Raw genomic sequence first — 115,343 nt, forward strand, 5'->3', positions numbered from 1 at the left:
TAGAGGAAGCTCGCGTCAGTTTAGAAAAGGCCCGCCTCCGGCAAAAAATTGCCGGTCGCCACCGCCAACAGGCCGATTCCCGTCTTATATAAAGTAATTGACCGCCCCATTTTTCTACCTGCCATGCCGCATGTCGCTACGCGGACGGAGTTCATCGTCACCGCAGGCGAATCGCCCAAACGCCTTGATCATTTTCTTGCCCATCGCGAACCCTATTTTTCCAGGACAGCCCTCCAACGATTAATCGAAGATGGCCATATTACGGTCGGTGGTCAGGTTGTGAAACCCAGCCACAAGGTCAGGCCTGGTGATTTCATTGTGCTGGTCGTACCGCGTCCAGAGCCCGTGGCAATCAATCCTGAACCGATTCCCCTTGTCATTCTCTATGAAGATGAATTCCTACTGGTTCTCAATAAACCGGCAGGCCTTGTGGTTCATCCCGCTCCTGGTCATTGGACCGGGACTTTAGTTAATGCGCTCCTGCATCACATGCAAAGCGGGGAAGGGCATCTTTCAACTATTGGAGGAAAGGAACGTCCGGGGTTGGTGCATCGCCTTGACAAGGAAACGACCGGAATCTTAGTGGTGGCGAAAAATGATCAAGCTCACCGGTTATTGGCGGGACAATTCAAAGCTCATTCCATCATTCGCGTTTATGAGGCGTTTGTGTGGGAAGGGCCAAAGACGCGGGAAGGCCGGATTGAGTTGTGGATTGGACGAGATACCAAAGATCGGAAAACCTTTTCCGCACGCACAACCAATCCCAAAGAGTCGCTAACCGGTTACCGTGTGAAAGAACGATTTGGGGCAGCGGCGGCACATGTAGAGTTATTCCCTGGCACAGGACGCACGCATCAGCTAAGAGTTCACCTCAAGGCTATCGGATGTCCGATCTTGGGTGACCAAACCTATGGAGGGAAAAAGGTCATGGCTATTGGAGGGATTGGGATTCCCCGTGTGATGTTGCACGCCAAAGTTCTTGGCTTCGTACATCCTGTTTCAAACAAAATGATGACATTTTCAGCCGAATTGCCGGAAGATATGGTGACCGTACTGAATGGCTTGAAGGGCAGGGAAGACGCATGGTCGTCTTGACAAGCAGGCAAGCGATTGGAGTAGATTTCAAGATATGAAAAAAGAGGTAAAGCTGGAACCTGGGCAGGTGGTTGACACATTAGGAGAACTGATTGCCAGTCTCTCGGCTTTTGCCGCAAAGGTCCCGGCCAAGTCCATGCTGGCATTGTCTGGTGGAATTCGTCCGACCCCGGAGGCAGTCGATGCCTATGAAACCACGGTCTATCGATTTCGTGACCGGGTGGGGGTCACGTATAAAACTCTCCCTCCCTTATTTGTCGAATCTTTAGAAGCCTTCGAGGCGGGGAAAGTATTTGACGCCGTTCCTCCGCTGTTGCAATGCGTTGAACAGTTGGTGGAATTGCACAATCAGGAAACTATTAAATTCACTTCATCCCAACAACAACGTCTTCGTGATTATCATCGCCGTTTAGAAAAACTTGTCCCAGAAGCCACACAATCCGAAGTCGATCTCCCTACCCCTGAATCGTATTAAGCTTGTTGTCAAAACTGCGCAGGATACCCAGATCTCGCTGAGGGAATTTTGATTGGGGAATAATCGCAAGGAAAATTTCTGCGAGAACAATCGGAATAATGCCCTGGTCTTATTTGTGGAAACTTTATCCTTCCCTCATACCCGCAATTTGTGACCGGAATTCCATTTCAAAAAATATGAGATGTTTTTGAGATGAACGTCTACAAATTATTGCAAAAGGCCAGGATGGCTGAAATTTTTGGTTATCAGCTGAATTCTAGGAGGACTTGAAAAGGAGCAGAGTCGAGTAAGGATTTTTATTTTTTTCACCGAAAAAGAATGGTCGATGGGATTCTTCTTCGAGAACAAGGATCAGTTCAAGTTTGCAGGAGCAAGAAACTGAAGACCCGTTCTGAGGATAAGCTGGTCTCCGTTCGAAGAGGGCGGGAAAATCACACGCCAATTCCTTCCTTTATCTCGTAACCCTTCTCCAATTAAGCTCAGGTGGTACTGAGCATCATTATTTAACGCTATGGCCAGGCTCAGATTGCAAAGGAAGGTCTTACACCCTAAGTGGTAGGAATGAAAGACCAACAAACCCAATTCTTTGGCAACTTGTTTATTAAGGGGTCCTTGCACATGAAACATAATGGTATCAGAGGCCAACTGTTCGGTACGTATCATTGGATTCCTGACGTTCAAAAATATGAAAAATCTTGCTCAAGCCCATTTCAACCCAATAGGAGTTTCTTTGACTATTCCCCAGAGGGGTGGGCCCGAGAGGTGAAAGCGAGTAACTGATAACATGCCTTAATGGAGAATAAAAAGAAGCCGGAACGACCAGGCGAAACCTGACGAAATGAGAGATTGGTTGACGGGGAGTTTGGTGGGATGTATAAAGTCAATTCTTCATGCGTCCGTAGCTCAATTGGATAGAGCATCGGCCTTCGGAGCCGAGGGTTGGGGGTTCAAGTCCCTCCGGGCGCACCATTCAGACTTCCCCTGTGGTCTTGATGATGGTAACATCCCCTCTTCCCGCTCGTAGGGCAATACACGCATACGTAATTGTTGAAGCTCATCACACGTCAGGCAATGTCGATTCTTCTGTTTCATTATTTCCTTCCTGCTGATGCATGGCCTATTTTCAATTAGGGCAAGCGTAATAGTATTGTTGTCCATTCATCATATCAAAGTTGGTATCTTTTTCCGGGATTCTGAGAAATGAGTTGGTCGAATAGCCTCTTGAGTTAACAAATCCAGACTATTTGTTGGAATTGACCATCATGGGTAGTGAGATATCTCCTTTTCTCAAATGAATAGCTCCTGGGTCGCGTTCCTTGAACGCCCATCTATCCATATTCCCCTTCTCGTGGTCATTGGTTTTCTGGCCTTTAGTTCCAATGCCTCTATTTCTTTGTTTGGGGAAACCGAGGGTTTGTACGCCATTATCACCCACACCATGATGGCGGCCGAGGATTATGTGCATCTTTGGTTACGGGGAGAGCCGTACTTTAGTAAACCACCTCTTTTCTTTTGGCTTCAGGCGGGATTCATTCATGGTTTGGGATGGAGTGAGGCTGCGTTACGGTTGCCGTCGATTGTATCCAGTTTGGGAACGATGATAACGACCTATTATTTAGGACGCCTGTTGTTTTCAGGGATGGCAGGATCTTGGGCCGCCCTGGTATGTGCGACCTGTTATGCGGGTTTGTGGTTTGGTCCATTGGCCATAATCGACCCGGTACTAACTTTTTGTATGACGTTGGGAATGTATGCCTGGGCCCGCGCGTATTTTCAAGAATCATCACAGTATTGGTATCTGATCGGTTTTATGGCGTTGGCACTGGGCTCAATGGTCAAAACGTTACATGCCATGGCCTTGCCGGTTCTGGTGATGGGAATATTCTTATGGATGCGCCGTGATGAACGAGTATTCCGGGAATCGTATTTTTGGGTTGGATTCGTGTTGAGTGGCTTGTTACTGAGTGGCTACTACTTGTTACTTGGCCCCGAATTCAGACAGCATTTTTTCTTTGAAGAAAATCTCAAACGCATGATCAGCGTATCGGGCGATCAACAATATTCTGCGTGGGAGGCCTATTGGGGCAAACGTCCCATTTTTTGGTATGGTCTAGTAATCTGGTTCGACTTTTTCCCCTGGTCGGCCTTACTTCCATCTGGTCTTTTTCTCCTATGGAAGCGTCGCCCCTGGCTTGAGTCGCCGAAAGAATTGTGGGTCTTTCTATGGGTCGTGGTGTACTTTGTGGCGTTGAGTTTGGGGCCCGAAAAGCATGAACGATATCTTATGCCTCTCCTCCCGGCATTCGGTTTGTTAGTCGGCTATGTGTATCATCGACTTCTGCGTGAAGCGCCAGTATTAGAAGGAAAGGGTATGTTGAGGGGCTTGTTAGCATGCTTGGGTGGCATTTTTTTGGTTTCGGTATTTCTTGGACCTATTCTGTTGCAAAAAAAATGGCATGTTCCGTTGGACGTCATGCCTTTGATTCTTCGTGTTGGATTAGGCACGTTAGGCCTGATAATGATCGGCCTGGCCGTCAAGAATTATCTGCGAATGGGTCTGATGGGTGTGGGGGTGTTGGGTGTGGCCCTTATGGTGACGGTGACCGGATTTATTATTCCTGGTATTCAAGCGGAAGGTTCCCCCAGGCTGGCATTTGACGAAAATCAACGGCGACTGAATAATCAAACTGATCCAATATCGGTGTTTCAGTCATGGGATTGGCGGGGGGATGAAGATGAATTTTATTGGGATTATCTCCATGGTCGTTCACGAATCGTGGGAAAGGGTCTTAAAGATTCCTTGGCGTTGGAAGAACTCAAAAGGGATGTTCAACAATCTACGCGTCTGGTGATGATGACCAAGGACCAGTATCAACAAATCATTTCCGATGCCCCCAATTTAAGTGCCAATGTATTATTTGAATTCTACCGTTCAAAAAAGAACATTGTGCTTCTTTCTCTCGGTTGGAGAGCACAGCTGGCGGATTCTTGGGACACCCAAAAACAATGAATTCAAAAAAGTTTGCCAAATGTTGAATTCACTGTAAAATTTAGTATCTGGCCCCTATGAAGCGATTCAGGTTAATGGATGGGGGAAATAGTCCTAAGTCCAAAATATGCCCTCGTCTGCCATCCGGTCTACATGCTTACCAAATCATTAAACAAGCAAAAATCATGAATTATTTCCATCGATTAGGATTATGTCTCCTCATGATCGTGTGTGCCTGGTCTTCGCAAGTAGAAGCCAGAGTGCAGATTAAGACTATTCCCTATAACCATGGGGAAGTTGGTTTGGAAGGAGTTGTGGCCTGGGATGATGAAATAAAAGGTAAACGTCCGGGTATTTTGGTTGTTCACGAATGGTGGGGACTAAATGAATATGCCCGAACTCGTGCGGAACAATTGGCGGCCCTGGGATATGTAGCGGTGGCGGTGGATATGTATGGAAAGGGAAAAGTGACCACTCATCCCGATGAGGCCAGGCAATGGATGCAACAAACCACAGCCAATGTAAAGATGTGGCAGGCCAGAGCGAATGAGGGATTTCGGCTTCTTCAGACTAACCCCCTGGTAGATCAAACCCGTTTAGCAGCTATTGGGTATTGTTTTGGAGGGGCGACCGTTATGCAAATGGTGTATGATGGAGCACCGGTCAAAGGGGTCGTAAGTTTCCATGGGTCGCTCCCTCTTCCGCCCGCATATTCTGCCGTAAAGAGTTCAGTCAAAATTCTTATTGCCCATGGGGAGGCCGATCCGTTTCTTAGCCAAGACCACATTAGGAAATTTAAACATGCTTTAGATGAGGCCGGGTTAGATTGGCACATGGTGATTTTTGGTGGTGCCCAACATGGATTCACAAACCCATCGGCCAATCAATATGGGATGAACGGTGTACAATATCAAGAACAAGCTGATCGACGGTCATGGGAACACATGAAAATGTTTTTTGATGAACTGTTTCGATAAGTAGAATTCGCCAGGCAGGAGGCTTTCTATCGATCAAAGAGGAAACAGGTAAGAATCGTTGATCAAGTTCTTATTCATCTTCACCGAAAAATTTGTGTTTACAGGTTTTCCGTCTGAACAGGCCATCCAACATGGCAAAGGCAAGCTCTTATTCCAAGGAAAAACATGATATCGCCAAACAGGAAATTAACTTCAATTCTGGGCGTTTCCGCCTATTACCACGATAGTGCGGCTTGTCTCATCCAGAATGGCAGGATTGTGGCGGCTGCCCAAGAAGAACGGTTCACGCGAAAAAAACATGATGCCGGATTCCCGAGCCATGCCGTTGAGTATTGTCTCCGGCAAGGCGGGGTTGGCATGCGCGATGTCGATTATCTGGTGTTCTACGACAAACCTTTTGTGAAATTTGAACGGTTGTTGGAAACATATTTGTCCTATGCCCCCAAGGGACTTGGATCGTTTTTGACCGCTATTCCTGTGTGGATCAAAGAAAAGCTATTTCTGCGAAACTTACTAGAAAAGGCTTTTCGTCAGGTGGGGAGTCTCGAAAAAAAAGACAACCTACCACCGTTGCTCTTTGGGGAGCACCATGAATCACATGCGGCTGCGGCCTTTTTCCCTTCTCCTTATGAGGAAGCGGTTGTTCTATGTATGGACGGGGTAGGCGAATGGGCAACGACTTCAGCCTGGATCGGGCGGGGAAATCAATTAACACCTCTATGGGAAATTCCTTTTCCACATTCCATAGGTCTGCTGTACTCCGCTTTTACCTACTATACGGGGTTTAAGGTCAATTCCGGTGAATATAAAGTAATGGGGCTTGCTCCCTATGGGGAGCCCAAGTATGTGAAAACGATTTTGGACAATGTGGTGGATGTGAAGCCGGATGGCACCTTCCGACTCAATATGGACTATTTTGATTACTGTACTGGCTTACGGATGACCAACAACAAGTTCGACGCCATATTTGGCGGTCCTCCGCGTCAGGCGGAAAGTACTCTCACCCAGCGGGAAATGGATCTGGCCCGGTCTGTACAAGAAGTCACCGAGATGGTCATGCTTCGTCTGGCCAACAGTCTTCATCGAGAAACGGGCCTTTCCAATCTTTGCCTTTCCGGAGGGGTGGCCTTGAATTGTGTCGGAAACGGAAGAGTGCTGCGGGAAGGTCCATTCAGCGGGCTGTGGATTCAGCCTGCCGCAGGCGATGCGGGGAGCGCGTTGGGAGCGGCCTTAAATGTGCATTACAGCTATCTGAATCAGCCCCGGGTATGCCAGGGTCCAAGTGATGCGATGCGAGGCAGTTATTTAGGACCACGTTTTTCCAACCAGGACATTGAATCCAGCCTCCAACAGCTTGAGGCCAGTTATGAGCGTGTGGAGGATTCGGACCTGTATCGTCGAGTGGCGCAGTATTTGGCTGAGGGAAAGGTTATTGGTTGGTTACAGGGGCACATGGAATTTGGTCCTCGGGCTCTAGGAGGACGAAGTATTTTGGGTGACCCCCGCAGCGAGAAAATGCAATCGGTCATGAATTTAAAAATTAAATATCGGGAGTCTTTCCGTCCTTTTGCGCCATCGGTTTTAAGAGAACGAGTGTCTGAGTATTTTGAGATGGATACCGATAGTCCATACATGTTATTGGTGGCCCCGGTTGCCGAGAAGCGACGACGAGCGGTACAACCGGATCAACAAAAACTTTGGGGAATTGATCTGCTCAATGTTCCCAAATCGGATATTCCGGCAGTGACCCATGTGGATTACTCCGCCAGGGTTCAGACGGTGTCTCCTGACACCAATCCTCGGTACTATCAATTGTTGCAGGAATTTGAAAAGCAAACAGGGTGTGCGGTGTTGATCAATACCTCGTTTAATGTTAGGGGTGAACCGATTGTCTGTACCCCTGAAGATGCCTACCGGTGTTTCATGCGGACGGAGATGGATGTCCTTGTGCTGGAAAATTGTCTCGTTTTGAAGGAATTCCAAAAGCCGGTGGAAAAGGATGAAACGTGGATGAAAGAATTTGAATTGGATTAAGCGTGAAAGAGTAACGATATGACATCAACGATTCATCAACCAACGAACAAGGATCTTCGCTCGTTTGGCTTGCTAATGGGCGGAGTCTTTTTAATCGTAGCTGTATGGCCTCTGGTTATTCATGGAGAAAGCCTTCGAGTATGGGCGAGTCTTATCGCCGTGGTTTTTGGGGTAATGGGAATGGTTTTTCCAAAAGGGCTTGGGCCCCTGCATCGCGTATGGATGAAGATCGGCGAAAAATTAGGTTGGATCAATTCCCGGATAATATTAAGCCTCCTGTTCTTTGGGATGTTTACTCCCATGTCGTTTGTTATGGGATTATTGGGGAAACGACCATTGCAACTTGGTTATGACCCTAAGGCGAACAGCTACCGCGTAGTCAAAAAAGCCAGAGCCGCAGACCATGTGCTAAAACCCTTCTAAGGAGGAACAACAGATGACAGGTTTTCTTGGGGAATTGTGGGACTTTATGCGGGAACGAAAAAAGTTCTGGCTCGCCCCCATCATCATCATGCTCTTATTGCTCGGTGGTCTTATAATCCTGAGTGAAGGTTCAGCCGTTGCTCCCTTTATTTATACCTTGTTCTAACTCGAGGGGGAGGGATGGTGGCTCTAGGATATTTGTTTTGAGTGACAGACAAGGTAAGCCTCCTGAATAAAAAGGAGGGAGCTTCAAGCCCCCTCCTTTTGAGACCCCTTGGTGTTCCCGATCGTACGGGGACACATTGTGGACTTATCACTTATTTCGTGGACTTACTCTTTGTGTCCATGGATTTTAAGGCTCCAGGCGACACAATGTTCGGCCGTTCTTCCTTTCCGGGATTCAGGGCATGTGCATCATGAAATCCTGCCGCTTGCTGGAGTGATTCCTCCTGGCTGGGCGGAGATTTTCCAGGGTCATTGGCTACCGGTTGCCCCGTCACCGGAGACTTCGCGTCTCCCATTGGATACCCTGGATGGTTTGGCAGCATGCCGGGATTTCCCAAGGCTAACGTACTTCCCAATAACATACACCCTATTATATTAATGGTGAATAGATTACGGTTCATGATCATCCCCTCCTCTTTGTTCGATACGATCGGAAATCAAGGGGGTAAAGAACTAAAACCTAGTCTAAATATTTTTTTGGCAACCCCAATTGTTGTCTTCCAATTACCGTCCATCCTGCTTTAATTGTCGATATTTCCGACTTTGTTGTGAACGGTTGGGCGATAGATAGGGTTTAATCCGTCACTTGTCTTTGGCATGTTTTCACTGGGCTGAGAGTCCAAGCAGAAACAACCCCAAGACAAATGATGGAACAGATTTCCCTGCTGCCTATCTCCACACCCTCGCGGGACTGGATCTCGGCTAAATCTTTTTTAGCATCTTGAGAAAAGGATGAGGAGGATTTCTGGATGGTGTAGAATACTGCATGGGCGCACCATATTGTTGGTGGAATTGAGTTTATGCCCCTATGGTAAAACCTGAAAATGACCTTGGGCAAGTGGTGCAAAATGGGGCAAGCCTGACGAGTGAGTCACTTAAACACTATCCTGGTAAAGGTTACACATTGAGTTAGTTTTTGAAATGAAAAACTCCAAGATTACACAAAGATTAAATTCACGGAAAAAATGGAATTACCAGAAGAGAATATGAAACATCACCAGTTTGGAAATAAAAACATATGATGGTTGTCGGCACGCCGTGGGCGAAAGTTTTGTCTGGGATTATGCTTGTTAATGAGCGCTTGGTGGCTTGGAGAAGTTCCAAGCCCAATTCAATCTTAATTGAGAGATTTGCGCTGTATTTTGACCCTCAACAGGCTTTCGTGACCTTAGGAATCCTGTAATATAGGAGAATCCCAGGGCTACCCCCCCATGCGATGACGAATGACGGCTCCAAAGAGGGTGGATCATGTGCATTTGATGCAGGTGCCTGTCCGCATGAAATCTTTGTAATAACGGATCTTCCCTCCGGAACATATCCTTTTCATTGCCCACTGCTCCCCATCATGTGGAGTATGGTCGAAGTTGGGATCCCTCTCGCGACCTGATCCGTCTGCCCTTCAAGGGGTCAACGAGAAGGTAAAGGAACTTTGGGTTTTTGGGGTAGGCACCATTTTCCCGCACAACCCCTTGACTCTCAAAAATGGTAAATTATTATTAGAAAAAGGTCCTCAGGATTTGCGGCAACACAAATTGAGATTCCCCCTTATCATCGAAGAAGGGGAATCGGAAATATTTTGAATATGGGAACCCACCGGGTTCAAATCAAGACATATGTCTGGATCTGAACACGAGCAGATAGCAAGGCTCCGAGTCTTTCTGAATCAACAGGTAATTGGCCAGGAGGGTCTTACCCTCAGGCTCTTGATTGCCTTAATGGCTGATGGCCATCTTCTTGTTGAAGGTGCGCCGGGTTTAGCCAAAACTACCGCTATAAAAACCTTGGCCTCCGGGATTGAAGCTGATTTTCACCGGATTCAGTTTACCCCGGATTTACTCCCCGCCGATATTACCGGGACCGATATTTATCGTCCTCACGACGGCTCGTTTCGCTTTCAACAGGGGCCGATTTTTCACAACCTTGTCCTGGCCGATGAAATTAATCGCGCCCCCGCTAAGGTGCAGGCCGCCCTATTAGAGGCCATGGGAGAACATCAAGTGACAATCGGGCGAACCAGTTATCCCTTGCCCGAGTTGTTTTTAGTCATGGCTACCCAAAACCCCATCGAGCAGGAAGGAACGTATCCTTTGCCTGAAGCGCAATTGGATCGTTTTCTACTCTATGTCCGGGTGCAATACCCCGATGTGGAAGGAGAGCGGAAGATTGTCGAACTTGTTCGTCGACAAGCCAGGACCATTCCCGGGGAGGTAAGGGCAGCCCCCACCCCCGTTCCTCAAAAGGTGATTGTGGCGGCTCGACGACAGATGTGGGATTTATATGTTGCGCCCGCACTAGAAGAATATATCGTCCAATTAGTTATGGCCACACGCGAACCCGGGCCCTATAGCTCCACGCTGAAGCGATGGATCCGGTTTGGGGCTAGCCCTCGGGCAACCATTGGAATGGAGCGGTGTGCCAGGGCGCATGCCTGGCTGGAAGGACGCGATTATGTCTCCCCGGAGGACATACAAGTCGTGGCCCATGATGTGTTGCGCCACCGGATTTTACTGACCTTTGAAGCAGAGGCGGAGGGGATTAGGACCGATCAGGTGATCTCAGAAATTTTAAATCATGTGGCCGTTCCGTAAACAGACAACTCCATCAGAATGCCAGCTGAACCATCCCACAGGACAGGGAGTAGAAGTTCGGCTTGCCGATCTTATCAACATGCGTCACCAGACAGGGGTATTGGGAATCAAGACCCGGAAGCGGGTTCATACCCTTTTGGCTGGTGGAGAGCGATCTCCGTTTAAAGGCAGAGGCATGGATTTTGAGGAATCTCGCCGGTATCAACCGGGCGATGATGTGCGCCTCATGGATTGGCGGGTAATGGCGCGAACTCATGAACCCTATCTCAAAGTCTTTCGCGAAGAACGGGAGCGACCTGTCTTCATCGTCGTGGATAATAGAAAGGGAATGCGATTTGGGACTAAGGTGGCCTTTAAGTCGGTGATTGCCGCCCATGCGGCGGCATTACTGGGATGGGCATCGCACGAGCGAGGAGACCGGGTCGGGGGAGTGGTTTTTTCAGATGTGGACCATGTGGAACTCCGACCCAGGGGAGGGAGAACCGGAGTGCTCCGACTTCTCAATATCCTGGCTCAAAATAGCGTCCACCCACCACAGATACTTGAGCGCCAGACTCCCATTACCTCACCTTTTCAGTTGGCCTTAAATCGAGTCCAGGCAACCGCCAAGCCCGGAAGCCTCATTTTTCTCTTAAGCGATTTTCGCGATTGGGATTATCAGGCCAAACAGACTCTCATCCGATTGGGCGGGCATCAGGATGTGGTGGCCATCTTCACGTATGACCAATTGGAACAAGAGCCCCCACCCGCCGGCCAATATCCTGTGACGGACGGTATACGCATGGGAATATTGAATACAGGATCTGCCAAAACAATCCAATCCTATTCAGAGTGCTTTAGGGAACGATATGAAGATGTCCGGACCCTGTGCCTATCCCGTGGAATCGGATTCATTCCTTTGGGAACCCACGACGATATTCTTTTCCAAATGCGTGGTGGGTTCCAGGATCTTGGACATCGGCGAAGTGCCCATCACAGTATGGCATGACGGGAATGGGCTAACATGCCGACGGCAAGTTCTCCCTTACAAGGGCTCCGGGATGTGCATCTGCCACCTCCGATTTCTTTGTGGCCTCCGGCTCCAGGTTGGTGGATCACATTGGGTCTGGTCATGATGGGAGTCATCCTGTGCCTGTGGATTCTGAGAAATCGACGTCGAAAACAGTCGTGTCGACTTGCGATGAATGAACTGAGTGCGATCAAACAGTACTATGAGACCCATCGAGATGACCAATGGCTGATTCAACGCCTTTCGGTCATGGTCCGTCGCTATGCCTTGGCCCGCTTCCCTCGAACCGAAGTCGCAGGGCTCGCGGGAATGGCCTGGCTGCAGTTTTTGGACCGGTCGGGTCGAACCAATCAATTCACTGACGGGATTGGCCATCTGTTAAGTTCAGGGCCCTACCAACAGCAGGCGGTGTCGGCTGCCGAACTGGTGCCCCTGGTCGAACAGTGGATTAAGCAGGTGACTTCACCCACAGAGAAGGGCACGGCATGATGACGCTGGCCTGGCCATGGGTGTTGGCGCTTGTTCTGTGTCCCTGGATGGTGCGTCGTTGGGCAACCCCTGTCTCCAATTCATCCTGCCGGGCCATGAGGGTGCCGCATTTTGAAGACATTATGTCCCTTCAGTCCAACCAGTTGATTGGGCCGACTCGTTCACGGCACTCAACATTGTTTTGGGCGGGGATATGTATCTGGGCCGCCTTGCTCATTGCGGCTGCCCGTCCACAGTGGATTGGCGAACCTGTTGGATTGCCTACCAGTGGACGTGACCTGATGTTGGCAGTGGATGTTTCCGGTAGTATGAAGATTCCAGATTTTTCCATAAAAGGACAGGAAGTCACCCGCTTGGAGGTGGTGAAAGCCGCAGCCGGGGAATTCATCGCTGGCCGAACTGGCGATCGTATAGGGTTGATTGTCTTTGGTTCCCAGGCCTACGTGCAGACCCCTTTGACTTTTGATCGGGATACGGTCAAGGCCATGTTGACGGAAACAGAAATTGGTTTGGCGGGACAGGAAACCGCCATTGGCGATGCGATCGGCCTTGCGGTGAAACGGCTCGTAGAACAACCCGCGGGAAGCCGGGTATTAGTGCTATTAACTGATGGGGCCAATACCGCGGGAGAAGTGTCGCCCGCGCAAGCGGCGACCTTGGCTGAGGAGCAAGGTATTCGAATCTATGCCATCGGAGTTGGTGCGGATCGAATGGAGATTGAATCATTTTTCGGCACACAGACGGTGAATCCTTCTCGTGATTTGGATGAAGATGCCCTGCGCCAACTCGCGCAACGTACCGGAGGATTGTACTTGCGTGCCAAAGACACCGAGGGACTTACGAGAGTGTATAAAGAATTAGATCGTCTTGAACCGGCGGCTACGGAAACGGAACTGTTTCGACCGACGATCGAATTATATATATGGCCGTTAGGATTCGCGCTGGCCCTTTCCTGTGTTATGGCCATGTCTTTTATCTGGAATAGGAATTGGGTCCTCCGATCGAGATGGAAGGCGGAAGCCATCTCCGCACAAGCAGGAGCCGGACGATAAGATGTCAATGTTTCATTTTCTACGACCGGAATGGTTATGGGGATTACTCCCCTTATTGGGACTCTTTCTACTAGTCGCCAAGAAGGGGACAACGGATCAGATATGGGAATCGGTGTGTGACGCTCATCTACTCCCGCATTTGTTGGTGGGAACGGAGGGAGCTACGAGTCGCATGCCTCTCCTGCTTCTCGGATTAGGTTGGATTGTGGCGGTCTGTACACTGGCCGGGCCGGTCTGGTCCCAATTACCCCAGCCGGTATTCAGGACGGAATCGGCGTTAGTGATGGTCTTGGATTTGTCCCGTTCAATGGATGTGCAGGATGTGACCCCTTCACGGTTGACGCGAGCCAAACACAAGATTCTTGATATGCTGATGGCGCGGAAAGAAGGACAAACCGCTCTTATAGTCTATGCCGGTGAATCGTTCGTCGTCTCGCCCTTAACCAATGATGCCAACACCATAGTGACCCTTGTGCAATCTCTTGAGACGGAACTTATGCCGGTCCAGGGTAGCCGAACTGATCTCGCCTTGAAGAAGGCCCATGAACTCCTTCAGCACGTCGGGCAGGAGCGCGGTGATGTGCTCTTGCTGACGGACGGCGAGGGAGATCCTGTCACCCTGAAAGTGGTAGGCGAGTTACACCGTCAAGGGGTACGTGTGTCGGTGCTTGGTATTGGGACGGTCGATGGGGCTCCTATTCCGGAAACAGGCGGATTCCTCAAAGATCAGAACGGAGCAGTGGTTATTCCCAAATTGGATATTCCGTCTCTTCAAGCCATCGCCCAAGCGGGAGGTGGTCATTATGCCACGGTAACGGCTGACGACCGGGATATCAATCGGGTCTTTCCTTCCGATGTGCCCAGGAGGGCGCTATCGTCTTCAACAGCGGAACAGCGAACAACCGATCTGTGGCGAGAGGAAGGACCCTGGCTCGTCTTTCTGCTTCTGGTTTTGGCGTTGCCCGCATTTCGACCGGGATGGCTAGGAATGCTGCTGGCCTTCCTGCTTCTTCCTCAGGTAAGCGAGGCCTTTTCCTGGGATAATCTCTGGGTTCGTCCCGATCAACAGGGGATTCAGGCTTTAAATCGTGACGCTCCGGAGGAAGCGGCGGCCTTGTTTCAAGACCCCGGCTGGAAGGGCATAGCCCATTATCGGGCAGGGAAATATCAGGAAGCAGAAGAAGCCTTTTCCAAAATGGATACGCCGGAAGGTCAGTATAATCGAGGCAATGCCTTGGCTAATCTCGGTCGCTATGCAGAAGCCCTGGACTCGTATCAAGCAGCTCTTACTCAGCAGCCCGATCATGCGGACGCCCAACATAATCTGGAAATCATCAAACAACTCTTGGATGAATCATCATCTGCTGAACAGGAAGGAGAGCCACCCCAACAATCGGATGGGTCCTCGGCCAAACGGAACAATAATGGGAATGAGACGGAGGGTGAAGGAGAAAATTCAGAGAATCCTTCAGACCCAACCCAAAAACCATCCGATTCGAAAACAGTTGACTCTCAAAAAGAGAAACAAGAAGAGGCAGACCGGGTGGCAGGGTCAGGGTCGGATTCTGCCCGGACCTCTAATCAGTCGAATGGGGATCCGAAATCTTCTGAAGAACATATTGAGAGAGAGGCGCAAGGGCTGGACCCTTTGAAAGCTGAGCAAGCTAAGAATCCGCAGTCCGCCTCAACTACAATGGAAGCTAAGTCGGAAAATCAGGGAGAACATTCAGAGGTTTCTTCTGCGGGGGACGCTGCCCACCCAACGGAAATACAGAAGTCTGAACAGGTTCTTCAGCAATGGCTTCGCCGTATTCCTGATGATCCCGGTGGATTGTTACGCCGAAAGTTCCTTTTGGAGCATCAACGCCGGGTAGAGGCTGGAAGGTCTACCATTACTCAAGGTAAGCGCTGGTGAGAATTTTGAGATGGATCGGAGCGATGGTGGTCTGCTGTGGATTGATGGGGCTTGCTACCCCTGTTTCGGCCCAATCAGCCAGGGCCTATGTGGATCGGAATCCGGTCATGGCAGATGAGACTTTCCAGCTCATCGTGGAGACGGATCAGACGTCATCGGGGGAATCCCCCGAGTGGCATATCTTAGACGCAGACTTCGATGTATTGGGCACGACCCAAAGTCAACAAACTTCGATCATCAATATGCGAACTACTTCATTGGTCCGATGGATTGCGACGCTTGCGCCAAAGCGAACAGGAGCCGTGACCATTCCTCCTATCCATGTGGGCGCTCATCAAACCGACCCCATTCAATTGGAGGTCAATGAGCCGAATCACACCGGAGAGGCCAACGAGAGCCAGGATATTTTTCTCGAAGCAGATGTGGACTCACATGTTCCCTATCTACAGGGGCAAGTTCTTCTGACGCTGAGGTTAGTCAGCGCCATATCCGTGCAGGAAGGCCGTTTAGATGAACCGGAAATGGATTGGGGAATTGTGGAACGCGTCGGCAAGGACGTCTCGTATGAATCGACCCGAAATGGACGACGATATCATATCACCGAACGTCGTTATGTGATCACACCCCAACAAAGCGGGAGGCAGGTCATTCCTCCTGTCCTCTTTTCCGGAATCGTGCAGGAAGGCCGAACCCGTGGAACGCTCTTTGAGGAATTATTTGGTAATCGGCCGGGAAGTCTGGGACGTGATCCTTTCAAAACCTCACGCTCAATTCACAGACGAAGTCCGAAAATTGCGATTAACGTCAGAAATTTTCCATCAGATCTGAAGGGGCGATTTTGGCTGCCGGCGAAAAATCTCACCCTCACGGAAATATGGTCGGGTGATACCGATACACTTCAGATAGGGGATTCCCCTACTCGAACAATCGTGATGCGTGCGACAGGTCAGCGCGGAGAGCAATTGCCTGAAGTGACCGTTCCCCCACAACCCATTGTGAAGATCTATCCCGACAAGGCAAAAACCCAGACAGATTTCGACGGGAAATGGGTTGTGGGGTCCAGGGAGGAAAAATATGTGTTGGTGCCCACGCAGCCGGGTACAGTGACGTTGCCCGCGATTCATGTCCCCTGGTGGAACATTGAGACGGACCGGTGGGAGGAGGCCACTCTCCCTGCTAGGGTTCTGACGGTTCTCGGCACACAGCAACCTGCGTCCTCAGGGCAGATTCCTACGTCTGCTCCGGCCCTGCCTGTGAATTCAGCAGAGAGTGATCGTCAGCAGAAGGATGTCCAATTCGGCACCTCTAATAGTGTCAAGCCGTTACCATGGCCATGGATAACAGGGGGATGTTTTATGTTGTGGTTGGCGACTCTGGTGGCCTGGTGGAGAGAGCGCCAAAAACGGAATGGACGCGGTCAAGATATGGCAAAAAGGAATGATGGGAAATTGGCATCGGAACGAAATGCCATTCAAGGTGTGAAGGCTGCTTGTTTGGAGCAATCAGCGGAAAAAACCCGAGCGGCACTCTTACAATGGGCTTCCCTCAAGGAAGAAGGGCGTCCCTGTCGGAGCCTGAAGTCAGTGGAACGTCTATTGAGTCAGCCTGTTCCTGATCCTGCAGCAATTTCTGCGGCCATTTGGAACCTTGATCGGACCTTATACACGACCTCGGCAGCAAAAGAGAACTGGGATGGTCGACAATTTTGGGAAACAGTCAAGCCGGCCATGACAGCTAAGCCACCGAAATCTCACAAACATGCAGAGGAGTTGCCCCCATTATATCTCAATTGATTTAGAGGGGGTTGATTAAATCAACAGAAAGCAAGAGCCCAACAGGTGCGACAGATTATTGTATGAGATTATTGAGATAAAGAGGGTAGGATGGACATCATGGTTAAAATTGAAAACTTGCGAAAAACATTTGGGCCGATTGTCGCAGTGGATGGTGTGTCGTTTACCGTAGGTAAAGGAGAAGTGCTCGGGTTTTTAGGGCCGAACGGAGCAGGTAAATCCACAACCATGAAAATGATTACGGGTTTTCTCACGCCGACCAGCGGCGCTGTGCATATTTGTGGACATAATATTGACCTTCAACCCATCGATGCCAAAAAGCGTATAGGCTATCTGCCAGAGGGGGCTCCGGCCTACCAGGATATGACTCCAGCCTCGTTTCTTACGTTTATCGGGGAGATGCGAGGATATCGTGGAGCAACCCTTAAGCGAACGGTTTCGGAAACGGTTGAGAAGGTGAATTTGCAATCGGTGTTGAACCAATCGATTGAAACCTTGTCGAAAGGGTTTAAGCGCCGCGTAGGACTGGCTCAGGCAATTCTTCATGACCCGGAAATTTTGATTTTAGACGAACCGACCGATGGATTGGATCCCAATCAAAAGCATGAAGTTCGAACGCTGATTCGGGCCATGGCGAAGGAGAAGGCCATTATTCTTTCGACACATATCTTGGAAGAAGTACATGCACTCTGCACGCGCGCAATGATCATAGCGAAGGGGAAAGTGGTGTTTGATGGCACACCAGCGGAATTGGAGGGAAAATCTCCTACTCACCATACGGTCCTTGGCACGATAGCCGGCGTGGATCCCATGGTCCTCCATCATCACCTGATGACGGTGAAAGGAGTCAAAAAGATTGAAGAGTTGGGCCGGGACGGAGACTTAGTGCAATTTCGCATTTATCCGGATGACGGACAGTGGATCCTCCCGGATATTGGACATTGCGCCCGCGAACAGGGGTGGGAGGTAAGGGAACTCTATCCCGACCGGGGGCAATTGGATGAGGTGTTTCGTTTGTTGACGACTCCCAAGCAGACCTTTTCATAATAGGGCCTGGTTTTAGAGGGACCCAAACGATGGGCGAGTGGGCTGCTTCGGTAGACAATCCCCATACCAACGGGATCCCATCTTAATGTGATTCCTAAGGCCGAACGGCCTTGGGGAGAGGATAGCTGAATGACATTTCCGACAGTGAAGGAGGAGTTGTGGGACGTATTCGAGTAATTTTTCAACGGGAATTGGCCGGGTATTTTGCCACGCCCATCGCGGCGGTGTTCATTGTCATATTTTTGTTGCTCAGTGGAGCCTTCACGTTTTATCTGGGAAATTACTTTGCGCGCGGCCAGGCCGACCTGGTGCCGTTTTTTGATTTTCATCCATGGCTCTATCTGGTGTTAATCCCGGCGTTGGCGATGCGCTTATGGGCGGAGGAGCGTCGTTCCGGAACGATTGAACTGTTGCTGACCCTGCCCGTCACCATGTGGGAGGCAGTTGCAGGAAAATTTCTGGCCGCATGGTGTTTCTCTGGAATCGCCCTGGTTCTGACCTTTCCCATGTGGCTTACGGTGAATGTGTTGGGTGATCCTGATAATGGCGTCATCCTTGCCAGCTATCTCGGCAGTCTGCTGATGGCCGGGGGATTTTTAGCCATCGGCTCCTGCATCTCCGCACTCACAAAAAATCAGGTGATCGCTTTTGTCGTCAGCGTCGTCATTTCCCTGGGGTTTATTTTGAGTGGGTTCCCACTCGTTCTGGAACTATTTAGCGGTTGGGCGCCACAATTTCTACTGAGTGCTATTAGTTCATTTAGCTTTTTGACGCATTTCCAATCGATCAGCAAAGGTGTCTTGGATTTGCGCGATATTCTCTTCTTTCTCTCGTTGATTACCTTTTGGTTGTTTGCGACGGCCACGGTCATTGATATCAAAAAAGCCGAATCCTAAGGGGACGGTTTGAGGGATCCGGTGTGAAACTTTGCAAGTGAGGAGTGATGATGAATAAAAAAGTACTCACGGGAAGTGGTCTCATCATGGCAGCCGTTCTGTTCGGCGTCTTCAACATGGTGAGTAATGCCGCGTTTAGTTCTGCTCGTTTCGATCTGACAGAACATGACCTCTATACCCTGTCTGAAGGTACCAAGAATGTTCTTAAGAGTTTGAGTGAACCCATTACACTAAGGTTTTATCTCTCCAAAGCCCTGGCAACCGGCTTGCCGGGCATAAAAAGCTACGCAACACGCGTTCAGGAGATGTTGGAGGAATATGCACAAGTCGCGGGAGACCAACTGTACTTGGAGGTGATAGATCCTGAACCGTTTTCAGAAGAAGAAGACCGGGCAGTCGCGTTTGGTCTGCAGGGTATTCCGCTTGATGGTGGCAGCACCCAATTTTATTTTGGATTGGCCGGGACCAGTTCCACGGATGAGTTGGAAGTGATTTCATTTTTTCAACCAGAGCGGGAAGAATTTTTGGAGTATGACCTGACGAAGATGATTCACACGTTGGCCAATCCCAAGAAAAAAGTTCTTGGCCTGCTGAGCACCTTGCCCATTGATGGGAGTGGGGGCATGCCGTTTATGGCACAGCAGGGAGGGGGGCAACCCTGGCTTATTCTCTCTCATATCGAACAAATGTTCGAAGTGAAAAAAATTGAAACGACGGCAACGACTATCCCTGAAGAGATTAGTGTCTTAATGATTGTGCATCCCAAGTCCCTGAGTGAAGCCACTCTTTATGCAATCGATCAATATGTTTTGAGAGGCGGGCATGCCATGATTTTCGTGGATCCTCTGGCGGAATCCGATAGCGGAGGGGGAAACCCCATGAACCCGATGGGCGGCGGCCCCCGGAATTCGGATATGCCTACGTTATTTGGCGCCTGGGGGCTTGAGTTGGTGAAAGGGCAGGTGTTGGGAGATTTGCCGTTGGCCAAAAAGGTGCAGGTCCAACTGCAGAACCGTTTGCAGGTGGTAGATTATCCTGTCTGGATTGATTTCCGCCAGGACCATTTCAGCGACAAGGATATCGTTACGGCTCAGGTGCCATCGATCACGGTGGCATCAGCAGGCATCATCCGAAAGAAGGGGGAGACGGGGACCACGGTCGAGCCGCTCATCCAATCGGATGAAGCCGCCATGCAGATTGAGGCCTCACGCTTATCAGTCATGCCGGATGTCAGCGGCTTACTCAACAGTTATCGCCCTGAAGGGGAAAAATTTTCCGTAGCCGCCAGGGTAACGGGAACCGTGAAAACGGCATTTCCTGAGGGAAAGCCTCAAGCGGAGGCGAATGCGAGTGAGAATCCGGATATGTCCTCAGAAGCTGAAACCCAGACCAAAGATCACCTCACGGAATCGAAAGATTCCATCAATGTGATTGTGGTGGCCGATACGGATATCTTGCAGGACCGGTTTTGGGTTCAAGTCCAAAACTTCTTTGGACAACGGATAGGTATTCCCAACTCAGGCAATGGCACGTTTGTCACCAACGCCTTGGATAATCTGACGGGAAGCAATGATCTCATTAGTGTGAGAAGCCGTGCGGGATACTCCCGGCCATTCACGCTTTTGCGGCTGTTGCAACAGGAAGCAGAGCAACGCTTCCGGCAAAAGGAGCAAGTGCTCCAGGAACAGCTCAAGGCGACGGAGAGGAAAATCCAGGAACTGCAGAGTCAAAAGCCTGAGGGAAATGCCATGATCCTGAGTGTTGAACAGCAGGAGGCCATGGGACAATTTCGAAAGGAATTGCTCCAGGTTCGCAAAGAGTTGCGTGGCGTACAGCATGAGCTCGGTAAAAACATTGAGAGCGTGGAACGTTGGGTGAAATTTATCAATATCGGGCTTGTGCCGTTGCTGATTGGTATTGTCGGGGTATGGATCAGTTCTTCAGGGATCAGGAAGAAGGGATTCCCAAAAGCTAAGTAACTCAGTTATCGAACATTCAGGACCTTATTCGAGAATTCAAGAATAGTAAGGAAATCGTATGAACGTCAAAACTCTAGGCATCCTGGCCGCCCTAACCATTGCTGGCATTGTTCTAGCCATTTTTGTGAATCAAAAGCCGGCCTCTCAGTTTCCACAGAGTGGTGAGCTGTTGTTCCCGGAATTATTGTCGGTGGTCAATGACGTGAACGAAATGGTAGTGGAGACAAAGGACCAAACCGTGACGCTGATGCGTGGGGAGAATGCTTGGCGGGTTAAGGAGAAGGCAGGGTATCGCGCTGATGTGGAGAAGGTAAAACAGACTCTCATCGGGTTGGCGGAATTGCGGATACTGGAACCCAAAACGAAAAATCCGGAGTTATACGATCGACTGGGGTTACAGGACAAAGACCAGGAAGGTTCACTTTCGACAACTTTGACACTGAAAACCCCGAATAATCCTGAGGCGGCAAAGGTGATTTTAGGGAATCAACGTCCTGCCAAAGGAAATCCACGGATGAGTGAAATCTATGCCCGAAAGCCGGGAGATCCCCAAACCTGGTTAATAACAGGGAATTTGCCGTTGGAAAAAGTGGCGGGAGAGTGGCTTGATAAGGAAGTAACGGCGCTGACGACTAAGCGCGTGCATCAAGTGACGGTCAGACATCCCGGCGGGGACACTCTTCTTGTCTCAAAGGATAAACCGGAGGATCTTGATTTTCAGTTGGATTCCATCCCTGCAGGCTCTAAAGTGGCTTCCCAGTTCAATGTGAATAATGTGGTGGGGACTCTCGTGCAGCTCTCATTAGAGGATGTGAAAGAAGCACAGGAGGTGAATTTTCAGGACCGTTCTGGAGTGACGGCTGTATTGGAAACCTTTGACGGACTCAGGCTTGAAGTTCAAACGGTCAAACAGGAAGACAAAATTTTTGGAAAATTTTCTGCGGAATATGATCAAAACCTGGTTCAACCTGTTGATACCATCCCTTTCTCTGAAAAAGGGGAAACGGTTACAGCGCCGGATTCTACTGAAGACGAAAAGGCCCCTCAATCTTCAGAAGCGAAGAAAATTGAGGAAATGCAAGAAGAGCTTTCCTCCAAAGAAGACTCAGTATTAAAAAAACCGGAAGAGGTTCGGCGAGAAGTTGAGGCGTTCAATCAGCGTGTGGGAGGCTGGGCGTACGAATTGCCAACGTTCCGGGTCGAGAACTTTTCAAAAGCCAAGAAAGATCTTCTTGAAACAATTCCCTAGGCAACAGCATTCAGTGTTGTATGTAGAGTCAAGAGGGGTGCCATTGTGTTTGGGGCATTTTTCTTAAGGGTTTGTCGAATTATCAGAATTCGTTATGGGAGGAGATGTCAAGACGTCCAGTAATTCCTGATAAACCTGCATCAGGCGGGAATCCTCAAGCCGATAGGCAAACGACAAAAGAATTAAGCCTCCTGCCAGCACTAATAAGCCCAATGCGGTGATCCCGACCACCCAAAATACTCCCCCGACTGTGCTCATCCCTCCATCAAGAATAAACAACACAATAAACGTGAGGGTGCCTCCAATGACAAAAAGTAACCATAAGAGGGTGAGAATAGCTGACGACCAGGGAATACGCTTGGACAAATGCAGTAGGAGTTGGCTGCCCTCTGAACTGACATCGATTGTTCCCTTTAATGGCCATGCGGTGCGAAAACGTAGGGAAAAGAGTTGATAGTATGGGCGGATCACGATGACCTGTCGGTCTGCGACCCAGCGGGCAATTCCGTGAGGCAAGGCAAGGGCGCCAGTTTGAAAGGCAGGGGAAATCAAGGAAACAGATTGACCGCCCAGGGTATTCTTCCGTTGAGCCAATGGACAGCCATATTGGCAGGCCCAACTTTTCAGTGTGGTAAATTGATACCAATCCCCAATGATTAGAGCAAAAAACAAAAGGATGGCAATGATTCCGGCAAATGTCATAGGACGGTGAAGATACCATAGTGTCTTCTTCTGCTAAACTGCTGTTTTTGCATTGACTTCTCATCCGCCCCTCCTCTACTATCGACTCGCGGGGTGGAGCAGCCTGGTAGCTCGTTGGGCTCATAACCCAAAGGTCGAGGGTTCAAATCCCTCCCCCGCAACCACCTCGATCTCCCATCAAAAAACTCTCATAGTTTCATTATGTTCTCCTACAGATTATCCTGCTTTCAAACCAAAAAATGTGTTGCCCATGAGCCCGAGTACCATAATTTTTCTTGTCCTATAGATATCAATTTTAAGGGCATAGTTGCTTATTTCACTTGGGTTTACGTTCTGGCAACCGATAAAGTTTTTGTGGGGGTAAAAAGCAACTCCATTGAGGATTTGTCGATAGCTAGATGAGTTCACGATTGCGATGGGTTCCTTCGATTTCTGACATCAATTTGCACGGGGAAAAGAATTGACCCTCAGCGCCCCTTTTGTTTCCGCTTGGTTGATCCTGCCATCCCTGAATTTTCAGGGCATTTGCTCCTATTTTATTACTTGAGTGCCTGTGAGGTGCTTTCCGGAGAGAGGTTCGTTTGTCCGGCCAAATAGATTACGGTATGAACAAGATTTCTCGAAATGACAATCAGCAGAAAGTCCGTAATACGTTGAAATTTTCCTTCCCGGAAATAACGATTTCAATTATTGTTCCTGTGTACAACGGGGGTGAGGCCTTTCGTCAATGCCTGATAAGTCTGGCTGCTTTACAGCCTCCTCCCATGGAAATAATTGTCGTTGCCGATGGTGACTCCGATGGATCCTGGCAATTGGCGAAACAGTTTGGGGTTCAGGTCATTCGACTTCCTGTTACTTCAGGAGGACCGGCATACCCCCGAAATGTTGGGGCAGTTCAGGCTAAAGGCGAATACCTCTTCTTTGTCGATGCCGATGTGTGCGTGCATTCAGATACTTTGGGACGGGTGGCAGAAACCTTTCACAATAATCCGGACCTCACTGCGTTGATTGGGTCGTATGATGACACCCCTGCCGAACCAAATTTCCTGTCCCAATACAAAAATCTCTTTCACCACTACGTCCATCAAAAGGCCCAAAGAGAGGCTTCGACGTTTTGGGGTGCTTGCGGGGCCATCCGCCGTGATATTTTCCTGGAAATCGGCGGTTTTGATGAAAATTATCGTCGTCCTTCTATTGAAGACATTGAGTTGGGCTATCGATTGAAAAAGACCGGTCACCAGATATTGTTGTGTAAAGATATCCATGTGAAACATCTGAAACGATGGGGTATCTGCTCAATGCTTAAAGCAGATTTTTTTTACCGCGCAATCCCTTGGACAGAATTAATTCTGCGGGATCGCAGGTTTACCAATGACTTAAATATCCGGCATTCCGAGCGCCTTTGTGTCGTGTTGACATATGGGCTCGTGGGAGCCTTGATGGGAGCGATCTGGTGGGTTCCATTGCTGGCGGTGGCGGCCTTAATCATGGGTTCGCTAGTGATCATTAATGCACCCCTCTATCGCTTTTTTCAGAAAAAACGAGGGTTCCGGTTTGCCCTGCAGAGTGTGCCCTGGCATTGGCTGTACTATTTGTATAGTGGCTTGGCGTTTGCCATAGGTGTGGCACGCCATGTTTTTTTGGGAGACACCCGGCAGGAGTCGACCATGCCGGCTCTTGTCCCTGAATCCTTTGATATCAATAGAACGTCAGGGAGGCAATAGTGGCATCTCATCCTGTCGTGGTCATTGGCGCCGGTCCTGCAGGCCTTACGGCGGCCTATGAACTTGGGAAAAACAGTTCTTCCTCCCTTATCCTTGAGGCCGGGAAACAGGTAGGAGGCATATCACAAACGGTCAATTATCGAGACTTTCGTTTTGATATCGGTGGTCATCGATTTTTTTCAAAAGTGCCGATGGTGACAGAGTTATGGAATGAAATTCTCGGTGACCACTTTCTCCTTCGGCCTCGGATAAGCCGCATCCATTACAACCAACATTTTTTTGACTATCCGCTTAAGGCCACTAATGCGTTGGCCGGACTGGGGGTCGTGGAGGCTCTTCTGGTCTGTTTCAGTTATGCCAAGGTCAAGGTGTTTCCAAATGCCCAGGAGGAAAACTTTGAACAATGGGTGATTAATCGTTTTGGATATCGCCTGTACCAGATATTCTTCAAAACCTACACGGAAAAAGTCTGGGGGATTTCCTGTACCGAGATATCAGCCGATTGGGCCGCGCAACGAATCAAAAACCTCTCGTTGAAAGAGGCCGTTCGAAATGCCCTACTTGGTCAAAGGGGCGGAAAGAAGGGTGAAATTGTGACCTCGCTCATTGAGCAGTTTCATTATCCTCGCTTAGGTCCGGGGATGATGTGGGAACGGTGCGAGGAATTGGTGGCTGGTTTTGGATCTCAGACATTAAAAGGCATGAAAGTCGAGGGTATCAGACACCGCCATGGGCGAGTAGATTGTGTTTCCGCGCGAGCCTCATCAGGGGAACTTGTGGAATTCGAAGGGAGCCATTTTGTGTCGACGATGCCTCTGCGCGAGTTAATCGAGGCCATGGATCCTCAACCCCCTGAGAAGGTTATAGAGGCTGCCCTTGGCCTGCGGTATCGGGACTATTTAACCGTGGTTCTGGTGGTTAACTGCGAAGACGTATTCCCTGATAACTGGATCTATATCCATTCACCTGAAGTCAAAATGGGACGAATCCAGAATTATAAAAATTGGAGCCCGTATATGGTGCCGGATCCCTCACGGACTTCGCTGGGCCTTGAGTATTTTCTCTGGGATAAAGACGATGAGTGGACATGGTCGAACGAGCGGTTGATCGAATTTGGTACACGGGAATGTGCCCAACTCGGGCTCATTAATCCTAGCGAGGTTGAAGACGGGACCGTGGTTCGTATGGAAAAGGCCTATCCGGTATATGATCATCGCTATCAGGATCACGTCCGGACGATTCGACAGTATCTGGAAACATTTTCAAATCTTCAGACCATTGGACGAAATGGTCTGCATCGCTATAACAATCAGGATCATTCCATGGTGACGGGGGTCTATGCCGCGAGAAATATCATGGGTGAATCCCATCATGATGTATGGGCGGTAAATACCGAAAAAGCCTATCATGAGGAAGACCGTAAGACTTCCGGCAATGGCGGCGATCGAATGGTGCCTGTTCGCGTTCAGGTGAGCGGGGATGAACTTCCCATAGAAAATGAGGAAGAGTTAATCGAGATCGTGTTTGCCAAGCTGGATCCTGTCGCCATGGGTGTGGCTGTCGGTTCCATCAGTGGTCTCCTCATCTTGATTGGGACGGTGATTTTGGTCCTCAAAGGCGGGCCGGTAGTGGGGCCCAACTTGTCTCTGCTGGGAAATTTTCTATTTGGTTTTCAAGTCACGTGGGGTGGTTCACTGATAGGTTTCCTGGAGGGAGGAGTCGGGGGATTTGCGCTAGGATACTCAGGTGCCTCACTCCGGAATTGGAGCATGCAGGCCTATGCGAAATTCATCCGGTGGCGAGAGGAAGTAAATCGTCGTCGCAATCTTCTAGATTAGCTGTTACCAAGAGGCAGGGTCCTGGAGGGAAAATATGATGGGAACGGATTCCAAAGGTGATGAAGAACTTAGCCGGGTTGTAGCCAAAATTCAGGGAGGGGTGTTGGCAGTGGTTTGCGGGCTGATGGGTGGATTAGGCCTTTTTATTATGACGGTCTGGCTTCTTCTCGAAGGGGGGCCCAAGGTTGGCTCCCATCTTCAGTTACTTTCCAATTATTTCATCGGGTATTCAGTCACGTGGAAAGGGAGTCTGGTAGGGCTTTTTTATGGGGCCCTGACCGGTGGGGTTCTGGGTTGGGCCATCGGGTTTATATATAACAGAGTAGTAGGAATCCGATATCGTTAAGCGGCATTCCACCCAGGGTTTTTTGATTGAATGCAGATACGGAACGAATTCATCGTGTGGTTACCTGTAAGGGAAAAATCGTTAGGGACTATCTTTTGAAGAAAAATTCAGCACACCGAAAATAAAAAACATGAAATTTTTTGAACACGAAGGCAGGCGGCTTTGTGGGTAGCCATTTTATTAGGAGTTTACTGCAAGCGGCCATGCCGTGCGAAGGATTATTGGTCTGCCCCAATATTCTTGGTGATGATCGGCAAGGCGCTGAAAATTTTTGTCATCTTCTACTATCTGGGCGTCACTGTCTGGATCGGGGCATACGTATAGACCAGACCTAAAGGCTCTACCTCCCAATTTTTCAGGCATGAAAGCGCCATTGTGATAACCGAAGGGAAGAGGTACTGGGATTCCATTGCAGACGAATGGATAATGACCCGCCCGGATCGACTTTGGCGACAACACAGCGATTCAATTAATCAATCTCTTCTCTTTCGTTGGCTCCCCTCACAACCAGTAGGTCGCTTGTTAAAGACGGACATGTTTGACGAATTGGTGGGAGAGGGCCTTACGCCTTTCTTGCAGGCCCGAGCACATAGTGTCATAGGAATGGATCTGTCCTTCGGGAACACGCATTTAAGCTGTCGGGGCCAGACGAGCGTTTGTGGAGCTTGTGCGGATGTTCGCGACCTCCCGTTTGGAAACGAGTCGTTTGAGGTGGTGGTGTCGAATTCCACTCTGGACCACTTTCAAACCTTCGATGAGATTATCGTGAGTCTGCGTGAATTGCATCGGGTGCTTCGCAAAGGCGGTCAGCTAATCCTGACATTGGATAATTCTGCCAATCCGATTATTGCCGCGCGTAACGTTCTTCCGTTCAAATTATTAAACCGGTTGGGTATCCTTCCATACTATGTGGGTGCCACCTGCGGTCCCTGGCGTTTACAGCAGCTCCTGCGACAGACAGGCTTCGACGTGAAGGATGTCACCGCGGTGCTCCATTGTCCCCGGATTCTTGCCGTGCTCGCTGCCAAAATTTTGTGGTCCTGCGCGAACAGTTCAGTACAACAACGATTTTTGCGTTTGATACGGGTATTCGAAACCATGTCTCGCTGGCCTACCCGGTACTTGACCGGGCATTTTATTGCTGTTCGAGCTGAAAGGAAATAAAGCCGGTCTGTGGTGGGCCCATGAGAATGAAGATTGTTTCAATAGGATGCTTGGAAGCTGGAAGATATTGGCGGGCTGGTCAGTCGGGCATGCTTATAGCTCACACGTTTTGTTAAAGGCAAAAGGGTATCAGAAAAGACATGCGGCACTGGAATGAATGATGTTGTTGGACGGATGGAAAACGGTTCGGCTGATTCGCCAAGCCCTGGCTTCCAGTCGCTGGAAAGGTGAGGATCTCCGGCAGGTACAAGAGGAGCGGCTTCGAAACCTCCTTATACATGCCTATCAGAACGTTCCGCTCTATCGAAAGCTTTACCGGGAGGCAGGGTATCACCCTGAGCAATTCCGTTCGTTGGATGATATAGACAAAATCCCTATCCTTCAAAAGGATCGTCTCAAGCTAGCAAGGCCGGAAGAGGTCGTTGCACAGGGGATTGATCCACAACGATGTGGAATCGTTGAAACGAGCGGTTCGACAGGAATTCCCTTGCGTATCTTTCTTGGAGCCATAGATCAGCAGTGGCAGCGTGTGGTTGCCTGGCGCATTCTTTTCGAACATGGATTCCGCTGGACTGACCGAACGCTTGAAATTCGTATGACTGTTGGTCAGCAGTTTTTCGTCCAACGGTTTGGTATCGCTCCGAAGGAGTGGTGTTCGATTCTGGACCCACCAGAGTTTTGGGCGAAACGCGCGGTTGAGACGAGACCGGACGTGATTGTTGCAGGGGCGGGTACGCTGCATGCCTTGGCGGAAACGGTCCAAACACTGGGGCTCAATCTGCCCTCGCCCCGCCTCATCGTCTCCGATAGTGAAACCCTTTCCCCGGCCACTCGCCAACTGGTCCGGCAGGCGTTCGGAAGGGATCCTGTCGATGTGTACGGGTTGGTTGAGCTTTCGAATTTCGCGTGGGAGTGCGAGCGTCGTGCTGGATTTCACGTAAGCGCTGATAGCCACATTGTGGAGGTTGCTGCGGCTTCAGGGGAGCCTGGCCCAATCATCACCACAGCATTAGGCATGTGGACCATGCCGATGATTCGCTATGAAACGGGAGATCTGGGCGAGGTTGAGAGCGCACGATGTCCCTGTGGGCGCACTCTTCCCCTTCTTAGGCGAATCTATGGACGCAGGGTAGATTCGGTGGTTTTGCAAGACGGCAGGCGAATCTTCTGGCCATTTTTTCACGAGGTCCTGGGGCGTTATGAAGAGTTAGGCCAGTGGAGAATTTTGCAAGATGCAATAAACCAAGTCCACCTCCAAATCGTTCTGACCGATAAGGCACAATGTCTTCTTTCGAGAATTAAATCGGATCTTCAAGCGGTCTTGCCTGGCGAAATCCATCTGCGGGTTGAGCGAGTCGAAACGATTCCGTTAAGCCCGGGAGAGAAGACCAGGATGATTATCTCGAAGGTCGGGACTGCCATTGAACCGCATCCTGTCTCCGGAAGAGAAGGGGTCTAGATGGAAATTCTGCGCACATGGAAGTGTTTAATGGATCTGAGGGCGAACGTCACACGCTCTCCCGCAAACCTCCGATCGTTGCAGGATCATTTGTTCCGTGACGCTATCATCCATGCCTATAGTAACGTCCCTTTTTACCGGCGTGTTTGGGACGAAGCGGGTGTAGATGTCCAAGCCATTCGAGGCATTCAAGATCTGGATCGAATTCCAATCATCACCGCTCCCCTGGTGCGAGAATCTGCAAAACGTGGTGAGTTGCTGGCGCGGGGAGTGGACCCCTCATCCTGCACCTATCTTGAGACCAGCGGTTCATCAGGTGCAGCACTACGGATTTGGAAACGGCCGCTCGAGGAACGGGTGCGAAGAGCCGTGGGATTGCGGATATGGTTTGAACACGGATTTCGTTGGCGCCATAACACGGCGCAATTTCAGATAAAGCCGGGTCCCTCTCACGTACTGCAGCGCTTCGGTATTTCCCGGAAGACGTGGATCTCAACGGCACAATCCATCGAGGACCAGTTGGCACAATTGTTAGAAGCAAAGGCGGATGTGGTGGTTGGCACGGCGACAGCCCTTCGCCGGATTGCGCGAGCGAGCGAAGCGGTTCAGGCCACACTTAAACGGCCACGGGTGGTGTTTTGCGCAGGAGAGCTGGTGGATGCCGAAACCCGTCAATTGGTCACCCGAGTCTTCGGCCGTGAACCGGTCGGGCTGTATGGCCAGACCGAGGTCGGGTATATCGCCTGGCAATGCGAACACCGTGGGGCGTTCCATGTGAATGCGGATACACATTTTATTGAAGTCTTGCGGGATGGGCTACCGGTCCATCCGGGCGAATTAGGGACCATTGTGGTGACAGATTTGCGTGCCCGGACAATGCCGCTGATACGGTACAACACGGCTGATCTTGCCATAGCAGCATCTGGTGGATGTTCCTGCGGTCGGCAATTGCCTTTGATGGGTTCAATTGAAGGGCGCGAACGAGCTTCAATTTTACTCGGAGATGGGCGTCTCCTTACGACCCGACAGATACTTGATCACCTCGCGGACACACTCCGCCTCGGAGAATACCGTCTTTACCAGGAAGGCCTAAAGAAGTTTCGGCTCGAGCTCACCTTCCACGCTCTCGTCGGCCATACAAGGATCGAGAACGTAGAACCCGATTCGAATGTCCATCTAATTCTTCTGGGTCATCTTCGCAAGCTCCTTGGAGAGATCGATCTTTCAATCAGGATTGTGAAGCCCTGGCCGGCAGATGGCACGGGCAAGACCCATGCAATCTTCTCGAGGGTCAATATCAATGAGGGTTCTCACAGAGACACCACGGGAACGGCGCCTTGAAACGCGGCATTCCCAAGGTTTCGTGGAAATCACGATAGAGGTTCGCTCAACCTGGTGAATGTGGTTCCGGCTGGTCGAAACACAAACAGCGGGCACGGATAGGATGAAGCATTTTAAAAACATGGTGGTAGAGTGGGTCATCTCCCGCCTTTCCGGCAAGGCACAAGTCCTGGTTCCGCGATATGGCTTTTACGTGTGGACGTGCCTGGGATTACAAGGGGTCCCAGTTGTGTTGCTGCGGGGGCCCACTCTTCCATCCGGGCAAAACGGGACACTATTGGTGGCGGGCCATGATCCCTGGGTTGCCTATTTGCCGAACAGGTTTTTCATCGGGGAGCCCCAACGTGAACTGGTAGGAAATGTGGCGTTACGGGACCTGCCGGTTCTGCTAGACCGCCTGCGTGAAGCGGCCGATCTGACGATCGTTCGTGCAGACCGATTGTCAGCGGAAACATTCTTCGGAAAGGACTATCTCGCGGTTCCTGAATGGATTGACATGCGGCTCGCCCTTGCTGGGGATCTCGATGGGTTGGTGCGTAGTAACCGAAGCATTCGTGAGGATATGCGTCTAGTCCGCAAACACAAGTTGCAGCCATTGGTCACCGAAAGGGAGGAGCGGTTTGACGAGTTCTATGATTCCATGTACGTCCCTTTCTCGAGAGACCGTCATGGAGACATGGCCATCATCAAAGGCCGGCAGGAATTACGTCGGTTTATCCGAAAAGGGGGAATCCTCTGGGTTAGGCGAGATAATCAGCCCCTTGCCGGTGTTCTCTATGAACGAAAACAGGACACGTTTAACCTTTTGGCTATAGGCATGACTTCGGGTGAACTCCCTCTGAAAAAAAGAGGAATTATGGCCGCGCTCTACTATTACAGCATCCAGCATGCCCGCCAATCGGGCTTTACAGAGGTAAATTTTAGGGCCGCTCGGTCTTCCCTGCATGACGGATTGTTTCGCTATAAACGCAAATGGGGAAATGCTTTATTTGACAATCCTAATTCTTATTATGATCTGTTGATCCGTTGGAATAGTGTAAACGGCATAGTGAAGGATTTCTTCTCTCACACGGGCCTTGTCTTTCGGGACGGAGGACGATTGTCGGCAATCCATGGGGACGAAACACAGAGTCGCCGATCTCTCTGGATTGAAGGGCTACATCGGCTCTACCTTCTAACTGCGTGTGGTCGCCAACCGATGATAGATGAGGGAGTTCCCGTTAAGCGTAACCGGAGCCATGCCCGATTCTCAGCGACCCTTTCATGAGGCTTGCGAAGACATCGAGGGCTTCATCAACATTCCCTCGCTTTGCACCGATGATCAGTAAGGTTACCGTTTTGGCAAAATATGAGGTTTGAACACCTCCTTTGGCTAGACAATAGTTTCTGGCTATAAAATTGCGTTGTATCCAATTGTTGATTTGAAAGCCATCAACGAGGACCCCGACCAAACGCATTTCACCGAAGGTTGCCTGAGGGATACGAGACACACAAGAGTAGGAGTACCTATGTGCGGATTGTGCGGCGTGGTGTATGCCGATTCTAACAGGCCGGTCGATCGGGATATGCTTCATCGGATGACAAACATGATGTCCCATCGTGGACCGGATGGGGACGGGTACTTTGTTGAACCGGGCATTGGTCTCGGCTTCCGTCGACTGAGCATCATTGACTTGGAAACCGGCGATCAGCCCATCTCCAATGAGGATCACTCTGTCACCGTTGTATGCAATGGAGAGATCTACAACTACAAGGAATTGCGTCAAGATCTGGAGGCTGCAGGTCATCGTTTCAGGACACATTCGGATGTCGAAGTCCTTGTTCATTTGTACGAAGATTATGGGGTGCGTTGTGTGGATTTTCTGAGAGGCATGTTCGGCTTCGCTATCTGGGATGCCCGGCATCGCCGTCTCATGTTGGCCAGAGATCGGTTCGGTATCAAACCCCTCAGCTATGCCATCAAACCGGGTGCTCTGTTTTTTGGATCGGAGTTGAAGTCCATCCTAGCAAGCGGTGGTATTAACCGTCAGGTTGATGCCGGTGCCATGAGGGAGTTGTTTGCGGTCGGATTTGTTCAAGCGCCGCAAACCCTCTTCTGTTCAATACGTCGGCTCCCGCCCGCGCATTATCTTCTCCATGAAAACGGGAAGATCACGATTCAGCGTTATTGGGATCTCTCCTTTCCATCAATGGGAGAGGAAGGCTTACGACGAAGCTCCACGGAATGGGCCGAGGCGGTGCGGGAAAAATTGGAAGAGTCCGTTCGCCTCCACCTCCGAAGCGATGTGCCATTAGGGTGTTATTTAAGCAGTGGAATCGATTCAAGTGCCATGGCAGGCTTGATGAGCCGGCAAATCTCGGATCCTATCCACACCTTTTCTGCGGCGTTTGAAGACCCATTGTTTAATGAGATAGGTCCGAATAGGATTCTCACCGATTTCTCGGGCTACAATCTCCGCCATCACATCACCACCTGCAGAACCGCCGATTTTGATTTGTTGCCGGAGATAATTTGGCATCGTGAAGATCCCAATATCTCATCTGGGGGCATCCCTCATATGTTGCTCGCCAGGATGGCGGCGCAGCAGGTGAAAGTGGTCTTGACCGGAGAGGGCTCGGATGAAATATTCGGGGGCTACCCGTGGTACCGGGTTGAGCGGTTGCTTGAACCATTCATCAATCTTCCACTCAGTCTGCGTCAACTTATTGCAAACATCCCCTTCCTGAGGAAAAAATATTCTCGATCAAGCCGGGCATTCGCCGCCCATGCCGCAATGGACCGGTCTCGATACATCCAAATAATCGATAATGCCTCCCACCGAAGTTCCGATGATCTTTTTTCCGATCATCTTAGCAACATCCATTCTTCTTTCACCGATTCAGAACCGCCTTGCTCTCTTCCGAAAGATTTTGAAGGATGGAGTCGTTTTGCTCAATTACAATACTTGGATATCAATGTACGCCTTTCGGACTTCATTACAAGAACCCTGGATGCCGCCTCCATGGCTTATGGCCTGGAGGCACGCGTGCCATTCCTCGATCATGAATTTGTCGAATTATGCAGCCAGATTCCATCCGACTTGAAAATGAGAGGGCTACAGGAAAAGCATATTCTTCGACGGGCCCTGGAAGGTGTCTTGCCCGCTGAAATTCTGAAAAGAAAAAAAAGGGGCCTTTCCGCCCCATTTTGGCCATGGCATGGGCGTTTGCCGGAATTTGTTGCAGACGCTCTATCCGAAAACAGGCTCCACACCAAAGGGTATTTCAATCCTCATTCTGTTCGACACATGCTTCAGCAACATCAACACGGCAAGGCGAATTTTGGAAGAGAGTTAATCGGTGTCCTCAACATTCAAATATGGGATGACCTATTTGTCCAAGGGTGCCGTCCGTCGTGAAATGCACGAGTGTGTTGTTCTCCAACTCTGTTTCCACGCTCTATTCCATGCTTCGCCATCCGCATGTCGGACGGGAGAAGATCGCGGCCTTTCAAAACGAACGAGTGTGCAGGTTGGTCGCACATGCCTATCGCCATGTGCCCTATTACCGTGGGCTCTTTGATCGACATGGACTGAAACCCCGGGATATCCGAACGGTCAAGGATCTGGAGGCCGTGCCCATCACTTCCAGGAGTGATTTGCAAGCCTTGCCGGTCGATGAAATCGTTGCTCGGAATGTGAACCCGGGGTCTCTGATTACCCGCGCCTCCAGCGGGTCCTCCGGGCGACCATTTATTGTGCGCCGCACTTGGCTGGAGGAGCGCCTTCATGGAGCCTTTCGGTGGCGTGCGCTCCATGCATTGGGCCTCCGCGCGAACGACAAGATTTGTTATGTGATGGGGAACTGGAATATCCAGAGAGAGGACCAGCTCATCAAGCGGATCCTGGGCAACCTCGGGATGGCCCGGCGAAAGGTCATTGATGCCTTGCAGCCACCCGAGGACATTGTCCAGGCTCTGCAGAAGTTCAAGCCTACGGTCGTGGGGGGGTATCCCGGTGTGTTGGCCAGGGTCGCGCAGACTGTGAATCACGATGTCCTACGGTCCCTGGGACTCCACTTTGTGAATCCCGGTGGAGAAGTCCTGACGCCACTCATGCGCCAACAGATTCAAGACGGGTTTTCGGCGCCAGTCTATGAAACATATGGAAGTATTGAATTTTACCTTCTGGCCTGGGAATGCCCAACAACCGGGGAGTATCACTCATGTGACGATGGCTTAATTATCGAAGTGCTGCGGGATGGGGCCCCGGCGGATGAAGGAGAGAGGGGAGAGCTTGTTGGAACCGACTTGCATTCATTTGCGATGCCGTTGATCCGATACCAGCTTGGCGATGTCGTTACAAAGGGAAGCCAAACCTGTCAATGCGGACAACCGTTTTCCACAATTCGATCGATCCAGGGACGTATGATCGATTACTTCGTCCTTCCCGGTGACAGGGTTGTCCATCCCTATGAGTTGGGGGTCAGAAAGGTCTCCTGGATTCGAGAATTTCAGGTGACTCAGGAACGATTGGAATTCATCGTGATGAAAGTCGTCCCGTTTCATACACCCTCCGCTCGGGAGATGGCGGCGTTGGTTCAACCGGTGATGGCGTTGCTGGGATCGGACGTGGAGTTCCAAGTAGTGTTGGTGGACACAATCCCGAGGGAGGCAAATGGGAAATTTCGAGTGTATCGTTCCCATATTCGATCGGCGTATGACGCCTTTGCATGGCCGGATCAAAAAATAATTCCTCCTATAGTCAATGACGACTGCTAATTCTCATGGCGATAGTGTGGTGGACAAGGAACATCAGGTGACTTTTGCTTGCACCCTACCATCGAACTGTCAAGACACGCGGATATCTCAATCATCATGGGAGGACGATGTCCCCACAGGCACACATTGAAGAGCCTGCTCATGATGTCCGCATTACCAATAATCGAAATGCCCCCACATGTTTTATGGTTGAAAATCCAAATAAATGCATCGGATATCATTTTCGGTTTATCGAACAGGAACGGACTATTCGCTGGGGACGTCCCCTGTGTTTGCTTGAAATTGGTAATCTGAGTAATGAGTCTCTGAGAGTTGAAAATGGGCATGGCTAACCAAAAATTTCCCCGCTTCAAGGACTGGGCGTGGTGGCTCTATGAGCATGCTCCAGCCGGCTTGGAGGATGTAGCCAAGAAATGTGCCCCATGGGTCTTGCCATGGGTTGCGCTTCGCGTACCTGTCGCTTTTTTGCGAGGGCCAACCAGACATTCCAGGCGATCCGGAACCATCGTCGTGGCCGGGTTTCAACCCTGGGCTGATTATCTGCCGCGTCGCTTCTTTGCAGATGCGCCTCGGCGAGAGGTGGTTGGAACCGTTCCTGTATGGGCCCTTCCTACGTTCCTAAAACGTTTGGCCGTCGATGCGGACATTTGTGTCGCGCGCGTCGATCGTGTCTCTGCCCGTCTTTTCTTTGGAGACGGTTACCTTGTGGTTCCCGAAAGTATCGGTTGCCGACTTTTGCTGCCGGTCGATTTTGACAAGCTTGCACGTAACAGCCGCAGCGTAAAGGAAGATTTGGGTACGCTCCGGCGTGAAGGTTTCACGATGGAGGTCTCACATCGGGAGGCAGACTGCGAGGCGTTTTACTCCTCAATGTACCTTCCCTTCGTTCAGAAACGGCACGGAGAGTTCGCCGTGATCTATAACGTGCATCAGCTCCGTCGAAGGTTTCGTCGCGGGGGACTCATCTGGCTGCGGAGGGGCAACCATCGTATTGCCGCGGCGCTGTTTGAGCAGGAGGGTGACGTCTTCCGTGGAGTGGCTTTGGGCACACCTGGAGGGGATCTCACGGTGATGAAGCAGGGTGCTCTTGCGGCACTCTACATTTTCGAAATCAAGTGTGCCCAAGAGAGTAGATCTGCCAGCATTGACTTCGGTGGCACTCCGCCGATTCTCAATGACGGACTTCTTCGTTTCAAGAGGAAGTGGGGAGTCCATCTCATGGATGAACACCAGACTCCCTATGATTACCTGGTCCGGTGGGAGCGACCGAACAAGCAGGTCTTCGACTTCCTTGCTGACGCGCCGTTGATTTTCAGAAACCACGGGCACCTGGCGGGGCTAACCGCTCTCAAGCTCAATGGCGTAGCCCACGCGGATCAAGCCTCTATGATACATCCCTGCTTGTGGATGGCAGGTCTGCAGCGACTCTTTGTGGTGGTGCCAACCGGATATAGCTCACAGGAGGTGGGTGCGCTTCCAGGGCAAGATAGAGGCGGAATACCTTATGTTGGTGGGACGGAATTCTGCGATTTGGAACAAATTCTTCCGACGTTAGGCGGGAATCAACCGATATCGACAAAAGCGCATGGGAATCCCGAGGCAGGCAAAAAGAATACGAGGTGATTGATGTTTTCGGAATATCGCGCAATTTTTAAAAAACGAGGCCATCTTTATCATCAAGCAATGACTCTGTACCCGAGCGCTCGTGCAGAAGAATTCCTTCATATCGTCCGTATGGGTGACATGAAAGATGGAGATATCGTTTGTGATATTCCCTCCGGCGGAGGGTACTTAAGGCATTTCGTGGATCGGACTATGACTCTTTGCCATATCGAAACCTCAGAGGTGTTTGTCGATCTCTGCAGAGCGAATGGCGTGCCCCACGTGTTGCTTTCAACCCTGGAGGATATTCCGGTCGAAACCGGGGCGGTGGATAAAATTATCAGCCTCGCGGCCTTGCACCATGTCGATGAAAAGAGCCGGTTTTTTTCAGAGGCTTTTCGAATGCTAAGAAAGGGAGGGACGCTTACTATTGCCGACGTGCAAGCGGGGTCGGCCGTTTCCGAATTTTTGGACGGTTTTGTCAACGAACACAATACAATGGGACACAAAGGGACTTATATCACCGCAAAAACTCAAGATGAGATCGAACGATGGGGATTTACTATGAGGGAGTCTTCGTTGATCCCCTTTCACTGGAAGTTTGATTCCCCCCAGGCCATGGGACGATTTTCTCAATTGTTGTTCGGGATCGATAAAGCAGACCGTGCCCAGGTCGTAGAGGGTATCCGAAAGCACCTGGGCTATAATCTCGATAGCCACGAGTGTCGTATGAATTGGGAGTTGTTATTCCTCAATGCAAAAAAGACCTAGACCGCAATGGTGTCCGGCGATATGGGGTACCTGCTAAACAGGCAATAGCTCGGTTACCGGGTGCTGCGAACGTGTGAAAAGATCATCTTAAACCAATGTCTGATCTTTGATGATTCTTTAGGACATGAAGGTTGGAACTAATTTCATAAGCCGCGGGCAAGAAGCACCCAAACAGTCTTTGGGTGAGCAAGGTTTCAACATCTCTCTGGAAATTCCGCATGCCATCTCACCGGCCACTTCATGGTTGTTTGAGCATTGAAGTCTTGAAAGGGATTCTCGATGGCATCTTTACTCAGGGGAAGTGACTGCGTTGATGTTTATCGAGAGTTGAGGGATGACAACCAACTCGTCTGCGCGGTCGCTCGAGGGTCCGAAGTCATGGGTTGGGTCGTCGTTGATTCGACCGTGTGTGGCATCTCGCGAGGGGGGCTTCGCATGTCTACCAATGTGAGCGAAGCAGAGGTGCGTGGTCTGGCCCGTACGATGACGCTCAAGTGCGGCTTCTTAAGACAACCACAAGGTGGCGCGAAGGCAGGCGTGCGTTTCAACCCTGAGGCCCCGCTCGCAGAACGCCGGCAGCACTTGGAAGCGTTTGGGAGGGCGATCGCTCCGCTTCTGATCAACCGCATCTTTATCCCTGGCCCTGATATGGGTACAAATGACACAGACATCCGCGCGATGCTCGATGCGGTTGGAGTGAAGCTCAAGTGGCGGGAATTGCGCGATACGCAATCGGGGCAGTATACGGCAGTGACGGTGTTCATCAGTGCCAAACGTGCGATTCAGCATCTCGGCTTGACGCTCCCTCGCTGTACGGTAGCCATTGAAGGCTTCGGCAAGGTGGGGAGCGCGTTGGCCAGCCTGTTGGACGAAGCCAATGCCAAGGTGGTGGCAATCTCCACCGAGAGGGGAGCGATTACGAACCCGCATGGTCTGAATGTGAAACAGCTCAACCAGCTCGCCGATCGGCACGGCAGCCGCGTCGTAGATTATTATCCAGATGCCGGACGTATTTCCTGCGCCCAATTATTTGAGTTGCCCGTGGATCTGCTCTGCCCTTGTGCGACTCATCATAGTCTCCATGCTGACAATGCTCCTCGAGTGCTCGCGCGTCTCATCTGCCCCGGAGCCAACAACCCAGTGACGGCCGAAGCCGAGAAAATTCTTTTTGAACGAGGCCTGGTGTATCTTCCCGATTTCGTCGCCAACTGTGGCGGGATACTCGGTAGTACGATGGCCTTCGCCTCGATGAAACGGGAGAAGATCGTCTCGACCATGGATCTTTATTTCGGCGATCGAGTCGTCTGGTTGCTGAAGGAGGCGAGGCTCCGACAGGTATCGCCGCGCGAAATTGCCGAACCGTTTGCGCGACAACGCTTTGAGGAGATTCAGCGAACCGCTGCCCATCCGTCGCTGCGCGGAAAGCTCGTCGCCGCCGGGGTAGAGCTCTATACTCGGGGTTGGGTCCCTGGTGCTCTTGTAGCGGCTCTGGCGCAACCATATTTTGCAAAGAGGTTGGCTTGAGTGGCGCGTGGATCTTGATGGTGTGCTAAGGGAAGGGGGTTCTCTGTTGGTGGTCTTCGATATTTTCCGACTTTCTGGGCCGTGCCCGGCACGGGGACAAATTTTTTACACCTCCATAATAGAGAATCCGTGTATAGACAGACAAAAGAGGGCACTTAGGCTCAGAGCGGTTTTAAGTGGCGTCCTTTATACAGGCTCCTGAAAGAAAAGGCGAAGGTGGATAAAGTGGACGATCGACAAGTTTCTACAGGTGATATGGACCAGGAAAAGACTCCGCTTCTTTCCGTGATTCTGGCAACTCCAGCGGGGTACAGCACCATCCGAAAAGCCGTTTCGCACCTTCGGTCTCAAACCGCCCGCTCGTCATTGGAATTAGTGGTTGTGGCGCCTTCGAAGGAACTGTTGGACCAGGAGGTGGATCAATTGGACGGGTTTGCCTGTTATCAGGTGGTCGAGATCAAGAGATTCCAGTCCATCGGACAGGCAAACGCTGCGGGAATACGTCAAGCGAGAGCCCCCATTGTGGCATTGGCTGAGGACCATTGTTTCCCTGATCCGCAATGGGCAGAGAACCTTCTTTCCGCGCATCAGGGTCCATGGGTTGCCGTGGGACCCGGCGTCAGAAATGCCAATCCCAATACGGCCGTGAGTTGGGCGGATCTGTTCATTGGCTATGGTCCCTGGCTGACACCTGCTCCGTCCAGGGAAGCGGAATTTTTGCCAGGGCATAATACCAGTTACAAACGAGAGATTTTGCTCGGCTATGGGGATCAACTGGATGCCATGATGGAGGCCGAAACCGTCCTCCACTGGGATCTTCGTGGAAAGGGGCATCAATTGTATATGGAGTCGACAGCGAGTGTCGCCCATACAAATTTTTCTCTATGGTCCTCCTGGGTGCCAGCCCAGTTCTATAACGGCCGTCTCTTCGCCGGAGCCAGAGCCCGGCAAAAGCCTCTGCCATGGCGCTTCATGTTTGCTCTTGGGTCGCCTCTTATTCCAATTGTCCGGCTGTGGCGCATTTGGACGGGACTCCCTTCTCAGGAATTAAAATTTCAATTTTTGTCCTGTCTGCCTGCCTTGATAATTGGTTTGGCGGTTGATGGCATGGGCCAAATGTTTGGCTATGCGTTAGGGACAGGGAATGCCCTGGACAAGGTAGCCAGGTTTGAGGTTGATCGGTTCAAACACATTCGAGAGCAGGATCGTTTGGAAATACTGGGTTTTTAAAACAGCGTGGAGGATGAATGAAATCTGATGAAAAGCAGCCCGTCAGAATAGGAATGGTCGGTTGTGGGCGGGCCACGACGGTGCTTCACCTGCCGGCATTACAATTTGTACCTGGTGCAAAGGTGGTGGCTTTGGCCGATCCCAATCCAGAGGCACTTCACCGCGCCTCCCTCCAACTCGCGGTAGAACAGTGTGTTTCTGACTATCGAGCCTTGCTTGAGAACCGGACAATTGAGGCGATCGCCATTTGTGCCCCGGTGGAGTTCCATGTGGAGATCGCCCTGGCAGCATTGGATGCTGGCAAGCACCTCTTTATCGAGAAGCCACTGAGCTTGACCCTTGAGGAATGTGATCGACTTATTGAGCGGGCTGCCGGGTTACCTTTTCAAATCATGTTGGGCTTTAACACTCGTTGGCATCGATTAACCCGACAGGCCAGGACTTTGTTTCAGCAAGGTGCTGTTGGGCCCCTTGAAATTGTTCGCAGCAATCTGTTGACGAATTACAATCAAGATCTCCCCGATTGGAGAAAGAGACGAATCTCAGGCGGGGGGGTTCTGCTTGAAATGGCGATGCACCATTTCGATCTCTGGAAGTATGTATTAGATGAGGAGGTGGAGGAAATCAGTGCACACAGTCGGTCGGGAACCTGGGAGGATGAGTCGGCGACGGTTACCGCTCGCCTGGGTTGCGGCGCCCTTGCTTCGGCGACATTCTCCGAATGTGCAACTCAAACGAACGGTATGGAGATTTATGGACGAGATGGATCGCTCGGGATTGACTTTTATCGTTTTGACGGGTTGCAAACTTCCACCACATCCGAAAATTCGGGGAATATCCAAGCACGAATCAGAGGTTTGAGGAAATTTGTCAACGAACTCCCCGAGGCGATCGCCACGAATCGGCAGGGCGGAGAATGGCGCCGGTCTTACATAGAAGAATGGCGGCATTTTATCGGCTCAGTCCGTGCGGGTGGCCGGATTGAATGCGGTTTAGAAGATGGACGGCGTGCCCTGGCTGTTGCCTTAGCCGCGTTGGAGTCTGCAGCCACGGGAAAAGCGGTGACGGTAGCCAAGAGATAGCTAGGTATTGAAGTACGAAGGGTTGGTCAGTTTAACAAGCTGATTCATTGCCTACTACATGGATATTCGCAGATTATATGGCACCTTATTCCAAAGAAATCTTCGCGAATGCCCTTGGATCAGGTCACGCAGCCGGGCAGCCAGTTCCTTTCGAAATTCTGACAACATCCGAGAAAACATTGTAGCCCATCACTGCATGTGTGAAAAGCGTTTTCTTATGATATTTAGGTTTTAGAAGGAATGCTTCTAATGAACATCCATGCCACGTGCCAATCCTTATCTCGTAGCCATGCCGGTACGAACTGAGAATTATCCAGATGATTGCTTCGAAACCACCGGTCGCCCGGAAACTTGCCATCACGTTCTGCTATCGGGGTTTTGCTACAAAATTCGGATCTCCCCCTCGTGCAGTGGTTTCGATTCTTGAAAGGGCCGGACATCAGGTAAGGCAGATTAAGGATGGGCCATTGAACCTTGCAGCCGATAGTGTCGTTTGGATCTGGGGAAATACGAATTGGTATGCTGGACTCTTTGCGCAACTCACCGCCATCAACCAAGCGCAAAGGCCTCTGGTCATACTCTGGCACACGGAACCTCTCCCGCCTCCCAGCGCGGCTGGCTTGCCATGGCCGCGATTGAACTGGTGGGAAACGGCAAAGTTCATACTTCGCAGGTCCGAAGCGACGGATGTCTACACGAATTATCTTGTGTTGCGTCGTTGGGTGAGGAATAGGCTACCGGATATTCTTGTGGCTGCTACATTAGGACGCAAGGACTTTCTTTCTGAGCAAGGTATCGAGTCCGATTGGGTTCCACTAGGATACGAGCCTTCATGTGGACAAGACTTGAATTTGACCAGGGATATCGACGTGCTGTTCCTCGGAGCCCAGGATGTCCCCCGGCGGAATCGTCTCTTGGAGCGCCTGCGGAAATGTGGAATTCGAATACATGTGGTTGGAGGTTATGCGAGTCCAGGTTGTTGGGGGAAGGATAGGACGGAATTACTAAATCGGACGAAAATACTTCTCAACCTGTCCAGAACACCTGGAGAGTTTCCGGATCTCCGATTGATCCTGGGGATGGCAAACAAGGCTCTGGTTGTATCCGAACCGATATACCGCCCAGACCCTTTTGTGCCAGGACAGCATTTTATCAGCGCCTCGATAGAGGAGATGCCCGAAAGGATTCGGTACTATCTGACTCATGATGAGGTGCGTGCTTCAATTAGCGAACGGGCTTATGGACTGATCACTCAGGAGGTGACCATGGAACGATCGGTAAACCAGATCGTTGATCTCATATCCAATTTCACCGCGTACTCATGAAGACCGCTGAACCTATTTTTTCGATCGTGATTCCGACCTACAATAGGCCGAAGCGACTTGCTGCCTGTATACAGGCCTGTTCCCGACTCGACTATCCACATGACCGGTTCGAGGTCATTGTCGTTGATGATGGGAGCCCGGCTCCCGTTGAAGTGCTAAGGAGTGATGAGACCAATCTTCCGAATATCCTCTGTCTGCGTCAATTCAATACCGGTCCGGCTTCAGCTCGCAATATGGGGGCGCAACATGCACGGGGGGACATTCTGGCTTTTACTGACGATGACTGTGTCCCGACGCAACAGTGGTTACGGGAGCTTGCCCAATCATTCCATGATGTTCCAGCAGGACTTGTTGGTGGGCGGACTGTGAATGGGCTGATCGACAATATCTATTCAACCGCCAGCCAAATGATCGTCGATGAGGCCTATGCGTTTTTTCTTAGCCGTGATAGTGATCTCAGGTTTTTCGCGTCGAATAATATGGCAGTTGCTACCAGGCTTTTTCATAAAATGGGAGGATTCGATTCATCTTTCCGTACTTCGGAAGATCGCGAATTTTGTGACCGGTGGATACGGCAAGGATATCCCCTTGTGTATACTACTAAGGCCATTGTCCATCATTATCACCAACTCACCTTGACAGCATTTTGTCGACAACACTTCAGCTATGGGCGTGGGGCATTTCAGTTTCATCGTACGCGGGCACGATGCGGACGCAGTCTTTCGAAGCCTGATCCACGGTTTTATGCCTCGGTATTCCGCCGTGCCCTCTCATGGAAGCCATTCCGCATGGCCGGTTTGTTAGGGTTGTGGCAGATGGCGAATCTGGCAGGATTTTTATGGCAAGCCGCTCAGCATACACCTGTATCGACCAACGGTGACTCTTGTGAGTAAGGCGAGGCCATTGCAACCCAATAACGGAGCGGTCATCTATCGTTATGATCCAGGAACGATAAGCAACAGATGACAAACAAGCTGCCCTATCGGTCAGCGTGGGTTCGAACGATACAGCGGGGACATTCATAAGCTGTATGGCCGAGCCAGGGAAAAATCCGAAACGAAGGCCCAGGTTAAGAGAGAAGCATCGATGCCAAAAGGATTGAAAAGAGCCCTGTTGTATGCTTGTTACCTGCTCCTTGTGACCATACCTCTACTGGAAATTGGGGTTAGACTCTGGGGGTATTCGGAGCATCACATTCATGATCCGATCTATACCTCATTTGAACCAAGCGAGGACATTCCCTACATACATAAACCTAATCTTATGCAAGTTAGAGCCCGAGGGCTTGTTTTCATTAACACGGATGGCCTGGGATTGCGCTCGAAAGTACCCGGAATGATCTATGGCTCCAAACAACCACAGGAATATCGAATCGCGATCGTGGGTGATTCCGTCACGTTTGGGGAGGGTGTTCCCAATACTGAAGAAACGTTCACCGAGGTTCTGGAACATATGCTGAATCAGCAACAAAGTCTCTTGACCGTGAAAGTGTTTAATTTCGGTGTATCGGCGTATAGCGTGAAAGAGATGGCCGCCGTGCTACAGCATCGTATGGTGAATATTCGACCGGATCTGGTTGTTATGGCGATCATTCCGCCTGATCTGAATCTCGACCGGACCCCCGCCATTGATTCTGCTGGTTACCTAGTTGGTCAAAAAATCGCAAGTCTTCTTGATTCTCCGGTTGGAGAAGCCTTAAGAGGAATTCGCCTTCTGTATGTGCTCCGGGATATAGCCTCGCTCTGGAATTCTCCACCTCAATATAGCGACCCCCTGCTTTCACGCGGAGAGATTCCTGACTCATACCGTTACCTTCGACAGTTCAGGGAGACAGCAAATCAATATGGTCTTTCCTACTTGATTACGCTTCTTCCACGAATGGAGGAAGATGCCTGGGGTTCTCTCCCTGACAGACTAATACAAGACGGTATCAGGTATCTTGATTTATCCTACCTAGGTAAAGAATTTACCACTGAAGAATATATGGCCAGTCGATTTGACCGGCATCCTTCTCCTGCGGTTCATCGTCGAATCGGGGAAGCATTAGCCCTGTATGTGGAACATCAACCAGAGTTTCCCCAGTGAGTCCCTTATCGTCACAACCAGGCCGTCATCTTGTTGATGGGACAGTCCGAGTCTTTCTCGCCGGGCTGCTGTTTCCCCTAACGGGACTCATTACCGCAGGGTTCCTCACCCGACGGCTTGGAACGGATGGCTATGGCTTATTGGTACTCTCTGCAACCTTGTTTGGATGGGTGGAGCTCGGGATCAACTCGTTTTTTGCTCGTCCGGCGATTAAGTTTATAGGGGAAGCGAAAACCTGGCTTCCAGTTGGAAGCACCCTCATCCGGTTGCAATTCATTGCAGGGGTTGGCGGAGGGGTGTTACTGGGTCTGCTCTCGTTTCCCCTTGCCTGGCTGCTCGGCGAACCGCTGCTTGCACCGTATCTCGCCCTCTATGCCCTCCACATTCCCATCAGTAGCCTGGCTCAAGCCCACCAGAGCATCCTCGTGGGAATTGGTAGTTTTCGGCAGAAAGCCGTGACCAATGCCTACCGTTGGATTGCCAGGCTGCTGTTGATTCTGTTCCTGGTTGAAATGGGACTTTCTGTGCCTGGCGCAATACTGGGAAGCCTTGGGGCGGCCCTTGTCGAACTCGCTATCAGCCGTCGATATGTTAGGCCTCCCCTTTTTGGCCGGATTGCCATTCCCACTCGCCCATTTTATGACTTTGGTATTCTGCTGTGTATCTCATCCATCTTGTTTCTTATTTTTTCCAGCATGGGCTTAGTTATGCTGAAAATTCTAGGGGGAACACTGGAGCAGGCAGGAATCTATGGTGCGGCCCAGAATTTGTCGATCATACCTGGTTTGTTCGGGACGTCCTTTTCTCCATTATTGCTTTCGACAGTGAGCCGCTTGCTTTTTGAGGGAAAAACTGATCAGGCCAAAAGTATGGGGTTGGGTGCAATGAGAATAGTTGTAGGTTTATTCCCGTTTGGAGCCCTCATTGCAGGCGCCGCTCCTGAAATCGTCACATTGGTGTTTGGTCAGTCTTTCGAGCTTGCTGGTCCAATCCTGGCGGTGTTGATTATGGGAGCCATCGCGTTTGTTATGGTCTCGGTAGCCGTGGTCATTGCGACGGCTTCAGGTGCTCCATTATTCACCTTGTATTTAAGTACCCCGCTGGTCCTGCTGGTGGTGATCGGGAACCTGGTGATGATTCCCAGATTCGATGCCCTGGGCGCTGCCGTGGTGACAGCCATGAGTCAGGGAATTGGTGCCCTCGCTTCCGTATGTGCGATCTATCGGCTTTGGGCAATTTTCCCACCAATTGGTACATTGTGGCGTAGTGCCGTCATCAGCGTGCTGGCCTATACCCTGGCAGTGATGTGGCCAACCGCGGGCCTTCTGCTCATGATTAAGATTGTTTCTATTGGAGGGGTGATTATCCTGGCATATCTGGTTTTGTGGGAATTCAGTAGCGACGAAATTGCACTCGCACGTTCGTTTGTCACACGAAGAAGGGTACCTATCGAACAACGGAATGAAAGGTAAGTCCGGTTCAAAGAGGAATCGAGGTGAGGTGAACTTTATTTCCTCCAGGGAAATATTCGGTAGGTTCAGTGGCAGAGTATGCGAATCGGGCCCTTTGACCTTTCAGCCGTGTTGAGGATTATAGCTGGCATGGGTTCAGCAGGGGGTAAAGAGATGGGCAACCATACTTTAACATGAAGATCGAAACCTTAAGTGAAAAAACATTGTCAGTCTGTCTTGGTTGATTTGTGGTTTCCGCTGAGTTTCCGGGCACATTCGAAAAGCTTCACATTAGGCTGAGAGGGGTTTCTCCTGTCCCACGATTTTATAGGTTTTTCACCTCGGGTCACCTCGGGTTACCTCCGTGAGGAACTTTTCCAGCTTTTCTCTATGGCGGGCGGGAGAAAATTGTCGGCTTATATCCTCCGATGGCATTTCGGCGGCGAGCAGATCAGCCTGGGACGAACTTAAGAAGGCAACCCATTCATCAGCACTATCCATGATCGTCAGGCCAGGTCCGGATGGGCATTCAAGGCCGCGTACTGCCATGGTGGTCGCAAGAACCGGCATTCGATTGTATAGGCTTTCCGCAAGTTTGATGTTCACACCGGCACCTTCGTGAATGGGGCAAATCATGATATCGACCTGTTCCCATACCTCACTGAGATTTTGGACAAAGCCATGAGAAATAACTCTGCCACGAGTGGGTATCTGGTCGCTCTGTCGCCCAAAGACGTGAACCGTGATAGGGCGGCCCACCTTGGGAAGAATCCTATCCATGAGCCACTTCCAACTTTGGCGATTGGGCCACCATGCGAAATCGGCAAGGAATCCCAGCCGTAGATGGCTGTCGGGCTTGGGCTGACGTGCTATAGGAGGATTGGTAAACATCGGCGGAACATGAAGAGCCCGCAGGCCTGGGACCTGGGTGCAACCCCAAGCCATTTCAGTTGTCGAAAGAAATATAACCCCTCGAGAGCGACGGAACCCCTCGATCTCATAAAGGCGTTGCTTGATAATTTCTCGTTTGAGGACATGTGAAAGGAGTGGGTAGTTGGCCAGTTTTTGAGTCAGCACCTGGTGCTCCAGATTATGCGCGATGAGCACGATGGGGATTTCTGGTGGTAATTCCTTGGCGGCCCATAGCATGTCGCCGCCGTTGATCAACGCCGCATCGAAATGCTGGGACCGTGAGATTTTGCGAATTCTCAGCCTAAACTCGGGCTGACGTGTAAACAATGGCAACGCTGGAAGTTCAGAAATGTATGACCGGGCCAACGACATTACTTGGCGCGACCGATACCATGGGCCTGGGGGCGGATGGAGAGGAGCTACCAAATTGACCACATGGGTGCGCGCCAGCGCGCCAAGGAGTCCGCGCGTGTAGGTGCCTGCACCACCCGGGTGCGAAGCCGGGTCAACCAGCGAAGCAATGAAAAACTTGGCCATAATGGTCAGCGATATTTCGTTTTGTCTACTCGCTGATGCCGGAATGCTAATAGCATGCCATTGATTTCGAGGAAATGTATCCAAAAGGTGAGGAGCAGTGCGATTGGATAGTCCGTTAGTCGCAGGCCGTATTGTTGGCCGACTCGAAAACAAGTCCCCAAGCTCTCAATAACTCTGCCTATATAAAATAAAGGAATTGAAGCCTGTCCGAGCCGTAGCAGCCAGCTGAATCGCAATCCGGGGTCGAGCTGACGGATACGGATCGTGGCCCAGCCGATATGGCAACGAATATCGCGCTCCATTGACCAGCCCTCAAAGTCGTGTATTACCGTCATGGCTGGCTGAAAGAGAAAACGGGCGCCGTCCCTCATCATGGCAGCAGACTGTAGTTGCGCTGCGTAAGGGCCTTCATTTTCCGGGAGGGGAAACCGTTCGTAAATCTTTCGGAGAAAACCGGAGTTGTTATTCGAAATGAACCGGGTTGGGCCTTCTTTCCCTGGGTCGAGAAAGCCGCGGGATAAGACTGAAAGGCATCGTTCTGTGGCGGTTTTGCCCTCATACATGGTGCGGCCGCTCACTGCAACATATTGGGGGTGGGACCGAAATGTGGTGATCAGTGAGTTCAGCCACCCGGGAACCGGAATGCAGTCTGCATCCAAGAGAGCTATAATTTTACCCTGGGCAACCTTTGCGCCGGCGTTCTTTTGCTCGTAGGTCGCATCTTTGGGCACGCCGATCACCTTTAAACCAGGTAACTCGGCCAGCAAGTCGGGTGGAAGCTTTCGGGCACGCTCTTCCGTTTCGACAAGCAGAAACTCAACGGGTTCGTGCACTTCCTGTGCGGCGAGTGCTTGAAGGCAACTGCGAAGATCCGCGAGTTCTGCATGGCGATCTGTGTCATGGTCGGCCACAATCAGCACACTAACTACCGGCTCCGAATTGTGGCCAGTTCCAGAGCGCTCATTATCAAGCATGGTTACACCTCCAGTTGCTTTGTTTACAAGAGATCAAAATTTAAAAGATTCACCTGTCTGAATCCCTGCCCTCGACCCGGAAATTATTATTTACTGGAATTTTTCGCAATTTTTACCGAAGAATTTCCTGCTAAACGCAGATAAAGACTAGCATATCGCCGTGCACTTTCCTCTTTGGTATATCGCCTGAGCACCGTAGTTCGAGCTTCTTTTAACTTAACCAATGCTGGGGCAGGGTTAGCGATTATGTTGATTGCCGCTTCTGCCAACGCATCAGGGTCAGCTGGGGCGATCAACTCGCCGTATTTCCCGTTTTCAAGAATTCGGGGAAATGCGCCGCTGCAACTTCCTAATAACGGTACCCCGGCGGCAATCGATTCCAACGCCACCCTGGCGAACGCTTCGTTATATGAAGGGATCACCAGCAGGTCCATAGTGGACATGATCTCGCAAATCTGAGTTCGGTGCCCGGTAAACTCGACGTATTCCGAGAGTTTTAGCGCCGCCACTTGATCCCTGAGTTCTTGTTCCAAGCTGCCGGCACCGACAATCTTGAGGCGAGCGCCGGGTACCGCGTCAACGATTTTTCGCATGGCCGCGATTGCCACCTTATGCCCCTTATCGTGTTCGAGCCTTGCGACAATGCCGAGTACTGGATGGGAGGGATCGGTTAGGGCTTGGATTTCAGGCAAATCGGTACGGCCGGCAAGAAAACGATTCAGGTCGAAAAAGCCATCGATGATTTCGGCACGATCCCATTCGTAGGGCTGTAACTGTTCCTTCACCAAATGCTCAGCGACACAGACGTAGGCGTCGGTGCTCGTCGCCAACCAGTGATGCATGGCACGCATAACCGGCCACATATACCATCGCGGTTTTGGCTCCCCACCAAAGTTTAGAGTCGCAATGATCACGGGAACCTGCGCCAATTTGGCCGCTAGACGGGCCCACACGTTGCAAAAACCTGATTGCGTCTGAACAATGTCAGGTCTGATTCGGCGAAATATCTGATAAAGGGCTTTGATAACCTTGATGATGCCGATCGGTTCTGTGAGGCGAGGAATGCCCAGTCCGAGTTCGTGGATGGTACAGCCGGTTGCCTTTACCGCAGCGCCGATTGTGGAGGTGGTCGGCATCAAGGTCACCATCTCAAAACTGAAGCGCTCCCGATCAAGTTCCTCGGCAAGACCCAGTGGGGTTTGTTCCGCTCCGGCATCCCGATAAAAACCAATATAGACAAACAATACCTTTATTCTTTTCATAAAAACAGCACAGGATACCTCTCAGCTTGCTGAGGAAAGGCATACGAACATGTGATGAGATAACGCAAATGAAAGATGCCCACTAGCTTGTTGGGTAGAGATTTACTCTAGCAGAAATTTCCCGGATGGTTTGTCTCAGTTATCAAAATAGAATAGCATGAAGCGAAGGAAAGTCTACGCCAAAATAAAAGATAAAGTTCATAGCCGACAATTTATCGGACACCTAAAAAGAAAGCTTTTTGCCTTTGGTTTCCTCAAAGCTGATTGATTCGGCTGGAATTCCATCACTGCATATTTTCATCGATATGCCAGAAAAGACTGGCCGGGAAGGTCCTTGTGGGGCACGCCCGCTGCTTCACAGACCGTCGCACTTAGATCAACCAAATGTGGGTTTCTGCCATTGATCGCCTGATAGGTTCCTGATCGTGGGACGATGATTGCGCCGGCGCCGGGTACGTGATTACCCGACCGCCCTGACCCCGCGCCTCCGCGCAAGATTGTGCCGTATACCGGGGAAGCCACGCCACGAAGGTTCGTAGATTGTTCAGCAGTCCATCGAATAACCAGATCGGGAAGCCTATCTAGTTTGTGCCCGGGAGGTAAATGGTCTCCGGGTCTTTCAATACCCGCAATGCACGCTTTCCCATCGATGTCGCTAAAGGTTCTGAGTCCCTCAGCGATCTCGTCGCATAGCACTTTTGCTTCGGATTCGGTGATAATCCCATTCCGCTCGCGCCCGCGGATGTTGAGCCGAACCAATCCAGGTCCGTCTGAAGGTAGCGAAAAGGCCCGTACCGCGTTCCAGTCTTTCCCCATCGTTCCCAGTCGAGCTGTGAGTTGGAGCGAAAGTGAATCCGGTAATGCATCCGCGACTTTAGAACGAAAGGAGGTGGGGATAAAGGCACGCAGCTTCGTCAAAATGTCATTCCCTGAAGACGTGTGGACCGTGGAGGGGGGGGCCAGAATCCGTTCCAACATCTCGGAAAGAAGATCGGACCGACATGACTCGGGGCCCATACCCTTGGCCCAGAACACGAGTAGATCTGCCTTGTCGGGTAAAATTTTGATTATTCGCCCCAGTGCTGCGTCGGCCGCAAGATATACGTCAATTAAGGAGTGTTCCAGCAGGCTCTTTCCCGTTGATGACTGCCCGATGACATCGACGGAGGTTGTATCCCAAAGCTGGTGCCCCGCTAGGTGGATGGCAGCCATATGCAACCACAGGACATCGGGAGTTTTCTCTTTCATTAATCGTTCAACCCCGCTAGCTAGGCGGCTGGGCGCTTGCAGGAGGATTTTACGCAGGTGGAGGAGGTGGTGCTGCGATGGCTGTCCAAAGGTTTCCTCACCTCTTGGTGTCTTGCCAAGATATTTCGAAAGTTCCATGCCCAAGCTCGGAGGACGCGACCACTGAGCCAAGTGGACGCGTGATCGAAACTGGCATCCACTTACCACAATACCGTTGGCCAGTTCTTGGATGGGATGTTCGGGGGGATCGATAGCAAGGACTCGTTTCCCTGCCCGGTCCAGGCGTCGGAACAGAGTGTCATTTGACAGAAGTTCGTGAGACAATCGGAGCCTTTGCTCGGGAGGAGACCAGGTAAACAAGGAGTAAATTCCGTGCTCCGACAGATGCTGGCCGGTATAGAGGGTGGCGTAAACCGCTCCATCGAGAAATGGGGGGTCGAGGTTGACAACCTCGCCTTCTCGTTGAAGAGCCGCGAGATGCGGCATTCGGTTGTCAGCGATTAACTGACGGATGAGGGGCAGCGATGGGGCCTCCAAAGAGATGGCCGCAATCATATTTTGCTCCCTATGACAGAACAGATTAGACAGATAAAACCGAGGGCCTGGTATCTGCGGATACTACCTCGAAAGAGAGCTAGTGACGGTATATCCGGGGCATTCGGCCTCTCAAAATCGTTGATTGTTTGGAGATAATCCTTGTAAGGTTTAGCCATTTTGAGTGTTCTTCAAATTTTGAAGATGCCAGGTTTGAGTCGTTAAAATCAATCTATTGGTGTTATCGGGTTACACCTTTCAATAGACCAATTGAATCCAGGGTACTCTGTATCAAGATTAACCTGGGTTGCCATTGTGTCCAATAACTCTAGTCAATGGCTAGGAGGGACCTTGGAAGAAAGTCTTGCCCAAGCGTTTATCAAGGTTGGCCGGTCAAGGATTGTTGGGTCATTTGCATTCCTCCAGATCCAAGTGTAACTATAGCAGCGGTCGGGCCATGCACGGTATTTTGCCAGGCGCATATTGGCCAACCTCCTCCCATTCAATGACATGGAAATGAGTGGAGTGGTGTTCTTGTCAAACTCTTCATTGGTAAGATCTACCCGGTGGTATATTCATGTCTCATGACAACCAACCGAGTTGCCCGGCCAGCCGTTAGAGTATGCGACCATAATCTAGCTTCCACTTCCTAAGAGTGATCGGTCGCAGCGTGGATTAGAAGCAATTATGTATTTCATCATTATCTAAAAAGCCCCTGGCATTCGGCTAAAAAACACCAAAGGCTATGGTTTCCATAAGCCTTTCACCTGATTACAGGAGAGGGGAATAAGGCAAAAACGCTGACAACCGTCTACAACCCATACAGGGATCCTATGGAGATCAATCGTCTTCCCCCGCCGGCAGTTGCTCAAAAGGGTCTCCTTCTTTATAGGGGACGATGGCCTTGTAGGGCAAAATAGTCTCAACTATCACCATCACCATTACCGTCGTCAGAAAACTGGGTGTTTCGTGGGTCTGTTGAAAAAAGCCGCCAGCGGCGTTCTCGCCATTTTTCCGTGCTCACGTACTACGTGTACGCTCCGCGCGTAAAAACGGCTGCGGCCTTGCTGGACGGACCCTTCGGGAAGACTCAGGGCATGCTTTTTTGAACCGACCCGGAGCCGTTGATGAGTAATCTAATCCTGGGGAAATTTGTCCTTGTTAATCTTAATTATTCAACACTCCCTTCGTAGAAAGAGCCAACCGAGGACGTTAGGCCCTGCTTAGAGTTCTCAGTTTTGGCTTAATGAGACCTGCGCGTAATCTAAACAGCCGCTATCGCGTATGGGCTCACACTGGTTCGTTTTTTAAACTATTTTACAGCCAGTAATTCTGGCTTCCGAATAAGATTCAATACGGAACAATTCTTGCTTTTATGGCTCAAGGAATTCTTGAGCGCCCATAAAGGGGATTTTTGCACAATCAACCAATATCTTGATGGATGTAAGCATTTGAACAGTCCATATCATATTCACAAACGTTTGAGCCCTAATTTTTGAATACCCATTTTCCCGATTTTGAGGAGTAGGCTGTGTCATGAAAGGAGCTCACCAGATTTGTGCCGTTTTACTCGATATTGATGGGACGCTCTATCACCAGCAGTCTCTTCGTGCCCTGATGGCCTTTGAGTTGTCTGCTGCTCCGTTTGGATTAGGTTCTATTCGGGAAGCTCTGCGCGTCTGGAGAATTTTAAAATGTTTTCGGGAAAGCCGTGAGGAGTTACGAACCATGAAAGATCCCGATGCCCCATTGGAGAGTTTGCAATATTCCCTTGTTGCCGAACGAGTTAGTGAGAGTCCCAGTGAGGTGGAAATAGTGGTAAGGGAATGGATGTTCCGTCGTCCTTTGAAATATCTCAGGATCTGTCGGCGTCGTGGGGTGAAAGAATTTTTTCAGTTAGGGGCTGAGAGGGGTCTGCGCATGGGAGTCTTTTCTGATTACCCTGTAAGAGAAAAATTGCAAGGTTTAGGGATTCACGCTCCGTTAACGGTGGAATTATGCGCCACGGATCCGGAAATTAATGCCTTCAAACCTAATCCCAAGGGGTTTCTCTATGCCTGTCGCCTCTGGAATCTTGATCCCCGGGAAGTGTTATATGTCGGTGATCGGTATGAGGTCGATGCGTGTGGCGCCGAAGCTGCCGGCATGCCTTACGTTATATTTTCGCGCAGAGCGCCTCGCGCGTTTGACGCTAGTGCAAAAACAGAATATCGTTCGATTACTAATTTTAGAGGTCTTTCCGATGTTATCCACTCAACAACCATCTAACTTTTTTCCGGTACTCTGGCCTTATGTCCAGATTGCTCGGATCGACCATTGGTTTAAAAATGTCTTTATGATTCTGGGTATCGTGCTGGCCCTGTTTTATGAGCCGGAACTTTTTGCCTGGGCTAGTCTTCCTCCTTTGCTTCTGGCTGTGGCAGCTACCTGTTTGATTGCCTCCAGTAATTATGTGGTGAACGAGCTTCTTGATGCGCCTTATGACCGTCTCCATCCAGTGAAAAAGGACCGCCCCGTTCCTTCTGGGAAGGTTAAAACAGGATGGGCCTGGATGGAGTGGTTTTTACTAGGGGCTTCAGGGATGATTCTCGCCTTTTCTCTCAATGCGTATTTTGGGTTCACAGCCCTGGTTTTTTTGTTGAGCGGTCTTATTTACAATATCCCTCCGATACGGACGAAAGAACTACCTTATTTAGATGTTCTTTCTGAAGCGCTGAATAATCCGATTCGATTATTGCTTGGTTGGTTTGCACTTGTCACCAATAGCATTCCCCCACTTTCCCTGGTGTTGGCATACTGGATGGTCGGCGCATTTTTCATGGCCACCAAGCGATTTGCCGAGTATCGACGTATTGGTGATCCGATACGTGCCCAGGGGTATCGAAAGTCATTCGGGTATTACACAGAAAATCGTCTATTGCTGAGTATGTTTTTTTATGCGATGGCCTGTTCCTTTGTGTCTGGAATATTTCTGGTCCGGTATCACATGGAGCTAATTCTCTTTGTCCCTATAGGTGCGGGGTTTTTGACGTATTATCTTAAAGTTGGTTTGCTGGAGGATAGCCCCGTTCAAAATCCAGAAAAATTATACAAGGAAGGTGGGTTTGTTCTGTATGTTGTATTGAGCACATTGCTCTTTCTCCTGCTCATGTTTTCTGAGATCCCGTTTTTGTATGAGTTGTTTAATGTGAATCCAGCCATCATTCCACCTCTTTGGACCATTGGTGGAAAGTAAGTGCGGTCATCTCCCCCATCCAAATGATTCCAGGGTGTTCGAAATTTGGGCTTGTGTGTATTTTCGTGAGGCGAAGGACAAAACAACCACCAAAGATTCCTTCAGTCTTAAGCAGGGATTCCGAGGAATTAAACAACATGCTGTAACCTGCATGACCACGGGTGAGGAACATAAAAGATGTTAAAAGAGGGGACGGCCTCTCTGGAAAGATATTCAGGCATGGATGAGATGGTCTCTTCGCTATCGCGGAGAATTGCCTCCTGTTGGGACGACTCTGCCCTCAACACTTGACCAAATTGTGAAGGGTTTTTGAATGTTAGGATTCAAGCATGAGGAAATCACGGCCTTCGAACATTGAGCCCTTTCGTGATGGATCGTCTTGCCGGCGTTCGGAGACATCCGGAGTTCTGATTATGAATGAGTGTGAGAGGGAAATTAAAATGATGAAATTCCTAAGTGGAAGATTACCTATCTTATTTGAAAGAAGAGGAAGCTCCGATTTGATAACCGTTTGTTTCCCAAGGAATCCTTCTGGAAAGGGTTACGCCTAATGGGTGAAATGAATCGGCCAGATTTCTCCAGAGCCATGTTCGGCTTTTTTATTCTTCAGATCGGGTTGCTGATTTGGGCTGGTTGGGTCAATCAGGATTGGATTAGCACTGATGGAATTTCCTATATTCGCATTGCCCAATATTATGCTTCCGGACAGTTCGATCTAGCGGTTTCCGGATATTGGGGGCCCATGTTGAGCTGGATTATTGTGCCGTTGCTCGGCTTTGTGGAAGAACCGTTATCGGCTGCGCAGATGGCCATGGCACTATCGGCGATTGTTTACCTTTTTGGCTGTATGGCGATCTTCCGGGTTTTGGGGATCGGGTCCTCCGCGGTCCTAGTCGCTCTCGGGATCGTTACCTTTTTTAGTGTCCACTGGGCGGTTCAAGGGATCACTCCGGACCTCCTGATGAGTGGCATTCTTTGTCTGGCCATAAGCCGAACTGTGCATCCTGAATGGTGCGATAAGCCATCTGTCCAATTTTCTGCCGGGCTATTATTTGGAGCTGCCTATTTAGCAAAAGCGCCTGGGTTGCCATTTGCATTTATTTTGATCGTGGCGGTAGGGGCGTTGTGGGTCGTTTCCCAGCAGACCAGTCCGATGCATGCTCTACGTAGCGCCGCGATTACCTTTTTTGGGTTAATGCTTATTGCCGGGCCTTGGATTTTGGTCCTGTCCCTCAAGTATGAAAGACCGACGTTTTCGACAAGTGCCGGAATTAGTCATGCCGTCATGGGTCCGGCTGGTATCCGGCGGGGACATCCAACTTTTTCGGACTTTGTAATTCCTGAACAGGGCCGACTTTCGTCCTGGGAGGATCCAATTTCGAAAAAGTACTCGCACTGGTCCCCCCTCGAAAGCACAGAAAATTTTCGCCATCAATTGCGAATCGTCTATGGTAATGTGATGAAAACTATACGTCTGCTGAAGAACTTTGACTGGCTTGGTATCGGGCTGGTTTCGGTCATATTTGGATTCTTGGTTCATGCTCCATGGAGACAGAATATGCAGTCGGATCGCTGGCGATGGGCAGCGATAATTATTGGGTGTCTTGTGGTGATCTATTTGCCGGGTTATGGGGGAGAAAGGCGATATTATTATTCCGTCTACCCGTTTCTTCTTGTCGGGAGTTTAGGCTTTGTGGGGTATCTGGCCAAGCGTCGGTCCGGTCAGGAGAAAATCCTTCATATTATGGCATTGTCCCTTGTTTCCTTATCTTTTCTCTTTCCCCTCGCTAACCAACCCTTCTTTCCGGAGAGACCCAGCTATCAGGCGGCAAAAATCTTGAAGGAAAAATTGAACGCCCTTCATATCAGTGGCCCAATTGCTTCGACAAGCGATTTGGAAAATATTGATTCCTATACCGCCTTTCTGATGCAAGTGCCCTATCATGGTAGGTCAAAGCGGTCTCAGACTGTCGAAGAGGTGGAATCGTCTCTTGCCAAAATTATCATCGTTGACCGGGGGACTTTGGCAGATGAAAATCTTCATAATGATAAGAGTTTCATCAGCCTGGATGAAAAAATGTTCGATTCTCTCGGAAGGGATTTCGATCCTGGAGTAAAAGTCTACATCAATACAAAAATATAATTTTGCGGATTAAGCGGTTGTTTTTCTGCAGCTTGTTTAGCAATGTTGGGGACTTCAAGATCTTGAGCAGCTGGGATAGCCAGGATCTGACATTTCACTGAGAGTGGGAGATCTTTCTGTGTATTTTTGGGAATTCGGCACCCTGCCTTCATGCATAACTCCATACACTTCGTCATCACCTGATTGAAATCGCTGCCGGCGGACTGGATTGAGGTGACCGGTCAAATCGCCGGAACATAAATAGGAATCTGATTATTCTTGTGACTCTGATCCGGATGGTGGGTAAATTATGACGGACAGGGCATTGTGATCGCTGAGGATGCCTTTGAATGGGAGTGATTTAGGGTGGTCGGTGCGAATTCCTCTGACGGCAATCAAATCCGGGCCGCTTTGTTGAACAAGGGTCAGGGCATTCGCTTTAAGAAATTCTTCCAAAATCTCTGCATCGCGTTTCTCTTGGTCTGGGCGAAGATTCGCGTCCATCCCGACCAGCAATGGTGCGTCAGGAGAAACGAACCGCCTAATGCCTGTTGTAATCTGCCTAAATTGTAGGGCCCTGGCCTCAATGCTGGCCTCACCTCGACCCGCGTCCATATGACTATTCAGTACCCAGAATGATGGGAATTTAACAAGCTGAAATCCCTTCGAAAAGAAATCATCGGCTTTATTCAGGTCGGTATTCCAACCTGCAAAGGCCTCATAGGGTTCCGAATGGATAGACTCAGGTTGTTCGCGAGCGAGCATCAGGAGTCCGGGACTCAAGCATATGGTACACATGGTTCGAAGGGGCCACCAGTCAGCCCCGCCGCCTTCGGTGAACCATGGGTGATTTGCCCAGACATGTGTGGTGTATCGGGCGAGTTGTGCCGGACGGACAAAGGCTTCTTGAAACAGCACAAGATCAAACTTGGAGGCTAGATCTCCAATGCATGTGACCTCTTCTTCAGTATGGGCCTCACTCGAGAAGAATGAGTCGGAAAGAAGGCGGTCATGAATATTAAATACCAAGACCGAGAGCCCATGGTTGAAAGTTGAATCAGGAAAAGCTGCTTCGGAGAGGCCCACCTGCTCTTGCCAATCCAGTCGACATGGTTCGGTCAATGTGGCTTTCGTTTCAAATTTTCCCAGGCAAGCGCTCAGAATCATGAGTGCCATCAGGGACAACAGAACCAGGACGTTCTCCCACAATCCTGAATATGGACATTGGCATCTCCTTCTCATTCATTCGAAGGGCAGTCGTTGATTTCCCTGCCTTTGTGAGTCGAATCTTGCCACGTGAGTTTATTTGCTATGCATTCCATATACTTATGCGAAGTTGTGAACGAGGACTCAAACTTTTGGTTTTCAATAGAGAAAGAGGTTTCTGCACTCTTTATTCGCATAATCAACTAACTTGCCCCTGCGATGAAACCTTACAAAAATTGGGGGATTAGGATAAAATCTTTCGCTCCATTCACCTTTTTTTTCGAACGGCCTCTAGTCTGCTTCCGTTAGGAGGTTTGTTTCTTCCTGGGCCTATCTTCTTTATGGGATGTAAAGATTATAAATTTTTGAGCTTTGTCATCGACGGGCATTGTTTCAAGGTTTCTTAAGAGATTATTGCAGGGAACTTTATGCGGCTCTCTTGGTTTTGTTTGAAAATGGAGAACCAAGCTTAATGTTTGCGATTCCGTCCTCATAGCGCATGTGTACAAACTTGGGAACCTGTTGCAAGAAAGTCTGGTTCTGCAGTTTTAAAAAAATTTATCACGGGCTTGACTCCCGCCCGGCTGTATTGATTCCGACCAGAAAAGGCGAATTCTGCGGCATTGGGAGGTTGCTGGAGGTCGCCTAGTGAGAGTGGATTCAGGGGTGATAAGGGAAAGGAGCGTCTACCTCTGGCTTCTTGTGGCTTCTGACTCGCGCTGCAGGTTCTATGCTGTGCCTCCGCTAGGGCGTAATGATGATATCGACAAAGGCAGGTAAACTGTCGGCACCTTGAATGTCCGTAACTCTGAGCGTGAAGCGGAAGAGGCGTTCTTCGACTACAAAGGGGGCCAAAAATTTGGCTTGTGCGGAATACGGGTCAAGCAAAGGAACTTTACTTCCTCGTACTTGTTCCCAGTGGTACTGGAGGGAGCCGCCGTCGGGATCATAACTCCTTAAGCCATTCAAGAGGACTCGTGTTCCCGAAAGGACCGTTTGCGTTTTGCCGGGATCCGAGACCGGTGGCTGGTTTGGTTCATCGTTCACCTCAACCAGGATGCCGAGGGTGGCCTCTTGATTGCGGTTTTTTACGGTAAGTGCGGTTTCCCCATTTCCCACCAGCCGGACCACCCCATTTGGGTTGACAGAAATGATTTTTTCGTTTCCAGACTGATAGGTGGTTCCTGTGCTTTGTGCCCGAAGGGAACGGGAAATTCCATCTGAGAATCGCCCAATCACTGGTAATTCAAAGGTTTTTCCGAGAAAGTCCACTTGGTCATACACACGAGTTCCGCTGGCTCGTCCCAATCTCAGAGGCTTGTCCGTTTGAAAGTCAATCTCCAGAAGTGCAGCATTTGGCTCAATTTGAATCAGGATTTCATCGAAGATGGCTAAGGATTCATGTTGTGATTGCCTTCCACCCTGTTCGGCCACAGCTAGAAGCCGATACGTGCCCATCGTTTCTTCGGGGACGGGGATTTTCCCGCCAAAGGAAGGATTGTTTTTCGCCGTGGCGACAAGGGCTAATTTTTCCTCGACCAATTCTCGCAGCATATCGTCAAATTCACCATACAAATAGTAGTTCACCTTGGTGACTCCGGGAAGACCCTCTAGATCCATGGCGACCGGGATATGATCGCCTGACTGGTGAACCGTGTGCTCTTTTGGCTCAATTATGGAAAAGGGCCAGCCTGTTTGATAACCGAGGAGAAGAGTAGATAGGGGTATAAAGACTATCGTGATGAGGGAGACGCAAGTGCGAAACATGTTCGTACCTCACAAAGCATCATGAGCCAACGATTTTATCATACATCACCCTTCCAAGTGGGTGCATCCCTCATGATAATGAGGAGTTTCTGGCTTGTGAGATGCGGGAGAGTAAGAAGAGGAAGGCATGGAACCGTAAAATTAAAAAAGGCATGGTTTAATGGTGGGACTCCTTGAAAGTTCATCCATGGGGCTGATGGTGTATTTACATCGCCATCTTCTCGGCTGAATCAGTATCCTGGTCCACTTGATCAAGGCTTGGGTGATTCAGTACCCAAGCGGGGACTGGACGAATATCCCAAATGATCCCGAAAAGTTGGAGCACTTCCAGCAGGTAATAGGTGACATCGATTTCCCACCATCGAAATCCTTGCCGGGCAGAGCTGCAATATTGATGATGATTATTGTGCCATCCTTCACCTAGAGTGATGATGGCCAGAAGGAAGTTGTTCCGGCTATGGTCTGAGGTTGGATAGCGTCGGGTACCAAAAAGATGGGAAAGTGAATTGATGGTGAAAGTGCCGTGCCAGAGGACAACGGTCGAAATCACGAAGCCCCACACTAGCATTTGCCAGCCACTTGTTCCCAGATCCGGATAGGCGCTGCCGAGCCATTTCCCCAAGAAAAAGAGCATGACTGCCAGTCCGATCGGCACAAGGGTGTCGAAACGATTGAGAAATCGTAATTCCGGATATCGCGCGAAATCTTTGATGCGGTTCAACTTTGTTGCGAGTTGATCATGGGTTAAAAACCAACCGACATGGCTCCACCAGAGCCCGCGGATGACAGGAGAGTGGACATCTGCCGGTTTGTCCGAATTGGCATGATGGTGGCGATGATTAGCAGCCCACCATAAAGGACCTCGTTGGGCCGCGCTGGCCCCAAGACAGGCAAACAGAAACTGCATCCCTCGTGAGGTGCGAAAGGTTCGGTGTGAGAAGTAGCGGTGATAAAAGCCGGTAATGGCGAACATTCGTACTATATACAAGGAGACGGCAACCGCGATCGCGATAGGACTCCAGCCCACCCAAAAGACTGCGAGGACGGCAATATGTAGGGCCAAAAATGGGATCGTTCGCACCAGGTCTATCTCTCGCCCATTTTTATGGGAAGCCAGTGCTGTCGCTTCTTGGGTGTCAAACAGGGACTTTAGCATTTTCCATGGGCCCAATATGATCCTCTGGATTTCTGGCATCCTTAGCGCTCCTCTCTCATGTGTAGGGAATTCCGAGATATCTATAACTTACGATTCACAAAACTTCATCGAGGCCTTTATGAAAAACGGAGATCCTCAACTTTCTTAAGATAAGGGGGAAATATTCAAACTCTACAAAGTAAACCAGAAGGAGACCTTCTGGCAAATACAATTTTACCTGGTGCATGCCTTTTGGGATGTGATGGGAGGCTGGATATTCTAAAAGAACCCTTAAAAAAAGGCTGACTCAAGTATCCATCATGGTGATACGGAAAGTGAGGAATGTTCCTAGCCATAAAAAATTTTTTCAGAACTAAAATCCCTTCATTTTTTGCTGATTGGCTATGGAAGGTCATTGGTTTCGAGGCTTGGCATGTTGTTATGGATGCGGCAGGCAATCTGGGTCTATTGATAGATTAAACGCTCAGATGCATTGGTTTGACACTGGTAGGTCCCTCGAAGCAATGGAATGAATGCCAGAAAATGATTATTTAATTGGAGAAAGGACTAAATATTTAACTGGAAAAGTAAAAGACAAGCCCACGAAGCATGCTACTGCTCCTGTTAGCACCTAATGATTTGTATGTATTTGGAAAGGCTAACAAAAACACCCCCAAATTTACCAATTTGTTTTCCGTGACAATAATTTTGGGCAGCTATGAAAATTCTCATTTATTATCTGTGTAAACCGGAACTTCGCCCATACCAGGATGTCCTGGAGACTGTGGATGAGGCAAAAATGCAATCAAAATAGGTCGCTCATCGTGTAGTGGGAAATTTCCTGAATCACAAGAAGCCAATCCCTGGGTTGATCTTGTGGGGGGGGGAACAACTAGCCAAGCCAATAAAACCAGGATGGTCCCCGCTGCAACCCTTCCGCCATATACTGATGCCGACTGAATAATATTCAAGTGGGGGAGAATAATATCGTAGCTCCTCCTGTTAGCCGTCCAGGACCTTGAGGCCCATGGCTTTTGATAAAAGGTGCGGCGCGGATCCACCATTCAATCGTGACCGAAATTACATAGTTCACATGAGTGGTCAGCGATGCCAACCGACCGGGAGCTGAACATGCCTAAAATTATTTTTCCGAGTAATGATCATCAAAACAATTGGGGGTATCCAATCATCCACCTGGACATATGATTCTATGTTTGAGGAGTATCATGTGGATGCTGTTGTTTGATCAGCACTGCTGCGACCCGTTTGGCAATTTTGGCTGCGTCAGGTTTTTGTGATACCTGGGCGGTCACGATTGCACCTTCCAATAAGAGCGAGAGTTCTTCGGCTAACTGCCGAGGATTCCGCGCTCCCACCTGCATGCATAGGTTGAGCATAAATTCCGTCATCATCCGCTTGAAATCTCTGCAGACGTACCGCAGTGAGGTGTCCGGGGCGGAATGCTCACCAACGGCATTGATGAACAGGCACCCATAAAAACTCTGTTGCGAGAACCAGGTTTCGGCCACATCGAAAATGGCCAGTAAGCGGGTTTTGGGAGTGCGGGCCTTGGTCTCCACCTGCCGCCAGAACGAATTTCTAAACTGTTCGTCATAGTGTCGTAATGCCGCGAGCACCAATTCCTCTTTTGAGCGGAAGTGCGCATACAAGGTTTTTTTTGTCACCCCCGAGTGTTCAACAATCGTATCGATCCCTGTGGCGTGAATCCCGTTTTGTGCAAATAAGGTCACGGCTGTCTGGATGAGTTGCTCCCGCTTTGAGGGTCGGGCTCTTTCTTGTTTCATTTTACTAGACCTGCAGGTCTATCGATATTTTTTGTAATTTTTGGGGATCCATAAATGACTCTGATCGACATCTGTCTTTGTGGTGTTTCTATCCCAATGGCTTGAATGGTTTCTGCAGTGGTAGCGCGACTGAAAAATAAGTGTAACGAAACAAGAACTGAGATGACTAGAATCCATAAAGGATACAGATCTGTATACTACGATTTACTAACCATTCTATCTTCAAAAAGGAGATCCATCATGAAATTGATGAAGACAATCTTAAGTTCCCTGTTGGTCATGTCTCTGGCCCTCGCGGCGACACCGGTCCTCGCGGGGGATGTCACCAATAGCACTCCGGGAATCAGCGGGTATGATCCGGTTGCATACTTTACGGATGGCAAACCGATGAGGGGCTCCGGTTACCATGTGGTCGAGCACAAGGGAGTGACCTACGCCTTTGCTACCAAAGAGCACAAAGAAATGTTCGAGGCCGACCCCGGGAAGTATGTGCCGGCCTACGGTGGATATTGTGCCTATGGTGTGGCGGTCGGGAAGAAATTCGTGTCCGATCCTGAAGCGTGGAAGATCGTTCAGGGGAGACTGTATTTGAACCTGGATCGGGATATCCAAAGCAAATGGGCCAAGGATATTCCGGGTTATCTCAAAAAGTCTGAGGCTAATTGGAAAGAAATCAAAGATAAAGCGCCGTCGGATTTATAACGGAGGTCGGCCGAGGTCCGTCGCGGTTTATGAGACGGGCCTCGGCCATTTTTTTAAAGTAACAATGTTGTAAGGAGAAATCTATGAAGCAGTTTGTCACCATAGGAACGATACTCATACTGGGATTGGGAAGTTTGGCAGGATGGGCGATGACAAATGAGGGAAAGCCTTTTGCCCCCAACGTTGACCCAAAAACCGGAACCATCAGTGTGCCCGCAAATTACCGGGAATGGCCCACGCTTGGTACATGGGCCCATGCCAAGGTGGAAGGTGCGCCGGGTTTGCAGGAATACCACGTCGTGTATACCCAGCCGGACACAATCAAGTATTACAACGAGAAAAACCGGTTTCCAGACGGAGCAGTGTTGGTGAAAGAACTCCTAAACGCCGACACCATGCCGATGACCACCGGGCCGGCAGTTGGTCACGCGACCACCATTAAAGGCTGGTTTGTGTTGGTCAGGGATACGAAGGGGCGATTTACAGAATCCAGCTTATGGGGAGATGGTTGGGGTTGGTCCCTCTTTAATCCGGATGATCCTCAACACACGGTGTCTAAGGATTACAAAATTGATTGTCTTCCGTGTCATACCCCGGCCAGAGAGGTGGCACGGAAAAATGCGGTTGAGGCGGATAAATGGATTTACTCATTTGGTTATCCTGTGCTTCAAAGGAAATGACCGAGCAACTTAAATCGGAAGATCCAACCCATTTGCACTGTCTCGTAAAGAGTTTCACTTACCGGAGATTTGCCCTTTTCGCCAAGGATTTTTATTTGACTTCGGGTTGCGAACCGGGTTCGGTTCGAAAGCCGGGGTTTGTTTCATTCGGACAAAGGATGCAAAGTCATTTCCACCCAATTGTGTAGGTTGAATCCTTCTGAAGCATATTGTGGAGGGGCAGACCATCTTGAATGGCTCAACCAGGGTCCGTTCATGGGTCAGCATGTCAGGCCGGTTAGCTTATTGACAGGCGCTGGTCATATGATCACCGGAGTTGGCGATCAAGTCTGTGGTTAAGCGTTTCATTGTATCCTACCCTGCTCCACCACCTTCTTCAGGCCCCTGTGAGGGAACGTTCCCGGGTCTGCCATATACCTGGGCAGAAAAGGGATTCACTAGTGAGTCAATACCGAAAGTAACCTTATTAAGTCTCCATTTTCATGAGCCAAATTTTTGGTGTCATTGACACCTTACGGCTCCTTTGCTACTTATCGGTTTGCCCTCTAGGGTCTGTGTATATCCTATTCCCTGTGAATACGACATTTTACCTTTTGTCCAAAGAACTCCTTTCTCGAAATGCGTAACACCATGAGGAGGTTAAACGTTTTGAAATTTTTAACTTATCTGGTCTTTTTTTCCTTCTCCTGGTTGGGATTGACCACACAGCCATTGGCGGCGGTCGGAGACGTGAATTACATCTCGGACGTGGTAACTGTGCCGCTACGCAGTGGGCCCACAACTGCCCATCGCATCCTCCACCGTGGCCTGCCAAGCGGGACCCAACTGACCATTCTCGCGATAGACGAGGAGGCCGGGTTTACCCAGGTTCGGACCACGGATGGGATGGAGGGCTGGGTCACGTCTCAGTACCTCATCGGGGAACCCATTGCCCGGGTCAAGCTGGCCGCAGCCGAGAAGCGCCTACAAAGTCTTAAAGCTGAAATCGAAAAAGAACGGGAGGCACGTGCGAGCATTCAGGCTGAGCACAAAGAAACCGACGCCAACAACCGGACACTCAATTTGCAGGTGCAATCCCTGTCGAAAGAACTCGCGGAACTGAAACGCATATCGGGCGATGCCATCAACGAGCATGCACGTAACATCGAACTTGTTCAGCAAAATACACTTTTAGCCGGCCAGGTTGAAGAATTATCCGCTAAAGCCAGGCAACTTGAAGAAAACTTACAACTCAAATGGCTACTGTATGGGGGAGCTCTGGTACTCATCGGTCTGTTAATCGGAGTCATTCTCAAAGCACGGCCCCGACAGGCAGCGAGTTATTCCCGTTATTCGTAAGGGCCAATCGTAAAGAACCCCTGCCAAAAGGTCTGTGTTCCCTCGGGCACCTCTCTCGCACGCACACTCGATTCAGCCCTGTCCGGTCAATCCACGCCGTCCGATTATTGCAATGCCTCAAGGGTCGCACGGAGTTCCTGGACCTCAGTCTTAAATAAGGCGAGGTGCTCATCCCGTTGGGGTTGTATATCCCTGAACTTCCAAAGCCGTTTAAAGATGGCCCACAGCTCCTTGTTATGGGTCACCGCGAGAGCGTAGGCCGGTGTTTCCCGTTTGGCCTCGTCCACACAACACAATGAATTGTCGAAAGCATGAATTTGATTGTGCAGGTCTTCCAATGGCTGATCGGACCCTGTTCCACCTTTCGCGGCTTCCGCACTGGCTTCCATCATGGTGGTGAGATTCAGTACCGTTTCGACGCTGGTGGCCCCTTTCGCTTTTTGGGCAAATTCATCCGCACGCGGATAGAAAACATAACTGCATCCGCTCAGACCGGTTATCAGAGCTGCTATCGCGAAAATTGCAGCAATCTTTTGCATAAGGCCCTCCAGAGTAAATGTGAATAGGTTGTGTAGAGTGTATGCTCTCTAGCCTACAAAAGATTGTTTCATAATTTGGGTTGATGGGGATTTGAGCGCATCCCTCAATACAGAGTTATTCTACCTATCTGAATTCTGGAGTGAAATTGACTTCGGGAGACATTTTTTCTGTTTTTTGTCTCTCAAGACTCAAGGCACAAACTGAACACAGTCTCCAGGTCATGTTGGTCCGTCTCCTTAAACTTCCATTTCAAATTCACCATCATTCTCATTTAATGTAAAATGGCATGGGCATCATTTTGGACGAGATTCTAAACTGGTAAGAGAATGCCAGTAAGTGAACGAATAGGTGCCTAACCATTCCAAACGATTAAAGGCGAAAGTCGAGGGCAATTTTTTGCCGATTCCACCTGCATCGATTGTGATACCTGTCGACAATTGGTTGGGGCTACGTTTGTGGAGGCCGGTTGAGTAATCGACGGTATTTCACTAACCGGGATCGAAAGAAGAAAAATCTGCCGCCTATCAAGCCTTGATAGCCTGTCACGAGGGGGCAATTGTCACTATGATGAAGAATCCTTTCGTTATGCCTTATATGGTGAAAAGATGATAATCCATTTTAGCATTGCGATGTGTATATAAAGTTGGTTAAAGATGTGCGATATAAGGTGAGATTCGGATACCAAATTTTTCGCCGAGATATCAAAAGAGGCCCTTTATGTCTGCTCTGATCCCTTTAAGCGAACCACCTTAGATCCTACTGTAATTTGTGGGAACGGGTGATACCCACGTTTCTGTACAGAGAAAATTTTCCAGCCGATTGGTTTTTATCTCAGAAAGATTGAAGCGGATCCGGCAGACCTTTTTCTAGGGATGTATTGTGAATGCTTTTTGGAGATATCCTAAAAAAAACATGCCGACCTTTAGAGACCGTTGTGATTCTTCCTTTTTGCAACCCATCTCCTACCAAATTATGGCATAAAAAATGTAGGTGGATAACCAACAATCATTCATCACACAGGAGGAGGTTATGAATATTCAAGGAAAATGGAAAGTGGTGTTTGCGACCATAATGATGGCCCTGATGGTCGGGTGCGCATTCAACCCACCGAGCAAAATGGTGAAACAAAATGACCATGCGCGTTTGGCGGAATGGTACCAGAAGGAAGCGGATGATCTTCATGCGCGCGCAGAAGAAATGCGCCAGATTGAGAAGGAGTATGAGTTCTTGGGGACTCCCAAAGAAGGGCATGAATCAAGCCTGGTGGAACATGCCACAAATTTAAAGGACCATTACACTAAAGCTGCGGAAGTTGCGGAAGCAATGGCGAAGGCTCATGCTAAGCAGGCAAAAAACCCGTAAGGACGTAAACGGGAATACTTTTGCCTTCGTGGGGAAGCTGGATTACTAGGGTGTGTATGCTGGTCAATGCTCATCCTGGGATGAGCCATTTAACCTTAATTCAAATTTGACGTCCAGAATTTTTTGATCCGTATCCTGACTGGGCGATAAAACTTTGGTTTTTATTCTCCGGTGATCATCTGTGGTGGGATCGGAAACTTTAGCGGCTCGGCGCATCGGAAGGGCTGGTATGGAATGAACCGAGAATGGAAAGATTGGTCTGGACATAACTCGCCTATTCCTTTGAGTGGGTATTACCCGGCCATGGTGAACGTACCCACCTTCCTTGTCGCCACATGAAAAAAGCCCTAGATCAACTTCTTGAACGACAGAGGAAATTCAAGTACTCACCGGGTTGTACACACAACTCTCCCCAACCAATCACCTTCATCCACACCACTCAGAGGGAGTGGTACAATTTTTGGAGTGAGATAAATCTGACCGAATACGTTTCTGTAATCTGAATGACAAATTTATCTCACTAATAATTGTAGACTGTGCCCAATAATGGTGCTTAATAGTTGAATAGAAAAAATATGAGGAGGCAATGTCATGCATGGCCACTATAAACTTTCCTGTGCCGTATGGATTGTCCAGCCATCGAATAAAGGAGCTTGGATGCTTTATCAGTGTGAGTCGAAGGTCCAAATGACCGAGAAAATCAGTAGATTCTGAGATGGGGTCAGAGTGTTTTGCCCACCCTTGAAGAACCCGCCACCGGACCCTGTAGAGTTGTCGTGGCGGTATTCGATCCGGAAGATGGAATTGGTCCACTCATACGGGAGCCGGTATTCCGAAGTGGCGGTAACCGCCCAGACGAATTGGTCAAAGCCGGTGATGAGACCATTCGGGTCCGAATAGAGTTCCGGTCGAAGCGCGACAAACCATGGTCTGGTGATTTGCCAGCGCGTATGAAGGGCCGCTCCCATATAGATTAATCGTGGGTTGCTCGGAACGGAGGCATTCTTTTGGGTTCCCATTTGATACTGGCCCGCAATAGTGACCCCTTTGCCTTTCCATTCAACGATGGTGTCTGAAAAGAATCGCCAGAATTCCAGTGAAGTGTTTGATTGATCAGGCCCATAATAGATGGTTTCTTTTATCGTCCAGGATCGATCGGGCTTGTATGTCGCCTGGGCTCCATAACTCGGCAGATCATTGGCGTTTTGCAGATGGAAATATTCATTGATGACGAAGACCGCACCGGTCCACCGGTCGTTGATTGGATAGACCGCATTCGCCCCGAACATGAGGTATGGTGAGTAGTCGGCCATCCAGGAGCGCGTATAGTTAAAATTATCCTTGGCATACAGGGATTCATAACCGATAAAACTGTTAAACAGTCCGGCCTGAACGGTCAAGCCGTTGCCGACCGGAGCCAGGTAGGATAAATTTGCCCGACCGAAGTGACGCCAGACATCGGACCCAGAGACACGAGGAAGGTTGGTCCCGAATCCGAAATCTTTGGAGTCCTGTCCGCCCTGCCCCAATAACTCTGCACCCCATCGGGACTGTACAGACGCACTCTTCCTAATATAGGCACCCCCCATGTTGAGTTCGAGCTCGTTGACTCGGGGCGTGGTGGCGCGATTGCGAAAAAGGTGGTTGTCGGGAAAATTAAAATCATGTGAATACCCAAGATCCACAAATCCGCCGTAATGCCATTGAGGCGGCTGGGCTTTCGGTGGCTGAGCCGACACATCCTGCACCTGTTCCATTTTATGGGGCACACTCTCAGATTCTTCTGCAAGAGCCTGAGTCATCGTGATTGAGCATGTCATCAATGTGATCATGCCCATCCACCAGGCAATCGATAACATTGTTAAATGGTTCTCCGTTTTCAGTTGTTTCCGATCGGGTAAGCGCGTTTTGATGTTTCTCCATCTTTAGGATGACCAGTTTGAAAGGCCCTCGCATCTGCAGGTTTGCTGGGTCATGTGAAGAAATAAATCTGACGATAGTGGTGCCCTTCATTCATAGCAGCCCAACCGTATCAGGATACATATCCGACCGGTGTCATTCAGACCTCTTTTGTACTGTATTTTTGTGGAAAAAAAAAGGGTCCCGGCCTGGAACCTGCCAACAATGAACAACGACCAGATAGGTTCTTTCCACCATTCTTCAGGAAAAAATGAAATCCGTGAGTTCGCCTCCGTCACCGCATTTAATCGCCAGGATATAGGGCTTGCGAACTGGGTTTACATTGGGCATGAACTGGATGTGAGGCAGGGGCATCGAATTTTCGAAAAACACGAAAAAGCCTTACTGGCTTCATGTTTCTGACTATGACGTAAAACACGAAAGTCATAAATCCTTAAGATTTAAACCTCATGGCCGAAAATATGAGTAAGCCTTGGCCGTTCTTCGAACATGATGCTGCAAACCTCGTTATTCATGAACAAGCCTGTGGCATTTTTTATCAATCTCACTCCCATTTGAGAAACACATCTTATGGCTACTAGAAAATTTCGATTAGTGACCCGAAGTGATTTTGACGGACTGGTCTGTGCGGTTCTGCTGAAAAAAGTGGGGATTATTGATGAAATCAAATTTGTGCACCCGAAAGACATGCAGGACGGCAAAGTGGACATTTCGGCCAACGATATCACCACCAATCTCCCCTATGTGGAGGGCGTGCATCTGGCGTTTGATCATCATCTGAGCGAGACCATTCGGAATAAGGGTAAGCGAAAGAATCATATTATCGATCCGACAGCTCCTTCTGCATCCCGGGTGGTGTACCGGCATTACGGCGGGGATAAGACATTTCCTGCTTCCTGGACCGAGATGATGGAGGCGGTCGATAAAGGCGATTCGGCCCAATACTCAACCAATGAAATTCTCAACCCACGTGGCTGGGCCTTGATGAATTTCATCATGGATGCGCGAACCGGATTGGGGCGGTTTAAGGATTTTCGTATTTCCAATTATCAATTGATGATGGAACTCATCGAAAAATGTATCACCCTTAGCGTGGAGGAAATCCTGACCCTGCCGGACGTGCAGGAGCGGGTGCAGCTGTATCAGAAGCATGCCGAACTGGCCAAAGGACAGATCCGGCGCTGCTCAACGATCCATGAAAATCTGGTGGTGTTGGATCTGCGCAATGAGGAAACGATTTATGCCGTCAACCGGTTTATGATTTATGCTTTGTATCCGGATTGCAATATGTCCATCCATGTGATGTGGGGATTGAAACAACAAAACACCGTATTCGCGATCGGCGCCTCAATTGTCAACCGGTCCTCCACGGTCAATATCGGCGAGCTTTGTCTCACATATGGCGGCGGCGGCCATCGGAATGCCGGCACCTGTCAGGTGGGAAATAACGTAGCGGATTACACGCTCAACGAAATCATTGAGAAAATTCACATGCAAAGCATGACCCAGGTAGATGCAGGAAAGCCAGCCTGTGCGACGGCTTAACAGGCAATAGATGGATGGTGTTACCGGCGCCGAGCCCACTTCCCGAAGCCTTCCTTAGCGTCAAAGCCCGTTAGCAACATTATTCCAAAGTAAGATAAGGAAACCCACCTGGAGGTGATCCTTTCTTGAGTCACAGCGGATTTTCCTTTTTGATATTCACCAATGGTGACTAATTTAATCATGGAAAGGCCTATATAAAAACAGACCAAGTCCCACAATATCTCCCCGACAAAAGATTAGACGTGCCGAAGAATTACCCCAAAAAACCGCTACTATAATTTCATCAGCTGGCATTATATGCACGGCCTCCTTATTCTCCTGAACTCGTAGTGTCCTTCATTGTTTACGCTGAGGAAGAATTGAGGGCACTTTAATTTTTTCTAGATTTGAAAATGTAATCCCCATCTTTTTGATGCGAAAGATGGCAGGATTGAGGCCTAGGAGTTCGGTGGCTCCGCCAGCGCCGGAACCACATTGAATCGATAGTAGAGATAGTATCTCAATCTCGAAGCTTTACTTCCTTGGAAGAATTCCGAGTTGGTGGTTGCCATGCTGAAGCTATTTACCTTTCTTCTGACCTGACCCCGATCCCGTTCGTAATTTCTTCCATCGCAAGGTGCGTAGTGTGTTGCATGGCCTCTAAGGGAGTTTCTTCAACTCGATCCACAAAACTGTGCGGGAAAGGGTCGATTGGAACGATCCGATCTTTATTGCGAATTTGGGTACAGGTTCAATCTGTATGCATAGCTCTTAAATAGTTACAAGGCTTCACCTCAAGGAATGGGTCGGAGAGGGAGACCTCTTGGAATGGAACCGTTCAAGCAAGAACGACGTGATTACCCAGCTGGCTCCAACCATTGTCAGCATGTAGAATCCACTCGCCAGTAAATGCCTTGTCCACAGAGACCACACGAAAAAAGCCGTAGCGTATACACACATAAGGGCTGTTCCGACAATATAGCCCGGAAGGGGGGCCTTTTGTTGTACTAGATACTTATGGGATTTTGGTGTCACGTCCCAACTTTGGACATTTCCGAGACCTTCGAGAGTACTCTGGGTCTGGGCCCACATCATTCCAAGATTCACAATAAATCCAACCGGAATGAATGAGGATAGCCCGAATTTCCGCACCGGCATTTCAGAATCGATCTTCCCCGTAACATAGTGCGCTTCAGCCAATCGTATACAGACAGAGCAGACGAGCAGCAGCGAGTATTCCAGATAGACGAACCACTGAAGACCATACTGAGCACCCATCAGGAACGCCGGGAGTGCCCCTAAGGTGAAGGGCAGAGAGAGAGCCGGGCCAAAACTACCTAATAGGCGTACCAAAAAATCGAGCCGAATCGAGAGTGGAAAGTCGCTTTTCCAGATGTCCCCGGCATAATATTTTAGTATTCTCAGCCATCCTCTCTTCCAACGCATCTGTTGAACGAGAAATCCGGTGATGGTTTCCGGAAGCTCCGATGGCACCTTGAACTGGTCAAGGTAAACAAGCTTCCACTTCTTGATATTGGCGCGGATACTGAACTCGACATCTTCGACTTCGGATAGGCAATTCCACCCACCTGCGTCCTCAATCGCTGCTTTGCGAATGATCCCTGCGCTTCCGTGGAAATGAATCCATAGCCCGGCGCGGGCCCGTGCGGCCTGCTCGAACATCTGGTGTGTATCCAGTTTTGTGGCTTGGAATTCAGTAAAACGTGACTTCCCCCGATTCAGATAAGACCATCGGGCCTGGACAATACCGACCTTGGTGTCTGTGAAAAAATGGACGGTTCGCTGAAGAAAATCTCGCGGGATAAGAAAATCAGCATCAAATATGGCCAACATCTCTCCTTTTGCCATGGGAAACCCGTTCTTGAGATTCCCGGCCTTGAATCCTTCCCGTGTTGTTCGTCGGATCACATTGATATCCAGTTCCGGCTGCTGATGCCGCAAGCGACACACTTCCTGCTGAATGATGGTTGATGTTTCATCATCGGAATCGTCAAGGACTTGGATTTCAAGCCGGTCACTGGGATAATCCAGTGCCACCGCATGGCGGATGACCCGCACAGCCAGTTGGCCTTCGTTTCGGATTGGAAGCTGTATGGTGACAGATGGGAGTGCGCTCTCTTCAAAACCGCACAGTGGCACAGGGTCCAACCCGTGGTTTCGTGCGTACAGTGCGATCAGAGATAAGTAATAGAGGGTGAGCCCCAATAGGAAGGCTCCGCACACAACCGGGACAAAAAAGGCCAACGTGGCTGCTACGCTAAGAATAAGTGGCTCCCTTTATGGTCGACCTCCTAAGGAGGAAGATGTCGGAGAATTGGAAAATGCCTCATGACGGAAGACAACTGGTAGTGACTCTAGGCAGCCATTTTTTGATTGCCAGGGAAAGAAAAATGTGTTTCCCCTTTCAGACTCAGGGCGATTTTCTATCCCACCACATGCTCCGGGTTAACTTAGTGGACCGTAACAAAAGAATCAGAAGTGCTTGCGGGCGAAAAATCACGGCACTACCCGAACCAATAGTTTGTTGGGCCCCTATGCAAAATCGATTTCATTGTTACAGGCCACTAGTTCTGGTGCCTCCGGTTCATGGTCACCGGACAAGCGCAGCTCGAATTCTGAAAGCCCCAGGCTTAAGAGGGCCGGAGTAATTGGAGTGCGTGGCATTGACAACTCCAATTCTCCTGCCATTATACACCAATGGTTTTATGGTTACGGTCAATCCCTTCACAGATGAAATCCTGTGCTTCCTCATATATTGTCAATAATTTGACAATAGGGCCCACCATATCACTCGACCCACAAAATTGAGGTCGTCTCGACCCATGCCAAATACATGGTATCAATCAACTCACTTGAGGTTGCTCCTCATCACGACCAGTGCGGGTGGTATTCTTTTTTCACTTGTGGAAAAGGGGTGGGTGTTTTCGGTAATTTTTGCTCTAGGAACTCTCGTCGCAGGAATACTTGTTGTCTGGGTTCGCCAGCCACGTTGGAAAAATGTGACCCTCATCTTGTTGAGTGTCTTTGCGTGTTTGGCCATTGCCGAAATCCTTTGTCTCCTGCTTAATCGGACAGACGAGTCCTATTCTGGAGAGTACACGACCTCCTATTTTCGGAGTGATGGGGAAGATGGTGATTTAGGGTATGAACCAAATCCGGGGAATTTTACTGTTCAGAAATATCACCGAGATCATCTCGTGTATAGCCAAACCTATGCCATTACCCCCCAGAGAATTCGCGAAACGCCCCAAAAGGTGCGTGCCGAAAGTTGCAATGTGGTCTTTTTTGGAGGGTCCTACACCTTTGGAGAAGGCGTAGGCGATCATGAAACCATGCCATATTTTTTTGCAAAAGAGGGCGATGGAAAATTCAACGTCTATAATTTAGGGTTTCATGGCTATGGACCCCATCAAATGTTGCGAGCGTTGGAGACGGAACGACTCAAGGCCATTGTGGATGGCCCTGTGCATCTCGTAATTTATCAGGGAATCCAAAGTCATGTGGATCGCGTTGCAGGAAATACATTTTGGGATCACTATGGCCCAAGGTATACGCTTATGCCGGGTGGGTCAGTGAGGTACCAAGGTGCGTTCCATGGGAAATGGTACAAAATTTTTTACGACCTTGTTCGTCATAGCGCACTGTATGGTTTTATTCAGGAACGTGTCATTCAAATGCATGCATTTGATGAGAGAAATATTCCTCTATATCTTGGTGTGGTAGAACAAAGCCGTCGTGCGATCGAAGGTAATCTTCACGCACCGTTTTATGTGCTGTTTTGGGATAAGGGAAGCGGGGATACTTTGACAGATCAGATTGTTGAAAAATTTAAAAACAACCGGTTCCGACTCATTAACATTTCCCAGATCATACCGGATATTCAAGTGAATCACGAATTGTATACTCTTTCCCCTTATGATCCACATCCGAATGCCACAGCCCATCACTTGATCGGAAAATATCTCGCCAAGGCTTTTATGGATGCTCCCTGCGATTCATTGACATTCAAGCAAGCGAAGCCCACCCGGTAAACCTTCGGTCAAATTTCTGAAATTTACTCAATGCAATGAGGGTCCATCTATGCGATCAACGGGTTTATGATGTAGGCCTTGTATCCGGATTGCAATATGTCCATCCATGTGATGTGGGGGTTGAAACAACAAAACACCGTATTCGCGATCGGCGCGTTGATCGTCAACCGGAGCTCAACCGTCAATATCGGAGAACTTTTCCTGGCGTATGGCGGAGGCGGGCAACGGAATGCGGGCACCTGTCAGGTCGCGAATGAAGTGGCCGGTTAAAACACTCAAAGAAATCATTGAAAAAATTCACATGCAAAGGTTGGCGCCAGCGGGAGATTGTAAGGCAAAGGATTGGGCCAATTTCGGGGCTATAGATGTGGACGAAAACGGTTTAACGCGCATTTGAATCGAACCCTGGATGTTACGAACAGGGCTTCGACAATCCTATACATAAACAAAAAAAGGGACCGGTGAACGGGATGTCGCCTACCCCCTTCCTCCAACAGCCACCGAAATATTGGAGGTATGATCGCTTTACCCCTTCCCGATTGATTGGGAGCCGTTTCCCATTCCGGTCCTTTCCAACCGGAGGGCATTGTTGACTTCATTGAATAATCCCAAGTTCGGTACTCATCTTGTTTAGAGAAATTTCTTCAGATTCTCTCCACATGGTCAATTGAACATTTTTAAAGTCATTCCATCGGTGCTGATAATCTCGGCGAGACCCATCGATCCCGAAAGTCAAAACGGGGCGAAAGGTCCGGACGGTGAACGCCATCGAGAGAGCGGTCAGGTTCCTTCTGGTAGACACTCACTTCAGGGCTTTACCTCACGGCCTGAATGGGAGGAGAGAGAGGCGGTTGACATCCTTTCCTGCCGGGAGTGGTGTTCCCGCAAAGCGGCCGAGGCGATTCCCTCCAGCATGCCGTCAAAAACGAATTGATGCACGAGATAGGTGCCGTACCAATAGGCGAGTCCGGCTACGCCCAGGGGGTCAAAGATCGCGGTCTGCCTGATAGTTGCGCCATCCCCCTCCGGCTGGACCTCGAATTCGAGCCAAGCCCGACCCGGGAGCTTCATCTCCGCCGATAAGCGGAGGCGGGTATGAGGAGTACAATCTTCCACCCGCCACCAATCAACGGTATCTCCGACCTGTAACCACTCCGGGTCCCGGCGTCCTCGACGGGTGCCGATGCCGCCCACCAACAAATCCAGAAATCCTCGCAGCCGCCAGAGCCAGTTGCCATAGTAATAGCCGGTCCCTCCCCCGATCCGGCGAATCGGGGCGAAGGCCTCCTCCGGAGAAACCCGGACAAATTTTTTCCGGGAATCCACCAGGCGATTCCCAAACCGCAAAGGATGTTTGTCCTGCGCGCTGCCGGAAGCTGATAAGGCATCCGACCAGCGGGTTTCCGCAAAGTCCTGATCTTCATTCCGTAAGGCACTGGCAATAGCCTCACGTATGCTCCGGGGTCGAACGCGGAAACGGTGGAGCGCGGAGGAGTCACGAACCACAGTCGGATAACGAATGCCATCGATCAGCTTGCGTCCCACACGGGCATAGACCGGGGTAACCAGTCCCAACCAGAGACTGGACAGTCTGGGGGTCAGGAAGGGAACGGGGATCATGGTCCGTTTCAACCCGCGTTGGCGGGCGTATTCCTTCATCAGATCCCCATAGGAAACCTGATCGGTTCCGCCGATTTCGAAGATGGCATGACCACTGATGTCTATTTCCAGTCCCTCCACGAGATAGGAGAGCAGGTCTCCGACGGCAATAGGTTGCGTCGGAACGGATACCCACCGGGGCGTGATCATGACCGGCAGCCGTTCAACCAGGGCACGAACCATTTCAAATGAAAGGCTCCCCGATCCAATGACCACGGATGCCCGAAATTCGATAACCGGAACCTGGAAGCCCCGCAGGATCTCCCCGACCCGATGACGACTCCGTAAATGGGGCGACAATTCGACACGGTCTTCACCTAACCCGCCCAGATAGATAATGCGTTGAACCCCGGCCCGCTCGGCCTCTCTGCCGAAGTTCTCGGCTCCCTGACGTTCTTCCGACTCAAATGATCCGCCGGAGCCCATGGAGTGGACCAGGTAATACGCGGTATGCACGCCTTCAAGGGCGCGGCCCAGGGATTCCGGCTCAAGAAGATCGGCTTGAACACACTCACATCGTTCCGCGAGGGAAGGGCGAATGAATTCGGGTCGACGGGCCAGACATCTGACGGTATAGCCCTCCTTCGTCAATTCTCCCCCGAGCCGCCCTCCGATGTACCCCGTGACTCCGGTGAGGAGAATGAGCCGGTCTTTTGGTGATGTGTCCGGTTGAATATTTTCATCCATTGGAAAAACTCCCCTGGCTTTGCGCCTTAGGGCGGGTCACCGCGCGTGTATCATGAGGCAGTCATGACACAGAGAGGAAAAAGTTGACCCCGTGGTTTCTCTTTTACCTTAGCAGGGATTGTTGTGATCAACCAAACAGCCGGTCCGTGCATCTTTATGCTGTGCCGGGTTGCCCAGGGCGGCTCAAGAAGCCGGCGGCTTGTCATTTCACGAACATCTTAAGCGCCGTGCTTACCTTGTTCAGGCACATTCTTCAGATTCTCTCTACACGGGCATGGGAACATTTTTAAAGTTATTCCATCGGTCCCTTGCATGAGTCGCAACGTCGTGGACCCTCAACTACATCCGCAGTCGGCGTTTGAGATGGAGTGGATGGGGGAATTGGAACCGGGGCCCCTCCCCGCAAGAGTTTGACCAGGCGTGAGTCGGGATATCGCAGAACAAGCTTGGGGATGAGAAGGAGCAGCGCCACCATGGCAAGTCCAAGAACCACCGTGAGCCAGGTCCCTCCTGTGACAGAACTTCCGGCATAGGTAAGCGCCAGAGTGGGAGGGATCATGCCCAGAAAGGTGACCAATGCAAACATACGGAGAGACATGTTGGTCAGCCCGGCCCCATAGCTGATCAGGTCGAAGGAAAAGATCGGGAGTAGCCGGGACAGGAACACAAAAATTGCCAGGTGATGGTCGGAACATGTTTCACAGAAGGCAATGTTCATCCGCAGGAGTCTGGTCAGCACTTCCCGTCCCAGGGCTCGTCCAATGAGAAAACTGACAATGGCTCCCAATTCCGCGCCCATTACTGCATAGGCGGCACCAAGAAACGGTCCGAATGCCGCTCCTGCGGCAATGTCCAGCGGCAGGCTCGGAATGGGGCTGATAATCACGGCGACCGCCATCAAGCCCATAAACAGGAAAGGGGCCGATGGCCCGGCCTGGGAAAGCCATCGGGTGAGCCGGTCGGGCCTGAAAATCTCACCGATGTCGATGTGCTGTGTGACTAAAAAGACCGCGATCGGCAAGATCAGCAACGCTGCCGCTTTGGCCCGGAATGAGGCTGTCAGCCGCCTGGGAGAAAAACGGAAAACGGGGGGTGGATTGCGCACTACCCGCACACCTTCATTCGGATGAGCATCGTTGAACGCCTGCTTTCAAGGGCTACGTTATCTGTCTCTCCGGGAATGAAGCCTCGATAATCCCATGTTATTGGATGAAGTTCCAACCATGAAAGGAACTTTTATCCACATAAGGAAGATTATTCCGATTCCCGCCTTTGTTATGATGAGATCAACCGGGCCTTTTCAATATGACTCAAATAGGCAATCCACATAATTTTGTTGGACAGACGGTCCTGGACAAAAATCGAATCATCACGAAGAAGGAGATAATTATGGCCCCAACAAAACTCTCGTCGGGAAGCCGGCTCCCTGAATTCACCCTTCCGCTGGTCAGTGGGGGAGAGGTTACATTGGGCCATCCCAAAAAGACGGGGAACTGGCAGGTCGTGTTTATCTACCGGGGGCTGCACTGCCCGATATGCAAAACCTACCTGAAGAAACTCGAAGATTAGGCCAGGTCCAATTGATCGATATGTCCAACACACCGTTCAACCGGTCCGACCCGGAGGAGCTAATCGATACCTTAAAATGGATTCAGGAGAATGACTATCCGATTCGAGGGACGTATGAGTAGGGAACCCTAAAATACCTTGTGCCTGCTTGGGCTTTCGGTTGTCAATCGAAGTTCAATCGTACTTATCGGAGAGCTTTGACTTTCCTATGACGGCGGCGGGCATCGAAATGCAAGCAATTGTCATGTGGCGAATGAGAGAAGCATTACTAGGCAAAAACAGTTTCTTTTATTTGTTCCGCGTCTCGAACTACTCGATTTAAAACATACCTATCAATTTTCTTCATTCCAATGATCGAAATATGCCCAACAAGAAAGTCTGATGGAAAATCAAGAAATAATTTGGCAATTGACCCATTAAAAAACGAAGAAGATAGGACATCAATTCCAGAAAAATCTAGAGTCAAATACTCGTTTTTCTTTAAATGGCCGCAGATTATTTCATAGACCTTTTCGCCATCGGAATATTCTCCACAATAAGGACCAGTGATTTCTTTAATTGAAATATTCATTTTCAAAACCTGCTTGCCAAATTACTAAGATTATTAATATCAATATTAATACAGGAACCACATAAGTCAAAGGTAAGGTCCTTTATTGTTATATTACCATCAATATCTTGTATTAGAGAGCCATTGCCGGACACAATACTCAGTTGCCCGGAGCATTCTTTTAGAAATCCACTTAATATCCAAAGTCCCCTGCCAGCATTCTTCATTCCCTTACTAGTTACCCCCTCTTGAATTGCTAATTCCACAGCTTTTGCATGTGACCGAAGTTGAAGATAGGCTTGAGAAAGACTGCTTAGAAAGCCATTCCCAAAATCCACAATGGAAAGTATCATCCGATCTTCCTTAGGGTATGCTTGTGCACAGACAAAACACCCAATGGGTGATTGACTATGTTGAAAAACATTATTAATCACTTCAACTAAGGTTACATTGAAAATGGAAAATGCAGTATCAGAGTCCATGGAACAATTTTCACTTAACCAGCCAGCAACCCCAGCAATATATGAATAGTTAAGCTTTTCTAATTTCTTCAGACGAATGCCAGTCGAGTATGTTTCCTGTTGTATCCGAGAACCACTTTTCTGTTGTACAGCATCAGATTCAAATTCAAAGCAATCAAAAAAACCTTGATTTTTAATATAATCAAATACGATTTGACTTCTGGGAGGGGTAAAATAAATTTCATTATGATATTTATTTGACAATAATTCGGAAATAAAACATGCAAGTAAATTCAACCCAAGCGGTCGAAAGAATTTCACATTTCCACAATCAAAGATAATCGTATCTGGAGTTGAGGATTTCACTTTCTGATAAAGAGCAAGGGTGGACTTATAACATTCAATTTGATTCTGACACTGGTTAGGAAAAGCGATAAGCTGCATAAGATAGTCTAGGGTTTTTTACGTGGAAAAAGGTGTTATATTATTCTCAGAATTATTTCACATCTTCTCAATTAATTTTATCTCAATCTTTCAATCCCCATTTTTTGAAGCGGGAGAGGGGGGTGGTGGGTTTAATTCCCAGGAGTTCCGCAGCCCCGGCGGTGCCGTAGATTTTCCAGCCTGTTTTGTTCAACGCGGCTTCGATGTTCGACTTTTCCCGCAGGCGAATGTCCTCTTCGGTCAGAATCTCACCGGTATTGCCGCCGTTTTTCTTGATGGGCGTTTTGAGTGAAGCTCCGTTGGCTTGCGGAACCGGCAGGTCGAATTTGACCGATCCGCACCGGGAGGAAATCACCGCCCGTTCGATGATGTTTTGCAATTCCCGCACGTTTCCCGGCCAATGATAATTCTGCAATTTCACCACTTCGGCATGGGTCAAATCCCGCCCCGATACATATGAGTTTTCCCTGACATTGGCATGATTACCCCATAAACCGAAGGCTCTATTCTATCCCATTTGCCCAACTAAGGTAACACTTTCAATTTACCCTGACTTCACAATCCCCATCTGTTTGATTCGGGGGGGAAGAGTGTGCTGGGTCGTCATGTTTCATTGCCCCTGTCACACCGTCTTTTCATTTTCTGTTGACAGGTTGTTGTGGTGGCAGTAGCCTGACATCTGTGAGATTGGTGTGTTGCATGAACCCCCTATATGAAAGCTGAGGAACAATGAAAGACGAGAAATTAGAATCGGCCGTCACCTATTTAAAGCAGACTGTGCCGGGTCTACTGGTCGTTTACCGGTTTGGCTCCGAGGCCCAGGGTACGGCTACTCCCGGAAGCGATATTGATTTGGCCGTGTTGGCCCAGAATCGGCTTGCGCCAAATACGTTGGTGGAGCTTCAACAACGTCTGGCGACGATGCTTCATCGGGACGTTGATCTGATTGATCTCCGTGCCATTTCCACGGTAATGCAGATGCAGGTTTTGTCCACAGATGATTGTCTGTTCAGCGGAGATGACCGAGCCAGGGAATGGTTTGAAATGGTGGTTTATGCATCCTATGCCCGGCTCAATGAAGAACGGTCCGGGATACTTGACGATGTACGGACTCGAGGATCAGTGTATGCCGGATGACGTCGTTCTGAACAAGGTTGCGAGCCTGGAACGGTGCATTCAACGGATTCGTCAGGTTTACAGTCTCAACGATCAGAACCTCTATGAAAATTTGATGGCTCAGGAATCCATTCTGCTCAACCTTCAACGAACCTGTGAAGTGTCAATTGATCTGGCCATGCATGTAGTCCGCAAGCGTCGGTGGGGAGTTCCGAGAGCCGGGACGCCTTTGAATTGTTGCGGGCCAATGGACATCTGGACAGCAAATTAGCGGAGGCCATGAAGCGCATGGTGGGATTCCGGAATGTTGCCATCCATAAATACGATAAACTGAACCTGGACATTGTGAAGGCCATTATCACCCAGGGGCTCGACGATGTGCTGAAGTTCGGCCAAATGATGTTGAAACTGGAGGGGTAATGAGGTCCTTACCGTAGTTCGTCCAAATTTCTTGGCTAATCCGGCTTTCCTGCCTTGTCTTTTCTGGATGAGAATTCCCTACAACTCCCAAAAAGTCTTTAGCTTGCCTTCTCAATCCCCCTTTTTCTTGATGGGCTTCGAAAGTCGTTCCATGAAATTTTAAAAGTGATCTGCCTGAATTGTTTCTTTACCGAGAGAGGACGCCTCCCGCCTGGGCCCATGGGTGGACGCTCTTGTTATCTCTAGTGGACCTTGTTTGAGCCCAGCGAGTTGGGCCACCTTCCTAAAAGTTGGCGTCCATCCCCTTTTTGAGGTCGGACGGGGCGTCACTGGTTTTGGGTCCTTTTGCCGAAATAAATGGGCCTCGGCTGCCGGACCGAGACACGGCGGTTCTCATACATCACATAATTCCCATTTAGTAGATTGGCGTTGGAAGTCAATGCGGGTCAAGTCTGTTGTTATCTAGCTTGGACTTCTTGCAAACCCAAGGACTGCGGCACGCCATAAGGAATATCTGCCTAAGCAAATTACAACAACCGACGCGACCCATAATTTTTTCCAAAGACTTCCCTCATGATTGTACTTGCTCACGCGAGTAATTTACGCACACGCAACCTGGAATATGCCCTCGAGGAATTGAATTCAACGCCTTAAAACGTATAAATGACACGCAGGGCGGACAGATGGAGGGTACTGCTTTGCAAATGCTTTTCCACATCGGAAATTTTCGTGCGCAGTAATTGCACTTCTTCATCGCGAATGGTCGGGTTGCGCTTTTGCAGGGTGAGGAGACGCTGTAACTCGTTATCTAATTCTTGATGCATCGCGGCGATGGCAGCATTGCGGAGCACCGGGAGCTGTTGTGCGGCGATTTCCTCAATGTGTTGCACCTGTTTTTTTAATGTCGCACGTGTGCTCGCGATCAATTCCTGTGCGACTTCCCGATTGATCTTTTCCAGTAAAGTTTCGTAGTTGTCAGGTGGTAGTTGCTGGGTATAGTTTTCCCCTTCCTGGTTGACCAGCAGGCGCAGTGCGTGGCAAGGAAGGTAGCGTCCGATCTCTAATCCGGCGGGTGCAGGGCAGTTCGATTCGAATATGGCTTCGATTAAAATATTGCGAGGCGGAAGTTGTGGCAGGTGTAACGCGCAGACGCTGACCCGGCCTCGTTCTCCGTTCAAAACCAGGTCGATTGTCGCACGCACTAATGGGTGTTCCCAACTCAGGAATTGCATGTCTTCCCGCGCAAGGGCCTTCTCGCGATTGGTCGTCACGGTGATGCCGTCTTCGGGTAACTCAGGAAATTGTGCCACCTGTAAATGAGCACCCGGTCGTACGATCCAACTGCCTGGCGAATGATCTTCAATTTCAACCCCAAAACAATCAAAGGCATTTTCAAGGTATCCTAATAAAATGTTCTCCTGTTCATTGTGTGTGATTTCTTGAATCAGCGGGGCAGCAATTTCCTGACGGCAACCGCTGAGTTCGAGCAACCGGTTGCGCCCAAGGTTGAGTTGCCTGGTCTTTTGCTCGTGCAGTTGCCTGCATTCCTCGATGAACCGGTCCTCATTGAGGTGGTCGCTGGCAAGGTAAGCAGCAAATTGTTCTTCCATTTCGGCCTTGATGTGTTGGCCGGTTACGCAACAATGCTCAAACGCATTGAGTGCATCATGGTACCAGCGGCTCAGTCGCGCGCCTCTTGAACCTTCCGCGACAGGCACGTGAATATGGATATCGTGCTGCTGCCCGATTCTATCCAGGCGGCCAATGCGTTGCTCCAGCAAGTCGGGGTTTTCGGGTAAGTCGAACAAGACGATATGATGGAGAAATTGAAAATTTCTGCCTTCGCCGCCAATCTCCGAGCAAATCAATATTTGCGCACCGTCTTCGGCATCGGCAAACCAGGCGGCAGCGCGGTCTCGTTCCAGGAGACTCATGTGTTCGTGAAAAGCACCGGCTGGCAGGCCATGGTTTTTTAGCAATATTGTTGATAGGGAAACCGCGGTCTCGGGGGTCCCGCAAATCAGGAGAACCTTGTGCGGCGATAGTTCTCGTAGTTTATTGGAAAGCCAGTCAATACGGGTCTCGTTTCTGTCGTCGTCGAGTAGAGCAGGAATGAAGTGACGCCGGGGAAACCCGCTGATCGTCGCACGCGTGTTCCGGAATACCATACGGCCAGTGCCGTATTGATCAATCAAGCGATCGATGAGGTGTCGTCGAAGTGTGTAGGCATCGTCATTAGCGGCATTGATGGCTGCCAGATCAATTGCATCGCTATCATCCATGAGCGAACGTACATGGGCTAGATCATCTTCAGTTATGGTCTGATGATCGAGTAGAAGATTTACCAGCACGGCAGTCGCGGCATGGTGTTCCTCCTCGGCTAAGTAGCTGTCGAGCGAGTGGAAACGCGCCGGGTCGAGGAGTCGCAAACGGGCAAAATGCCCTGCCGTGCCAAATTGCTCGGGTGTGGCTGTTAATAACAAGACTGAATCTGACTGATTCGCTAAAATTTCGATTTGTCGATACTCCCGGCTGCTCTCACTCGGCGTCCACCTAAGATGGTGCGCCTCATCGACGACCAATATATCCCAATGACACATGGCAATTAACGGCGCGATATCATCGCGGCAGGCAAAGTGTAATCCGCATAACACGAGAGAGAATTGGTCGAAGAAGTTTTCAGGAGGGACCGATTCTTCCGGATTGTCGAATGCCTCGGGGATATGTGAAAAATATTGCTCATCGATTATGGTGAAGCGCAGGTTAAAGCGCCGGAGCAATTCTACCAGCCACTGATGCAGTAGTGGTTCCGGGACGATAACTAATGCACGGTGTATTTTTCCGGTCAGTATCAGACGGTGCAGAATTAAGCCGGCCTCAATGGTTTTACCGAGCCCCACTTCATCGGCGAGCAGAACACGCGGGGCGGTGCGCTTTGATACTTCATGGGCAATATAGATTTGATGTGGAATCAGGCTGACACGTGGCCCGTGAAGGCCAAAGCTTGATGATGTTTGTTGTGTGGCGAGGTGTTGCAACGTGGCGGCACGCAACTCAAACCATCTGTTGTCGTCAACTTGCCCGGCAAACAGTTTGTCTTGAGGTAAATGAAACGTGAGTGCATCGGGCAGTTCACGTTCATGCATGGTGGCAGGCTCACCACTTTCTCGAAGCCCGTGGTAGCGCACTGTGCCGCCGACATGTTCTATTTTGGTGATCGAAAGACGCCCACCATCCATACTTTTTATTGAATCACCCACACCAAATTCAACGCGTGTCAAGGGAGCCGTGGCTTTTGCATACGTGCGTATTTCATTAGCGGCGGGAAATTCAATTTGAACCGTGCGAAAGGCCACAGATTGGACGATGCCCAACCCGAGTGCCGCCTCATTGTCACTCACCCAGCGTTGGCCAGGAGTAAAATCATCCATCATATTCGTTCATCTTTTTTAAAAGGTAATGATTGCGTGGCTATTAAACACGAAAATCGATTTTGGAGAGGTGAAGTGAGTCTGCGGCATTCCCCGCCATGGTGATTGTTCTATGCAGGGTGTTTTTCTTGCTCTCCTAAAAGGCGAATACTGAAAATGCTTACCTCATTCCCGGCTCATTGGTGAATACATTTTTGGTTTGTATTCCATTCCTACCTCAATTCAAGTTCGTGACACAAATCTAATGGGTCTTCCTAATCCCCATTTTTTTGATACGGGAGAGGAGGGTGGTGGGTTTGAGGCCCAGGAGTTCCGCAGCTCCACCGGGGCCGTAGATTTTCCAGGCTGTTTTGTGTAATGCGGCTTCGAGGTTGGCTTTTTCCTGACGGCAAATGTTCTCTTCGGTCAGAATCCGGCCGGCGCTGTCCCCATTTTTCTTGATGTGCGTTAAGTGAAGACCCGCTGGCTTGCGGCACAAGCAGATCGAATTTTACCGGTGGAGATCTACAATCATTTTCGAGAAGAATTTCGCTTGTCCAACTATTTCTTGAAAGAGGCCTGACTCTCCCCGGAGGCGTGGCCTGCCAGTAAGCCCTCAATGCTAATATCTTCATCGAGGTCTTCCCAGTGGATTCCCTCTCCTTTGCCAATTAATCTCCAATTGTTTCGTTCTTTTGGTGTCCCGTTAACAAGTCGTGGAAACCATACCAATGGGACCGAAATTGTTCGTCCATCCCCTAAGTCGACACTTAAGGTATCGTCTGTCACTGTTACATCCTGTGCACTGGGAATCCGATGGTCAACGCCCGGAATACTCATTCCACCCCTCCACTCATTTTTGATGGGATTCTCATTAGGGAAGAGGTTCGATTTTGTCCAAAGGTTCCAAGCTCTTCGCTTTTTGCCAATCAGAAAGAAGCTCCTCACGATGAAGCGTGGCCTATTCGGAAACAAGGGCTTGAGCGCGTGCGGGCAATCGACCTGAAAACACAGCCAACGTATTTACATCTATGAGGGCTTCATCCCCTGCGTACTCGGCATGAAAGTGGGGAGGATTGTGATCATCAAAATACATCTTGATGACAATCCCATAAAAGCGACAAATTTCAGGCATTCATGCCTGTCTTCAGATTTGGAAACATATCCTCAGGTGTTTTTTTCGTCAGTTTCATATAGAGAGAGTCCGGGCATAGGTCAATTTCATCGCTCCATGAAATTTCTCTGAGAGGTCCAATTCGGACTCCTCTGAAAAAATCCGGTTGATCCCAGGCCTTGAAAACGCCCTTTCCTGCCAGGTGGGACAAGTCGACCTCTCCTGATACGCCGTCATCATAGCGAAGCCACAGGCGGAAATTGGGAAGTGGTTTGACTTCTAAAGGTTTCGGCATCTATGTCCTTCCTCTGGGGTCATGATATCACTCAGGGTATAAGAGACCAAGAGTTCCCAAATATGAAGGACTATTCCGTACAGAGAGATGTCCGGGATTAATCGTCAATTGTTCACCCTACTTTCTCAATCCCCATTTTTTTGATGCGGGAGAGGAGGGTGGTGGGTTTGAGGCCCAGGAGTTCCGCAGCTCCGCCGGGGCCGTAGATTTTCCAGCCTGTTTTGTGTAATGCGGCTTCGATGTTGGCTTTTTCCTGAAGGCGAATGTCCTCTTCGGTCAGAATCTCGCCGGGGTTGCCGCTGTTTTTCTTGATGGGTGTTTTGAGTGAGGCTCCGCTGGCTTGCGGCAAGTGCAGGTCGAACTTGACCGATCCGCACCGGGAGGAAATCACGGCCCGTTCGATGATGTTCTGCAATTCCCGCACGTTTCCCGGCCAATGATAGTTTTGTAATTTCACCACTTCGGCCTGGGTCAATTCCCGTCCCGTGCAATTCAGTTTTTTGCGGACCTGGGCCATGAACATACCGGCCAACGGCGGGATATCCTCCTTGCGATTGCGGAGTGGGGCGACTTCAATCGGGAAGACGTTCAACCGGTAATAGAGATCCTGACGAAATCTTCTGGCTTCCACTTCCTGAGCCAGCTTCCGGTTGGTGGCTGCGATAATGCGGACATTGACCTTTCTGGTGGTTTCCTCGCCTACCCGTTCGTATTCTCCCTCCTGAATGACCCGCAGGAGTTTGCTTTGCATCTCCAGGGGGATTTCTCCCACTTCATCCAGAAACAGCGTGCCGCCATCGGCCGCTTGAAACCGTCCGGCGCGGTCTTTCATGGCGCCGGTGAAGGCGCCTTTGGCATGCCCGAAGAATTCGCTTTCATAGAGATCTTTGGGAATCGAGGCACAGTTGACCCGCACGAGCGGATGCTCCTTGCGTTGACTGCGGCGGTGTATTTCCCGCGCGACCAGTTCTTTTCCGGTTCCCGACTCCCCCGAGATGATTGCGGTGGCATCGGTGGGGGCCACCAGTTCAATCTGTTGCACCAGGTTGGCGATGGCGGGACTCTGCCCGATAATATCGCCAAAGTTCTGCGCTTCCAGGACTTCTTCTTTTAAGAATGTGTTTTCCAGTTCCAGTTGGGCTTTCAGCCGTTCGATTTCCTCGAAAGCCCGGGCGTTGGCAATGGCCACCGCCACATGATCGGCAATCATCCGGAACCAGACCGTGGCCTCATCGGTGACTGGTTCCCGTTCGAAGACGGCCAGCACACCAAGAATTTCCCCTTTATAGATAATGGGCTGCCCATGAAAGCCCTGAATGCCTTCCTGTCTTGCCCAGTCGGGCCTTGCAATCCAGGCGAGATTGTTTTCCATCTCATTGATAACGAGTTGCTCGCCCGTCTTTCCGATTCGTCCCACCTTACAGACGCCCAACGGAAAGCGGGCAAAGTACCCGTCGGTGTTTTTCCATTCCGTTTTGGCACCCTCGCTTGACCGGCCCGCACTGGCTACGAGATGGAGGCATTTCGTCTGATCCGGGCATTCCTCCTTTAACCGGCAGGTGGAGCAGATATCACCCGGCCGGATCAACCAGATTCTTGCCAGGACCACAGTGGGCCGATCCGCCAGCCGTCGCACGATCAGCCACAACAAGTCGTTCAATGAACGTTGCTGGGCGATGTCCAGCAAAAGGCATTTCAGGGAATCCAGCGTCGTGCCCTCCCGGCACTCTGGTGTGGTCGTGTTCATGGTTGAAACGATAAACGAAATTTCGTTGACTGGCAATGAGTTTTCGTCAAGCACGAAATATCGTCGTCAGAAAAACGTTGTAACATTTTTAAAAATATTAAAAAACAACAACTTAAATATTTTATGAACATGGCATGTTGATTGAATTATCACGAAAAAGTGTCTGACATATTTTATTCACATTCACTCTTTTTAAGGAGATACCCAACGATGCCACGATTACCTGCACTCAATCCGGAAACCGCCACGGGCCAGGCACAACGTTTGTTGAAAGGCGTGGAAAGTAAGCTGGGGTTCGCGCCCAACATTATGCGGACCATGGCCAACTCGCCGGCCGTCCTTCAGGGGTATCTCGATTTTTCGGGAGCCCTCTCGAAGGGCCGTCTTCCGCCGAAGTTTCGCGAACAAATTGCCTTAACCGTTTCCGAGGTCAATGACTGCCGGTATTGTCTTGCGGCCCATTCGGCCATCGGCCGGACGGTGGGGCTTAGTGAGGAAGCTATCGGTGACAGCCGGCGGGGCGAGTCGCCCGACATCAAGGAGGCCACGGCCCTGGAGTTCACGCGGCTGGTCGTGTCGAACCGCGGACAGGTTTCGGGGGAAGAGGTCGCCAAACTCCGCAAGGCCGGGTTCACGGACGGGGAGATCACGGAGATCCTGGGCCATATTGCCCTGACTCTGTTCACCAATTATTTCAACCACGTGGCCGGGACGGAAGTGGACTTCCCTGCGGTTGCTGAGCTGGAAGCCAGAGCCTAAAGCCGTTCAGGTCGTCATTCAGAGCCACCCTGACTCAATTTTGAATTTCATGAAAGGAGAAACATCATGAGCACACACACCGCCATCAATCTGCAGGACAGACTGGAAGACTTGTTGGCCTACATCCGGGGAGGCCGCATTCTGGATGCCATCAATGAATTCTATGCGGACGATGTAACCATGCAGGAGAACGATCAGCCTCCAACGGTCGGACGAGAAGCCAACCTGGAACGGGAGAGCCAATTTCTCAACACGGTAAAAGAGTGGAAGCGCTTTGATGTGACGGCCAAGGGCGTCGGCGACGACGTGACGTTTTATGAAACGGTCATGGACTGGATAGCTACGGACGGCACTCCGGTTCATGTTGAGCAGGTGGTCGTTGCCAAATGGCAGGAGGGCAGGATTATCCATGAGCGGTTTTATCACAATTAATCCAACATACTTTTCACCTATCCAAAAAGGAGATTGATCATGGCACTTCCCAATCCAGGCATGGACATGATTCCCGATCAGACGGCTTTAGTCATTACCGACCCACAGAATGATTTTTTAAGCCCTAAAGGCGTGGCGTGGAGCGTCGTCGGTGAAAGCGTGATGGAGAACAACACGGTGGAACATCTCGACACACTCTTTCGAATTGCAAAGGAGACGGGTATCCAGGTGTTTGTTTCGCCCCACTATTATTATCCTTCAGACCACGGATGGCAGTTTGAAGGCGCATTGGAAGCGGTGATGCACGGTATCAACATGTTCGATCGTGTCGATCCGTTAAGTTTGGAGAATTTTACAGGCTCTGGTGCGGATTGGCTCGACCGGTTCAAGCCATACATTGCTGACGGTCAGACCATCGTTGTGAGCCCGCATAAAGTCTACGGTCCTGAAACGAATGATCTGGTTTTGCAATTGCGCAAGCGGAAATTCAACAAAGTTATTCTCGCCGGCATGTCCTCGAATCTCTGCGTAGAATCCCACATGCGGGAGTTGATGGAGCAGGGCTTTGAAGTGGCTGTGGTCAAGGATGCGACGGCAGGTGCCAAGGTACCTGAAGGCGATGGCTACAAAAGCGCGTTGGTCAATTTCAGAATGATTGCCAATACGGTGTTAACTGCCGAAGAGGTCGTCAACCATCTGCAAGGCACAGTGGCAGCCGTGTAGGAAAACAATATGTGTTAACTCGATGGATCGTTTTTGAAACGTACAGGCTTATCGAATCATTTGGGTAAAGGAGAACCACCTCATGAAACACTTTAATAAATTTTTTAAACCTCTGATTGGGATATTGGTTGTTGTGCCATTCGGCCTTATAGGCATGTTGGGTATGGGGGCGATGGCCTCAAAGTCGGAAAATCCGCAACCGCCTACCCCTCAACCCACGTCCGTGGAGATCAATCATCCGACTCTCCATAAAACAGTGAACGTCAACGGACTGGAAATCTTTTATCGCGAGGCGGGCCCAAATGATGCGCCGACCATACTTTTGCTACATGGATTCCCGACCTCGTCCCATATGTTCCGCAATCTGATCCCGCAATTATCAGACCGGTTTCATGTGGTGGCTCCGGATTATCCGGGTTTCGGGAACAGTTCCATGCCGACAATCGATCAGTTTACCTACAGCTTTGATAATCTTGCGAAGGTCATGGAGCAGTTCACCCAAGAAGTGGGCTTGAAAACGTATAGCCTCTACATGATGGATTATGGGGCGCCGGTAGGGTTCCGGCTGGCAGTGAGTCACCCAGAGCGGATCAACTCTCTCATAATTCAGAATGGGAATGCCTATGAGGAGGGCTTGCGCGAGTTTTGGAAACCGTTTCGGGCGTATTGGAAGGATCGTACGCCGGAAAATGCCAGGGCCCTCAAAGGTTTTCTGAATCTGCCGGCAACCAAATGGCAGTATACCCATGGAGTGAGAGATCCGGAAGCCATCAGTCCCGATAATTGGCTGGTGGACCAATATCTGTTGGACCGGGCAGGCAATAACGACATTCAGTTGCAGTTATTCGATAGTTACGGCTCGAATCCACCGTTGTATCCCAAATGGCAGGCGTATCTGCGTGAACATCAACCACCCACATTGATTGTGTGGGGAAAGAACGATCAGATCTTTCCTGCCGAAGGCGCATTTCCATACAAACGGGATGTGAAAAATTTGGAATTTCATCTGCTGGACACAGGGCACTTTGCCCTTGAAGAGGACGGACCGGTTATTGCCACTCACATTCGCCATTTTCTGGATACGCGGGTTGTTTCGGGACAATCCGATCATGTGAAGGAGAATCCATCATGACACAACTCACCAGCGACATTGCTTTCACTCCATCAGTCAAAGCCGTGCAGGAGCGACTCGGGTCACGACAGCATTATACGCGAATGGAAGAAGGGGAGGGATGGTCGGACACCATTACACCGGAGCTTGCGGACTTTATCTGTGAGCGGGACTCCTTCTATTTTGCCACCGCGAGTGGGGCAGGAAGGCCCTATATTCAGCATCGAGGCGGCCCCAAGGGTTTTCTCAGGGTGCTGGATGACCGGACTCTCGCCTTCGCCGATTTCAGAGGCAATCGCCAATATATTTCATTAGGAAATCTGGCCGAAAATCCTCAGGCCTTTTTGTTCCTGATGGATTACGCGACCCAAACGCGAATCAAGTTGTGGGGAACGGCAGAGGTCATTGAAGATGCTCAGGACTTGCTCAAACAACTCACCGATACACCATACAAGGGAAAGCCCGAACGGGTTATTCGGTTTCATGTGGAAGCCTGGGATGCTAACTGTCGACAACACATTCCCGTTAAATATTCACAAGAGGAGGTCGAGCGCCTTTTGTTGCCCCTTAAGAACCGGATCGTTGCCCTGGAAAACGAAATTGAGATATTAAACAGACAATTACGGGTGTCCGCGTAAACGAATGTCAGTCGTTTAATGTCCATTGCCATGCTGAAATAGGAGACAAGGAAATGAACGCATCCGTACAATTCAAGGAACCAAGGTCCGAATCGATAGGAGTCTGATTATACACACGGAACTACAAGGGAGTGTTGAATAATAAGGATGTTCAAGGGCAAATTTGCCCAGGATTAGATTACTCATCAACGGCTCCGGGTCGGTTCAAAAAAGCATGCCCTGAGTCTTCCCGAAGGGTCCGTCCAGCAAGGCCGCAGCCGTTTTTACGCGCGGAGAGTAAGCTGAGTACGTGAGCACGGGAAAATGACGAGAACGCCACTGGCGGCTTTTTTCAACAGACCCTGCAAGGGAACATCGAACCATGAATCATGAATCTGAACAGTGGGAAGAGATATTCCGGACCCTCTTCGAACGCAAGGTCGCAGCCTATAAAAACGGGGAGCGTCGGGTGGATAGGATGTTTACGAAAAAAGAGGATGATTTTCTCCGATCGATCGGGGCCACGCCTCAGGAAGTTTTTGACTTTGTGGAGGACTGGTGCGATGCCGGAGAACCCGATCCGGAAACCGCTCTCGCTATCACCAGGATAAGACGGGACTTTTTTTTGAATGATCAACAGGGGCAGTATTCAAAAATGGTGAAAATCACTGATCTGTTTCCGCCAAGGGAGGCGAAGCTGGCCGGCTTGGAATGGTTTCCCCGCATTATCGAAAAAGCCAGAGCCAAACTTTATGGAGAGTTACCGCCCGATCTGATGTATAGTTGCGGTGCGGATCGTCGATTTCTGAGAAAGGTCAACGTCAACCCCGTTGAATTTCTCCAAATGGTCAGGGAGGCGGATGACGACGTGGACCGCATTGTGAAATTTGTGACGGAACGATCAAAAACCTGACCACGATGATTTTTTGAAGGAGGGAGCTGATGCCAAGGATCGTGCGCTTTCATCAAACAGGCGGACCTGACGTTCTGAAGATAGAGGACTTACCTTTGGCCGAACCGGGTAAGGGAGAAGTTCGCATGAAGGTGGAGGCAATCGGCCTAAACCGCGCCGAAGTCATGCTGAGAAAAGGCCAATATCTGGAGACTCCCCAACTGCCCTCTCGGATAGGCTATGAAGCGGCAGGAATCATTGATGCCGTCGGTCCTAATGTCACAGACCTCCGGGTCGGGGACCGGGTGAGTACGATTCCGTCTTTCCCCATGAGCCAATATGGGGTCTATGGTGAGAGTGCCATCGTCCCGGCCTCTGCGGCCGCTCCTTATCCCGACAACCTCTCCGCCATTGAAGGTGCCGCCATCTGGATGCAATACATGACGGCGTATGGTGCGCTCATTGAATACGGAAACCTGAAAACAGGCGACACGGTTTTGATTACGGCCGCCAGCAGCAGCGTGGGATTGGCGGCCATTCAAATCGTCAAAGCCACCGGAGGAGTCGCGATTGCTACGACTCGTGGCGCCGATAAAAAAGCCTTTCTCCTTGAAGCGGGAGCCGATCATGTGATCGTGACTGATGCGGAAGATCTTGTGGAAAGAGGGATGGCGCTCACATCCGGAAATGGCGCACGCCTGGTGTTTGATCCGGTTGCGGGTCCGTTGTTGGAACAACTTGCCGCCGTCACCGCACCTGGCGGGATCATCTTTGAATATGGGGCATTGGCTCCACACCCAACCCCATTTCCTTTGTTCCCAGCCCTGGCAAAAGGGTTAACCATACGAGGGTATACGCTGTTTGAGATTGTCAAAAATCCGGAAATGCTGAAGCGAGGGAAAGGGTATATTTATCAGGGATTAGAATCGGGCGCTTTGAAACCGATCATCGATCGCACGTTCCCTTTGGCCGAAATTGCGGAAGCACATCGCTACATGGTCTCCAACCAGCAAAAAGGCAAAATCGTGGTGACTGTATGAAATCCGGAAGCCTCTTGCAGGTTGAAGCTTACAACAATGGAAGAATTGTGGGCAGCCCTCCCGCCACGTGACGTTGCTCGGTTGAACGGAGGCGGATTTTAAAGATCACGCGGCGGCTCTTCTCGCGGTTCACTCTGCTATGCCCATCGTAGATCAAGTCTTGTCTGCCACGGCCGGAAGCTGACGTCATCGCTTGGAAGCATTGATAGGCCGACGGCTCTTGCGCCTCAATGGCCTCCAGTCCCTTCACCATGACGGCCAGGGATCGCTCCTGGCTTAATTTTAAATTATAGGCATCGTCCCCGCGATCGTCCGTGTGACCCTGGATTGCGAGGGAATCGATTTTGTCGCGCAAGGGTCCGCATAAGACGGCCGCGTAGAACGGCATCGCCTCCTGTAAAAACTGAACGGCGTCATGAGAAAGAATGCTTTGGCCAAACTCAAAATTGAGTTTATTGTCGGGGACGACGATGAGAAGGGTGAGCGGATCGTGGGGATCGGCATCCAGGGTCAGTCCTAATCGCTCCAGGTGGTCCCGAAGGGCCGCCTGCACATTCCTTTTGTGTTCTTGTAATTGCGATTGGGCTTCGGAGGGGGTTTGGGTGATAAAGGCCGCAAAGAGCAGAATGAAGATCATGGCCAGTGAGGTCATGAGATCAATGATTCCGCCTGTCGTGGGAGAACTGGTGTTGTCCTGATCCGTCGGGGAACTCATCCTGTCCGTCGGTGTCTGACCGGCCCCGGCCGTTTGGACCAGGAGCCGATTTTATCGAAAAAGCTGGTCATGGAAGGACTCCGGGAGTACGCAGAGGTTTTCCAGAGAGCTGGGCGGTCTTCGAAAGGTGTTGCTGTTGGCATGGGATGCAGGTTGGCTTCCTTGAGCCATTTGGTGAGGCTGTGAATGGCATCATTCAATTCATTGAGGGAACCATGAAGCCGGTCCGTCATGACGCGTGGAAGTTCCGACAGGGTTCGTCGGATTTCGGCATGTTGCTCCTGCTGCAATGTCGTCAAAGTTTGAATGGCCGCTGTTAAATCGACGGTTGAACCGGCAAGCCCGTTTGTCTCCCATCCGACAAGGTGTGGGCGGCTTTCTCCCCCGGAGGACTTATGGTCTTTTGGTGGCCGGCCTTGCATGGCCGTGAGTTGCTCTAACATTTGTTCCATGGTTTTTCGGGGAAAGAGTCGATCAATGAGACCAAGAAAAATGTAATGATCGTGTATCAGTCGGGCCATGAGCGGTTTTTCAATGAACGTGAAGACATTGGCCACAATTAGTCCGACGATGGAGGTCAGGAACTTTCCTGCCAGTCCGTTTATCAGCCCCTGAATACCAACAATCTCACTTCCCTCGGCATGGAGCTTGCCAAGACCGATAAACAAGGCGAGAAAGGTCAGAAGTAACCCAAGACCCGTAATGAACGAAGGCAATTGTCGATAGAACGGCAGATTCACATGTTTGGCAATGAGGGCTTCATGAGTAAACACTTCTGCTGCGGGTTTTGTGCTGAATATCCGCGGATCAACAAACCACGGGACTTGTTCAAGGATGAGTGTCATTCGGTATTGCGCCCATGGGTCGCGAAAGATGGGTTCCTGTTGCATTCCCGAGTCAAGCGTGTGGATGTCTTCACTGTCCAGCCGGCTCGAAGTGGATGCCGCCCGGCCCACATGGGTTGAGAATCCCTTTCCCGGGTGATGGGTGAAGCGGTTGTGATCCATTTCCTTTCGTTCGTTGGCAAGTGCGTTCAACATGGGGCGCATTCGATTGAACGCCAGACGAACCGAAGCCGTTTCCTTCCGCATCTTGAGAATGTGCCATAGAAAAAATACCACAATCCCAACAGACCCCAGCCAACTCAGCATGGGGCTGTGCGGGCCTCCCAGGAAGGTCACGTCACGGCTCAAAAATTCCCACAGGCCAAACGTCGTGGTCACCTTGTCCTCCGGGATGTCATCGTGTCCTCGCTTTCTGCCTGGCAGTGTTGTGGATTATCAAAACCCTAGATAGCCGTCTCAAGTTTCGTGCCGTCGCTACGGTAAGTAGAACCTCATAAAATAACGGAATTTTTGTGAATGTTTGGGAGCCTTGAAAGGGTCGTTGGGCAAAGAGTGCCTCCTGCATCGGCAAGTTGGTCCTCAATAAAAAACGCATCCCGAATCCTGACGCCCCATAAATCCTGAGGCAATCCGTCTTCCCCTGGTCCCTGACTGTCCTCCTCATCCGGTGCCAAAGGTTGCCAGACCATTGGTTTTGTTGATGTTCAAGGGGTTCACGCATGTTCATGATTATGGGAACCCGCAAGGAAAAAATTCTTTTAGATGCGTGATAGAGCCAATGGGTTTGACCCTTCATCTAAATGGCGTACAATACCTCCACGATTCCGGCCAAGCTTCTCTGCTGAAGGCCATTTTGACGGAAGAAAGAGGAGAGAAAAGGAAGAAAGATGGAGGCTGATAGAACCACCACACCCACTATCCTTGTTGTGGATGACGAGGTGGACATTTGTCTGGCTTTGAGGGATCTGCTGGAAAGTGAAGGGTATAAAGTTGAGACAGTGGAGACCGGAAGCGAAGCGTTACGTCGAGTGTCCCCCGTTCATTCCTATAGTGCCGTCATCCTGGATTTAGGTCTGCCTGACCTTGATGGGCTGATTGTCCTTCAACGGCTGTACGGGCAGGATCCCACCCTTCCTGTGGTCATTCTTACGGCGCATGGCGATCAAAAGGAAAAAATCCTCACTCTGCAACATCATGCATATGCCCACCTGATCAAGCCCTATGACCGGCAAGAGGTGATTGAGATGGTGCATCGCGCGGTTGCAGCCAAGAATTTGACCTGGAAGGCCGCGCAGGCGGAAGAGGCGCTCACCTCCAGTGAATCGAAACGTCAGCTCGAACAGCAACGCACGCAAGCCTTGCTTTCCGAAAGTGAGCAACGACTGACGTTGGCCTTGAAGGCAGGAAATATGGGGATTTGGGACTGGCATATTCCAACCGGACAACTTATCTGGTCGGAGGAAGTTGCCGGGCTCTTCGGGTTAGCGCACGGGATGCTTGATGAAACATTTGAGGCTTACGAAAACTGCATTCATCCTGATGATCGCCCGATGCTTAAAGACATCATTGGGAGAACGCTTAAGAACGGGGCGCCTTACGAAGTCGAGCATCGAATCGTGTGGCCCACGGGGGAGGTCCGGTGGGTTGCTTGCAAGGGGCAGGTTGTTAAAAATCAGGATGGTCTCCCCCAACGAATGCTCGGCATTGTTCAAGATATCACCATCCGAAAACAGGCAGAGATCCATTTGCAGGACAGTCAACGATTTTTGACCTCCATTGTGGATAATCTTCCGCATATGATTTTCGTAAAAGATGCCAAAGATCTCCGCTTTATCCGCTTCAATCAGGCCGGAGAAGAGCTCATTGGCTATTCCAAGGAAGCGATGATCGGGAAGACTGATTACGATTTTTTCCCCAAATCGGAAGCAGACTTTTATACCAGTAAAGATCGAGAAGTCTTACTAGGTAAAACCCTGATTGATATCCCCGAGGAAGTGATTCACACCCAATTTCAGGGGACACGGTACCTGCATACCAAAAAAATACCGATCTTAGATGGTCAGGGAACCCCTCAATATCTTTTGGGAATTTCGGAAGATATTACTGAGCAGAAACAGGCGGAATTGGAACGGACAGAACGTGAAACCCTGTTACAACTTATTTTTGAAATGGGGCCGGGTTGCATTAAACGAGTTGCCGCCGACGGAACGCTGCTCCACATCAATCCTGCGGGTTTGGAATTAATCGAAGCGACAAATACCGATGACGTGCTTGGACGTTCCGTCTTTGACCTCGTCGTGCCTGAGCATCTGGATGCCTTTAAGCAGATGCATCATGAGGTGATACAGGGGAAGAAACAGACCCTTCAATTTGAGGTCCAGAGCCTGAAAGGCACCAGAAGTTGGATCGAAACGTATGCGGTGCCATTCAAGAATCCCATCACGAATGAAGTGGAACATTTGGCGGTCACACACGATATTACGGAACGGAAAAAGTCAGAGGAGCAGGCTCAGCAATTATCCCGGCAGAACGAACTGATCCTGTCCTCGGCTGGTGACGGGATCTATGGATTGGATCTACAAGGTCGGACGACTTTTGTGAATCCCGCTGGGGCAAAAATGTTGGGGTATGCGCCCCAGGAGCTCATTGGATCCTTTATGCATGGAAGCGTCCATCATTCTAAGCCCGATGGTTCTCCCTATCCCAGTGAAGCCTGTCCTATGTATGCGGTCTATTCGGACGGCGTTATTCGTCAGGTAGAAGATGAAGTCTTGTGGCGCAAAGACGGCACCAGTTTTCCGGTGGATTATACCAGCACGCCAATTTGGCAGGATGGGAATCTGACAGGAGCGGTCGTCACCTTTCGAGATATTTCCGAGCGAAAGCAAACGGCGGAAGCATTTAAAAAATCGAGAGAGGATTTTTTGACATTAGTCGATTCACTGGAGGGGATAGTATGGGAGTGTGAGTTCCCTTCTTATCGATTTACCTTTGTGAGTCAACAGGCCGAGCGCCTGTTGGGATATTCCATAGATGAATGGTTCGAGGAACCCGATTTTTTTTGCAATCGTCTCCATGGCTCCGATCAGAGCCGGGTAGTGGAATATTGCCGGGAAGCTACCCTCAGGAAAGAAAACCATGAATTAGAATACCGATTTTTCAAGAAGAACGGGGAGATGATCTGGCTGAGAGATTTGGTGACCGTGGTGGTAGAACATGATCAGCCTGTGAAATTGCGCGGAGTGATGTTTAATATTACTCAGACGAAGCAGGCAGAGACCGTACTCCAGGAGAGTGAAGAACGTTTCAGACTCTTAAGTGAAGCCATTCCTCAGCAGGTATGGACGGCACGGCCTGATGGGTCTTTAGATTATGTCAATCGACGGGTTCTCGAGTATTTCGGCTATCCCTTTGAAGAGATGATCGGTCATGGGTGGCAGCGGTTTCTGCATCCGGATGATCTGCCTGGATGTCTGGATTGCTGGGCCCGGGCACGTGAAACCAACCAACCCTACGAAATCGAATTTCGGCTACTGCGGGGGGCAGACCATGCCTTCCGATGGCATCTCGGGCGGGCTCTCCCTGTTTTAAATCCAGATGGGCAGGTGGTGAAATGGTTTGGATCCAACACGGATATCACTCAATTGAAACAGTTGGAAAATCAGGTTCGCCAATCTCAAAAAATGGAGGCCATTGGGACCTTGGCAGGTGGTATTGCCCATGATTTCAATAACATTCTTATGGCGATCATTGGCTATACAGAACTTGCCAAACAGAGTGCCAGGGACAATGTCAGGGCACAAAAGAATCTTGATGAGGTGTTGGTAGCCGGGCAGCGCGCCAAGGAATTGGTTCAACAAATTTTGACATTTAGTCGGCAAACCGAGCAAATACAGCAGCCGCTTGACCTTCAAGTGTTGGTCAAAGAAGTTGGCAAATTCCTTCGTGCCACGTTCCCGGCGACCATCGAGATTCGTCAACAGTTCACTGAGGCGACCTCGATCATATTAGGAGATCCTATCCAAATGCATCAGGTGTTGATGAACCTGTGTGCCAATGCCGAATACGCCATGCGGGGAAGCGGAGGTCTTCTTGAATTGAAGTTGGAGCGTATGATAGGTGAACCTGATGGGATCGGCGCACATCCCGATCTAAAGGGAGGTGCCTATGTATGCCTGACTGTTCGAGATACGGGAACGGGTATGACTCCGGATGTCGTCCAACGCATCTTTGATCCCTTCTTTACCACGAAGAGGGTCGGTGAGGGGACGGGAATGGGTTTGGCCGTGGTCCATGGAATCGTCATCAGTTATGGCGGTATCATTAAGGTGGAGAGTGAACCCGGGCGGGGAACTATTTTTCGCATCTATTTCCCGGAGATGGAGGCCGCGAATTTTCCAGAGGAACATTCTCCATTGCATCCAGAAGTGTTCATGGGCCGAGGGCATATTCTTTTTGTGGAAGATGAGGAGCCTCTTGCCAGGCTTGGGGAGGAGGCAATAAAGGGGTTGGGGTATGAAGTCATGGTGCGCACGAGCAGCATTGAAGCTCTGGAAGCTTTTCGGGCCGATCCATTTCGATTTGATGCGGTGGTAACAGATCAAACGATGCCGCATATCACCGGTGAAGCACTGGCGCGTCAATTGTTAGAACTCAGACCCGACGTGCCTATTATCCTGTGTACGGGGTTTAGTCACAGTATGACCTCGGAAAAGGCCAAAGCCATGGGGATTCGTGCTTTTCTTTTAAAGCCGCTGTTGATCAAGGATCTCGCGTGGACTCTTCGGGAGGTTCTGAATTCATGACTGGTCGAAAGGTAATTTCGTCGTTTCGGCCGGAGTGAAATTTCGTCCGGCCTCTGTTTGGGGCCTGATGAGTTCATTCACTAGATTAGTGGTGAGGTCCGAAATTCCCGTTTGAGGAATTTTTCTTCTTTCATCACCCTCACCAACAATTTTATCTGCAGACGTGTCATCAGAAGCCTCACATTCGAAATGTGTGCTCAGCAACCATGTGCCTAGGGTGTTTCAGGGCTGTTGAAACACGCGACAGCGGACCTCTTTCCCATTCCGTTTTAACGCCGCATCCCGGCTCCACAGGCCATCCACCGTATGCCAAAATCAGAATGGGAGTGAATTTGGGCTGTTCATGAAAATTCGATTGTGGCGGAGTCCCAAGTCACTATATTGCATTTCTTTACATGCAGATCGTGAATGCATGCCAATTCAAGAAATAGGAGTTTGGTACTCAGAGTAAGAAACATTTTTACCCGCGGGTTCCATTCGGTGCTTACGCCTCAAGGCATCTTCTTGAAAAGCGCTGAAGAGGTTCCATCGCGGACCAGCCTCCTCCAGACAGGCGCGAAGAGAAAAGCCAACCAAGCGAGAGTGCGCCTTCAGAAGGCTTCATTGAAAGGGTTTCCGTATTCGCTCTTCACAGCTTGCAGGTAGTGAACCATTCGTTCTGCCATTTTCCGGATGGAATGTGCGGCTGAAAAAGCATGACGCCCGAGTAACGTATTGGAGTTCGTATTGACATATGACCGTTTCTGCGAGGATTTGTCATGAATGGTGAAGAGGTTATCGTTCAAGCGTTTGAACATGCCGTCAAAATGGCCCGTGATGTCACTCGACCGGCATATGAGTCCTTGCAATGGGCTGCGAAAGCCGAGGCCTATGCCTTTGCGCTCTGTCAATATTCCCGGGATTTAACCGGGCCGGGAGGATTCATGTTTTGGCACGAGCAAGCTCTTTCGGCGTATCGCCTCGGTCGGCAACAACTGACAGAGCTGCGCAAGGAGTACAAAGAGGTGGGCTAAGCGTGGGCATGCCATGGAGGGATCCCTCGTCATATTGCCGCCTCAAACGGCCGCATTTATGGGGAGAAAAAGGAAAAGGATGGAATGAAGAACGGGAATACGAAGTGTTGGAAACGAACAAAGCCCGGATGCCGGTACGGCTCACCATCTGGAGTGGGTGGACTGAGAGGTCTGGATCTTGTCGAGCCCCCAAGGAGCATGAGTCGAAGTCTGCGATGGTTGCCATGAGCTGCTCCCTTGCGAAGGCTTTCGGTGACCACGCATTCTATGAAATCCTATGACGCAAACGGCGTGCGTGGGTCAGGATGGGGTTGCGTCAACTATGGAGTAAACTTTGGCCCGGGTATTTTCAGCAACAAGCAGAGGTTTTCAACGGTCAAAACATCTTCCAGGCGTCCTCACCTTCTCAGGTAAACCCTTCTTCTTCCTCCGGTGGTTCCCGGAATGAATCAGGAGAGCATCTGTTTGCTGAACTGCCACTCGTCATGACTTCCCTGCAGTAGAAGAAGCTGAGTAGGCCGGATGAGGCTCTCTCGGGCCGTAACTCGAGAAGCATGACGTGGAAAGTTCGTTGGGGAGAAGTGGCGAACACGTGAGCGGGTTCCGCGAAGCTCATCAAGCCTTCCCCCGTTTTCACCCGGAGAGCCAACCGCTTTGGCCGGATGAGAAGTCTGTATGTTTCCTCCACGCGAATCCTTTGCCTCACCCGAATTCCAACTGACGGATGCATTTTGATTGATTCAATAATTCTCTCGGCCATTCACCGGATGTCAACATCAGAATGTAAATGTTTTTGTACTGTTCGTGAAAATACGATTGAGGAGGATGGCCGACATCCTATACTAGGCTCCTTCAATTCCGGAGTGGGATGCATGGCAATTCAATCGATAGGAAGATAGGGCTCAGGGTAGGGTTCGTCCTTACCTGCGGGTTCCCCAGGGTGAAGGGTTCGGAATTGCAACCTCCTTTTCCTTTGCCCTGGCGAACTCCGAATTTTTCATCACCATTGTTGCGTAATCTTGGTTCTCGGTGTCGTGCCGGATTCTTATTTCTTCCAGGCCATTTCAGCCTCATCGTCATCCGGGAGAGATATTCGGGAAGAATGGTGTGGGGAAATTTCCGCTTCCGAGTCCATATGTGCATAGGGCACCAAAAGGCAGAGGCTGCTACCGACAAAAAGGCATGACAAGAAAGATTCTCGGGCATGCGAACGCACACCTACACGCGACCAGACTCAGGATAAAGGAGTTCGTGTGGCGCAAAGTGTACAGGTAACAAAAAGAAATTCCGAGTTGTCCTCGCGTCTTTGTCAGCGATGCCAGGGCTAAATGGTTCGGGAGTATGATATGGATCGGTTTGACGTAAATTGCCTGTGGGGAAGCGGGTGGCGTTGCATAAATTGTGGTGCGGTGATTGATCCCGTTATGCACGTTCATCAGCAAATGGGGGAGCCCCTCATTCCCTGATTGGCATGCTCATAACGGTGAAAACCGATCTGCCATGCTCCCTGGGGAGGTGCGTCTGCCTGGCGCACGGAACGGACGGGCCGGACCAATTCCGGAAGAGAGGAGGTGGCGGCCGATCAAACGGCCCAATCCGGTTCGGGTGCCGGCGTAAGGATGGCCCCGACATGCTTCGACGGTCCGTTCATGGGAGAAAGACGATCTGAAATTCCTGAAATTTGACTGTTGATCAAATTTGTATTGAGGGATGTCTTCGGTCTTGTGTATTCGTCCATTGTGTTATTGAGTGAAAAGGGCATTGTGAATTGTTCGTGATGCGAACAGCGGTTTTTGGTCAACCTTGACGGGAGGAAAGTTTTGGCTAACACATCGACCCGAATCGTGATTCGTTTGCGCAGCACCATGAGTTCCCATTGTTATTCGACCATGAAAAACAAACGGCATAATCCGGATCGTCTGGAATTGCGCAAGTACGATCCCATTGTCAGAAGGCATGTCCTGTATCGTGAGACCAAGTAAGCTCACCGGTGCGTCGGATGGAGTCTTGGCACAAGACGGTGTGTTGGATGCGGGGCCTGCCAATCAAGAACGTACATGAATAAAAAGGAGGGATGATGGCGAAAAAAAGTTGCATCATAAAAAATGAAAAGCGAAAAGAGGTTGTGAAGATGTATGCGGAACAGCGAGCGGCATTGAAATCGACGATCAGAAACCCTCGTTCGCCACTAGAGGTGCGGGAGAAGGCGCAACAGGCACTGCAGGCGCTTCCCAGAAATGCGAGTCCCACGCGGGTGCGCAATCGATGCCTGATTTCAGGTCGAAGCCGCGGGTATCTGCGGCGATTCGGGATGTCTCGCATCGACTTTCGCCTGTTGGCGTTAAAGGGCGAAATTCCCGGGGTGCAAAAATCAAGCTGGTAGAGGGCATGCCATGCTCAGATGACGAAGAAATCTCTTTCTTCATGAAACGAACATGGAGTCGATGGAGTGGGGATGCTGAGTAACCATATATGTGCAGGGAGGGCGTTATGAAAACAGAGGAGCGCGCGCAGGTGCCCGTTACCGTCTTAACCGGATTTCTGGGCGCGGGGAAAACCACCTTATTAAACAGAATTTTGACCACGGAGCATGGCAAACGGGTCGCAGTGATCGTGAATGAATTCGGCGAGGTTGGGATTGATAATCAATTGGTGGTCGGGGCGGACGAAGAGATTTTTGAAATGAATAACGGATGCATTTGCTGCACGGTCCGCGGGGATTTAATCAGAATCATCTCCAACCTGCTTAAACGGAAAGAGCGGTTCGATTATATGGTCATTGAGACCACGGGGTTGGCTGATCCGGCTCCTGTCGCCCAGACATTTTTTGTCGATGACGATATGAAGCGCCGGCTGATGTTGGATGCCATTGTCACGGTGGTCGATGCGAAACATATCTGGGAACATCTGGATTCCAGTCCGGAAGCGAAGGAGCAAATTGCGTTTGCGGACGTGATTCTTTTGAACAAAATTGACCTGGTGGATGCGGCGGATGTCCAGCGTCTCGAGGATCGTGTTCGGGCAATCAACACCATGGCAAAGATTTACCGGACCCGGGACGCCCAGATTGAAGTGGACAGGCTTTTAAACGTGGGTGCCTTTGATCTTGGACGAAAACTGGAGATTGACCCAAACTTTCTGGGCGAAGAAGCTCACCAGCATGACCCCACGGTCTATTCGGTCTCGTTAACGGAAAAGGGGCAGGTGGATGAAGCGAGAGTGAATGATTGGCTGCAGGAGGTCCTGGCGGGAATGGGCACCGATATTTTCCGGATGAAAGGGATATTGGATGTGCAGGGGCAGGCTGAACGATTCGTCTTCCAAGGCGTGCATATGTTGTTTGATGGTCGTCCGGATCGCCCATGGACAGCCAGTGAAGCCCGAGGGAATCAGATGGTATTTATCGGCAGAAATCTCAATCGTGACAAGTTGCAGGAGGGGTTTCGAGCATGCCTCGTTTAAGTCGTCCGCGGTCTGCGGTCCGCTTGCTACCGGTCGGATCCTTTCAATTGGATGATTACATTAACGCTGTGAAGTTTTCTCCGGACGGAAGGCAACTGGCTGTGGGTGATGTGAGCGGGCAGGTTGTCGTGTGGGATGTGGTGCTTAAGCGTTTCGCCTCTCGTGCAGCAGGGCATCGGGGAGCCGTCCTGACGATGGGATGGCATCCCGATGGTCGGCTTCTGGGTACGGGAGGAGAAGATGGAGTGGGGCGAATCTGGAATGTAGGCACGGGGGAGGAGCTTGCGGTGCTCCCGGTCGGTGAGGGACAGGCATGGGTCGAGCATCTGGCGTGGGAGCCCGGTGGCCACCGCTTGGCGATGACGGCGGGAAAAATCTTGCAAATCGTGAGGTGGCCGGAAAATGGTGTGTGTCATGTTGAAGCCGAAATGGCCGGGCATGCCAGCACGGTCTCCGATATCTGTTGGCGCAGGGGGCATCCTGGAGAAATCATCTCGTCATGTTTTGGCGGGGCAAAGCTTTGGGGTATGGGCGGGGAGCAGCCTCTCAAGACATTTTCTTATGAAGGAGCACTCCTGGCAGTGACCTTGAGCACGGATGGTCAATATCTTGCCTCAGGGAATTTAGACGGATCCGTTCATTTGTGGAGCACCGCCACGAATCAGCACTGGCACATGGCCGGCTATCCCTGCAAGGTCCGACATGTCGCATTTGATCCACAGGGAGACTATTTGTGGACCGTGGCCGGCCCTGATTTGGTTGCGTGGTCAGCCAAAAAATTTGAGGGAACCAGCGGGCGTCTCTTCAGGGGACATCTTGGATGGATTCAGGGTATTGCCTGTCACCCCTGTCGATCGATTGTGGCGACGACGGGAGAGGACGGATTACTTTGTCTCTGGCAGCCGAAAACCACAAAACCAATGCTGAGCGAGGAACTGAATGTGTCCGGCGGACTGTCCTGCGTGGCCTGGAGTCCGAATGATTTGTGCATCGCGACCGGGTCGGACAACGGGATGGTGTCCCTGTTTTCTGTTGAAGGAGCGGGTGAATGACGATGAATCTATTCGGGGGGCGACGCGGCATCGATCCGGATCAGGCTGACCGCATCAAATCGTGGTCGCGTTCAGCATGGGCCTTATCGGAAGAGACGACCGTGATGGTCACCGAATTAGAATGTCGCGAACCCGGCTGCCCTCCCATTGAGACGGTCATTGCCCTCCTGGAAGGGCCGGGAAAGACCACGCAATTCAAAATTCACAAAACAGCCGGTGATGTGACTCAGCGCGATGTGGAGGCGTTGATGAGGGGAGGTCATGATCACCATGGCGAATGAGGGGCAGCGTCTATGAAAAGGGCAGCCGTGACTCCGGTGTATGTGATCGCCGGATTCCTGGGCAGCGGAAAAACCACCTTGCTGAAGAGGGCGTTGGCACACGAGCTTGACAGGGGAGTCAAGCCGGCGGTGCTCATGAACGAATTCGGCGAAGTGGATGTGGGCGGAGCAACACCTCCATCACGCCGATACCATTATCCTCAATAAGCTGGATCAGATGGATAGCGCGCATACGGATCGGGTTGAGCAGCAGATCAGGGCGGCCAACCCCACGGCCCGTGTGCTGAGAGCGGTACTTGCTGATGTGCAAGTGCCCCGGCTCCTGGCCCGATCGACTTCCTTCAGGAAAACCGTCATTGCCGATGGTACCAGCAAGGATTCGGCCGCCGGGTATCGGAGCGGCAGTTTCAGGATCACGCTCCCGGTCGATCCGGTGCGATTGGAAGCATGGCTGCGGCGCTATGCCCGATCGGTTGTCCGGCTCAAAGGCTTTCTGCTGGTGGCCGGATTGGCTGAGTGCCAGAAAGTGCAATGGAGTATGGGCTCGCTCTCGATCACTCCGTGTGTCGGGACGGCACCCTCGCAAGCCAGGATCGTTGTCATTGGACGTCGTGTCCCGTGGCAACGGTTTTTGGAAGGACTTGAGCGCTGTTTGGTGCAACCAAGGCGAAAGACGAAACAATGGAGTCGAGCGACAAGGAGAAAGCCGTGATGCAGGGAGATGAGGCCACGAAGAGCAATACGGGTGGAGCCGTGAGGTTGATTGACGATCCGGCTGCGCGGGAATTGGTCAGGGAGGCGCACAGCCGGATGTATAAGTGGCCGGCCGGGTTCGGCGGGTATCGAGCGGATCTGATCCTTAACGATGAGGGACGGATCACGGACGGAACGGTCAGGCTGATTCCGCGGAAGGACACGACCGTTGATCTGCCCGGAGCCGATCCTGCTCTGCAGGAATGGGCGCGAGAGCGACTCTGGACTCAAGGGATGCATTTGGCTTATTCGCCGTTTGCGGAAGGCGACGGCAAGTACGTGCTGTTATTCGATCCCGACGAAGACCCTGCAGTACCACATCCGCGGGGCCGGCGGGTGTTGTTGACCGGTGGCCGCCTTGAATCCTGGTATCGCATTCAGCATGGCCGATACACGCAGATCGGTCGTATGACCCCCATGACCGAATCTCGTGTGAATACCATTGAACGCTACGATCAGGCTCCGGACGGGAAGCAATACTCCAGCCATTACGTGATGACGTACTTTTCGTTAGATGGTCGATCAGTTGTCGGCATGGAAAGCTATGTCAACGAATTTGTGGAGGTAGCCGGTGTCTGGCTTCCCGCCGTCCGGCGTGTGTCATTTGGAGAGAAGGGTGGAGTCAGCACACGGGTGATGACATTAACGAACCATGAGGTGATGGAATGAGTCAGGCAGGCAGTGCAACGACGGAATCATCAGGCATCAAGAAAGCCGGCCTCAGCGTGGCGGTGGCGGTCTTGACGGTCTCGGATTCCAGAACGGTCGAAACGGATACGAGTGGGAGGGCCATCATTGATCGTCTCACGCAAGCCGGACATCGCATCGAAGACCGTAAAATGTGTAAAGACGACGATCAGGCTATTCGCGAAATAATTGCGGCATGGGTGGCCGACTCGAAGGTCGAATTCGTGATTGTGACGGGCGGGACAGGCGTGACGCAGCGCGATGTGACTCCCGATGCTGTTCGTTCCTTGTTCACCAAATCGATCCCCGGGTTCGGCGAACTCTTTCGCTGGCTCAGTCATCGTGAAATCGGAACATCGACGATTCAATCGCGGGCCGATGCGGGTGTCTGTGGGGACACGATTGTCTTCCTGCTTCCGGGAAGCACGGGCGCCTGCCGATTAGGTATGGAGGAGATCATTCTTCCGCAGCTGGATCTCGATCATAAACCCTGCAACCTCACCGAACTCCTTCCACGGGTCAAGCAGGAGCATCCACCGCATGATGACTAGGGATCCGTATGGCGATTAGTGTGACGCAAGACGGGCGGATTGCCATCGTCTGGGACCTATCGCAATTAAAACGTGTGTACCGTTCGCTCTTTGCTCAGTTGCGAGCCGACCCTGGTGCCGATGTGGATGACGGCGACTATTTGCTGGAATTGCAAATGTTTCTCCAGCAAAAGGCCGGCGAGGATGGCGTTGATGTGACGCTTCATTCGGCTTGGGAGGCCTGGCTTGGCCACGAGGCGCCCATTCCGTGTGAGCAACGGTATGAACAGTATCGATCGAAAGAAACAGATGCTTCAGGACAAGGCTCATCCCTGTGAGCCTTCCCGCCGAGTCCACGTGGTTGTTTGTTGTGCTGATGGGATTGCTTGGCAGTATCGGCGCGTTGCTTCCGGCCTGTCTGGTGCTGTTTATTCCGGATGGCTGGCGCCATCAATGGCTGCCCTACCTTCTGAGTTTCGCCACGGGAACCATGCTGGCAACCGCTATAATCGGGCTCATTCCCGAGGCGCTGGAGCTTGCGTCTGTTCACGCCGTGGGAGTGGCCGTGCTCGCAGGGTTGGTCCTGTTTTTTGTGCCGGAGTGGTCTCTCGTCTGGCGGCATGCGCATGGCGAGGATTTTGTTCATCACCATCAACATAGGCCCGGTCAGAGTTTGGGGAAAAAGACGGGGATGCTCGTCCTGGTCGGCGATACGGTACACAATTGTGCTGATGGGATCGTGATAGGCGCGGCTTGTGTCGTCTCCCCGGCGTTAGGTTTTGTGGCGACGCTGGCCGTGTTGGCGCATGAAGTCCCGCAGGAATTGAGCGACTTCACGATTCTCTTGTCAAGCGGATTCACGCGGTGGGATGCCTTCATGTGGAATACCCTCTCCGGGTTGAGCACGCTCGTGGGCGTCGTGGTGGCATACGGAGGATTGTCCTATGCAGAACCGATCCTTCCGTATGCCTTGAGCGTGGCTGCGGCCAGTTTTCTGTATATCGGCCTGGCAGACCTCGTGCCGGGCTTGCATGGACGAATTGGCGCGGCGAGCGGGGGATGGCAGTTTTTCTTGATGATTGGCGGGATGATCACGATCGGCGCCTTGACCATCTTGCCCCATTAAGGGGAGGGAACGGAGGAGAAAATGACGAGGAGCGTGCAGTTGGGAGACGAGCGGATTCAACTGATGGGGCAGTTGCCGTGTCCGGGCGATCGTCTGACGGCCGGGTTTGCCATTCCTGCCGCGCGTCTGGCGCAGGAGCCGCTCAGAGCGTCGGATCTTCAGGACGGGTTGGTGGTGCTTTCGACCTTGCCGAACATTCAAAAGCATGCCTGTCTGGCGCAGATTGTCGACTTGGAAGAGCGCAGCCATGAGCAGTTGCCGGGTTTACGAATTGTGCATGTGTCGGCGGACCACGAAGAGCATTGGAGAGAGGTGGATCGGTTCCATCCCAACGTTCGGGCGGCAGGATATTCTCTGTGCTGCGCGGATGAGGACAGCCGGGAGTCGTTCGTGAAGGCTTTTGGGATTGGAGTGGCCGGTCACCATCAGATCGCCCATGGATTGTTCGCGCTGCGCGACGGGGTCTTTGTTGCCGTCCAGGTGCCAGATGATCAAATGCGGCCGGCGGACGTGAAGATCTTCCTTGAGGCTCTGTTGACGGTGGAACAAGCGGAGCGTTCCCGGTAAAACGGCTGGCGACTGTGTGCTAGCTTGTGAGGATGTCACAGGTTCCATCGGGGACATGGGGAGAGTGAGGGACTCAAAGGGCTGCACGTGGCGCCTGGTGAGGGAAGGAGAGCGACGTTCAGGAGCCAGACAATAAGGGGCACGCACTCGTGGTTGCGGGCGGGTGGGTGTTTGATCCCGGCCGATGGAACGGGGAAGCGGATGTGTGGATTGGTGACGGCCGCATTGTGGCGGTGGTATCGCCGGGTGTGCCACCCCCATCAGGCAGTCGGTGCATCGATGCAACCGGCCTACTTGTTGTGCCCGGGTTGGTTGATCTGCACGTCCACCTGCGTGAGCCGGGGTTTGAGTATAAAAAAACGATTGCGACGGGAACTGCTGCGGCTGTGGCAGGGGGATTCACGTCTGTCTGTTGTATGCCCAACACTCAACCGGTCAATGATTCGGCTGAGATAACCAGGCGAATTCTCGGGCATGCCAAGGCGACCGGCCTGGCTGCCGTCAATCCAGTAGGCGCGATTACAAAAAAATCACAAGGTCGCGAGTTCACAAACGTCATGGAGCTGAAAGAAGCCGGTTGTGTGGCCGTTTCTGATGACGGCCGGCCGGTCATGGATGATCAGGTGATGCGAGCGGCCATGAAAAAAGCCGCTGCGGCCGGTCTGCCGGTCATTGATCATTGCGAAGATCTGAATCTATCGGGTTGTGGCTGCATGAACGACGGGCCGGTGTCGCGGGCGCTAGGATTGCGCGGCATGCCGGCTATGGCTGAAGACCGGATGGTGAAGCGAGATATTCTGTTGGCACAGGAAACTGGCGCCAGGCTTCACATTGCCCACGTCAGCACGGCCGGGACCGTGCAAGCCGTGCGACACGCCAAGGCGGCTGGGTTGCCGGTGACCGCCGAAGTCTGCCCCCACCACTTTTCGCTCACAGAGGATATTGTGGGTGAACAGCAGGCGAATGCCAAGATGAATCCTCCCTTGCGAAGTCAGCAGGATCGAGCCGCGTTGATTGAGGGGTTGGCTGACGGGACAATCGATGCCATTGCCACCGACCATGCCCCGCATGCCGAGTATGAAAAGCAATGGGGCATGGATCGCGCGCCGTACGGCATTGTCGGGCTTGAGACGGCGTTGGGGCTGGCCTTCCGGTTGGTTGAGGACGGCGTGCTTTCTGTGGAATCGGTGATCGAAAAATTGACATCGGCTCCCGCGCGCCTGTTCGGTTTGCCAAAAGGGACCCTGGCGGTTGGGGTTCAGGCGGATGTGGTGCTGATCGATCCTCACCGCGAGTGGATCGTCGATCCTGAGCGGTTCCGGTCGAAAGGGCGGAATACGCCGTTTGCCGGGTGGCGCCTTTGTGGCCAGGTCGTCAGAACGCTCATCGAAGGGAAAACGGTTTATCACCCTCCGGGTAAGGCCTGACGCGTCGTATGCGCATCGTGGCATTCGTGCATCAAAAGGGCGGAACCGGAAAGACGACGCTGGCCATCGGGACCGCGATCGCTCTGGCTGAGACCGGAGCCAGGGTGCTCCTCGTGGATGCGGATGTGCAAGGGACGGCAAGTGAGTGGGGAAGACGGTGGGGTCAGCGATGGAATGTGGTCTGCCGGTCCCAAATGCAGCCGATTATTCATGAGCAGACTGACCGTTTCGAGCGCATGTTTGATTGGATGATCGTGGATGGACCGCCGAACGTGTCCGAGATGACGGCCAGTATTTTCAAGGCGGCCGATGGCATTCTGATCCCGATACGGCCGTCGCTTCCGGATATCTGGGCGCTTGAAAATCTGGCGGCTTTGCATGAACGACTGACGTCAGAGGGAAATGCGGGGACTGTCTTCGTGGTGTGGAATCAGGTTGTCGATCCGCCGACTGAGGGGATGGTTGCCCAAGTCAGCGCGATGCCATGGCCGGTATCGCCCCGCCTTATTCCCTGGGATGCCGCCTGGATGCAGCTCATGGAGGGCGCTCCCGTTCCGGATGATTCAGGGAAGTATCTTCGAGCGCTGGCAACGGGAATCTTGTCGTGAGCTTCTGTTCTTTCCCGGATGACCAATCTTTCGTCTGTCAGCCCTCCTCCAGGCGGTCGGCACTCCGGAGTCGTCCGTCTGTTCCCCCGTTGCAGGCACAGCATGGGAGTTTTGAAAAATGAAAAAATTCACGTGCAAATTTGCCCAGGATGAGGGGCAGCATACCTCCTGCTGTCATTTCGAGCCCAGCGAGAAATCTAACCCCAGGGGACAGAACTCCTGTTGAGCGATATGTCATCCGGGTTAAAAAGCCCCTGCTCTTTCATGCGCATCCTAACCCTTCAAAATTCTTGACAAAATTAGCTCGTTATTCAAGAATCCCTCGTATCGAGACGGGCCTGTGTGTGCCAACGCTGAAAATTTTGAGTGATTCTGGAAGGCCATAGGGAACTCTAAAGCTGAATGCATACGTGAGGGAGGATGGTGACGCCGGCCGTCGCACCTTCCGGCATTCATTTGTCACGCATCTGTTTGAAAGCGGCTCTGACATCGCAACAATCCAGGAATTGCTCGAGCAACAAGACTGGCAGACGATGATGATCCACACGCATATTCTCCATAGAGGGAGGCGGGTGTCCGCAGTCCGCCTGACGGGATGTGAACCATCAAGGAAGGGTGTTCGCATAAGAACCCGTCATAAAGAGCCCATAGGGCGTAATTCATTGAAATGGCAATGATCATGTCGGTATTTTCAGAGAATTCGATGGTGTGTGACACGGACAGAAATAGGCAGATCCGCCTCTTATGCGGAACCGCCTAAACATTGGAAGGTCATTTGGTTATGTCGACCATGCAGCATACAGACTTTGCAAAGGCAAAGCGATTTATCTGCATGGATATTGATCGCGAAATTCGTCTCGCCTATGCGTCGCAACGTAATGAGTTTAAGGCGGCAGTCCAGCCATTTGTGATTCCGCTTGGTGGCGCAAACTATTTGGCGGCGTTGGGTTTGCTGAGCTATACCGAGTTTGGGGGTAAACTCAAGTACAACGAAAGGAAAAAAAATGGGAGCGATTTCGCCTCAAAAAACTTCAATCGCTTCTTCGATGATCTCGGTGCCGGATATAAACAGTTTCGAGCTTCTGGTACCGATGTCTATGATATTTTTCGGTGTGGCTTAGTGCATGAGTATTACGCGAAAGCGAATTGCGACATATATATGTGCAAGAAAAAAGACAAGCCAATCGGCATTGGTGTCGAGCCATGCGGAAAGTACTATTTTGTAGTCGAGACGTATTTTGAAGATCTTAAGCGTGCACTGGATCAGTTAGAGAAAGATTGTTTTAATGAAATCATGTAACCTAACCATCCCATCAACCAACCGCTCCTTACGTCGCGGCGGCTTATGAACAACGTTAGAGCGCCCCAAATTGACGTCTTCTGTAAAGGTCGCCGTTAGTATTGTGACAAAACTTAGCGTTAATGAGGAAAATATGACCAATAATGTGCCGGAAATACTCAAGCTATTCAAAGAACAGTTGAATAATCAGATTGGCACAATCGTAAAAGAACATTCATTTGATACCCAAGGATATGGATTTGCATATTGGTATCTTCGAAATGTTGGCGGAATGACGGATATCCAAGCAAAGGACCAGATATGTGATGGTGGTGGGGATTTAGGAATAGATGCGATCGAGATAATCGATGAGCAAGTTGTTTTTTATCAGTTCAAGAATCCTGTGTCAGCCGAGAAATCACTTGAGGCGGGCGAGATCGACAAATTGATTTCTGGCTTGGAGCTTATCTTAAGCAGAAATCATAATAGAAACGCTAATCAGGAGCTTCTGTCTCGTCTAGAAGAGATATATAGTTTTACGCCTACCGGTTACAAAATTGTCGTCGCTGTTTCTAGCTTGGCAGAGATGCCTTCCGATGCAGTGTCAAAGTTAAACAGCTTTTGTCAACGGAACAGTGGTGTCGCAAAGGATTTATTTCGCTGGGAGTTTCAAAATTTAGAAGACGTTCACAATCGCTTTTATAGCGCACATCTTCCCACTCTTGAAGCCACGCTGGATCTGTCGCTGAATCGAGTCCCGTATATGACTAAAGTCGGAGATCATGAAACCTACATTTTTGATCTAAGCGGCGAATATCTTGCAAGGCTTTACGATGAACACGGCGAAAGTATTCTTCAGCAAAATGTAAGAATGTTTGAAGGAGACAAAGGTACAAATTTAGCTATAGCGCAAACCGCGTGCAATGTTGAGGAATCCAAAGATTTCTTTCATTTTAACAACGGGGTTTCTGTTATATGCGATACAGCAATTTTCCATCCATTCAACAATCGATTGAGTTTGGAGCGGCCACAGGTAGTTAATGGTGGCCAAACTATGCGGATCCTTCACCGGTGCTTCAGGAAAAGCGAATTGCAATCTGACGTTCACGTCGTTGTAAGAGTTATTACCACTGGAAAAGATAAACAGTTTGCTTCGAATGTTGCCGTGAACCTCAACAACCAAACTAGGGTGGACAACACCTTTTTGAGGTCAAATGACCCCAGAATCGTTCAATTGCTACATTCACTCACGACGCTTGGATATTTCCTAGAAAGAAGGGCTGGCGAGATTGATGCAATGCTTCCTGATGAACTTAAAGAGCTTGAAAATAGATTCGGTAGCCCACTTGCCAAGCATATTATTTCTCTCAAAGATGGTATGCAGGCCTATGTGGCTACATATTATCATGATCCACAACTAGCGAAGAAGGATCCTGCCAGAATTTTCACAGACGATGGTGGCAGTTTTTCCAAAATTCTTCAGTCAAATCTGACTGCGGAAAAGTTTAGAGATTCCTATGAGCTAAGTCGGATCGTTTCTGCTCAGGTCGACCGATTTAAGATGTTAAAACGGAAAAGATATTCGGACGAAGATGAGAGGAAACGCGTGTATGTGCAGGAAATTGGCTCAGTAATTGAGCCCGTTTTTGCTGAG

Annotated in this window: 95 protein-coding genes, 2 tRNA genes and 6 pseudogenes (2 of these 103 running past the window's edge); 78 read left to right on the forward strand and 25 right to left on the reverse strand. The window is 50.5% G+C overall.

The features are described from left to right. The 9 genes from H6750_11270 to H6750_11310 form a co-directional block, all read left to right on the forward strand. Positions 1 to 92, forward strand: partial view of a F0F1 ATP synthase subunit epsilon gene (locus tag H6750_11270; GenBank protein MCB9774889.1) — the 3' end only. Its footprint begins 364 nt before the window's first position; 92 of the gene's 456 nt are visible here — the last part of the coding sequence; its start codon lies beyond the left edge, outside the window; it ends in the stop codon at positions 90 to 92. A 31-nt stretch (positions 93 to 123) separates the two neighbouring features. Beyond that, on the forward strand, positions 124 to 1,095 hold the full coding sequence (locus tag H6750_11275) for an RluA family pseudouridine synthase (protein ID MCB9774890.1): 972 nt from the start codon (positions 124 to 126) through the stop codon (positions 1,093 to 1,095). Between the two features lie 34 nt (positions 1,096 to 1,129). Beyond that, positions 1,130 to 1,570: a hypothetical protein gene (locus H6750_11280; GenBank protein MCB9774891.1), complete on the forward strand. Its 441-nt coding sequence runs from the start codon at positions 1,130 to 1,132 to the stop codon at positions 1,568 to 1,570. Positions 1,571 to 2,462: 892 nt separating this feature from the next. Further along, a tRNA-Arg gene (locus tag H6750_11285) sits at positions 2,463 to 2,539 on the forward strand. Positions 2,540 to 2,861: 322 nt separating this feature from the next. Then, a complete protein-coding gene (locus H6750_11290) occupies positions 2,862 to 4,580 on the forward strand; it encodes a glycosyltransferase family 39 protein (protein ID MCB9774892.1) in 1,719 nt (572 codons plus the stop codon). A gap of 164 nt (positions 4,581 to 4,744) precedes the next feature. After that, positions 4,745 to 5,536 (forward strand): dienelactone hydrolase family protein, encoded by a 792-nt coding sequence (locus H6750_11295; GenBank protein ID MCB9774893.1) that lies wholly within the window; start codon positions 4,745 to 4,747, stop codon positions 5,534 to 5,536. Positions 5,537 to 5,701: 165 nt separating this feature from the next. Further along, positions 5,702 to 7,570: a carbamoyltransferase gene (locus H6750_11300; GenBank protein MCB9774894.1), complete on the forward strand. Its 1,869-nt coding sequence runs from the start codon at positions 5,702 to 5,704 to the stop codon at positions 7,568 to 7,570. An 18-nt stretch (positions 7,571 to 7,588) separates the two neighbouring features. Beyond that, positions 7,589 to 7,993, forward strand: coding sequence for a sxtJ (locus H6750_11305; protein MCB9774895.1), 405 nt, complete (start codon positions 7,589 to 7,591; stop codon positions 7,991 to 7,993). A gap of 13 nt (positions 7,994 to 8,006) precedes the next feature. Further along, positions 8,007 to 8,159, forward strand: coding sequence for a hypothetical protein (locus H6750_11310; protein ID MCB9774896.1), 153 nt, complete (start codon positions 8,007 to 8,009; stop codon positions 8,157 to 8,159). 151 nt (positions 8,160 to 8,310) lie between these two features. Here the strand turns inward: H6750_11310 and H6750_11315 are convergent, their stop codons facing one another. Beyond that, a complete protein-coding gene (locus H6750_11315) occupies positions 8,311 to 8,619 on the reverse strand; it encodes a hypothetical protein (GenBank protein MCB9774897.1) in 309 nt (102 codons plus the stop codon). 1,212 nt (positions 8,620 to 9,831) lie between these two features. Between H6750_11315 and H6750_11320 the strand changes: the two genes are divergently transcribed. The 10 genes from H6750_11320 (at position 9,832) to H6750_11365 (ending at position 22,235) form a co-directional block, all read left to right on the forward strand. After that, positions 9,832 to 10,806, forward strand: a complete 975-nt coding sequence (locus H6750_11320; GenBank protein MCB9774898.1) for a MoxR family ATPase — start codon at positions 9,832 to 9,834, stop codon at positions 10,804 to 10,806. Next, positions 10,790 to 11,794 carry a DUF58 domain-containing protein gene (locus tag H6750_11325; protein ID MCB9774899.1) on the forward strand — a complete coding sequence of 335 codons (1,005 nt, stop codon included), beginning with the start codon at positions 10,790 to 10,792 and terminating at the stop codon, positions 11,792 to 11,794. The genes H6750_11320 and H6750_11325 overlap by 17 nt, the downstream gene beginning before the upstream one ends. A gap of 15 nt (positions 11,795 to 11,809) precedes the next feature. Next, positions 11,810 to 12,304: a DUF4381 domain-containing protein gene (locus tag H6750_11330; protein MCB9774900.1), complete on the forward strand. Its 495-nt coding sequence runs from the start codon at positions 11,810 to 11,812 to the stop codon at positions 12,302 to 12,304. Then, positions 12,301 to 13,356 (forward strand): VWA domain-containing protein, encoded by a 1,056-nt coding sequence (locus H6750_11335; GenBank protein ID MCB9774901.1) that lies wholly within the window; start codon positions 12,301 to 12,303, stop codon positions 13,354 to 13,356. The genes H6750_11330 and H6750_11335 overlap by 4 nt, the downstream gene beginning before the upstream one ends. Position 13,357: 1 nt before the next feature. Then, positions 13,358 to 15,271, forward strand: a complete 1,914-nt coding sequence (locus H6750_11340) for a VWA domain-containing protein (protein ID MCB9774902.1) — start codon at positions 13,358 to 13,360, stop codon at positions 15,269 to 15,271. Next, complete coding sequence (locus H6750_11345) at positions 15,268 to 17,064, forward strand: protein BatD (GenBank protein ID MCB9774903.1); 1,797 nt, start codon at positions 15,268 to 15,270, stop codon at positions 17,062 to 17,064. The genes H6750_11340 and H6750_11345 overlap by 4 nt, the downstream gene beginning before the upstream one ends. A gap of 99 nt (positions 17,065 to 17,163) precedes the next feature. Further along, on the forward strand, positions 17,164 to 18,111 hold the full coding sequence (locus tag H6750_11350) for an ABC transporter ATP-binding protein (GenBank protein ID MCB9774904.1): 948 nt from the start codon (positions 17,164 to 17,166) through the stop codon (positions 18,109 to 18,111). Positions 18,112 to 18,269: 158 nt separating this feature from the next. Continuing rightward, positions 18,270 to 19,007: an ABC transporter permease subunit gene (locus tag H6750_11355; GenBank protein ID MCB9774905.1), complete on the forward strand. Its 738-nt coding sequence runs from the start codon at positions 18,270 to 18,272 to the stop codon at positions 19,005 to 19,007. A 47-nt stretch (positions 19,008 to 19,054) separates the two neighbouring features. Beyond that, entirely contained in the window at positions 19,055 to 20,986 is a 1,932-nt protein-coding gene (locus H6750_11360) for a Gldg family protein (protein MCB9774906.1), read from the forward strand. A 58-nt stretch (positions 20,987 to 21,044) separates the two neighbouring features. Next, on the forward strand, positions 21,045 to 22,235 hold the full coding sequence (locus tag H6750_11365; protein MCB9774907.1) for a DUF4340 domain-containing protein: 1,191 nt from the start codon (positions 21,045 to 21,047) through the stop codon (positions 22,233 to 22,235). 63 nt (positions 22,236 to 22,298) lie between these two features. Here H6750_11365 and H6750_11370 read toward each other — a convergent pair whose 3' ends face one another. Further along, positions 22,299 to 22,937: a hypothetical protein gene (locus H6750_11370; protein ID MCB9774908.1), complete on the reverse strand. Its 639-nt coding sequence runs from the start codon at positions 22,935 to 22,937 to the stop codon at positions 22,299 to 22,301. Positions 22,938 to 23,024: 87 nt separating this feature from the next. Here H6750_11370 and H6750_11375 point away from each other — a divergent pair. From H6750_11375 to H6750_11470, 20 genes are all read left to right on the forward strand, one after another. Further along, a tRNA-Met gene (locus H6750_11375) sits at positions 23,025 to 23,101 on the forward strand. A 441-nt stretch (positions 23,102 to 23,542) separates the two neighbouring features. Beyond that, a complete protein-coding gene (locus tag H6750_11380; protein MCB9774909.1) occupies positions 23,543 to 24,661 on the forward strand; it encodes a glycosyltransferase in 1,119 nt (372 codons plus the stop codon). After that, positions 24,661 to 26,499, forward strand: coding sequence for an NAD(P)/FAD-dependent oxidoreductase (locus H6750_11385; GenBank protein ID MCB9774910.1), 1,839 nt, complete (start codon positions 24,661 to 24,663; stop codon positions 26,497 to 26,499). The genes H6750_11380 and H6750_11385 overlap by 1 nt, the downstream gene beginning before the upstream one ends. 34 nt (positions 26,500 to 26,533) lie before the next feature. After that, on the forward strand, positions 26,534 to 26,845 hold the full coding sequence (locus tag H6750_11390; protein ID MCB9774911.1) for a hypothetical protein: 312 nt from the start codon (positions 26,534 to 26,536) through the stop codon (positions 26,843 to 26,845). A gap of 426 nt (positions 26,846 to 27,271) precedes the next feature. After that, positions 27,272 to 28,009 (forward strand): methyltransferase domain-containing protein, encoded by a 738-nt coding sequence (locus H6750_11395; GenBank protein MCB9774912.1) that lies wholly within the window; start codon positions 27,272 to 27,274, stop codon positions 28,007 to 28,009. A gap of 157 nt (positions 28,010 to 28,166) precedes the next feature. Next, complete coding sequence (locus H6750_11400) at positions 28,167 to 29,468, forward strand: phenylacetate--CoA ligase family protein (GenBank protein ID MCB9774913.1); 1,302 nt, start codon at positions 28,167 to 28,169, stop codon at positions 29,466 to 29,468. 30 nt (positions 29,469 to 29,498) lie between these two features. Beyond that, positions 29,499 to 30,809: a phenylacetate--CoA ligase family protein gene (locus H6750_11405; protein ID MCB9774914.1), complete on the forward strand. Its 1,311-nt coding sequence runs from the start codon at positions 29,499 to 29,501 to the stop codon at positions 30,807 to 30,809. A gap of 103 nt (positions 30,810 to 30,912) precedes the next feature. Further along, a complete protein-coding gene (locus H6750_11410) occupies positions 30,913 to 32,076 on the forward strand; it encodes a hypothetical protein (GenBank protein ID MCB9774915.1) in 1,164 nt (387 codons plus the stop codon). Between the two features lie 241 nt (positions 32,077 to 32,317). Beyond that, positions 32,318 to 34,207 (forward strand): asparagine synthase (glutamine-hydrolyzing), encoded by a 1,890-nt coding sequence (gene asnB, locus H6750_11415; GenBank protein MCB9774916.1) that lies wholly within the window; start codon positions 32,318 to 32,320, stop codon positions 34,205 to 34,207. Then, entirely contained in the window at positions 34,204 to 35,568 is a 1,365-nt protein-coding gene (locus H6750_11420) for a phenylacetate--CoA ligase family protein (protein ID MCB9774917.1), read from the forward strand. Before asnB ends, H6750_11420 begins: the two co-directional genes overlap by 4 nt. A gap of 107 nt (positions 35,569 to 35,675) precedes the next feature. After that, positions 35,676 to 35,900, forward strand: a complete 225-nt coding sequence (locus tag H6750_11425) for a hypothetical protein (GenBank protein MCB9774918.1) — start codon at positions 35,676 to 35,678, stop codon at positions 35,898 to 35,900. After that, a complete protein-coding gene (locus tag H6750_11430; GenBank protein ID MCB9774919.1) occupies positions 35,893 to 37,191 on the forward strand; it encodes a hypothetical protein in 1,299 nt (432 codons plus the stop codon). The genes H6750_11425 and H6750_11430 overlap by 8 nt, the downstream gene beginning before the upstream one ends. Positions 37,192 to 37,194: 3 nt before the next feature. Next, entirely contained in the window at positions 37,195 to 37,941 is a 747-nt protein-coding gene (locus H6750_11435; GenBank protein MCB9774920.1) for a methyltransferase domain-containing protein, read from the forward strand. A gap of 378 nt (positions 37,942 to 38,319) precedes the next feature. Further along, positions 38,320 to 39,465, forward strand: a complete 1,146-nt coding sequence (locus H6750_11440; GenBank protein ID MCB9774921.1) for a Glu/Leu/Phe/Val dehydrogenase — start codon at positions 38,320 to 38,322, stop codon at positions 39,463 to 39,465. Positions 39,466 to 39,690: 225 nt separating this feature from the next. Beyond that, the gene (locus H6750_11445; GenBank protein MCB9774922.1) at positions 39,691 to 40,695 is read left to right on the forward strand and encodes a glycosyltransferase; all 1,005 of its coding nucleotides are present in this window, start codon (positions 39,691 to 39,693) and stop codon (positions 40,693 to 40,695) included. A gap of 17 nt (positions 40,696 to 40,712) precedes the next feature. Beyond that, positions 40,713 to 41,777, forward strand: a complete 1,065-nt coding sequence (locus tag H6750_11450; protein MCB9774923.1) for a Gfo/Idh/MocA family oxidoreductase — start codon at positions 40,713 to 40,715, stop codon at positions 41,775 to 41,777. 317 nt (positions 41,778 to 42,094) lie between these two features. Beyond that, positions 42,095 to 43,102, forward strand: a complete 1,008-nt coding sequence (locus tag H6750_11455) for a glycosyltransferase family 1 protein (GenBank protein MCB9774924.1) — start codon at positions 42,095 to 42,097, stop codon at positions 43,100 to 43,102. Continuing rightward, the gene (locus H6750_11460; protein ID MCB9774925.1) at positions 43,099 to 43,995 is read left to right on the forward strand and encodes a glycosyltransferase; all 897 of its coding nucleotides are present in this window, start codon (positions 43,099 to 43,101) and stop codon (positions 43,993 to 43,995) included. The genes H6750_11455 and H6750_11460 overlap by 4 nt, the downstream gene beginning before the upstream one ends. A 193-nt stretch (positions 43,996 to 44,188) precedes the next feature. Further along, entirely contained in the window at positions 44,189 to 45,187 is a 999-nt protein-coding gene (locus H6750_11465) for an SGNH/GDSL hydrolase family protein (GenBank protein MCB9774926.1), read from the forward strand. Continuing rightward, the gene (locus H6750_11470; GenBank protein ID MCB9774927.1) at positions 45,184 to 46,659 is read left to right on the forward strand and encodes an oligosaccharide flippase family protein; all 1,476 of its coding nucleotides are present in this window, start codon (positions 45,184 to 45,186) and stop codon (positions 46,657 to 46,659) included. The genes H6750_11465 and H6750_11470 overlap by 4 nt, the downstream gene beginning before the upstream one ends. A gap of 315 nt (positions 46,660 to 46,974) precedes the next feature. Here the strand turns inward: H6750_11470 and H6750_11475 are convergent, their stop codons facing one another. From H6750_11475 to H6750_11490, 4 genes are all read right to left on the reverse strand, one after another. Then, positions 46,975 to 48,087 carry a glycosyltransferase gene (locus tag H6750_11475; GenBank protein MCB9774928.1) on the reverse strand — a complete coding sequence of 371 codons (1,113 nt, stop codon included), beginning with the start codon at positions 48,085 to 48,087 and terminating at the stop codon, positions 46,975 to 46,977. Between the two features lie 5 nt (positions 48,088 to 48,092). After that, positions 48,093 to 49,061, reverse strand: a complete 969-nt coding sequence (locus tag H6750_11480) for a glycosyltransferase family 2 protein (GenBank protein MCB9774929.1) — start codon at positions 49,059 to 49,061, stop codon at positions 48,093 to 48,095. Between the two features lie 86 nt (positions 49,062 to 49,147). Next, the gene (locus tag H6750_11485; GenBank protein MCB9774930.1) at positions 49,148 to 50,323 is read right to left on the reverse strand and encodes a glycosyltransferase family 4 protein; all 1,176 of its coding nucleotides are present in this window, start codon (positions 50,321 to 50,323) and stop codon (positions 49,148 to 49,150) included. A gap of 297 nt (positions 50,324 to 50,620) precedes the next feature. After that, the gene (locus H6750_11490; protein MCB9774931.1) at positions 50,621 to 52,126 is read right to left on the reverse strand and encodes an alkaline phosphatase family protein; all 1,506 of its coding nucleotides are present in this window, start codon (positions 52,124 to 52,126) and stop codon (positions 50,621 to 50,623) included. A gap of 1,515 nt (positions 52,127 to 53,641) precedes the next feature. Here H6750_11490 and H6750_11495 point away from each other — a divergent pair. The 3 genes from H6750_11495 (at position 53,642) to H6750_11505 (ending at position 57,483) form a co-directional block, all read left to right on the forward strand. After that, a complete protein-coding gene (locus H6750_11495) occupies positions 53,642 to 54,373 on the forward strand; it encodes an HAD family hydrolase (protein MCB9774932.1) in 732 nt (243 codons plus the stop codon). Further along, on the forward strand, positions 54,348 to 55,340 hold the full coding sequence (locus H6750_11500) for a UbiA prenyltransferase family protein (protein ID MCB9774933.1): 993 nt from the start codon (positions 54,348 to 54,350) through the stop codon (positions 55,338 to 55,340). The genes H6750_11495 and H6750_11500 overlap by 26 nt, the downstream gene beginning before the upstream one ends. Before the next feature lie 550 nt (positions 55,341 to 55,890). Further along, positions 55,891 to 57,483 (forward strand): hypothetical protein, encoded by a 1,593-nt coding sequence (locus H6750_11505; GenBank protein MCB9774934.1) that lies wholly within the window; start codon positions 55,891 to 55,893, stop codon positions 57,481 to 57,483. Positions 57,484 to 57,735: 252 nt separating this feature from the next. Here H6750_11505 and H6750_11510 read toward each other — a convergent pair whose 3' ends face one another. The 4 genes from H6750_11510 to H6750_11525 all read right to left on the reverse strand — a co-directional run bounded on the left by H6750_11510 (position 57,736) and on the right by H6750_11525 (position 63,375). Beyond that, positions 57,736 to 58,629, reverse strand: coding sequence for a hypothetical protein (locus H6750_11510; protein MCB9774935.1), 894 nt, complete (start codon positions 58,627 to 58,629; stop codon positions 57,736 to 57,738). 783 nt (positions 58,630 to 59,412) lie between these two features. Next, the gene (locus H6750_11515; GenBank protein MCB9774936.1) at positions 59,413 to 60,435 is read right to left on the reverse strand and encodes a hypothetical protein; all 1,023 of its coding nucleotides are present in this window, start codon (positions 60,433 to 60,435) and stop codon (positions 59,413 to 59,415) included. Positions 60,436 to 60,640: 205 nt separating this feature from the next. Continuing rightward, on the reverse strand, positions 60,641 to 61,591 hold the full coding sequence (locus H6750_11520) for an acyl-CoA desaturase (protein ID MCB9774937.1): 951 nt from the start codon (positions 61,589 to 61,591) through the stop codon (positions 60,641 to 60,643). 1,187 nt (positions 61,592 to 62,778) lie between these two features. Next, entirely contained in the window at positions 62,779 to 63,375 is a 597-nt protein-coding gene (locus H6750_11525) for a TetR/AcrR family transcriptional regulator (GenBank protein ID MCB9774938.1), read from the reverse strand. Between the two features lie 240 nt (positions 63,376 to 63,615). Between H6750_11525 and H6750_11530 the strand changes: the two genes are divergently transcribed. The 3 genes from H6750_11530 (at position 63,616) to H6750_11540 (ending at position 66,095) form a co-directional block, all read left to right on the forward strand. Next, positions 63,616 to 64,077: a YHS domain-containing protein gene (locus H6750_11530; GenBank protein MCB9774939.1), complete on the forward strand. Its 462-nt coding sequence runs from the start codon at positions 63,616 to 63,618 to the stop codon at positions 64,075 to 64,077. A gap of 83 nt (positions 64,078 to 64,160) precedes the next feature. Beyond that, positions 64,161 to 64,757 (forward strand): cytochrome P460 family protein, encoded by a 597-nt coding sequence (locus H6750_11535; protein MCB9774940.1) that lies wholly within the window; start codon positions 64,161 to 64,163, stop codon positions 64,755 to 64,757. A gap of 648 nt (positions 64,758 to 65,405) precedes the next feature. Continuing rightward, positions 65,406 to 66,095, forward strand: coding sequence for a TIGR04211 family SH3 domain-containing protein (locus H6750_11540; protein ID MCB9774941.1), 690 nt, complete (start codon positions 65,406 to 65,408; stop codon positions 66,093 to 66,095). 104 nt (positions 66,096 to 66,199) lie between these two features. Here the strand turns inward: H6750_11540 and H6750_11545 are convergent, their stop codons facing one another. Beyond that, on the reverse strand, positions 66,200 to 66,634 hold the full coding sequence (locus H6750_11545; protein ID MCB9774942.1) for a hypothetical protein: 435 nt from the start codon (positions 66,632 to 66,634) through the stop codon (positions 66,200 to 66,202). 1,030 nt (positions 66,635 to 67,664) lie between these two features. Between H6750_11545 and H6750_11550 the strand changes: the two genes are divergently transcribed. Continuing rightward, positions 67,665 to 67,997, forward strand: coding sequence for a hypothetical protein (locus H6750_11550; protein MCB9774943.1), 333 nt, complete (start codon positions 67,665 to 67,667; stop codon positions 67,995 to 67,997). Positions 67,998 to 68,662: 665 nt separating this feature from the next. Here H6750_11550 and H6750_11555 read toward each other — a convergent pair. Then, a complete protein-coding gene (locus H6750_11555) occupies positions 68,663 to 69,829 on the reverse strand; it encodes a porin (protein ID MCB9774944.1) in 1,167 nt (388 codons plus the stop codon). 658 nt (positions 69,830 to 70,487) lie between these two features. Here H6750_11555 and H6750_11560 point away from each other — a divergent pair. Next, complete coding sequence (locus H6750_11560; protein ID MCB9774945.1) at positions 70,488 to 71,462, forward strand: exopolyphosphatase; 975 nt, start codon at positions 70,488 to 70,490, stop codon at positions 71,460 to 71,462. A 768-nt stretch (positions 71,463 to 72,230) separates the two neighbouring features. Here H6750_11560 and H6750_11565 read toward each other — a convergent pair. Further along, complete coding sequence (locus tag H6750_11565) at positions 72,231 to 73,706, reverse strand: glycosyltransferase (GenBank protein ID MCB9774946.1); 1,476 nt, start codon at positions 73,704 to 73,706, stop codon at positions 72,231 to 72,233. 578 nt (positions 73,707 to 74,284) lie between these two features. Here H6750_11565 and H6750_11570 point away from each other — a divergent pair. Then, positions 74,285 to 75,493 (forward strand): hypothetical protein, encoded by a 1,209-nt coding sequence (locus tag H6750_11570; GenBank protein ID MCB9774947.1) that lies wholly within the window; start codon positions 74,285 to 74,287, stop codon positions 75,491 to 75,493. A 42-nt stretch (positions 75,494 to 75,535) separates the two neighbouring features. Then, positions 75,536 to 75,763: pseudogene (locus tag H6750_11575) on the forward strand (exopolyphosphatase). 537 nt (positions 75,764 to 76,300) lie between these two features. Here the strand turns inward: H6750_11575 and H6750_11580 are convergent. Further along, positions 76,301 to 77,839: a DUF2867 domain-containing protein gene (locus H6750_11580; protein MCB9774948.1), complete on the reverse strand. Its 1,539-nt coding sequence runs from the start codon at positions 77,837 to 77,839 to the stop codon at positions 76,301 to 76,303. A 292-nt stretch (positions 77,840 to 78,131) separates the two neighbouring features. Continuing rightward, on the reverse strand, positions 78,132 to 78,944 hold the full coding sequence (locus H6750_11585; protein ID MCB9774949.1) for a TVP38/TMEM64 family protein: 813 nt from the start codon (positions 78,942 to 78,944) through the stop codon (positions 78,132 to 78,134). 284 nt (positions 78,945 to 79,228) lie between these two features. Here H6750_11585 and H6750_11590 point away from each other — a divergent pair. Next, positions 79,229 to 79,530: pseudogene (locus H6750_11590) on the forward strand (redoxin domain-containing protein). 146 nt (positions 79,531 to 79,676) lie between these two features. On the opposite strand, the gene H6750_11595 reads toward H6750_11590, so the two are convergent. The 3 genes from H6750_11595 to H6750_11605 form a co-directional block, all read right to left on the reverse strand. Next, the gene (locus tag H6750_11595) at positions 79,677 to 79,979 is read right to left on the reverse strand and encodes an STAS-like domain-containing protein (protein ID MCB9774950.1); all 303 of its coding nucleotides are present in this window, start codon (positions 79,977 to 79,979) and stop codon (positions 79,677 to 79,679) included. A gap of 2 nt (positions 79,980 to 79,981) precedes the next feature. Beyond that, on the reverse strand, positions 79,982 to 80,863 hold the full coding sequence (locus H6750_11600) for a hypothetical protein (GenBank protein MCB9774951.1): 882 nt from the start codon (positions 80,861 to 80,863) through the stop codon (positions 79,982 to 79,984). An 82-nt stretch (positions 80,864 to 80,945) separates the two neighbouring features. Further along, positions 80,946 to 81,302 carry a hypothetical protein gene (locus H6750_11605; protein ID MCB9774952.1) on the reverse strand — a complete coding sequence of 119 codons (357 nt, stop codon included), beginning with the start codon at positions 81,300 to 81,302 and terminating at the stop codon, positions 80,946 to 80,948. Positions 81,303 to 81,592: 290 nt separating this feature from the next. Here H6750_11605 and H6750_11610 point away from each other — a divergent pair, with 290 nt between their 5' ends. Both H6750_11610 and H6750_11615 read left to right on the forward strand, forming a co-directional pair. After that, a complete protein-coding gene (locus tag H6750_11610) occupies positions 81,593 to 82,000 on the forward strand; it encodes a nucleotidyltransferase domain-containing protein (GenBank protein ID MCB9774953.1) in 408 nt (135 codons plus the stop codon). Next, a pseudogene (locus tag H6750_11615) lies at positions 81,990 to 82,399 on the forward strand (DUF86 domain-containing protein). The gene H6750_11610 and the pseudogene H6750_11615 overlap by 11 nt, the downstream one beginning before the upstream one ends. Positions 82,400 to 83,049: 650 nt before the next feature. On the opposite strand, the gene H6750_11620 reads toward H6750_11615, so the two are convergent. The 5 genes and pseudogenes from H6750_11620 to H6750_11640 form a co-directional block, all read right to left on the reverse strand. Next, a complete protein-coding gene (locus H6750_11620) occupies positions 83,050 to 85,833 on the reverse strand; it encodes a DEAD/DEAH box helicase family protein (protein ID MCB9774954.1) in 2,784 nt (927 codons plus the stop codon). A gap of 537 nt (positions 85,834 to 86,370) precedes the next feature. Next, on the reverse strand, positions 86,371 to 86,649 hold the full coding sequence (locus H6750_11625) for a DUF2442 domain-containing protein (protein ID MCB9774955.1): 279 nt from the start codon (positions 86,647 to 86,649) through the stop codon (positions 86,371 to 86,373). A 34-nt stretch (positions 86,650 to 86,683) separates the two neighbouring features. Continuing rightward, positions 86,684 to 86,944 (reverse strand): annotated as a pseudogene (locus H6750_11630) (DUF4160 domain-containing protein). Continuing rightward, complete coding sequence (locus tag H6750_11635) at positions 86,937 to 87,218, reverse strand: DUF2442 domain-containing protein (protein MCB9774956.1); 282 nt, start codon at positions 87,216 to 87,218, stop codon at positions 86,937 to 86,939. The pseudogene H6750_11630 and the gene H6750_11635 overlap by 8 nt, the downstream one beginning before the upstream one ends. Before the next feature lie 112 nt (positions 87,219 to 87,330). Beyond that, entirely contained in the window at positions 87,331 to 88,965 is a 1,635-nt protein-coding gene (locus H6750_11640; GenBank protein MCB9774957.1) for a sigma 54-interacting transcriptional regulator, read from the reverse strand. Between the two features lie 210 nt (positions 88,966 to 89,175). Between H6750_11640 and H6750_11645 the strand changes: the two genes are divergently transcribed. The 7 genes from H6750_11645 (at position 89,176) to H6750_11675 (ending at position 94,539) form a co-directional block, all read left to right on the forward strand. Next, positions 89,176 to 89,724, forward strand: coding sequence for a carboxymuconolactone decarboxylase family protein (locus H6750_11645; protein ID MCB9774958.1), 549 nt, complete (start codon positions 89,176 to 89,178; stop codon positions 89,722 to 89,724). 66 nt (positions 89,725 to 89,790) lie between these two features. Continuing rightward, complete coding sequence (locus tag H6750_11650) at positions 89,791 to 90,156, forward strand: nuclear transport factor 2 family protein (GenBank protein ID MCB9774959.1); 366 nt, start codon at positions 89,791 to 89,793, stop codon at positions 90,154 to 90,156. 39 nt (positions 90,157 to 90,195) lie between these two features. After that, complete coding sequence (locus H6750_11655) at positions 90,196 to 90,879, forward strand: cysteine hydrolase (GenBank protein MCB9774960.1); 684 nt, start codon at positions 90,196 to 90,198, stop codon at positions 90,877 to 90,879. A gap of 154 nt (positions 90,880 to 91,033) precedes the next feature. Further along, positions 91,034 to 92,011, forward strand: coding sequence for an alpha/beta hydrolase (locus H6750_11660; protein ID MCB9774961.1), 978 nt, complete (start codon positions 91,034 to 91,036; stop codon positions 92,009 to 92,011). Then, on the forward strand, positions 92,008 to 92,628 hold the full coding sequence (locus H6750_11665; protein MCB9774962.1) for a pyridoxamine 5'-phosphate oxidase family protein: 621 nt from the start codon (positions 92,008 to 92,010) through the stop codon (positions 92,626 to 92,628). The genes H6750_11660 and H6750_11665 overlap by 4 nt, the downstream gene beginning before the upstream one ends. 361 nt (positions 92,629 to 92,989) lie before the next feature. Further along, positions 92,990 to 93,520: a DUF5069 domain-containing protein gene (locus H6750_11670; GenBank protein ID MCB9774963.1), complete on the forward strand. Its 531-nt coding sequence runs from the start codon at positions 92,990 to 92,992 to the stop codon at positions 93,518 to 93,520. A gap of 29 nt (positions 93,521 to 93,549) precedes the next feature. Further along, positions 93,550 to 94,539, forward strand: a complete 990-nt coding sequence (locus H6750_11675; GenBank protein MCB9774964.1) for a zinc-dependent alcohol dehydrogenase family protein — start codon at positions 93,550 to 93,552, stop codon at positions 94,537 to 94,539. Positions 94,540 to 94,567: 28 nt separating this feature from the next. Here H6750_11675 and H6750_11680 read toward each other — a convergent pair whose 3' ends face one another. Then, positions 94,568 to 95,254: an OmpA family protein gene (locus H6750_11680; protein MCB9774965.1), complete on the reverse strand. Its 687-nt coding sequence runs from the start codon at positions 95,252 to 95,254 to the stop codon at positions 94,568 to 94,570. Then, a complete protein-coding gene (locus tag H6750_11685; GenBank protein MCB9774966.1) occupies positions 95,251 to 96,477 on the reverse strand; it encodes a hypothetical protein in 1,227 nt (408 codons plus the stop codon). The genes H6750_11680 and H6750_11685 overlap by 4 nt, the downstream gene beginning before the upstream one ends. Before the next feature lie 509 nt (positions 96,478 to 96,986). Here H6750_11685 and H6750_11690 point away from each other — a divergent pair. The 19 genes and pseudogenes from H6750_11690 to H6750_11780 all read left to right on the forward strand — a co-directional run. Further along, positions 96,987 to 100,904, forward strand: coding sequence for a PAS domain S-box protein (locus H6750_11690; protein MCB9774967.1), 3,918 nt, complete (start codon positions 96,987 to 96,989; stop codon positions 100,902 to 100,904). 758 nt (positions 100,905 to 101,662) lie between these two features. Further along, complete coding sequence (locus tag H6750_11695) at positions 101,663 to 101,917, forward strand: hypothetical protein (protein MCB9774968.1); 255 nt, start codon at positions 101,663 to 101,665, stop codon at positions 101,915 to 101,917. A 1,820-nt stretch (positions 101,918 to 103,737) separates the two neighbouring features. Next, on the forward strand, positions 103,738 to 103,899 hold the full coding sequence (gene rpmG / locus H6750_11700; GenBank protein ID MCB9774969.1) for a 50S ribosomal protein L33: 162 nt from the start codon (positions 103,738 to 103,740) through the stop codon (positions 103,897 to 103,899). 95 nt (positions 103,900 to 103,994) lie between these two features. Continuing rightward, positions 103,995 to 104,300, forward strand: a complete 306-nt coding sequence (gene rpsN, locus H6750_11705; GenBank protein MCB9774970.1) for a 30S ribosomal protein S14 — start codon at positions 103,995 to 103,997, stop codon at positions 104,298 to 104,300. 107 nt (positions 104,301 to 104,407) lie between these two features. After that, positions 104,408 to 105,379, forward strand: a complete 972-nt coding sequence (locus tag H6750_11710; GenBank protein ID MCB9774971.1) for a GTP-binding protein — start codon at positions 104,408 to 104,410, stop codon at positions 105,377 to 105,379. Next, positions 105,367 to 106,431, forward strand: a complete 1,065-nt coding sequence (locus tag H6750_11715; GenBank protein ID MCB9774972.1) for a hypothetical protein — start codon at positions 105,367 to 105,369, stop codon at positions 106,429 to 106,431. The genes H6750_11710 and H6750_11715 overlap by 13 nt, the downstream gene beginning before the upstream one ends. Next, positions 106,428 to 106,712, forward strand: coding sequence for a hypothetical protein (locus H6750_11720; GenBank protein MCB9774973.1), 285 nt, complete (start codon positions 106,428 to 106,430; stop codon positions 106,710 to 106,712). The genes H6750_11715 and H6750_11720 overlap by 4 nt, the downstream gene beginning before the upstream one ends. Before the next feature lie 12 nt (positions 106,713 to 106,724). Then, positions 106,725 to 106,919, forward strand: coding sequence for a hypothetical protein (locus H6750_11725; protein ID MCB9774974.1), 195 nt, complete (start codon positions 106,725 to 106,727; stop codon positions 106,917 to 106,919). Beyond that, positions 106,870 to 107,424: a GTP-binding protein gene (locus tag H6750_11730; protein ID MCB9774975.1), complete on the forward strand. Its 555-nt coding sequence runs from the start codon at positions 106,870 to 106,872 to the stop codon at positions 107,422 to 107,424. The genes H6750_11725 and H6750_11730 overlap by 50 nt, the downstream gene beginning before the upstream one ends. Continuing rightward, the gene (locus H6750_11735) at positions 107,424 to 108,134 is read left to right on the forward strand and encodes a DUF3386 family protein (protein ID MCB9774976.1); all 711 of its coding nucleotides are present in this window, start codon (positions 107,424 to 107,426) and stop codon (positions 108,132 to 108,134) included. Before H6750_11730 ends, H6750_11735 begins: the two co-directional genes overlap by 1 nt. Then, positions 108,131 to 108,703, forward strand: coding sequence for a molybdenum cofactor biosynthesis protein B (gene moaB / locus H6750_11740; protein MCB9774977.1), 573 nt, complete (start codon positions 108,131 to 108,133; stop codon positions 108,701 to 108,703). Before H6750_11735 ends, moaB begins: the two co-directional genes overlap by 4 nt. Before the next feature lie 8 nt (positions 108,704 to 108,711). Next, a pseudogene (locus H6750_11745) lies at positions 108,712 to 108,930 on the forward strand (hypothetical protein). 128 nt (positions 108,931 to 109,058) lie between these two features. Beyond that, entirely contained in the window at positions 109,059 to 109,808 is a 750-nt protein-coding gene (locus H6750_11750; protein MCB9774978.1) for a ZIP family metal transporter, read from the forward strand. 21 nt (positions 109,809 to 109,829) lie between these two features. After that, entirely contained in the window at positions 109,830 to 110,375 is a 546-nt protein-coding gene (locus H6750_11755; protein ID MCB9774979.1) for a hypothetical protein, read from the forward strand. A gap of 149 nt (positions 110,376 to 110,524) precedes the next feature. Next, on the forward strand, positions 110,525 to 111,802 hold the full coding sequence (locus H6750_11760) for a dihydroorotase (protein MCB9774980.1): 1,278 nt from the start codon (positions 110,525 to 110,527) through the stop codon (positions 111,800 to 111,802). Between the two features lie 8 nt (positions 111,803 to 111,810). Next, on the forward strand, positions 111,811 to 112,410 hold the full coding sequence (locus H6750_11765) for a ParA family protein (protein MCB9774981.1): 600 nt from the start codon (positions 111,811 to 111,813) through the stop codon (positions 112,408 to 112,410). Between the two features lie 398 nt (positions 112,411 to 112,808). Beyond that, a pseudogene (locus H6750_11770) lies at positions 112,809 to 113,011 on the forward strand (tyrosine-type recombinase/integrase). A gap of 180 nt (positions 113,012 to 113,191) precedes the next feature. After that, a complete protein-coding gene (locus H6750_11775; protein ID MCB9774982.1) occupies positions 113,192 to 113,710 on the forward strand; it encodes a hypothetical protein in 519 nt (172 codons plus the stop codon). Between the two features lie 133 nt (positions 113,711 to 113,843). Next, positions 113,844 to 115,343, forward strand: the 5' portion of a protein-coding gene (locus tag H6750_11780) for an AIPR family protein (GenBank protein ID MCB9774983.1). 282 nt of this gene lie beyond the right edge of the window; only the first 1,500 of its 1,782 coding nucleotides appear in the window; it begins with the start codon at positions 113,844 to 113,846; its stop codon lies beyond the right edge, outside the window.

Source organism: Nitrospiraceae bacterium, from assembly GCA_020632595.1.
Classification (GTDB): Bacteria; Nitrospirota; Nitrospiria; order Nitrospirales; family UBA8639; genus Nitrospira_E.

What these genes read in the sequence shown, in the direction of transcription:
- H6750_11275 (MCB9774890.1), top strand. Translation starts at nt 124, where the DNA reads ATGCCGCATGTCGCTACGCGGACGGAGTTCATCGTCACCGCAGGCGAA.
- H6750_11280 (MCB9774891.1), top strand. Translation starts at nt 1,130, where the DNA reads ATGAAAAAAGAGGTAAAGCTGGAACCTGGGCAGGTGGTTGACACATTA.
- H6750_11290 (MCB9774892.1), top strand. Translation starts at nt 2,862, where the DNA reads ATGAATAGCTCCTGGGTCGCGTTCCTTGAACGCCCATCTATCCATATT.
- H6750_11295 (MCB9774893.1), top strand. Translation starts at nt 4,745, where the DNA reads ATGAATTATTTCCATCGATTAGGATTATGTCTCCTCATGATCGTGTGT.
- H6750_11300 (MCB9774894.1), top strand. Translation starts at nt 5,702, where the DNA reads ATGATATCGCCAAACAGGAAATTAACTTCAATTCTGGGCGTTTCCGCC.
- H6750_11305 (MCB9774895.1), top strand. Translation starts at nt 7,589, where the DNA reads ATGACATCAACGATTCATCAACCAACGAACAAGGATCTTCGCTCGTTT.
- H6750_11310 (MCB9774896.1), top strand. Translation starts at nt 8,007, where the DNA reads ATGACAGGTTTTCTTGGGGAATTGTGGGACTTTATGCGGGAACGAAAA.
- H6750_11315 (MCB9774897.1), bottom strand. Translation starts at nt 8,619, where the DNA reads ATGAACCGTAATCTATTCACCATTAATATAATAGGGTGTATGTTATTG.
- H6750_11320 (MCB9774898.1), top strand. Translation starts at nt 9,832, where the DNA reads ATGTCTGGATCTGAACACGAGCAGATAGCAAGGCTCCGAGTCTTTCTG.
- H6750_11325 (MCB9774899.1), top strand. Translation starts at nt 10,790, where the DNA reads ATGTGGCCGTTCCGTAAACAGACAACTCCATCAGAATGCCAGCTGAAC.
- H6750_11330 (MCB9774900.1), top strand. Translation starts at nt 11,810, where the DNA reads ATGCCGACGGCAAGTTCTCCCTTACAAGGGCTCCGGGATGTGCATCTG.
- H6750_11335 (MCB9774901.1), top strand. Translation starts at nt 12,301, where the DNA reads ATGATGACGCTGGCCTGGCCATGGGTGTTGGCGCTTGTTCTGTGTCCC.
- H6750_11340 (MCB9774902.1), top strand. Translation starts at nt 13,358, where the DNA reads ATGTCAATGTTTCATTTTCTACGACCGGAATGGTTATGGGGATTACTC.
- H6750_11350 (MCB9774904.1), top strand. Translation starts at nt 17,164, where the DNA reads ATGGTTAAAATTGAAAACTTGCGAAAAACATTTGGGCCGATTGTCGCA.
- H6750_11360 (MCB9774906.1), top strand. Translation starts at nt 19,055, where the DNA reads ATGATGAATAAAAAAGTACTCACGGGAAGTGGTCTCATCATGGCAGCC.
- H6750_11365 (MCB9774907.1), top strand. Translation starts at nt 21,045, where the DNA reads ATGAACGTCAAAACTCTAGGCATCCTGGCCGCCCTAACCATTGCTGGC.
- H6750_11370 (MCB9774908.1), bottom strand. Translation starts at nt 22,937, where the DNA reads ATGACATTTGCCGGAATCATTGCCATCCTTTTGTTTTTTGCTCTAATC.
- H6750_11380 (MCB9774909.1), top strand. Translation starts at nt 23,543, where the DNA reads ATGAACAAGATTTCTCGAAATGACAATCAGCAGAAAGTCCGTAATACG.
- H6750_11390 (MCB9774911.1), top strand. Translation starts at nt 26,534, where the DNA reads ATGATGGGAACGGATTCCAAAGGTGATGAAGAACTTAGCCGGGTTGTA.
- H6750_11395 (MCB9774912.1), top strand. Translation starts at nt 27,272, where the DNA reads ATGACCCGCCCGGATCGACTTTGGCGACAACACAGCGATTCAATTAAT.
- H6750_11400 (MCB9774913.1), top strand. Translation starts at nt 28,167, where the DNA reads ATGATGTTGTTGGACGGATGGAAAACGGTTCGGCTGATTCGCCAAGCC.
- H6750_11405 (MCB9774914.1), top strand. Translation starts at nt 29,499, where the DNA reads ATGGATCTGAGGGCGAACGTCACACGCTCTCCCGCAAACCTCCGATCG.
- H6750_11410 (MCB9774915.1), top strand. Translation starts at nt 30,913, where the DNA reads ATGAAGCATTTTAAAAACATGGTGGTAGAGTGGGTCATCTCCCGCCTT.
- asnB (MCB9774916.1), top strand. Translation starts at nt 32,318, where the DNA reads ATGTGCGGATTGTGCGGCGTGGTGTATGCCGATTCTAACAGGCCGGTC.
- H6750_11425 (MCB9774918.1), top strand. Translation starts at nt 35,676, where the DNA reads ATGTCCCCACAGGCACACATTGAAGAGCCTGCTCATGATGTCCGCATT.
- H6750_11430 (MCB9774919.1), top strand. Translation starts at nt 35,893, where the DNA reads ATGGCTAACCAAAAATTTCCCCGCTTCAAGGACTGGGCGTGGTGGCTC.
- H6750_11435 (MCB9774920.1), top strand. Translation starts at nt 37,195, where the DNA reads ATGTTTTCGGAATATCGCGCAATTTTTAAAAAACGAGGCCATCTTTAT.
- H6750_11440 (MCB9774921.1), top strand. Translation starts at nt 38,320, where the DNA reads ATGGGTTGGGTCGTCGTTGATTCGACCGTGTGTGGCATCTCGCGAGGG.
- H6750_11450 (MCB9774923.1), top strand. Translation starts at nt 40,713, where the DNA reads ATGAAATCTGATGAAAAGCAGCCCGTCAGAATAGGAATGGTCGGTTGT.
- H6750_11455 (MCB9774924.1), top strand. Translation starts at nt 42,095, where the DNA reads ATGATTGCTTCGAAACCACCGGTCGCCCGGAAACTTGCCATCACGTTC.
- H6750_11460 (MCB9774925.1), top strand. Translation starts at nt 43,099, where the DNA reads ATGAAGACCGCTGAACCTATTTTTTCGATCGTGATTCCGACCTACAAT.
- H6750_11465 (MCB9774926.1), top strand. Translation starts at nt 44,189, where the DNA reads ATGCCAAAAGGATTGAAAAGAGCCCTGTTGTATGCTTGTTACCTGCTC.
- H6750_11475 (MCB9774928.1), bottom strand. Translation starts at nt 48,087, where the DNA reads ATGGCCAAGTTTTTCATTGCTTCGCTGGTTGACCCGGCTTCGCACCCG.
- H6750_11480 (MCB9774929.1), bottom strand. Translation starts at nt 49,061, where the DNA reads ATGCTTGATAATGAGCGCTCTGGAACTGGCCACAATTCGGAGCCGGTA.
- H6750_11485 (MCB9774930.1), bottom strand. Translation starts at nt 50,323, where the DNA reads ATGAAAAGAATAAAGGTATTGTTTGTCTATATTGGTTTTTATCGGGAT.
- H6750_11490 (MCB9774931.1), bottom strand. Translation starts at nt 52,126, where the DNA reads ATGATTGCGGCCATCTCTTTGGAGGCCCCATCGCTGCCCCTCATCCGT.
- H6750_11495 (MCB9774932.1), top strand. Translation starts at nt 53,642, where the DNA reads ATGAAAGGAGCTCACCAGATTTGTGCCGTTTTACTCGATATTGATGGG.
- H6750_11500 (MCB9774933.1), top strand. Translation starts at nt 54,348, where the DNA reads ATGTTATCCACTCAACAACCATCTAACTTTTTTCCGGTACTCTGGCCT.
- H6750_11505 (MCB9774934.1), top strand. Translation starts at nt 55,891, where the DNA reads ATGGGTGAAATGAATCGGCCAGATTTCTCCAGAGCCATGTTCGGCTTT.
- H6750_11510 (MCB9774935.1), bottom strand. Translation starts at nt 58,629, where the DNA reads ATGATTCTGAGCGCTTGCCTGGGAAAATTTGAAACGAAAGCCACATTG.
- H6750_11515 (MCB9774936.1), bottom strand. Translation starts at nt 60,435, where the DNA reads ATGTTTCGCACTTGCGTCTCCCTCATCACGATAGTCTTTATACCCCTA.
- H6750_11520 (MCB9774937.1), bottom strand. Translation starts at nt 61,591, where the DNA reads ATGCTAAAGTCCCTGTTTGACACCCAAGAAGCGACAGCACTGGCTTCC.
- H6750_11525 (MCB9774938.1), bottom strand. Translation starts at nt 63,375, where the DNA reads ATGAAACAAGAAAGAGCCCGACCCTCAAAGCGGGAGCAACTCATCCAG.
- H6750_11530 (MCB9774939.1), top strand. Translation starts at nt 63,616, where the DNA reads ATGAAATTGATGAAGACAATCTTAAGTTCCCTGTTGGTCATGTCTCTG.
- H6750_11535 (MCB9774940.1), top strand. Translation starts at nt 64,161, where the DNA reads ATGAAGCAGTTTGTCACCATAGGAACGATACTCATACTGGGATTGGGA.
- H6750_11545 (MCB9774942.1), bottom strand. Translation starts at nt 66,634, where the DNA reads ATGCAAAAGATTGCTGCAATTTTCGCGATAGCAGCTCTGATAACCGGT.
- H6750_11550 (MCB9774943.1), top strand. Translation starts at nt 67,665, where the DNA reads ATGAATATTCAAGGAAAATGGAAAGTGGTGTTTGCGACCATAATGATG.
- H6750_11555 (MCB9774944.1), bottom strand. Translation starts at nt 69,829, where the DNA reads ATGATCACATTGATGACATGCTCAATCACGATGACTCAGGCTCTTGCA.
- H6750_11560 (MCB9774945.1), top strand. Translation starts at nt 70,488, where the DNA reads ATGGCTACTAGAAAATTTCGATTAGTGACCCGAAGTGATTTTGACGGA.
- H6750_11570 (MCB9774947.1), top strand. Translation starts at nt 74,285, where the DNA reads ATGCCAAATACATGGTATCAATCAACTCACTTGAGGTTGCTCCTCATC.
- H6750_11580 (MCB9774948.1), bottom strand. Translation starts at nt 77,839, where the DNA reads ATGGATGAAAATATTCAACCGGACACATCACCAAAAGACCGGCTCATT.
- H6750_11595 (MCB9774950.1), bottom strand. Translation starts at nt 79,979, where the DNA reads ATGAATATTTCAATTAAAGAAATCACTGGTCCTTATTGTGGAGAATAT.
- H6750_11600 (MCB9774951.1), bottom strand. Translation starts at nt 80,863, where the DNA reads ATGCAGCTTATCGCTTTTCCTAACCAGTGTCAGAATCAAATTGAATGT.
- H6750_11610 (MCB9774953.1), top strand. Translation starts at nt 81,593, where the DNA reads ATGAAAGACGAGAAATTAGAATCGGCCGTCACCTATTTAAAGCAGACT.
- H6750_11620 (MCB9774954.1), bottom strand. Translation starts at nt 85,833, where the DNA reads ATGATGGATGATTTTACTCCTGGCCAACGCTGGGTGAGTGACAATGAG.
- H6750_11625 (MCB9774955.1), bottom strand. Translation starts at nt 86,649, where the DNA reads ATGAGTATTCCGGGCGTTGACCATCGGATTCCCAGTGCACAGGATGTA.
- H6750_11635 (MCB9774956.1), bottom strand. Translation starts at nt 87,218, where the DNA reads ATGCCGAAACCTTTAGAAGTCAAACCACTTCCCAATTTCCGCCTGTGG.
- H6750_11640 (MCB9774957.1), bottom strand. Translation starts at nt 88,965, where the DNA reads ATGAACACGACCACACCAGAGTGCCGGGAGGGCACGACGCTGGATTCC.
- H6750_11645 (MCB9774958.1), top strand. Translation starts at nt 89,176, where the DNA reads ATGCCACGATTACCTGCACTCAATCCGGAAACCGCCACGGGCCAGGCA.
- H6750_11650 (MCB9774959.1), top strand. Translation starts at nt 89,791, where the DNA reads ATGAGCACACACACCGCCATCAATCTGCAGGACAGACTGGAAGACTTG.
- H6750_11655 (MCB9774960.1), top strand. Translation starts at nt 90,196, where the DNA reads ATGGCACTTCCCAATCCAGGCATGGACATGATTCCCGATCAGACGGCT.
- H6750_11660 (MCB9774961.1), top strand. Translation starts at nt 91,034, where the DNA reads ATGTTGGGTATGGGGGCGATGGCCTCAAAGTCGGAAAATCCGCAACCG.
- H6750_11665 (MCB9774962.1), top strand. Translation starts at nt 92,008, where the DNA reads ATGACACAACTCACCAGCGACATTGCTTTCACTCCATCAGTCAAAGCC.
- H6750_11670 (MCB9774963.1), top strand. Translation starts at nt 92,990, where the DNA reads ATGAATCATGAATCTGAACAGTGGGAAGAGATATTCCGGACCCTCTTC.
- H6750_11675 (MCB9774964.1), top strand. Translation starts at nt 93,550, where the DNA reads ATGCCAAGGATCGTGCGCTTTCATCAAACAGGCGGACCTGACGTTCTG.
- H6750_11680 (MCB9774965.1), bottom strand. Translation starts at nt 95,254, where the DNA reads ATGAGTTCCCCGACGGATCAGGACAACACCAGTTCTCCCACGACAGGC.
- H6750_11690 (MCB9774967.1), top strand. Translation starts at nt 96,987, where the DNA reads ATGGAGGCTGATAGAACCACCACACCCACTATCCTTGTTGTGGATGAC.
- H6750_11695 (MCB9774968.1), top strand. Translation starts at nt 101,663, where the DNA reads ATGAATGGTGAAGAGGTTATCGTTCAAGCGTTTGAACATGCCGTCAAA.
- rpsN (MCB9774970.1), top strand. Translation starts at nt 103,995, where the DNA reads ATGGCGAAAAAAAGTTGCATCATAAAAAATGAAAAGCGAAAAGAGGTT.
- H6750_11710 (MCB9774971.1), top strand. Translation starts at nt 104,408, where the DNA reads ATGAAAACAGAGGAGCGCGCGCAGGTGCCCGTTACCGTCTTAACCGGA.
- H6750_11715 (MCB9774972.1), top strand. Translation starts at nt 105,367, where the DNA reads ATGCCTCGTTTAAGTCGTCCGCGGTCTGCGGTCCGCTTGCTACCGGTC.
- H6750_11720 (MCB9774973.1), top strand. Translation starts at nt 106,428, where the DNA reads ATGACGATGAATCTATTCGGGGGGCGACGCGGCATCGATCCGGATCAG.
- H6750_11725 (MCB9774974.1), top strand. Translation starts at nt 106,725, where the DNA reads ATGAAAAGGGCAGCCGTGACTCCGGTGTATGTGATCGCCGGATTCCTG.
- H6750_11730 (MCB9774975.1), top strand. Translation starts at nt 106,870, where the DNA reads ATGTGGGCGGAGCAACACCTCCATCACGCCGATACCATTATCCTCAAT.
- H6750_11735 (MCB9774976.1), top strand. Translation starts at nt 107,424, where the DNA reads ATGCAGGGAGATGAGGCCACGAAGAGCAATACGGGTGGAGCCGTGAGG.
- moaB (MCB9774977.1), top strand. Translation starts at nt 108,131, where the DNA reads ATGAGTCAGGCAGGCAGTGCAACGACGGAATCATCAGGCATCAAGAAA.
- H6750_11750 (MCB9774978.1), top strand. Translation starts at nt 109,059, where the DNA reads ATGGGATTGCTTGGCAGTATCGGCGCGTTGCTTCCGGCCTGTCTGGTG.
- H6750_11755 (MCB9774979.1), top strand. Translation starts at nt 109,830, where the DNA reads ATGACGAGGAGCGTGCAGTTGGGAGACGAGCGGATTCAACTGATGGGG.
- H6750_11765 (MCB9774981.1), top strand. Translation starts at nt 111,811, where the DNA reads ATGCGCATCGTGGCATTCGTGCATCAAAAGGGCGGAACCGGAAAGACG.
- H6750_11775 (MCB9774982.1), top strand. Translation starts at nt 113,192, where the DNA reads ATGTCGACCATGCAGCATACAGACTTTGCAAAGGCAAAGCGATTTATC.